The sequence below is a fragment of the Bradyrhizobium frederickii genome, assembly GCF_004570865.1.
In the GTDB taxonomy this organism is placed as follows: domain Bacteria; phylum Pseudomonadota; class Alphaproteobacteria; order Rhizobiales; family Xanthobacteraceae; genus Bradyrhizobium; species Bradyrhizobium frederickii.
Genome location: NZ_SPQS01000001.1, coordinates 511,845 through 606,958, shown reverse-complemented (window position 1 = coordinate 606,958; position 95,114 = coordinate 511,845). Strand labels below are relative to the sequence as shown.

83 protein-coding genes (1 of these 83 only partly in view) are annotated in these 95,114 nt (G+C 64.5%); 37 read left to right on the top strand and 46 right to left on the bottom strand.

The genetic code is table 11. From position 1 onward, the window contains the following. Positions 1-441 precede the first annotated feature (441 nt). Complete coding sequence (locus E4K64_RS02775) at positions 442-801, bottom strand: hypothetical protein (RefSeq protein WP_167771780.1); 360 nt, start codon at positions 799-801, stop codon at positions 442-444. An 84-nt stretch (positions 802-885) separates the two neighbouring features. Then, positions 886-1,329 (bottom strand): RbsD/FucU family protein, encoded by a 444-nt coding sequence (locus E4K64_RS02770; RefSeq protein WP_135162043.1) that lies wholly within the window; start codon positions 1,327-1,329, stop codon positions 886-888. Between the two features lie 164 nt (positions 1,330-1,493). Between E4K64_RS02770 and E4K64_RS02765 the strand changes: the two genes are divergently transcribed. Beyond that, positions 1,494-3,317 (top strand): caspase family protein, encoded by a 1,824-nt coding sequence (locus tag E4K64_RS02765; protein ID WP_167771769.1) that lies wholly within the window; start codon positions 1,494-1,496, stop codon positions 3,315-3,317. Positions 3,318-3,649: 332 nt separating this feature from the next. Here the strand turns inward: E4K64_RS02765 and E4K64_RS02760 are convergent, their stop codons facing one another. From E4K64_RS02760 to thiD, 4 genes are all read right to left on the bottom strand, one after another. Continuing rightward, positions 3,650-4,633, bottom strand: a complete 984-nt coding sequence (locus E4K64_RS02760; RefSeq protein ID WP_167771768.1) for a threonine/serine dehydratase family protein — start codon at positions 4,631-4,633, stop codon at positions 3,650-3,652. Positions 4,634-4,695: 62 nt separating this feature from the next. Continuing rightward, positions 4,696-5,754: a glycosyltransferase family 4 protein gene (locus E4K64_RS02755; protein ID WP_135162040.1), complete on the bottom strand. Its 1,059-nt coding sequence runs from the start codon at positions 5,752-5,754 to the stop codon at positions 4,696-4,698. 13 nt (positions 5,755-5,767) lie between these two features. Next, on the bottom strand, positions 5,768-6,580 hold the full coding sequence (locus E4K64_RS02750; RefSeq protein WP_135162039.1) for a UDP-2,3-diacylglucosamine diphosphatase: 813 nt from the start codon (positions 6,578-6,580) through the stop codon (positions 5,768-5,770). A gap of 344 nt (positions 6,581-6,924) precedes the next feature. Next, positions 6,925-7,725 (bottom strand): bifunctional hydroxymethylpyrimidine kinase/phosphomethylpyrimidine kinase, encoded by an 801-nt coding sequence (thiD, locus tag E4K64_RS02745; RefSeq protein WP_135162038.1) that lies wholly within the window; start codon positions 7,723-7,725, stop codon positions 6,925-6,927. Positions 7,726-7,891: 166 nt separating this feature from the next. Between thiD and E4K64_RS02740 the strand changes: the two genes are divergently transcribed. Then, complete coding sequence (locus E4K64_RS02740) at positions 7,892-8,137, top strand: Lrp/AsnC ligand binding domain-containing protein (RefSeq protein WP_135162037.1); 246 nt, start codon at positions 7,892-7,894, stop codon at positions 8,135-8,137. Here the strand turns inward: E4K64_RS02740 and E4K64_RS02735 are convergent. After that, a complete protein-coding gene (locus E4K64_RS02735; protein WP_135162036.1) occupies positions 8,134-9,069 on the bottom strand; it encodes a cytochrome c in 936 nt (311 codons plus the stop codon). The two genes, E4K64_RS02740 and E4K64_RS02735, sit on opposite strands and share 4 nt — an antisense overlap. A 155-nt stretch (positions 9,070-9,224) precedes the next feature. On the opposite strand from E4K64_RS02735, the gene E4K64_RS02730 reads away from it, so the two are divergent. Next, entirely contained in the window at positions 9,225-9,641 is a 417-nt protein-coding gene (locus E4K64_RS02730) for a CHRD domain-containing protein (protein WP_135162035.1), read from the top strand. Positions 9,642-9,713: 72 nt separating this feature from the next. On the opposite strand, the gene E4K64_RS02725 is transcribed toward E4K64_RS02730, so the two are convergent. The 9 genes from E4K64_RS02725 to E4K64_RS02685 form a co-directional block, all read right to left on the bottom strand. Further along, positions 9,714-10,997 carry a cystathionine gamma-synthase family protein gene (locus E4K64_RS02725; RefSeq protein WP_135162034.1) on the bottom strand — a complete coding sequence of 428 codons (1,284 nt, stop codon included), beginning with the start codon at positions 10,995-10,997 and terminating at the stop codon, positions 9,714-9,716. A 288-nt stretch (positions 10,998-11,285) separates the two neighbouring features. Then, positions 11,286-11,732: a c-type cytochrome gene (locus E4K64_RS02720; protein WP_135162033.1), complete on the bottom strand. Its 447-nt coding sequence runs from the start codon at positions 11,730-11,732 to the stop codon at positions 11,286-11,288. A gap of 154 nt (positions 11,733-11,886) precedes the next feature. Next, positions 11,887-14,196: a xanthine dehydrogenase family protein molybdopterin-binding subunit gene (locus E4K64_RS02715; protein ID WP_135162032.1), complete on the bottom strand. Its 2,310-nt coding sequence runs from the start codon at positions 14,194-14,196 to the stop codon at positions 11,887-11,889. A 262-nt stretch (positions 14,197-14,458) separates the two neighbouring features. Next, positions 14,459-14,734 carry a YjiS-like domain-containing protein gene (locus E4K64_RS02710; RefSeq protein WP_135162031.1) on the bottom strand — a complete coding sequence of 92 codons (276 nt, stop codon included), beginning with the start codon at positions 14,732-14,734 and terminating at the stop codon, positions 14,459-14,461. A 259-nt stretch (positions 14,735-14,993) separates the two neighbouring features. Continuing rightward, entirely contained in the window at positions 14,994-16,520 is a 1,527-nt protein-coding gene (murJ, locus tag E4K64_RS02705; protein ID WP_135162030.1) for a murein biosynthesis integral membrane protein MurJ, read from the bottom strand. Between the two features lie 410 nt (positions 16,521-16,930). Beyond that, positions 16,931-18,082, bottom strand: coding sequence for a DegT/DnrJ/EryC1/StrS family aminotransferase (locus tag E4K64_RS02700; RefSeq protein WP_167771779.1), 1,152 nt, complete (start codon positions 18,080-18,082; stop codon positions 16,931-16,933). 51 nt (positions 18,083-18,133) lie between these two features. Continuing rightward, the gene (locus E4K64_RS02695; RefSeq protein WP_135162028.1) at positions 18,134-19,138 is read right to left on the bottom strand and encodes a Gfo/Idh/MocA family protein; all 1,005 of its coding nucleotides are present in this window, start codon (positions 19,136-19,138) and stop codon (positions 18,134-18,136) included. Positions 19,139-19,318: 180 nt separating this feature from the next. Next, positions 19,319-20,731 (bottom strand): mannose-1-phosphate guanylyltransferase/mannose-6-phosphate isomerase, encoded by a 1,413-nt coding sequence (locus tag E4K64_RS02690; RefSeq protein WP_167771767.1) that lies wholly within the window; start codon positions 20,729-20,731, stop codon positions 19,319-19,321. Positions 20,732-20,738: 7 nt separating this feature from the next. Next, positions 20,739-21,728, bottom strand: coding sequence for an NAD-dependent epimerase (locus tag E4K64_RS02685; RefSeq protein ID WP_126255782.1), 990 nt, complete (start codon positions 21,726-21,728; stop codon positions 20,739-20,741). A gap of 221 nt (positions 21,729-21,949) precedes the next feature. Between E4K64_RS02685 and E4K64_RS02680 the strand changes: the two genes are divergently transcribed. After that, the gene (locus tag E4K64_RS02680; RefSeq protein WP_135162026.1) at positions 21,950-22,909 is read left to right on the top strand and encodes a lysylphosphatidylglycerol synthase transmembrane domain-containing protein; all 960 of its coding nucleotides are present in this window, start codon (positions 21,950-21,952) and stop codon (positions 22,907-22,909) included. A 38-nt stretch (positions 22,910-22,947) separates the two neighbouring features. Next, complete coding sequence (locus tag E4K64_RS02675; protein ID WP_135162081.1) at positions 22,948-23,931, top strand: MraY family glycosyltransferase; 984 nt, start codon at positions 22,948-22,950, stop codon at positions 23,929-23,931. Here the strand turns inward: E4K64_RS02675 and E4K64_RS02670 are convergent. From E4K64_RS02670 to rfaD, 5 genes are all read right to left on the bottom strand, one after another. After that, positions 23,919-24,866 carry an NAD-dependent epimerase/dehydratase family protein gene (locus tag E4K64_RS02670; RefSeq protein ID WP_135162025.1) on the bottom strand — a complete coding sequence of 316 codons (948 nt, stop codon included), beginning with the start codon at positions 24,864-24,866 and terminating at the stop codon, positions 23,919-23,921. The genes E4K64_RS02675 and E4K64_RS02670 overlap by 13 nt on opposite strands. A gap of 43 nt (positions 24,867-24,909) precedes the next feature. Further along, positions 24,910-26,823 (bottom strand): nucleoside-diphosphate sugar epimerase/dehydratase, encoded by a 1,914-nt coding sequence (locus E4K64_RS02665; protein WP_167771766.1) that lies wholly within the window; start codon positions 26,821-26,823, stop codon positions 24,910-24,912. A gap of 84 nt (positions 26,824-26,907) precedes the next feature. Beyond that, positions 26,908-28,194: an O-antigen ligase family protein gene (locus E4K64_RS02660; protein ID WP_135162023.1), complete on the bottom strand. Its 1,287-nt coding sequence runs from the start codon at positions 28,192-28,194 to the stop codon at positions 26,908-26,910. Beyond that, positions 28,191-29,675 (bottom strand): D-glycero-beta-D-manno-heptose-7-phosphate kinase, encoded by a 1,485-nt coding sequence (gene rfaE1 / locus E4K64_RS02655; RefSeq protein WP_135162022.1) that lies wholly within the window; start codon positions 29,673-29,675, stop codon positions 28,191-28,193. The genes E4K64_RS02660 and rfaE1 overlap by 4 nt, the downstream gene beginning before the upstream one ends. Positions 29,676-29,687: 12 nt before the next feature. Next, positions 29,688-30,668, bottom strand: a complete 981-nt coding sequence (gene rfaD / locus E4K64_RS02650) for an ADP-glyceromanno-heptose 6-epimerase (RefSeq protein ID WP_135162021.1) — start codon at positions 30,666-30,668, stop codon at positions 29,688-29,690. Between the two features lie 154 nt (positions 30,669-30,822). On the opposite strand from rfaD, the gene waaF reads away from it, so the two are divergent. Beyond that, positions 30,823-31,893, top strand: a complete 1,071-nt coding sequence (waaF, locus tag E4K64_RS02645; protein WP_135162020.1) for a lipopolysaccharide heptosyltransferase II — start codon at positions 30,823-30,825, stop codon at positions 31,891-31,893. Positions 31,894-32,069: 176 nt separating this feature from the next. On the opposite strand, the gene E4K64_RS02640 is transcribed toward waaF, so the two are convergent. Beyond that, positions 32,070-33,107, bottom strand: a complete 1,038-nt coding sequence (locus tag E4K64_RS02640; protein WP_135162019.1) for a glycosyltransferase family 4 protein — start codon at positions 33,105-33,107, stop codon at positions 32,070-32,072. Positions 33,108-33,233: 126 nt separating this feature from the next. Between E4K64_RS02640 and galE the strand changes: the two genes are divergently transcribed. From galE to E4K64_RS02625, 3 genes are all read left to right on the top strand, one after another. Next, entirely contained in the window at positions 33,234-34,247 is a 1,014-nt protein-coding gene (gene galE, locus E4K64_RS02635) for a UDP-glucose 4-epimerase GalE (protein WP_135162018.1), read from the top strand. Positions 34,248-34,365: 118 nt separating this feature from the next. Next, a complete protein-coding gene (locus tag E4K64_RS02630) occupies positions 34,366-36,168 on the top strand; it encodes an ABC transporter ATP-binding protein (protein WP_135162017.1) in 1,803 nt (600 codons plus the stop codon). 35 nt (positions 36,169-36,203) lie between these two features. Beyond that, positions 36,204-36,905, top strand: a complete 702-nt coding sequence (locus E4K64_RS02625) for a fumarylacetoacetate hydrolase family protein (RefSeq protein WP_126255770.1) — start codon at positions 36,204-36,206, stop codon at positions 36,903-36,905. Between the two features lie 93 nt (positions 36,906-36,998). On the opposite strand, the gene E4K64_RS02620 is transcribed toward E4K64_RS02625, so the two are convergent. Continuing rightward, positions 36,999-37,457, bottom strand: a complete 459-nt coding sequence (locus tag E4K64_RS02620) for a YybH family protein (RefSeq protein ID WP_167771778.1) — start codon at positions 37,455-37,457, stop codon at positions 36,999-37,001. Positions 37,458-37,617: 160 nt separating this feature from the next. On the opposite strand from E4K64_RS02620, the gene E4K64_RS02615 reads away from it, so the two are divergent. Continuing rightward, positions 37,618-38,160: a Spy/CpxP family protein refolding chaperone gene (locus E4K64_RS02615; protein WP_135162016.1), complete on the top strand. Its 543-nt coding sequence runs from the start codon at positions 37,618-37,620 to the stop codon at positions 38,158-38,160. A 110-nt stretch (positions 38,161-38,270) separates the two neighbouring features. On the opposite strand, the gene E4K64_RS02610 is transcribed toward E4K64_RS02615, so the two are convergent. The 3 genes from E4K64_RS02610 to E4K64_RS02605 form a co-directional block, all read right to left on the bottom strand. Further along, positions 38,271-39,200 (bottom strand): aspartyl/asparaginyl beta-hydroxylase domain-containing protein, encoded by a 930-nt coding sequence (locus tag E4K64_RS02610; RefSeq protein ID WP_135162015.1) that lies wholly within the window; start codon positions 39,198-39,200, stop codon positions 38,271-38,273. Positions 39,201-39,337: 137 nt separating this feature from the next. Next, a complete protein-coding gene (locus tag E4K64_RS40160) occupies positions 39,338-39,493 on the bottom strand; it encodes a hypothetical protein (protein ID WP_007612486.1) in 156 nt (51 codons plus the stop codon). A gap of 146 nt (positions 39,494-39,639) precedes the next feature. Further along, positions 39,640-40,563, bottom strand: coding sequence for a LysR family transcriptional regulator (locus E4K64_RS02605; RefSeq protein WP_135162014.1), 924 nt, complete (start codon positions 40,561-40,563; stop codon positions 39,640-39,642). A 215-nt stretch (positions 40,564-40,778) separates the two neighbouring features. Here E4K64_RS02605 and E4K64_RS02600 point away from each other — a divergent pair, with 215 nt between their 5' ends. Beyond that, positions 40,779-41,489, top strand: a complete 711-nt coding sequence (locus E4K64_RS02600) for an SDR family NAD(P)-dependent oxidoreductase (protein ID WP_135162013.1) — start codon at positions 40,779-40,781, stop codon at positions 41,487-41,489. Positions 41,490-41,504: 15 nt separating this feature from the next. Beyond that, positions 41,505-41,741 carry a tautomerase family protein gene (locus E4K64_RS02595; protein WP_135162012.1) on the top strand — a complete coding sequence of 79 codons (237 nt, stop codon included), beginning with the start codon at positions 41,505-41,507 and terminating at the stop codon, positions 41,739-41,741. A gap of 94 nt (positions 41,742-41,835) precedes the next feature. Here the strand turns inward: E4K64_RS02595 and E4K64_RS02590 are convergent, their stop codons facing one another. The 5 genes from E4K64_RS02590 to E4K64_RS02570 all read right to left on the bottom strand — a co-directional run bounded on the left by E4K64_RS02590 (position 41,836) and on the right by E4K64_RS02570 (position 48,227). Next, the gene (locus tag E4K64_RS02590; protein ID WP_135162011.1) at positions 41,836-43,302 is read right to left on the bottom strand and encodes a flavin-containing monooxygenase; all 1,467 of its coding nucleotides are present in this window, start codon (positions 43,300-43,302) and stop codon (positions 41,836-41,838) included. Between the two features lie 49 nt (positions 43,303-43,351). Continuing rightward, positions 43,352-43,771 (bottom strand): nuclear transport factor 2 family protein, encoded by a 420-nt coding sequence (locus tag E4K64_RS02585; RefSeq protein WP_135162010.1) that lies wholly within the window; start codon positions 43,769-43,771, stop codon positions 43,352-43,354. A 165-nt stretch (positions 43,772-43,936) separates the two neighbouring features. Beyond that, positions 43,937-45,358, bottom strand: a complete 1,422-nt coding sequence (gene ahcY, locus E4K64_RS02580) for an adenosylhomocysteinase (RefSeq protein ID WP_135162009.1) — start codon at positions 45,356-45,358, stop codon at positions 43,937-43,939. 255 nt (positions 45,359-45,613) lie between these two features. Further along, entirely contained in the window at positions 45,614-46,810 is a 1,197-nt protein-coding gene (gene metK / locus E4K64_RS02575; protein WP_028137567.1) for a methionine adenosyltransferase, read from the bottom strand. 61 nt (positions 46,811-46,871) lie between these two features. Next, on the bottom strand, positions 46,872-48,227 hold the full coding sequence (locus E4K64_RS02570) for a hypothetical protein (protein ID WP_135162008.1): 1,356 nt from the start codon (positions 48,225-48,227) through the stop codon (positions 46,872-46,874). 193 nt (positions 48,228-48,420) lie between these two features. Between E4K64_RS02570 and E4K64_RS02565 the strand changes: the two genes are divergently transcribed. Together E4K64_RS02565 and E4K64_RS02560 are read left to right on the top strand one after the other, a co-directional pair. Then, positions 48,421-49,509: an aspartyl protease family protein gene (locus tag E4K64_RS02565; protein WP_135162079.1), complete on the top strand. Its 1,089-nt coding sequence runs from the start codon at positions 48,421-48,423 to the stop codon at positions 49,507-49,509. Between the two features lie 97 nt (positions 49,510-49,606). After that, a complete protein-coding gene (locus tag E4K64_RS02560; protein WP_135162007.1) occupies positions 49,607-51,325 on the top strand; it encodes a caspase family protein in 1,719 nt (572 codons plus the stop codon). A 191-nt stretch (positions 51,326-51,516) separates the two neighbouring features. Here the strand turns inward: E4K64_RS02560 and E4K64_RS02555 are convergent, their stop codons facing one another. The 6 genes from E4K64_RS02555 to E4K64_RS02530 form a co-directional block, all read right to left on the bottom strand. Then, the gene (locus E4K64_RS02555) at positions 51,517-52,635 is read right to left on the bottom strand and encodes a cobalamin-independent methionine synthase II family protein (RefSeq protein ID WP_135162006.1); all 1,119 of its coding nucleotides are present in this window, start codon (positions 52,633-52,635) and stop codon (positions 51,517-51,519) included. A gap of 76 nt (positions 52,636-52,711) precedes the next feature. Beyond that, positions 52,712-53,428, bottom strand: coding sequence for an ABC transporter ATP-binding protein (locus E4K64_RS02550; RefSeq protein ID WP_135162005.1), 717 nt, complete (start codon positions 53,426-53,428; stop codon positions 52,712-52,714). Next, entirely contained in the window at positions 53,421-54,176 is a 756-nt protein-coding gene (locus E4K64_RS02545) for an ABC transporter ATP-binding protein (RefSeq protein ID WP_126255757.1), read from the bottom strand. Before E4K64_RS02545 ends, E4K64_RS02550 begins: the two co-directional genes overlap by 8 nt. After that, positions 54,173-55,201, bottom strand: coding sequence for a branched-chain amino acid ABC transporter permease (locus E4K64_RS02540; protein WP_135162004.1), 1,029 nt, complete (start codon positions 55,199-55,201; stop codon positions 54,173-54,175). The genes E4K64_RS02545 and E4K64_RS02540 overlap by 4 nt, the downstream gene beginning before the upstream one ends. An 8-nt stretch (positions 55,202-55,209) precedes the next feature. Further along, positions 55,210-56,079: a branched-chain amino acid ABC transporter permease gene (locus tag E4K64_RS02535; protein ID WP_135162003.1), complete on the bottom strand. Its 870-nt coding sequence runs from the start codon at positions 56,077-56,079 to the stop codon at positions 55,210-55,212. Between the two features lie 166 nt (positions 56,080-56,245). Next, positions 56,246-57,424 carry an ABC transporter substrate-binding protein gene (locus E4K64_RS02530; RefSeq protein ID WP_135162002.1) on the bottom strand — a complete coding sequence of 393 codons (1,179 nt, stop codon included), beginning with the start codon at positions 57,422-57,424 and terminating at the stop codon, positions 56,246-56,248. 573 nt (positions 57,425-57,997) lie between these two features. Here E4K64_RS02530 and E4K64_RS02525 point away from each other — a divergent pair. Continuing rightward, entirely contained in the window at positions 57,998-58,288 is a 291-nt protein-coding gene (locus tag E4K64_RS02525) for a hypothetical protein (protein WP_209311929.1), read from the top strand. A gap of 63 nt (positions 58,289-58,351) precedes the next feature. Here E4K64_RS02525 and purU read toward each other — a convergent pair whose 3' ends face one another. Beyond that, on the bottom strand, positions 58,352-59,215 hold the full coding sequence (purU, locus tag E4K64_RS02520; RefSeq protein WP_126255753.1) for a formyltetrahydrofolate deformylase: 864 nt from the start codon (positions 59,213-59,215) through the stop codon (positions 58,352-58,354). Between the two features lie 170 nt (positions 59,216-59,385). On the opposite strand from purU, the gene E4K64_RS02515 reads away from it, so the two are divergent. Further along, complete coding sequence (locus tag E4K64_RS02515; RefSeq protein ID WP_135162001.1) at positions 59,386-60,225, top strand: uroporphyrinogen-III synthase; 840 nt, start codon at positions 59,386-59,388, stop codon at positions 60,223-60,225. A gap of 17 nt (positions 60,226-60,242) precedes the next feature. Here E4K64_RS02515 and E4K64_RS02510 read toward each other — a convergent pair whose 3' ends face one another. Beyond that, positions 60,243-60,923, bottom strand: a complete 681-nt coding sequence (locus E4K64_RS02510; protein WP_135162000.1) for a redoxin domain-containing protein — start codon at positions 60,921-60,923, stop codon at positions 60,243-60,245. A gap of 21 nt (positions 60,924-60,944) precedes the next feature. After that, positions 60,945-64,262, bottom strand: coding sequence for an adenylate/guanylate cyclase domain-containing protein (locus E4K64_RS02505; RefSeq protein ID WP_135161999.1), 3,318 nt, complete (start codon positions 64,260-64,262; stop codon positions 60,945-60,947). A 291-nt stretch (positions 64,263-64,553) separates the two neighbouring features. Here E4K64_RS02505 and E4K64_RS02500 point away from each other — a divergent pair, with 291 nt between their 5' ends. Then, positions 64,554-65,816, top strand: coding sequence for an MFS transporter (locus tag E4K64_RS02500; protein WP_135161998.1), 1,263 nt, complete (start codon positions 64,554-64,556; stop codon positions 65,814-65,816). 7 nt (positions 65,817-65,823) lie between these two features. On the opposite strand, the gene E4K64_RS02495 is transcribed toward E4K64_RS02500, so the two are convergent. Next, on the bottom strand, positions 65,824-66,498 hold the full coding sequence (locus E4K64_RS02495) for a Crp/Fnr family transcriptional regulator (protein WP_126255748.1): 675 nt from the start codon (positions 66,496-66,498) through the stop codon (positions 65,824-65,826). Between the two features lie 334 nt (positions 66,499-66,832). Here E4K64_RS02495 and E4K64_RS02490 point away from each other — a divergent pair, with 334 nt between their 5' ends. The 6 genes from E4K64_RS02490 (at position 66,833) to E4K64_RS02465 (ending at position 74,151) form a co-directional block, all read left to right on the top strand. Next, complete coding sequence (locus tag E4K64_RS02490; protein WP_135161997.1) at positions 66,833-67,654, top strand: ABC transporter ATP-binding protein; 822 nt, start codon at positions 66,833-66,835, stop codon at positions 67,652-67,654. Then, on the top strand, positions 67,651-69,582 hold the full coding sequence (locus E4K64_RS02485) for a long-chain fatty acid--CoA ligase (protein ID WP_135161996.1): 1,932 nt from the start codon (positions 67,651-67,653) through the stop codon (positions 69,580-69,582). Before E4K64_RS02490 ends, E4K64_RS02485 begins: the two co-directional genes overlap by 4 nt. Positions 69,583-69,868: 286 nt before the next feature. Next, positions 69,869-70,762 (top strand): branched-chain amino acid ABC transporter permease, encoded by an 894-nt coding sequence (locus E4K64_RS02480; protein WP_135161995.1) that lies wholly within the window; start codon positions 69,869-69,871, stop codon positions 70,760-70,762. Positions 70,763-70,764: 2 nt separating this feature from the next. Further along, positions 70,765-71,838, top strand: a complete 1,074-nt coding sequence (locus E4K64_RS02475) for a branched-chain amino acid ABC transporter permease (protein WP_135161994.1) — start codon at positions 70,765-70,767, stop codon at positions 71,836-71,838. Positions 71,839-71,882: 44 nt separating this feature from the next. Then, the gene (locus tag E4K64_RS02470; RefSeq protein WP_135161993.1) at positions 71,883-73,166 is read left to right on the top strand and encodes an ABC transporter substrate-binding protein; all 1,284 of its coding nucleotides are present in this window, start codon (positions 71,883-71,885) and stop codon (positions 73,164-73,166) included. A gap of 145 nt (positions 73,167-73,311) precedes the next feature. Continuing rightward, positions 73,312-74,151: an ABC transporter ATP-binding protein gene (locus E4K64_RS02465; RefSeq protein WP_135161992.1), complete on the top strand. Its 840-nt coding sequence runs from the start codon at positions 73,312-73,314 to the stop codon at positions 74,149-74,151. Between the two features lie 60 nt (positions 74,152-74,211). On the opposite strand, the gene E4K64_RS02460 is transcribed toward E4K64_RS02465, so the two are convergent. Further along, positions 74,212-75,366 (bottom strand): AGE family epimerase/isomerase, encoded by a 1,155-nt coding sequence (locus E4K64_RS02460; protein WP_167771765.1) that lies wholly within the window; start codon positions 75,364-75,366, stop codon positions 74,212-74,214. A gap of 86 nt (positions 75,367-75,452) precedes the next feature. Here E4K64_RS02460 and E4K64_RS02455 point away from each other — a divergent pair, with 86 nt between their 5' ends. The 8 genes from E4K64_RS02455 to E4K64_RS02420 all read left to right on the top strand — a co-directional run bounded on the left by E4K64_RS02455 (position 75,453) and on the right by E4K64_RS02420 (position 84,219). Next, positions 75,453-76,676 carry a phenylacetate--CoA ligase family protein gene (locus E4K64_RS02455; RefSeq protein ID WP_135161990.1) on the top strand — a complete coding sequence of 408 codons (1,224 nt, stop codon included), beginning with the start codon at positions 75,453-75,455 and terminating at the stop codon, positions 76,674-76,676. A gap of 324 nt (positions 76,677-77,000) precedes the next feature. Continuing rightward, positions 77,001-78,377 (top strand): GHMP family kinase ATP-binding protein, encoded by a 1,377-nt coding sequence (locus E4K64_RS02450; RefSeq protein ID WP_126255739.1) that lies wholly within the window; start codon positions 77,001-77,003, stop codon positions 78,375-78,377. A gap of 19 nt (positions 78,378-78,396) precedes the next feature. Continuing rightward, the gene (locus E4K64_RS02445; RefSeq protein ID WP_235884485.1) at positions 78,397-80,316 is read left to right on the top strand and encodes an N-acetylneuraminate synthase family protein; all 1,920 of its coding nucleotides are present in this window, start codon (positions 78,397-78,399) and stop codon (positions 80,314-80,316) included. After that, positions 80,316-81,005, top strand: coding sequence for an acylneuraminate cytidylyltransferase family protein (locus tag E4K64_RS02440; protein WP_135161988.1), 690 nt, complete (start codon positions 80,316-80,318; stop codon positions 81,003-81,005). The genes E4K64_RS02445 and E4K64_RS02440 overlap by 1 nt, the downstream gene beginning before the upstream one ends. Continuing rightward, positions 80,998-81,762, top strand: a complete 765-nt coding sequence (locus tag E4K64_RS02435) for an SDR family oxidoreductase (RefSeq protein WP_135161987.1) — start codon at positions 80,998-81,000, stop codon at positions 81,760-81,762. Before E4K64_RS02440 ends, E4K64_RS02435 begins: the two co-directional genes overlap by 8 nt. After that, the gene (locus E4K64_RS02430) at positions 81,759-82,607 is read left to right on the top strand and encodes a sugar phosphate isomerase/epimerase family protein (RefSeq protein ID WP_135161986.1); all 849 of its coding nucleotides are present in this window, start codon (positions 81,759-81,761) and stop codon (positions 82,605-82,607) included. Before E4K64_RS02435 ends, E4K64_RS02430 begins: the two co-directional genes overlap by 4 nt. Continuing rightward, the gene (locus tag E4K64_RS02425) at positions 82,604-83,365 is read left to right on the top strand and encodes an SDR family NAD(P)-dependent oxidoreductase (protein WP_135161985.1); all 762 of its coding nucleotides are present in this window, start codon (positions 82,604-82,606) and stop codon (positions 83,363-83,365) included. The genes E4K64_RS02430 and E4K64_RS02425 overlap by 4 nt, the downstream gene beginning before the upstream one ends. Before the next feature lie 14 nt (positions 83,366-83,379). Further along, positions 83,380-84,219, top strand: a complete 840-nt coding sequence (locus E4K64_RS02420; RefSeq protein WP_135161984.1) for an SDR family oxidoreductase — start codon at positions 83,380-83,382, stop codon at positions 84,217-84,219. Positions 84,220-84,449: 230 nt separating this feature from the next. Here E4K64_RS02420 and E4K64_RS02415 read toward each other — a convergent pair whose 3' ends face one another. Both E4K64_RS02415 and E4K64_RS02410 read right to left on the bottom strand, forming a co-directional pair. After that, positions 84,450-85,325 (bottom strand): hypothetical protein, encoded by an 876-nt coding sequence (locus E4K64_RS02415; protein WP_167771764.1) that lies wholly within the window; start codon positions 85,323-85,325, stop codon positions 84,450-84,452. Between the two features lie 58 nt (positions 85,326-85,383). Next, entirely contained in the window at positions 85,384-86,124 is a 741-nt protein-coding gene (locus E4K64_RS02410) for a hypothetical protein (RefSeq protein WP_167771763.1), read from the bottom strand. A gap of 463 nt (positions 86,125-86,587) precedes the next feature. Between E4K64_RS02410 and E4K64_RS02405 the strand changes: the two genes are divergently transcribed. Beyond that, entirely contained in the window at positions 86,588-87,472 is an 885-nt protein-coding gene (locus E4K64_RS02405; protein ID WP_167771762.1) for a class I SAM-dependent methyltransferase, read from the top strand. Positions 87,473-87,514: 42 nt separating this feature from the next. On the opposite strand, the gene E4K64_RS02400 is transcribed toward E4K64_RS02405, so the two are convergent. Both E4K64_RS02400 and E4K64_RS02395 read right to left on the bottom strand, forming a co-directional pair. After that, the gene (locus tag E4K64_RS02400) at positions 87,515-88,924 is read right to left on the bottom strand and encodes a DUF6418 domain-containing protein (RefSeq protein ID WP_135161981.1); all 1,410 of its coding nucleotides are present in this window, start codon (positions 88,922-88,924) and stop codon (positions 87,515-87,517) included. A gap of 10 nt (positions 88,925-88,934) precedes the next feature. Continuing rightward, positions 88,935-89,804: a hypothetical protein gene (locus tag E4K64_RS02395; RefSeq protein ID WP_135161980.1), complete on the bottom strand. Its 870-nt coding sequence runs from the start codon at positions 89,802-89,804 to the stop codon at positions 88,935-88,937. A gap of 430 nt (positions 89,805-90,234) precedes the next feature. On the opposite strand from E4K64_RS02395, the gene E4K64_RS02390 reads away from it, so the two are divergent. The 5 genes from E4K64_RS02390 to neuB all read left to right on the top strand — a co-directional run. Then, positions 90,235-91,437 (top strand): HAD-IIIA family hydrolase, encoded by a 1,203-nt coding sequence (locus E4K64_RS02390; RefSeq protein WP_167771761.1) that lies wholly within the window; start codon positions 90,235-90,237, stop codon positions 91,435-91,437. 132 nt (positions 91,438-91,569) lie between these two features. Further along, positions 91,570-92,589, top strand: coding sequence for an NAD-dependent 4,6-dehydratase LegB (locus tag E4K64_RS02385; protein ID WP_135161978.1), 1,020 nt, complete (start codon positions 91,570-91,572; stop codon positions 92,587-92,589). Then, positions 92,582-93,793: a LegC family aminotransferase gene (locus E4K64_RS02380; protein WP_135161977.1), complete on the top strand. Its 1,212-nt coding sequence runs from the start codon at positions 92,582-92,584 to the stop codon at positions 93,791-93,793. Before E4K64_RS02385 ends, E4K64_RS02380 begins: the two co-directional genes overlap by 8 nt. Further along, on the top strand, positions 93,786-94,964 hold the full coding sequence (neuC, locus tag E4K64_RS02375; RefSeq protein WP_135161976.1) for a UDP-N-acetylglucosamine 2-epimerase: 1,179 nt from the start codon (positions 93,786-93,788) through the stop codon (positions 94,962-94,964). The genes E4K64_RS02380 and neuC overlap by 8 nt, the downstream gene beginning before the upstream one ends. Further along, positions 94,961-95,114, top strand: partial view of an N-acetylneuraminate synthase gene (gene neuB / locus E4K64_RS02370; RefSeq protein ID WP_135161975.1) — the beginning only. Its footprint extends 917 nt past the window's final position; the window shows 154 of its 1,071 coding nt (coding positions 1-154); its start codon is at positions 94,961-94,963; the stop codon falls past the right edge of the window. The genes neuC and neuB overlap by 4 nt, the downstream gene beginning before the upstream one ends.

Here is a 95,114-nt window from a genome sequence, read left to right as displayed (position 1 = left end):
CCCCCGCCAACGACCCCCTCGCCCCGATCCGCCGCATGACCCAGGCCGAGAAGATCGCGTTCTTCTCGTAAGGTCGCCGCTCACTTTCGTGTCCCGGACAAGCGAAGCGCAGATCCGGGACCCAGAGCCACATTCTCGGTGGTCGCATGGGCCCCGGCTCAGCAGCGCACCGCTGAACCGGACGATGCTTTGCATCGCCGGGGAAGCGCTGCGCTCGCAATGACGTGCTGAGGCAGCGAACGGCGCTTTGTCGCCGTCATCCTGAGGCGCGAGGGGTACGATGCGCAGCATCGTGCGGCGAGCCTCGAAGGATAGACGGCCCCGATGCAGCCGGGCCGTCCCCCTTCGAGGCTTGCGGAGCGGCGCGATGCGCCGCTGCGCGCGCCCCTCAGGGTGACGGTGATGGAACGGAGAAACGCATCACCTAGCCGTCTCGAACGATCACCCGCAATTCCAGATCGGCCCGATCGGCGTGCGGGTCCAGCACGGGCCAAAGCTGCCGCCGTTGTAGCGGCCGCCGTTGAAGCCCGGGCGGCCGAAATAGTGCCACTCGCCGTCCCAGCGGTAATATTGCGGAACCGGATCGATGTACCAGTGGCGCCGGTCGGCGCGCGACATTCGGCGCATCGCGTCTTTCTGCTTGTAGAGTGGAATGCTGTTGCTGAGCGGCTGCCGATAGCCCGGCAGGAAGCCGTAGCCGTGCCAGGCCTGCTTGGGACGCTTTTGAGTTGATGCAGCGGACGCGACGGCCGGCAGCAGCGACAGGACGATGGCAACAATTAGACACACGATGCGCGACATGAATCGACAATAGTCGGTCGGTTGCGCGGAGGCCATTCAAATTCGGGTGCAGGTTCTGCGCAACCTCGCGCGGAATGATTCCGCCTAACCGATCACGCCTTTCCTGATCAGGAAGCAGCCATAGTCCCTGCTGTCGCCGACCTGCACGACGCCGAATCCAGCCGCCGCCGCGCGGTAGAAATCCTCCCGCGAGAGCTTGCCGGGACTGACCGGACCGCCGCTGGCGCGTTCGATCTCGGTCAGCACCGCGCGCTGCACGTCGGGCACGCGATCGGGATCGTCGACCGGCATCATCACGCGCACCGGATCGGGATCGAAATCGTCGAGCGGATAGACCGACATGATGGCGCGGACGGCCGTCTCCATCGTCATGCCCGGCAACTGGATCAGGCGCTGCGACGATGTGCTGCGAGCGATATGCGTGGCCGGGTGGTTGGCGTCGACGACCACGAGATCGTCGCCGTGGCCCATGGAGGCCAGCAGCCAGAGCAGGTCGGGCGTCAGGATCGGATCGATCGATTTCAGCATGGGGCGGCGGTTCCTCTCGGCGATCGCTAACCATAGCAGGTTCCAAGCGTGATTCAGATCACGTCCGTCGCCATGGTGACAGGGATCACGGACCGCACGCTCGAACGCGGCCAGGCTTGCTCGCAACCAATCTCGTATCGAGATGAGTGCCAAAGGAGCACGCCATGTTCCGCCTAAAGCCTTTGCTGATGACAGCCGGCCTTGTGGGAAGCCTGTTCGGCTTCACCTGCGGGCCCGTTTCCGCGCAAGTCGCCCCGGTCCAGCCTGCCCCCACCGCGCTGCAAGGCCCGGAGCAGCGGGTGGCGCTGGTGATCGGCAATGCGAACTACCAGAACGCGCCGCAACTTGCGAACCCCGACGATGACGCCCAGTCGATGGCGCAGTTCCTGAACTCCGCCGGCTTCGAGGTGGTTGCCGCCACCGACCTGACGCAGAACGACATGCTGCGCGTGGTGCAGGACTTTTCCGCCAAGGTCGCCTCGCGCGGCCCGAACACGGTGGCGATGGTCTATTACGCCGGCCACGGCGTGCAGCTCGCCGGCGAGAACTATCTCGTTCCGGTCGATGCCAAGGTCTCGAGCCCGACCGAGCTCGTCAACAATTCGGTGCGCCTCGTCGACGTGATGTCGACGCTGGAGACGATCCCGAGCCGCATGCGCATCGTGATCCTCGATGCCTGCCGCAACAACCCGTTCCCGCAAGTCAACGATGCCGGCCGCGGCCTTGCCATCGTCGATGCGCCGAACGGCTCGATCGTCGGCTATTCGACCGCGCCGGGCGCCGAGGCGCTCGACGGCACCGGCGGCCACAGCCCGTACACGCAAGCCTTCCTCGACGTCGCGCGCGAGCCCAACGTGCCGATCGAGCAGCTGTTCAAGCGCATCCGCCTGCAGGTGAACCAGACCACCAGCGGCGCGCAGATCCCGTGGGAGAGCTCCTCGCTGACGAGCGACTTCACCTTCTTCGGCGACACCGCAATTGCCGCCAACCGCGCGCCGGTCAGGGCGCCCGTGGTGCAGATGGCCTCCAACCTGCCGAGCCGTTCGACGCGCCAGGCCTATGACTACGTCGTGTCCGAGGGCCGGCCGGAATATTATCAGGAGTTCATCCGGATGTATCCGCACGACCCGCTGTGCGATCACGTCCGCTGGCTGCTCAACAACATCCTGCTCTCGCAGGCCTGGCACAAGGCGGTGCTCGTGAACTCGCCGCTGGCGTACAAGTCCTTCTATGACAGCTACGGCAACAGCCCCTATGCACAGGTCGCGCTGAAGCTGCAGGCGCAGCCGAAGCAGATCCCCCTGATGCAGGCGACCAAGTTCCTGGCGCCGCAGAACATTGCTCCGACCTTGAAGATCGGCAATCTCGGCCAGCCGAAATACCTGCCGCTGATGCAGCAGGGCAATGGCGGCGGTCAGATCAATGGCAATCTGCCGGTCGTGCAGAAGCCGGTCGACGGCAATGGCATCGGCAAGCCCGGCAATGGCGGCCAGATCGTCAATCTGCCGGCTGGCAACAACAACCAGCCGAACCCGCAGAACGGCACGCCGTCGCAGTCCCCGGGCAAGATCGTCACCCTGCCCGCGCCGACCACCACCGGCAACAACAATGGCGGCATCGGCAAGATCGTGACGTTGCCTGCGACCAACAATGCGCCGAACGGCGGCAACGCCAATGGCAAGCCGGGCAAGATCGTGAGCATGCCGGTGAACGTCGGCAAGGGCGGCTCGACGGTCGACGCAAAGCCGGTCAATGTTCAGACCCAGAACCACCCGATCCGCGTCAACAACGGCAACACCGGCATCGTGAAGCTCAACAACAACCCGGTGAACAAGGTGCAGGTGCAGAACAACGTCCAGACCAACCGTCCGCAGCTCAACACGATGCCGAGCCGCATGGTCAACAGCAACAACAACTTCCGGCAGTCGATGAACCAGGCGCCGAGCATGAACAATGGCGGCAATCGCCGCGGCGGCTTCATGCACTGATCGCGCGAACGAAGAAGGAGCGCTCCCTCCCCCGCTTGCGGGGGAGGGTTGGGGAGAGGGTCTCTCCACAACGGGACCATCCCCAAGACAAGACGAAGGGGCAGAGCGGTGACGCTCTGCCCCTTCGTCATCTCAGCCATTGAACGTCGTCATTCCGGGAAGCACTTTCGCGCGCAATGACGAGGGGAGGTCTCGTAGGGTGGGCAAAGCGAAGCGTGCCCACGTCGTCTCTCTTTGGAATCACTGAAAGGTGGTGGGCACGGCGCTTTGCGCCTTTGCCCACCCTACGGCACTGGATTGCTTCGCCGAAAGGCGCAGGCCCGGAAGGACGGCTAGGCCACCAGCTCGGCGAACAGATCCGCATCGACGTTGCCGCCGGAGAGCACGATGACGACGTTCTTCCCGGCGACGTCGAGACGTCCCGCCAGCAGTGCGGCGAGACCGACGGCGCCGCCGGGCTCGACCACGAGCTTGAGCTCGCGATAGGCGAAGGCGACTGCGGCGCCGACTTCCTTGTCCGACGCCGTGACGCCGCGCGCGAGCAGCTTGCTGTTGATCGCAAAGGTCATCTCGCCGGGGATCAGGGCCATCAGCGCATCGCAGATGGTGCGGCCGGCGGGCGGATGCGGCTCGCGATGGCCGGCGCTCAGCGAAATACCGTGATCGTCGAACGCCTCGGGCTCGGCCACCACGATCTCGGCGAGCGGATAGCGTGCCTTCACCGCCGTCGCGACGCCCGCGATCAGGCCGCCGCCCGACGCCGGTGCCACCACGATGTCGGGGGACAGACCAAGCGTTGCCATGTCCTCCGCGATCTCGCGGCCGGCGGTGCCCTGCCCTGCGATCACGAACGGATCGTCGTAAGGCCTGACCAGCGTCGCGCCGCGCTTCTCGGCGATGGCGCGCGAGATCGCCTCGCGGTCGTCCTTGTCGCGATCATAGAGCACGACTTCGGCGCCGTAGGATTTGGTGCGCTCGCGCTTGGACAGCGGCGCATCCGCAGGCATCACGATGGTCGCCTGCATGTCGAGGATCTTTGCCGCCGCCGCCACGCCCTGGGCGTGATTGCCGGAGGAGAACGCGACCACGCCGCCGGCGCGCTTGTCCTGCGGGATCGAGAATACCTTGTTGAAGGCGCCACGGAACTTGAAAGAGCCGGTGCGCTGAAGCATCTCCGGCTTCAGGAAGACTTTCGCGCCAACCCGCTCGTTGAGCACCGGAAAGGACAACAGCGGGGTGCGGATGGCGTAGGGCGCGATCACGCGCGCTGCGGCATCGATATCGGCGGGGCCGATCGGGAGAAGCTGTTCGGTCATGACCGACCTTATCGCGGCCATCGAGCCGCGGGCAAGACACCTCCGCGCGAGGAATCCTCCCTTTAGGCGACGAAGCGCGGCTGTTCCGTGCCGTCCCCGCCCGGCAGCACAGCCCCCACCGCCTGGATATTATCGACAAAAGCCCTCGCCGAGGCTTCCCAGGTGTAGTTGCCGGCGAATTCGACACAGGCCTGCCGGGAGATGTCGAGCGCCGCGAAGCAGGCGCTGCGCAGATCGTGATCGAGGGCGCCGACCGGGGCATTGCCGATCACGTCGCGGGGGCCCTTCACCGGAAAGGCCGCGACCGGCAGCCCGCTCGCCAGCGCCTCCAGCAGGACCAGGCCGAACGTGTCGGTCTTGCTCGGGAATACGAACACATCGGCCGCCGCATAGATTTCCGCCAGCGCCTCGCCCTGCTTCTCGCCGAGGAAGATCGCATCGGGATAGGCCTCTTCGAGCGAGGCGCGCGCCGGGCCGTCGCCCACGATCACTTTCGTGCCGGGCAGATCGAGGTCGAGGAAGGCTTGGAGATTCTTCTCCACCGCGACGCGGCCGACCGACAGGAACACCGGTGCCGGAAGGCAGAGGTCGATGGCCCGCGGATGGAACACATTTGTATCGACGCCGCGCGGCCACAGCATGACATTGTCGAAACCGCGCTCGGTCAGCTCGGCGGCGAGCGCAGGCGTTGCCGCCATTACCGCACGGCTGGGGGCATGGAAGCGGCGCAGCGCCCGCCAGATCAGCGAGCCCGGCACCGGCACGCGGGCGCGGACATATTCGGGAAAGCGGGTGTGGAAGCTGGTCGTGAACGGCAGCCGGCGCTGGCGGCAATAGCGGCGGACCATCAGGCCGATCGGCCCTTCGGTCGCGATGTGGATGCTGTCCGGGCGCGCCTCTTCGATCAGCCTGGCAATCCGCGCCGGGCGCGGCATCGCCAGCCGCACGTCGCGATAGCTCGGCATCGCGAAGGTGCGGAACGATTGCGGCGTCAGGAACGTGAACGCAACGCCGGAACCTTCGACGTCAAGCCCCTCGGCCGCGTCGGCGAGCTTGGTCAGCGTCCGAACCACACCGTTGACTTGCGGGTGCCAGGCGTCGGTCGCGACCAGGATGCGCATCAGGCGGCCTCTGCTATGCAGCTCTGGCTGCAACCTGCGGGACGGCCGCCGGCTTCTGCAGATGATCCGCCCAGGTGATGATCTCGAAATGACCGTCGTCGTGCTCGACGAGCGCGGTGCAGCTCTCGACCCAGTCGCCGCAATTCATGTAGCGAATGCCGCCCTCGTCGCGGATCACGGCGTAGTGGATGTGGCCGCAGATCACGCCGTCGGCGTCGTAGCGCCGCGCCTCGGCGGCGAGCGCCTGCTCGAACGCGCCGATATAATTGACCGCGTTCTTGACCTTCTGCTTGGCCCATTGCGACAGCGACCAATAGGGCACCTTGAACAAGCGGCGGAAGAAGTTGACGAAGCGATTCATCTGGATCGCGAAGTCGTAGGCCTTGTCGCCGAGATGGGCGAGCCAGCGCGCGTTTTGCACCACGAGATCGAAGATGTCGCCGTGGATGACGAGATAGCGCTTGCCGTCCGCGCCGGTGTGGACGGTGTTCTCGACCACGTCGATGCCGCCGAAATGCGTGCCGTAATAGTTGCGCAGGAACTCGTCGTGATTGCCGGGGATATAGATGATCTTGGCACCCTTGCGCGCCTTGCGCAAAAGCTTCTGGACGAGGTCGTTGTGGGATTGCGGCCAGTGCCAGCTCGATTTCAGCGCCCAGCCGTCGACGATGTCGCCGACGAGATAGATCGTGTCGGCATCATGGTAACGCAGGAAGTCCAGCAGAAGATCGGCTTGAGAACCGCGGGCTCCGAGATGAACGTCGGAGATGAACAACGTGCGAAAGCGCCGCTCGGGGCTCTCGTCACTCACATCGTAACTTCCCATGCGTCAGCCTGTAACAATGTCCCGTGACAGGGGGATGACCGATTGAACCTGTGAGGCACCTTCAGATACGAATCACGCCTAGCCTCGCCCTCCCTGCGAATATCAGTCGCATGCGACAATCAGGCGACACGGCGCCGCAGAAGGTGATCGTCATGCCCGGGCTTGTCCCGCCTGCGCGGCCGAAGCCGCTCCGGCGCGGCGAAGGCCCGGGCATCCACGTTCGCATCCACGTTCTTCGTGCTGCGTGGCAAGGCGTGGATGGCCGGGACAGGCCCGGCCATGACGATGTGGGGGCTAGCTTGCCCCCAAAGTGCACCGCGGCGGCGCTCCCGCGCGCGGCCGCCTCAGTAGAACCTGTGAAAATGGTGGATCGGGCCGTGGCCGTGTCCGACGCTGAAGCGGTCGGCGGCGGCGATCGCCGCGCTGATCCAGGTCTTGGCGTTGCGCACGGCGCTTGCCAGATCCTCGCCCTTGGCGAGCCCGGCCGCGACCGCCGAGGATAGCGAGCAGCCGGTGCCATGGGTGTTGCGGGTCGCCACCCGCGGCGCGGTGAGCGCGAGCGTGCTGTCGGCATCGACGAGATAGTCGATGCTCTCGGCACCCGTGCCGTGCCCGCCCTTGATCAGGACCGCACGGCAGCCGAGCGCCAGCAGGCGCCGCCCCTGGCTTTCGATCTCCGCTTCGCTTGCCGCGACCGGCGCGTCGAGCAGAGCCGCGGCCTCCGGCAGATTGGGCGTGATCACCGACGCCAGCGGTATCAGTCTTGTGCGCAGCGCATTGACGGCCTCCGCGGCGAGCAGCCGATCCCCTGACGTCGCCACCATCACGGGATCGAGCACGACGTGCCCCGGCGACCAGCGCGACAGTGCGGCCGCGATCGCGTCGATGCTGGCGACCTGGGCCACCATGCCGATCTTCACCGCGCCGATGTCGAGATCGGAGAACACCGCATCGATCTGCTCGGTGACGAACGCCGCCGGCACGGCGTGGATGCCGGTGACACCCCGCGTGTTCTGCGCGGTCAAGGCCGTGATGACGGAGGCGCCGTAGACGCCGAGCGCCGCAAACGTCTTCAGGTCGGCCTGGATGCCGGCGCCGCCGCTCGAGTCGGAGCCGGCGATGGTGAGTGCGACCGGGGTCGTCATCGCCGGACACATTTGCTGGATACGGGTACCGCCATGGCCTGTCCTAGCGCGACCGTCGAACACCGGCAAGGCCTCGGACCGGCAGCTGGCGGCTCGCAAGTCCGCTTGCTAAATCGTGCCGGGTTTGGCCTATTAGCCGGAAGAATACGCTTTCGGAGTGCCCGCAATGGTTCCTTTTTTCGTCCAGATCAAATGCAAGCTCGGCCAGTCCTACACGGTGGCCAATGCGCTTGCCGAGGCCGAGATCGCCTCCGAGATCTACTCCACGGCCGGCCAATACGACCTGCTGGTGAAATTCTACGTCGACAAGGACACCGACATCGGCCATTTCGTCAACGAGAAGGTGCAGGTGCTGCCGGGGATCCAGGACACCCTCACCATCATCACGTTCAAGGCGTTTGGCACCAGCTAGCCAGCTTCCTTGCCGGTTTCCTTGCGCTTGGGCCGCGGCGGACCGTCCACCGGCGGCAGCGATTTGAGGTACTCCGCCATCGCCGCAATATCCTCGTCGGGCAATTGCGAGGTGTTCTTGATCACGCGCGTCATCGCGCCGCCGACGCTGTCGCCATCGGGTAATTCGCCGTTCTTGAGGAAATAGGCGATATCCTTCACGCTCCACTCGCCGAGGCGCTTCTGGGTGATGTTGGGCACCCAGCCCTCGCCTTCGGGATTGGGCCCGCCGGCAAAGCGCTGGCTCGAGATGATGCCGCCCAGCGCGTTGCGCGGGCTGTGGCATTCGGCGCAATGGCCAAAGCTGTTGACCAGATAGGCGCCGCGGTTGAATTGCGGTGACTTGCTGCTGTCGGCGACGAAGGGCTTGTCGTCCAGAAACAGGAACTTCCAGATGCCGACATTACGCCGGATGTCGAAAGGAAAATGCATGTCGTGGTCGCGCACCTTGCCGGTCACGGGCGGCAGCGTCTTCAAGTAAGCAAAGAGATCGAGCACGTCCTCGCGCCTGGCGTGCCGATAGGACGTATAGGGAAAGGCGGGAAAATAATGCTGCCCGCCCGGCGACACCCCGTCCATTACCGCGTTGACGAAGTCGGCGTCCGTCCATTTGCCGATGCCGTCGTTCGGATCCGGGGAGATGTTCGGCGCGTAGAACGTTCCGAACGGCGACTTGATCGCGACGCCTCCACCGAGCCTGAGACGATCGGGCTGATTGGGAACGGCATGGCAGGACGCGCAGCCGCCGGCGTTGAACATCACCTCGCCATTGGCAAGGTTGGCCACATGGGCCGGCGCATTACCTGCAGCCGCTTTTGGCGCGCTGAGCCACCAATAGGTGCCCGCGCCAACGAGCGCCGCGAGCAGCCCGATGAGAATTGTTCGTTGCAACATGCAGATCCATTCAATCGTCGCGGCGAACTTATGACCGATGTCGTCGCGGCTCCAGCCACGAAGAATTTAGCCCGCCCCGGCCGGACACGGGAATAAACTGAAACGCCGGCTGTTGGAAGTTTGCCAGCCCGAACGGGTTCAGCAGGGAGAATGTCATGAACAAGACCGTCATTGCCGCCCTGGCGCTTGGTGCCGTGACCTTTGCAGGCCCGGCCAGCGCCGAGAAGCTCAAAGCAACCCTCGACGGCAAGTCCGAGGTGCCGGCAATCGCCAGCAGCGCCACCGGAACCGCCGATCTGGACTACGATGCCGCCAGCAAGAAGCTGTCCTGGACCGTCACCTATTCCGGCCTCTCCGGGCCCGCCACCGCGGCGCATTTCCACGGGCCTGCCGAGGCCGGCAAGAACGCAGGCGTCGCTGTCGCGATCCCGAACGCGGCCTCGAGCCCGGTCAAGGGCGAAGCGACCCTGACCGACGCGCAGGCCGCCGATCTGCTCGGCGGCAAGTACTACATCAACATCCACACCGCGGCCAATCCGGGCGGCGAGATCCGCGGTCAAGTGACGAAGTAAGCCGCACGCTGCTTCGTGGCGAAGGCCGGGCGCAGGAGGGGGCGCGCCCGGCCTTTTCGATTTTGAGCGCGCTCAGGCCGCGTTCAGCGCCTGCGCGAGGTCCGCGATCAGGTCGGACGGGTTCTCGATGCCGATCGACAGCCGGATCGTGGAATCCAGCACGCCGATCTTCTGGCGGATGTCGGCGGGAACGCCGGAATGCGTCATGGTCGCGGGCAGGCTCGCAAGCGACTCGGTGCCGCCGAGACTCACCGCCAGCTTGAGGATCTGCAGCGCGTTGAGAAACTTGACCGCCGCGTCCTTGCCGCCGACGATGTCGAACGAGAAGGTCGATCCCGCCCCGTGGCACTGCCGCGCGAACACGCGGCCCGCCGGCGAAGCCTCCTCGTGATGACCGAGATAGTGGACCTTGGCCACCTTGGGGTGATCGCGCAGATAATCCGCCACGAGGCGCGCGTTGCTGTTGGCCTTCTCCATACGCAGGCTCAGCGTCTCGAGCGAGCGGTTGATCATCCAGCAGGAATGCGGATCGAGCTGGGTGCCGATGGCGCCGCGCAGCGCCTTGATGCCTTTCATGATCGCCTTCGAGCCGAGCGCAGCACCCGCGATCAGGTCGGAGTGACCGCCGACATATTTCGTCAACGAATACAGCGACAGGTCCGCGCCGTGCTCGATCGGCCGCTGAAACACCGGGCCGAGCAGCGTGTTGTCGCAGGCGATGACCGGCGTGTGCCCCTGCGCCTTGCCGATGGATTCGGCGACACGCCGGATCATGGCGACATCGACCAGGCCGTTGGTCGGGTTGGCCGGGGTTTCGATCAGGATCATCGAAACGCGGCCCTTGGCCATGGCCTCTTCCGAGGCCTGCCTGACGGCCGCTTCATCGATCCCGTCGGCGAACCCGACGGCGCCGATCGACAGGCGCGCCAGCGTGTTGGTCAGCAGCGTTTCGGTCCCGCCGTAGAGCGGCTGCGAGTGCAGAATGACGTCGCCGGGGCGGACGAAGGCCAGGATCGTGGTGGCGATCGCCGCCATGCCGGATGAGAACAGCGCGCAGCTCTCGGTGCGCTCGTAGATCGAGAGCCTGTCCTCGACGATCTCGCTGTTTGGATGATTGAAGCGCGAATAGACCAGGCCCGCGCCCATGCCTTCCGGCGGCTCGCGCCGGCCGGCGACGTAATCGAAGAAGTCCTGCCCGTCATCGGCCGTCTTGAACACGAAGGTGGAGGTCAGGAACACCGGCGGCTTGATGGCGCCTTCCGACAGCTGCGGGTCATAGCCATAGGTCAGCATCAGCGTTTCGGGATGCAGCATGTGGTTGCCGATGTGCGTCTTCGACGGAAACGGTTTGACCATGGCCTGTCTCGCTTTTCATTGGGATCCTCGCCGCGCGCTGGAATTCCTCACGTCATGAGGCAATCCGGAATAAGATGCGTCGACTCGCATCAACGCCGCGGCCGCTGGTGCGAACATAATCGCTCGGACGGCGATCCGTCAGACCTTATAAACGGAAAAAGGGCGGCTGCTTTCGCAACCGCCCTTTCCGTAGCCCGGATGAGCAAAGCGACATCCGGGATAGTTTCATCAACTCGCACAGGCTTCCCGGATATCGCTTCGCTCATCCGGGCTACGAAAGTATCCGCCTCAGCTGTTCTTGACGCGGTAGGTTTCGTGGCAGCCGCCGCATTCCTTGCCGATGGCAGGCATGTTCGCCTTGAGCGAATCCAGGTCCTTGATCTTGCCCTTGGCCTCGCCAACGACCTTGGCGAAGCTTGCGATCTTCGCGTCGAAACCGGCCTTGTCCTCCCAGACCTTCGGCGAGGCCGAGTAGTCACCGTCGAGCTTCACGCCTTTGGCGCTGGCCGGAAACAGGTTCGGCAGCTTCTTGGCGGTATCCTCGAACTGCGCCAGCGCGCTGTCCACGGTAGCCTGGTCGTAAGGCTTCTCGCCCTTCACCATCGCCGACATCGCGCCGGCGTTCTTGCCGTTGCCCTTCATGAGGGTCTGAGCTTCCTTGACGGAATCCTGTTGCGCCCAGACGGCACCCATCCCGAGCAGCAGCGCGCTCCCGACAATCAACACTCGCTTCATTCGCAAAATCCCTTTCCCTGATGCAGGATCGTGCCGACCCCTGAATGGCCAACACCGATTGGCTGATTTCATTCCATCCGGAGTGCGACGAAAAATCGTCGCACTCCGGATCATTGGGCTGAGCCCGTAAAACGCGTTCCGCGTTTGCTTGGACTTACAGGCTGTGGCGGCGGTGATGCTCGTTGATGGCGATCCACACCCGCTCCGGCGTTGCCGGCATGTCGATGTGGTCGATCTTGTATTCGCGCCAGAGCGCGTCGACGATGGCGTTGACGACAGCCGGACAGGAGCCGATCGCGCCGGCCTCGCCCGCCCCCTTCACGCCCATCGGATTGGTCTTGCAGGGGACGTTGTGGGTCTCGAACACGAAGGCCGGCCCGTCCGCCGCCCGCGGCAGCGCGTAGTCCATGTAGGTCGCGGTGATGAGCTGGCCGTCGGTGGCGCCATAGACCACCTGCTCCATCAGCGCCTGGCCGATGCCCTGCATCGCGCCGCCATGCACCTGTCCCGCCAGCAGCAGCGGATTGAGCGTCTTGCCGAAATCGTCGACGATCACGTAGTTGACGATCTTGATGATGCCGGTGGCCGGATCGATCTCGACTTCCGCGACATGAGTGCCGTTGGGATAGGTGCCGTCGGCGCTGGCGAAGGTCGCGCTGCCGTTCAGCTTCGACGGATCGACGCCGGGCCGCTTGGCGAGGTCGGCGAACGAGATCGAACGGTCGGTGCCGGCGATGCGCACCACGCCCTCGGAGATCTCGAGGTCGCCGGCGCCGGCCTCCAGCGCTTGTGCCGCGATCTCCTTGAGCTTTTGCCCGAGCTCGCGCGTGGCGCGCTCGACGCTGACGCCGCCCGAGGGGATCGAGGCCGAGCCGCCGGTGCCGAGGCCGGTGGCGATCTCGTCGGTGTCACCCTGGCGGACGTGGACCCGCTCCGGCGCCACGCCGAATTGCTCCGCGACAATCTGGGCATAGGCGGTCTGGTGGCCCTGCCCGCTCGACTGCGTGCCGATCAGCACGGTGACGTCGCCGTTGGGTTCGAGGCGGACATTGGCCGTCTCCTCACCCATCACGCCGCAGATCTCGACATAGCTCGCCAGTCCAATGCCGCGGATCAGCCCGCTCTTCTTGGCCGCCTTGGCGCGCTTTCCAAATTCCTTCCACTCGGCGATCTCCATCGCGCGCTTGAGATGCGCGGCGAAGTCGCCGGAATCGTAGACCTTGCCGGTGGCCGTCTTGTAGGGCAGCGCCTTCGGCGGAATGAAGTTCTTGCGGCGGATGGCGTCCGGCGTCATGTCGAGCTTGCGCGCGCAGGCGTCAACGAGGCGCTCGATGACATAGGCGGCCTCGGGCCGGCCCGCACCGCGATAGGCGTCGACCGGCACGCTGTGGGTGAAGATGGTGCGCACCCGGCAATGAAAGGCCTGGATATCGTAGAGTCCCGGCAGCATGCCGGCGCCGCCATGCGGGATGTAGGGGCCGAAGGTCGACAGATACGCGCCCATGTCGCCCATCAGGTCGCAATCCATCGCGAGGAACTTACCGTCCTCCGCCAGCGCCATCTTGGCGGTGGTGACGTTGTCGCGGCCCTGCGCGTCGCCCATGAAATGCTCGGTGCGGTCGGCCGCCCATTTCACCGTCTTCTTGAGCTTCTTAGCCGCAACCGCCATCAAGGCGTATTCGCGATACGGGAACAATTTTGTGCCGAACCCGCCGCCGACGTCGGGACAGATCACCCGCATCTTCTCGGTGGGGATGTTGAGCACGTTCTGGCACAGGATATCGCGCAGACGATGGCTGCCCTGGCTGCCGATCGTCAGCGTCAGATGATCGCGCTTGGAATCGTATTCGCAGACCGCCGCGCGCGTCTCCATGAAGCTCGCAACCACGCGTGGATTGACGATCGAGATCTCGGCCACCGCATGCGCCTTGGCGAAGGCGGCTTCGGTCGCCGCCTTGTCGCCAATCGAGACGTCGAACAGCACGTTGCCCGGCTTGTCCGGCCAGACCTGCGGCGCGCCCTTCTTCACGGCATTGACGACGCCGGTCACCGCCGGCAGCGGGCTCCATTTGACCTCGATCGCCTCGATCGCGTCGCGGGCCTGGTCGATAGTCTCGGCGACCACGAAGGCGATGGCATCGCCGACATGGCGCACCTCGTCCTTGGCCAGGATCGGGTAAGGCGGTCCGGTGAACGGATCGGTCTCGAGATTGAACAGGCAGGGCAGATTGCCGAGATCCTTGACGTCGTCTGCGGTCAGGATCAGCGCGACGCCGGGGAGCGTGCGGGCACGGCTCGCATCGATGGTGTATTTGGCATGCGCATGCGGCGAGCGCAGCATCAGGCAGCGCAGCGCGGCCTGCGGCGCATAATCGTCGGTATAGCGGCCCTTGCCGCGGATGAGCGCGTCATCCTCCTTGCGCAGCACGCTTTGGCCAACGCCGAACTTGATGGGAGCCGCCATTTTGTCTTCCCGTTCTCATGGTTGTTTTGCGGGCATATTGCCGTGGAAAAACTGGCAAGGCAAACGGGTTTAGGCGGCCGTTTCCCCCATTGAGACCGATGATTCGAAGCCACCCTCGGCGGTTCTGGCGCGACCCGGCCGCGTAGCCGTGCCAGAAGCGCATCGGGGGCTGAATTTCCTGACCAAAAGGTGTGCTTGTCATATGTGGCATCACCTACGCGGACGGCGGCGGTAGCGGAGATCGGAGGGATTGGTGGGCCTGTCACATCCCACCACGGCCCCACTGAGCCCTCGCATTCTCTCTCAATCTGTCGATAGCGCGTTCAGGCGCGAGGCTGTCGATCTCGCCGCGCGTCAAGCCGATATCCATCAGCTCCCTGTCGCTGAGGTCGTGCAAGCTGTTGCGCGGGCGCCAGCGCCGCTCCTGAAAGGCAAACCAATAGCGCCTGAGCAGGCTCGGGATGATGGAAAGGTCGAGGCGAAGTCTCGCGGCATCGCGCTCCGTCGCGGCTGTGATGTTCGTCTGTTGGGGTGGCATCGGATGCTCCTGCTGTTGAGCCGGCAGGGAGCGTGGCCAAAGAAAAGGCCCCGTCCGATGCCGGCGGGGCCTGGTGGAAAAGATGTCGTCGAAATCCTAGCGCACGACTCCTCCCACGGCCCAGCCGAAGCGGGTCATCTGGTTGCGGTTGACGGTGCGCGACGATTTGATCATGCGTCGCTCATAGCACGGCGACCGCACAAAATCAAGAGATGTGCGCGGCCTTCCTGCATCCTGGAGGCGAGCAACCCCTGCTCGCTTAGCCGCGCACCAGCGTGACCAGCCAGTTGCGGCCGAACAGGATGAGGATCGCGAGCGCATAGACGATCGTGCCTCCGACGGCCAGCAAGACCAGCATCAGCTCATCTCGGAAGTGCATCGAGCCGAGCCAAGCGCCACCGAAATGCGCGATCAGCCAGAAGGCGGCGGCGAGGATCAGTCCGATCACGAGGAATTTGCCGAGCGACATCAGCCAGGCACGGTCCGGCACCAGAAAGCCTCGCCGTATCGCGAAGAACAGTACCAGCAACAGATTGGTCCAGACACCAATGGCGGTCGCCAGTGCGAGGCCGATCTGGGCCAGCGGTCCCATCAGGGCAACCTTCAGGGCGACATTGACAGCAATGCCGGTCAGGGATGCGCGTACCGGCGTCGCGGTGTCCTTGCGCGCATAGAAGGTCGCGACCGCGCTGCGGATCAGCACGAAGGGGATCAGGCCGATGGCGTAGGCCGCGAGTGTGGCGCCGGCGGCGGCGGCGTCCGCTTTCGAGAACGCGCCGCGGGCGAACAGCGCCCGCATGATCTCGTCGGGCACGGTAAGGAACGCCGCCACGAACGGGATCGAGAACAGCAGCGTGAAATCGAAGGCGCGGCGCTGCGCCTTCATCGCGCCGTCATGGTCGTTGGCGGTGATCCGCCGCGACATCTCCGGCAGCAGCACCGTGCCGATGGCGATCCCGATGACGCCGATCGGCAGCTGGTTGAGGCGGTCGGCATAATAGAGCGCCGAGAGCGCGCCGGCAGGCAGGAAGGTTGCGATGATGGTATCGGCGAACAGCGCGACCTGCGTGCCCATCGAGCCCAGCGTCGCAGGTCCAAGCGCCTTGAAGAAACCGCGGACGTCCTCGTCGAGCTTCAGCGGTGCAAAACGCGGCAGGCCGCCATGGCGGGCGAGATCGCCGGCGAGCAGGAAATATTGCAGGAAGCCCGAAATGAGCACGCCCCAGGCGGCGGCGTGACCCGCGGTCGGAAACCAGGCGGCGAGCGCCAGCGTCATCATCATCGCGACGTTGAGGAAGATCGACGCCGCCGCGGCGCTGGCAAAGCGCTGCATCACGTTGAGCATGCCGCCATAGAGCGTCACCAGCGTGATCAACAGCAGATAGGGAAAGGTGATCCGGGTCAGCTCGATCGCGAGCTTGCGCTGCTCGGCGTCCTCACCGAAGCCCGGTGCCAGGATGCTCATGGCCTGCGGCATGAACAGCCAGGCGACGATCAGCAGCAGAACCTGTGAAGCCAGCAACAGCGTGAAGATGCGGTCGGCGAACAAATGTGCTGCCGCCTCCCCCTTCTCGCCATGGACATGCGCGTAGGCCGGCACCCAGGCGGCGTTGAAGGCGCCCTCGGCGAAGATCGCGCGGAAATGATTGGGCAGCCGCAGCGCCACGAAGAAGGCGTCGGCCACGGGACCGGCGCCGAGGATCGCCGCAAGCATGATGTCGCGGGCAAACCCCGTCAGCCGCGAGAGCAGCGTGTAACCACCAACCGTGAAGATGCGTCCGAGCATGCGTCTGTTTTAGAGCATGGTAGGATTAGGTCTAGGTGCTAGCGGCGATGGAGCTGCGCCCCCTCGCCCATTTGCGGGCAGGGCTATCGGATTTGATAGCCTTCCCCTGCGGCCATCCTTCGAGACGCCCGCCTTCGGCGGGCCCTCAGGATGAGGGCTGAGTGCGCGGCGGCAGTTTCAGCGGGCACCGATGCCACTTAGCCTCATCCTGAGGAGACCGCGAAGCGGTCGTCTCGAAGGACGAGGCGCGCGCTCAGGCCCTGCCAGGACCTCAAATGCGATAGCCCTGCGCTTGCGGGAGGCTGAGGAGAAGGGTCTCAACAACGAAGCCCCCAGAGGGCATAGCCCTCACCCGCGCCTTCGGCGCGACCTCTCCCGCAAGCGAGAGAGGTGAAGAAAGCGCGAAGAATTCAGCCCGCGAGCGCGCCGCGGACGGCGGCGATGATTCGTTCCTGGTCGGCTTCGGTCAGATAGGCATGCATCGGCAGGCTGATGACGTCCTGCGACAGGCTCTCGCAACCAGGCAGGCCGCCATCGGCGACCGGGTATTGCTTGTAGGCGGTCTGCTGATGCATCGACTTGCCGTAATAGATCGCGGTCGGCACGCCCTGGGCCTTGAGCGCGGCAGCGAAACCGTCGCGGTCGGTCCCCTTCGGCAACCGGACCGTATACTGCGCCCAGACCGAGGTATTGCCCGGCGCCAGACGCGGCACGGTGACGACGTTGCCGAGCCCGCGCGCGTAGCGCTCGGCGACCCTGTTGCGGGCGGCGATCTCGTCGTCGAAGATCTTCAGCTTCTCGATCAGGACCGCGGCCTGCATGGTGTCGAGCCGGCCGGTCAGGCCGAGCCGGACGTTGTCGTATTTATCGACGCCCTGCCCGTGCACGCGGATGCTGCGCAGCGTCGCCGCGAGCTCGTCGTCATCGGTGAAGATCGCGCCGCCGTCGCCGAAGCAGCCGAGCGGCTTTGCCGGGAAGAAGCTGGTCGCCGTGGCGAGCCCGAAGGTGCCGAGCTTGCGGCCCTTGTAGCTCGCGCCGAACCCTTGTGCGGCGTCATCGAGCACGAACAGGCCTTCGGCTTTCGCGATCTCGGCGATGGCGTCGTGATCGGCGGGCTGGCCGAACAGGTCGACCGGAATCACCGCAACCGGCTTGAGGCCGGCCTTGCGCGCGGTCGCGATGCCGCGCTTCAGCGAGTCCGGGCTCATGTTGAAGGTGGCCTCGTCGACGTCGACATAGACCGGCGTCGCGCCGGTCCGCGCCACCGGCGAGGCCGTCGCGATGAAGGTGAAGGACGGACACAGCACGGCATCGCCGGGCCCGACATTCTTCGCCATCATCACCATCAGGATCGCGTCGGTGCCGCTGGCGCAGCCGATGACATGCTTGGCGCCGGAATAGGCCGCAAGCTGCTTCTCAAGCTCGAACACTTCCGGACCGTTGACGAACTGGCAGTGATCGAGCACGCGCTTGACGGCGGCATCGAGCGAGGCGCCGAGCCGGCGGCGCTGCGAGGCGACGTCGATGAAGGGAATGGGTTCGGAACGCAGATGCTGGTTCATGGCCTGGTTCTTGGCGCCTTGCTGGTCTTGAGCGGTCGACATGGAAAGGGATCAGCCGACGACGCGGCGCGGCCCCTTGAGGGCGGGCGATTTGGCCGCGGGCCGTGACGGCGTCTCCAGGCACTGGGTGGCGATCTCGAGGCTGGCGACGCCTTCATCGCCTGTGACCGCCGGCGTCTCGCCGTTGCGCACGGCCTTGAGGAACGCGATCAGCTCGGCACGCAGCGGCTCGTCATGTCCGACCGGCAGATGCCGCATCGAGTAGCTGCCGTCGGGCTTGAAGCCGAAGCACTCGGTGACCTGGCGCGTCAAGAGATCGCCCATCACGTATTTGCCGCGGGTCGCGACCGTGACGCTGCGCGCCTTGAACGGCGTCAGCCAGTTGGTGTTGATGTGGGCGAGCACGCCGTTGGCGGTGCGGAACTGCAGCAGCGCGATGTCCTCGCGCTCGGCGACCGCGCTCGACAGCTGCGGCTGCACCTCGACGATGTCGGATTCGGTGAACCAGCGGATCAGATCGATGTCGTGCACGGCGAGGTCGATGACGACGCCGACATTGGACATGCGCGGCGGGAACGGGCCGACGCGGGTGATCGCGATGGAGAGAATGTCCTCGCCCGCGATCGCCTGCTTGACGGCGGCGACCGCCGGATTGAAGCGCTCGACATGGCCGACCATCAGCGTCACGCCGGCCTTGTGCGCGGCGGCGACGATCTCGCGGCCCTCTGCGACCGTGGACGCGATCGGCTTCTCGACCAATACGTGGATGTTCTTGGCGATGCAGGCGAGCGCGACCTCGTGATGCAGATGCGTCGGCGCCGCGATGGTGACCGCGTCGACGCCGGCGGCGATGAGCTGGTCGAGCGTCTCGAAGCTCGGGCAATTGGCGAGTTCCGTCGCGCGGGCGCGATGCGCGTGCGAAGGATCGACAACGCCGACGAGGCTGACGCCGGGCAGGCCGCTCAGCACACGCGCATGGTTGCTGCCCATCACGCCGGCACCAATGACGCCGACGCGCAAGCCGGCCTTTGCCGGTGCAGATCCTTTGGAACTCATCTGAGCAAACCCCGATTCAACGCAAATCCCCGGCGCGCTTCTAGCACGGACGCCACATTTGTGGCGAATGCCGCCTTCGCGACCCGGACACGATTTGATTCAAAAAGTTACACGTTCCCCGGGCCTTAAGCGGAAAAATATCGCCTGTTGGCCCGGGTCTCGTGATTCGGAGTTTGGTGGTTACGACCTTTGATAGTCGTCTTCAATCCGGATGATGTCGTCTTCCCCGAGATAGGAGCCGGTCTGGACCTCGATCAGTTCCAGCTGGATCTTGCCCGGATTCTCCATCCGGTGGACGGCGCCCATCGGGATGTAGATCGACTCGTTCTCGTGCACCGTCTTGACGGTCTCGTTGACCGTCACCTGCGCGGTACCGCGGACCACGATCCAGTGCTCGGCGCGATGGTGGTGCTTCTGCAGCGACAGCCGGCCGCCCGGCTTCACCACGATGCGCTTGACCTGATGGCGCTCGCCGTTGTCGACGGACTGGTAGCTGCCCCAGGGCCGGTGCACCTTGAGATGCTCCTCGGTGACCTTGGGCGCGACCGCCTTCAGCTTGGTGACGAGACGCTTCAGGCCGTTGGCATCCTTCTGGCGCGAGACCAGCACCGCATCCGCGGTTGCGACCACGACGAGATCGTCAACGCCTTCGAGCGCGACCAGCGCGGAATCGGTGGTGACGTTGCAGTTGCGGGAATCCTCGAACACCGCGGTGCCGTGCGCGGCATTGCCCTGCGTGTCCTTCTCCGACAGCTCCCACACCGCGTGCCAGGAGCCGACGTCGGACCATCCGCACGACACCGGCACCACGGCCGCGCGCGAGGTCTTCTCCATCACGGCATAGTCGATCGAGATCGCCTTGGCCGCGCCGAATGCCTCCGGCTCCAGCGTGACGAAGCCGAGATCGCGGCCGGCATTGTTGACCGCATTGGTGATGGCCTCGACGCTTGCCGCATCGACCCTGCGATATTCGTCGAGCAGCACGCTCGCCGGGAACATGAAGTTGCCGCTGTTCCAGAAATAGCCGGAATTGACGTAGTCGGAAGCCTTCACCGCATCCGGCTTTTCGACGAAGCGTGTAACCGCATGCACCTCGCCTGAGATCACCTCGCCCGGATTGATGTACCCGTATTCGGTCGCCGGCCGCTCCGGCTTGACGCCGAAGGTGACGATGCGCCCGGCATTCGCGGCGGTGAGGCCCTCGCGGCAGGCGGCGACGAACGCGGCATTGTCCTGCACGACGTGATCGGCGGCGAGCGCGAGCACGATCGCTTCACTGGCGCGGTTCTGCGCGAACACCGCGCCGGCGGCGATCGCAGGTCCGGAATCGCGCCGCATCGGCTCGAGGATCACGTCGGCCTCGATGCCGATCTCGGCGAGCTGCTCCAGCACCATGAAGCGATAGGACGCGTTGGTGATGACGATCGGCCGGTCGAACAGCTGTGGATCGGAGACGCGCAGCAGCGTGTCCTGGAAGGTCGAGCGCGTGCCGAACAGCGGCAGGAACTGCTTGGGCCGCACCTCGCGCGAGGCCGGCCACAGCCGCGTGCCGGCGCCGCCGCACATGATCAGGGGGATTATGCGTTTGTCCATCGTCATCTCAAACCTTGAAGTAGTCCCGATACCAGGTGACAAAATTGTGGACCCCATGCTCGATCGGCGTTGACGGTGCAAAGCCGGTGTCGCGCATCAAATCCTCGACATCCGCGAACGTTTCCAGCACATCTCCCGGCTGCATCGGCAGCAATTCTTTGATTGCCGTCCGGCCCAGCTCCCGCTCCAGAAGACCGACGACGTGCATCAGTTCCTCCGGATGGTGATTGCCGACATTGTAGAGCTTAAACGGCGCATTTGCGGCAGAAGGATCCTCTGCCGGCACAAGATCGATCAGCCTGGATACGACACGGGTCACGTCATCGATATAGGTGAAGTCGCGACGCATCCTGCCGTGGTTGAAGAGCCGGATCGGCTTGCCGGCCATGATGGCGTTCACGAACAGAAACATGGCCATGTCGGGCCGTCCCCATGGCCCGTAGATGGTAAAGAAGCGCAGGCCCGTGACCGGCAGGCGATAGAGATGGCTGTAGGACTGCGCCATCACCTCGTTCGCCTTCTTGGTCGCGGCATAAAAGCTCACCGGATGATCGGTGCGGTCCGCAACCGCAAATGGCATTTTTGTGTTGGCGCCGTAAACGGAGGATGACGAGGCGTAGACGAGATGACGGCAGCCGTTGTTGCGGCAGCCCTCGAGCACGTTGAGAAATCCGACGAGATTGGACTCGGCATAGGCGTGCGGCTGCTCGATCGAGTAGCGCACGCCGGCCTGCGCCGCCAAATGCACGACTTTGGCAAAACGATGTTGCGCAAACAGCGCGGCCATCGTCTCGCGGTCGGCGAGATCGGCCTCGACGAAAGAGAAGCGGGGCTCGCCCCTGAGCAGCGCAAGTCGCGCCTTCTTCAGCGCCGGATCGTAATAAGTGTTGAGATTGTCGAGCCCGACGACAGACCGGCCTTCGCCCAGGAGCTGGCGGGCGACGTGAAAGCCGATGAAGCCGGCCGCGCCGGTAACCAAAATCGCCTGATCTGTCATCCTGTTCCCTGGGGATCCAAGCCGGCCCTGTTTAGCCGCCAGCTCGATCGGCTCGCAATAGGCCCGCAGCGCTTCATGAGGACTCCTCTCAGCGTCCTTAACGAGGGCAATTGAACGAGGGCTATTGCAAGATCGGCGCCAAAACCATACCAAAGCGGCCGAATTCGGCGCCTCGCGTCGGGTTGCCTCAAATCTTCGCAAACCCTGTTCATGCGGGCGAAATGCGCCGAATCCTGCTTTCTGCGGCCAAAATCGTGACTTCCGCGGCGCTGCTCTATCTGGCGCTGCGCAAGGTCGATCTATCCGAACTGTTTTCGCGTTTCACCGCGACCAGCCTGCTCTGGATCGGCGTGGCGATCGCGGTCACGTTTCTGCAGATCTTCGTCGGCGTGCTGCGCTGGCGCCAGATCAGTGCCGTCTGCGGCGCGCCGCTCGAGCTCGGCCGTGCCATGCGCTACAACGTGATCGGCTCCTTCTTTAACCAGACCCTGCCGTCGGCGATCGGCGGCGACGCGGTCCGGCTGTGGCTCGTCGCGCGCGCCGGCGCCGGCTGGCGTGCAGCCACCTACTCGATCTTCGTCGACCGTGCGATCGGCCTGATCGCGCTCGCGGTTCTCATCGTCGCGAGCCTACCCTGGAGCTACACCCTCATCACCGATCCGCACGGGCGCTCGGCGCTGCTGCTCATCGACCTGCTGGCGCTCAGCGGCGGCGTCGGCTTCCTGATCTTCGGCGCCCTGAAATGGCGGTGGCTCAAGACCTGGTGGGCCACGCATCATCTTCACGCCTGCGCGGTGATCGCCAACCGCGTGATCTTCAGTCGCAGCCGCGGACCGGTGATCGCGATCCTGTCGATCCTCGTTCACGTGCTCGCCGTCGTCATCGCCTGGTGCGTGGTGCAGTCGATTGCAGCCCCGGTTCGCTTCAGCGACGTCTTTCTGCTCGTGCCGCCCGTGATGCTGATCACGATGATGCCGATCTCGATCGCCGGCTGGGGCGTGCGTGAGGCCACGATGGGCCTGGCGTTCGGCTTCGCCGGACTTGCCGCCAACGAGGGCGTCAACATCTCGCTGCTGTACGGCGCCGTGTTCTTCATCGTCGGCGCGGTCGGCGGCCTGGTCTGGATCCTCAGCGCGGAAAAGGCCGCGCAAGGGGCCGCTCCGATCGGGGTGCCGGAGTGACGACGCTCGCCTCGGGCCCGGACCTTGCGGCCGGACTCATGCTGTTCGCGCTTGCGCCGGCCGCGCTCGCCGCACTGATCTGCGCCTGCATCACCTGGCAGAGCATGCCGCTGCTGCAGCGTTACGCGCTGGCGCGTCCCAACGCACGCTCGTCCCACAAGATTCCGACGCCGCAGGGCGCGGGCATCGCGGTGATCGCGGCGACCCTGCTGGTGGCTGCGGCCTGGACTCACGGCGCGATTCCGCTGGCTCTGATCGGCTCGGCCGTCCTCATCGCCGTGGTCGGGCTCGTCGACGACATCAGGCCCCTCCCCGTCCTCCTCCGCCTCGTGTTGCAGGCGGCAGCCGTGGCCGCCGTCGTCTTCACGGCGCCGGAGGGCGCGCGCATCGTGCCGGCGCTGCCGTTCGCGCTGGAGCGCGGCCTCATCCTGCTCGCCGGAATCTGGTTCGTGAACCTCGTCAACTTCATGGACGGCCTCGACCTGATGACGGTGGCGGAGGTGGTGCCGGTCACCGCCGCGCTCGGGCTGCTCGGATGGTTTGGCGACCTGTCGCCGTCCGCCGGACTGCTCGCCACCGCACTGTGCGGGGCCATGCTCGGCTTTGCGCCGTTCAACCGTCCGGCTGCAAAAGTCTTTCTCGGCGATGTCGGCAGCCTGCCGATCGGCCTGTTGCTCGGCTGGTGCCTGCTGGAGCTCGCCTGGCACGGCCAACCCGCCGCGGCGCTGCTGCTGCCGGCCTATTACCTTGCGGATTCCACCATCACGCTGCTTCGGCGCATCGTCAGGCGCGAGCCGTTCTGGTCGGCGCACCGCACCCACTTCTATCAACGCGCAACCGACAACGGGTTCACGGTCCCGCGGGTGATCGGCGAGGTGTTCGCGCTCAATCTCGTACTGGCGTTACTTGCCATCGTCACCGTTCGCGCCGGCTCGACGACGATCATTGTCGCGTCCCTGGTCACAGGCGCGGTCGCCGTTGGTTTCGTGCTGCGGCGCTTTTCCCGCACTCAGGCATCCTGATCCGACAGCGCCAGCCGCACCCCCTCGTCGAGGGAGACCTGCGGCTGCCATCCGGTCGCGATCGCCTTCGAGATGTCGAGCTCGAGCGAGCCGATCAGCCCGTCCTGCATCTCCTGACGGCCCATCACGCGCAGGACCATGCCGAGCAGGTTCGGCGGGATGCTGAACAGCCGGGCAGTCCTGCCGGAGGCGCGCGCCAGGCACGCGATGAATTCAGGCGTCGAGACCCGCTCCCGGTCGGCCAGCAGGAAGATCTCGAAATTGCTCACCGCGTCAGGATGGCGCAGCCGATGCAGGATGAATGACGACAGGTTCTGCACGGCAAGAAAGCTGCGGCGATTGCGGATCGCCGCAAAGGGCAGCGGCAGCCCCAGCCTGACCGCGCGCGCCAGCAGCGGGAAATTGCCCTTGGCGTGCGCGCCGTAGATCAGCGGCGGCCTGATCACCGAGATCTTCATGTCGACGTCGCGGGCCAGCGTGCTCAAGCCCGCCTCGGCCGCGGCCTTGGATGTGCCGTAGAGGCCACGCGGCGTCGGCAAATCGCTCTCGCAGAACGGCGCGCGGCCGTCATTGCTGCGGCCGTGCACCAGAACGGTGCTGATGAAGATGAAATGACGCACGCCGGCCGTCGCTGCGTAGCGCGCCAGGCGCAGCGTGCCCTCGACATTGACCTTGCGGTAAAGTTCGGCCGCGTGCTCGTCGTTCTTGCGATGCACGCGTGCGGCGAGATGGAGGACGGCGTCGACGCCTTCAAGCGCCCCCTGCCAATCGGTTTCGGGGCCGATCGAGTCGATCACGACCTCGTCGTCCGCCCCTTGCGAGCTGCGCACCGCGCGGCGGACCGACCAGCCCTCGCGTGTCAATGCGCGCACGACGTGACGACCGACGAAGCCGCTCGCTCCCGTCACCAGCGCGACCGGCTTTGTCTCGCTCATCGTTGCTCCGGCAGAACAGCGCGCAACCCATCGACCGGCATGGTCAGGCCGCCGTCGACCCGAATTCGGGCACCGCATCCTTCAGGATGGTCCTGATGGTGGCGCGGTCCTCGCGCGCGACGGCCTGCTCCAGCGCGCTGATCCATTTGCGCAGCGTCTGCATCGGCGGCTCGTTCGGCTGTGCGGCCATGATGCCGGCAATGCCGATCTCGCGGGTCGGCTCCTCGGAGGCGAACAGGATCTCATACAGGCGTTCGCCCGGCCGCATGCCCGTGAACACGATCTCGATGTCGTAGCCGGGCTGCAATCCGGAGAGACGGATCATGCGCTCGGCGAGATCGACGATCTTCACCGGCTGGCCCATATTGAGCACGTAGACCGAGACGTCGGGACGCTGCGCGCCGAGCGCGTGCGTGGCCGCGGTGATGACGAGATCGCAGGCCTCGCGGATGGTCATGAAGTAGCGGACCATGTCGGGATGCGTCACTGTCACGGGGCCGCCGGCCTCGATCTGGGCCTTGAACTTCGGCACCACCGAGCCGTTCGACGCCAGCACGTTGCCGAACCGGACCGAGATCAATCGCATCTTCGGCCTGCCACTGCCGCTTGCTGCAGCGAGATCGCGATCGAGCGCCTGGCAGTACATCTCGGCGAAACGCTTGGTCAGACCGAGCATCGACACCGGCTCGATCGCCTTGTCGGTCGAGATCATCACCATGGCTTCGGCGCCGGCGCTGTGCGCGGCATCGGCGACATTGATCGAGCCGAAGATATTGGTCTTGACGCCCTCGCTCCAGTCGCGCTCGAGGATCGGCACGTGCTTGAGCGCGGCGGCATGGAACACGATGTCCGGCTTGAACTCGGCCATCAGGCGCATGATGCGCTCGCGATCGCGAATGTCGGCGATCCGCCCCTCGATCTCGGCTGCCGCACCACGCGCAGCGAGCCGTTCCGTGATCGCGTAGAGCGCCGGCTCGGAGTTTTCGACGATCAGGAGCCGCGCGGCGCCGAAGGCGACGACGCGCTCGCAGATCTCGGAACCGATCGAGCCGCCGCCGCCGGTGACGATCACCGCCTTGCCGCTGATCAGGGCCTCCAGGCGCTCATAGTCGATCGCCTCGCTCGGCCGCAGCAGGAGATCTTCGACCGCGACGGCGGTGAGCCGCGGCGTATCGCCACTCTCGAGCGAGGGCATCCGGTTGACGATCACACCCAACTTGCGTGCACGCATCAGGACCGATTCCGGATGCGCCTCCGGCTCGAACGCCGACGGCGTCATCACGAGGCGGGCGATCGGCTTGTTGCGTTTGGCGAAGTCCGCAATGACGTCCTCGACATCGTCGATGCCGCCCAGCACCGGCAGGTTGCGGATGAACTGGCCCCGGTCCGCAAACGACGGCGATAAGACGCCGACCGGCCAGATGCGCTTGATCGCCCCGCTCTCGATGCCGCGCAGAAGCACCTCCGCGTCCGCGGCGCGGCCGATCAGCAGCGTCGGTGCGGCCTCACCGGTCCGCGCATGACGCCGCACCCGCGTATAGCGGAAATAGCGATAGGTCATGCGCAGCGCGCTGAGGAAGGCGATCTCCAGGAACCAGTAGAGAATGATCGTCACCTTGCCGAGGAAGAAGGCGCCGCGAACGTTGGGGGCAACGAAGATGTAGTCGAGCACGAGCAGCCCAACCGTCAGCACGGTCGCCGCGCGAATGATGTTCAGCGCGTCAGGCAGCGAGATGAAGCGCCATTTCGTCGTGGTCAGGTTCAAGACGAAGAACACGACCACGCTGAAGGCCAGAAAATAGGGCAGGATCTGGAACAGCAGCGGCAGACGGTCGAAGAAGTCGTCGCCGCCCTCGAATCGCACGTAAAAGGCGGCAAAAAGCGCCGCCGTCGTCGCCAGCAAATCGTGGAGCGCGATCAGGAAATTGCGCGAGGTGAGATGCGAGAGACGCGTCATCCGCCGACCGATGAAAATCCAGTTAGATGCAACCTGTCCGCGCTGATAGCCCATCTGGACCAGACTTGCCAGCCGCGCGGCCGCTCAGGAACCGGCTTCCCCCATCTTCGCCCGGCCCCGTTGCGCCCGGATCACCATGCCGCCGGCCACGCCGACGCCGATGACGTACATCCAGCCCTCATGGAAGTCGAACAGATGGGAGTTGAACAGCGAGGTGAAGACGTTCTGCACCACCACCAGGAGCCCGATCCAGTTGGCGAGCCCGTCGCCGCGAAACAACAGCAGATGCAGGATCCAGATCGCGTAGAGAATGAGGATGCCGATCGCGCCCCATTGCACGGCAACGTTGAGTGTCTGGTTGTGGGGATTGCCGATCACCTCGGCCGACGCCCGGTTCTGACCGGCGGGCGCCGCGGCGCGTTCGAACAATCCGCGCGTCGAGCCGGTGCCGTGTCCCATGATAGGCGCCTCCGCCAAGAAGCTCAGCGACTTCCGCCAGAATTCGAGCCGCAGGCCCATGGAGGTCGCCTCGCCCCTTTCCACATAACCGGCGTAGTCGCCGGTAAACCGCTCGGCAGTATGGCGCAATTGCGGGGAGGCCTGCCAGGCCAGAACGGCGCCGGCGAGCAGGGCGGCGGAGATGATCGCGATGCTGCGCCATTTGAGGTGGAGCAGCGCGAACACGCCGAGCATGATCGGGATGGTGACGAGCGCGGTACGCGACACCACCACGAAGGTCATATTGACGAAGAAGCTCAGCGCCAGCGCCGTCAGCAGTCCGGCGAGCCAGTAGCGTTTCTCCCGCAGCAACGTCACGATTGGATAGGCCAGCGCCACCGCGCAGAGCGCGAATTCCTGGCTCTGGTCGATGTAGTTCTTGACGAAGACGCCGCGCTCGGGCGGATCGGTCTTGAGCGCGAGGTTCGGGTAGAAGGCGACCAGCCAGGACATCACCGACAACAAAGCGCAGGACACCAGAAAGGCGATGAAGATCCAGTGCCCGCGCGGCGATCGCTCGAAATGATAGAGCAGCAGCGGCAGCATGAGCAGCTTCACGGTCGGATTGACCGCATAGAAGCGCGCACCCCAGGTCGCGTCCGACCAGAGTGTTCCCACCAGCGCCAGCAGCACCAGTGCGATCGGGGCCGCACAGATCGGACGCTTCAAGGATTGCAGGAACGCGCGGACGTCGAGGAACGGCACCATGCAGAGCAGCATCAGCGCGTTGAAGATCCCCGCAAGCGAGGTCGACCAAGGCAGCGAGGCCGCGGTCAGGACCGCGAAGATATCGACCGTCTCGCGCCAGGCGGCCGGGCTGCGCAGGCGGCGAAGCACCATTTCGCCGGTCGTCTCGCGTGCGAGCACCGTCACTTGCCCCCTCCCCGGGCGCGATGCACCAGCGCCGTCGTGCTGAAGCCCTGGAGGATGTCGACCAGCACGACCACCCCGCCCGCTTGCTCGACGACCTCGTGGCCCACCACCTGCTCGCGGGTGTAGTCGCCGCCCTTCACCAGCACGCCGGGCTTGATCCGCCTGATCAGGTCGATCGGCGTGTCTTCCTCGAAGATGACGATGAGATCGACGGCCTCCAGCGCGGCGAGCACCTCGGCTCGCGCGCGCTCGTCCTGGACCGGCCGCTCCGCGCCCTTGAGCCGCCGCACCGAGGCGTCGCTGTTGAGGCCCACGATCAGGCGGTCGCAGGCGGCGCGCGCCGCAGTCAGCACCTTGACGTGGCCGGGATGCAGGATGTCGAAACAGCCGTTGGTGAAGCCGACTCGCTGGCCCTGCCTCCTCCATTCGCCGAGCTGGGCGTCGAGCGCGGCCGGATCGAGCACGATCTTCTCCTCGGCCGCGAGACTGGCATGCGGCAGGATCTTCCGGCGCAGCTCGGCCGCGCTTACGCTGGCGGTGCCCTGCTTGCCGACAGCGACGGCGGCCGCGGCGTTGGCCATGCGCAATGCCGTGTCCCAGTCCGCGCCGGCCGCAAGCGACACCGCGAGCGCGGCAGCGACGGTGTCACCGGCACCGGAGACGTCGCGCACTTTCACCGGGAAAGCCGGAACGTGAACGGCCTCGCCGCCGCGCGGCACCAGCGTCATGCCGTGCTCGCCCTGGGTGACCAGAATCGCCTCGCAATCGGCGAGCCGCATCACGTCCTCGCTGGCATCGACGATGCTCTGCGGTGTGTCGGCGCGGCTGCGCGTCGCTTCCGAAAATTCCTTGCGGTTGGGCGTGAGCAGCGTGGCGCCGCGATAGATCGCCCAGTTCAGGCTCTTGGGATCGACGATCACGGGCTTGCCGAGCTTTCGCGCGGCGTCGATGGTGTGGCGGATGACGCGCGCCGTCAACACGCCCTTGGCGTAGTCCGAAAGCAGCACGAGGTCGGCGCGCGCGATTTGCGGCAGGATCGCCTCGATCAGCTTGGTCTCAACCCCATCGGATACGGGCGCCGCCTGCTCCCAATCCGCGCGCAGCATGTGCGTGGAAAAATGTTCGGAGACGAAGCGGACTTTTCGCGTGGTCGGGCGCGAGGGATCGCACACCAGCACGCTTTCGATTGCAGCGAACTCGTCCAGCGCCGTCTTGAGCCGGACGCCGGCATCGTCCTCGCCGACGAGGCCGACGAAGATGCAGCGCGCGCCGAGAGACGCGACGTTGCGCGCGACGTTGCCGGCGCCGCCGATATGGAACTCGCTGCGCTGGGCCGTGATGACGGGGGTCGGCGCCTCCGGCGAAATCCGCGACACCTCGCCATAGACGAACTCGTCCAGCATGATATCGCCGATGCACAGCACCGTGCGGCCTGAGATGGCTTGCGCGAGAGCGTCGAAATCGAGAATGGGCGTCGGCATGGTCAAAGAGCCTCAGCGGAAGCGGTCGGGCCGGTCGAGGTAATCCCCGACATAGGCCTTCACCGCGTCCTCGAGCGTCGTGAAGCCGCCGTTATAGCCGGCGCGGTGGAGCCGATCGACCTCGCTCTGGGTGAAGTACTGATAGGCCGAGCGGATCTGCTCGGGCATGTCGATATATTCGATGTTGGGCTTGGTGCCGAGCGCCGCATAGGCAGCCAGCATCAGGTCCCTGAAGCTGCGCGCCTTGCCGGTTCCGACGTTGAACAGTCCGGACACCGACGGCGTCGCCAAGAGCCACATGACCACGCGCACGACGTCATCGACATAGATGAAATCGCGGCGCTGATCGCCGTCGGCGATGCCCTCGCGATGCGATTTGAACAATTGCACGACGCGGCCGGCCTTGACGTCGTCGAAGCGGCGCGCCAGCACGCTCATCATCGAGCCCTTGTGGTATTCGTTGGGGCCGAACACGTTGAAGAATTTCAGGCCGACACATTGCGGCGGGAGCGGATCGCCATTTGCCACGCGCCCGGCGACCGCAAGATCGAACATGTGCTTGCTCCAGCCGTAGAGATTCATCGGCCGAAGTTTCTTCAATGCGGGGATCGAGGGGTCGTCGTCGAAACCTCTTTCGCCGTCGCCATAAGTCGCCGCCGAGGAGGCGTAGATGAAGGGCACCGCGCTTGCCGTGCACCAGTCGAGAAGGCGCATGGACAGACGGAAATTGGTCTCGAACACCAGGTCGCCGTCGGTCGCGGTGGTCGCGGAAATCGCCCCGAGATGGACGACACCATCGAGCTTGCGGCCTTTCAGCCAGTCCATCAGCTCCGCCGGCGGAACGATATCCACAAGCTGGCGCTTGGCCAGGTTCCGCCACTTGCCGTCGGTGCCGAGCAGATCACAAACCACGACGTCGCTGCGGCCCGCGTCATTGAGCGCGGCCACGACATTCGACCCGATAAAACCGGCCCCGCCGGTCACCAGCAACATTCCGAAATCCCTGCCCGTTTTTTGCGGTCCGGTCCTGCCGTAGCGCATGAGCCGCTAAAGTGTAAGCGGTTTTGGGATTGAGCGGTTTGCCGGCTTTACCTGCCGGCCGGGAGCGGCTACGGAACCGCCAAAATCATTGCGGCCTCTTCAACGAATGAACCAAAATTCACAGCTTAGTGGAGATCCAGATCGGAGCGATACCCGCCCGATTCTGATCATTCCCTACATGTGGATCGGCGATTTCGTCCGGAATCACACCGTCGTACGGGTCCTGAAGGAACGCTGGCCAAACCGGCCGGTCGATCTCCTCACCACCCCGCTCTGCGCTCCCCTGGTCGATTACATGCCCGGCGTGCGCGAGGGGATAGTCTGGGACCTGCCTCGAGGCCGGCTTGCCGTGGGCCGTCAGCTGGCCTTGGCGAAGCTGCTGCGCGAGCGGAACTACGGCACTGCCCTGGTGCTGCCGCGCACCTGGAAGGCCGCCATCGCGCCTGCCCTCGCCGGTATTCCTGAGCGGATCGGCTTCGTCGGCGAGTTCCGGTTCGGCCTGATCAACCGCTGGCGCTGGGGCGAAAGGAAGCTGCCCCGCTTCATCGACAAGAACGCCGCCCTGGCCCAGCCCGACGGGGCCCCCCTGCCCCCGGAATGGCCGGTGCCGCAATTGCGGGTCCCGGCCGAGGACATCGTCCGCTGGCGGCAGGCCAACGGCCTCGGCGCGGGAGCCGCGGTAGCGCTCGCTCCCGGCTCCGTGGGCGTCTCAAAGCGCTGGACGTACTATCCCGAGGCCGCCCGCCTGCTGGCCGAGCGCGGGCTGGAAGTCTGGGTGGTCGGCGGCCCGGCGGAAAAGGGCCTCGCCCAGGAGATCGTGGCGGCAGGCGGCTCTGGCGTGCGGGACCTCACCGGCAACGACTTGCGCAACGGCGTGCTGGCCATGGCGGCCGCCGGCGTCGCCGTCTCCAACGATTCCGGCCTGATGCACATCGCGGCCGCCCTGGGCACGCCCACCATGGGCATCTTCGGCCCGACCAGCCCCTATCTCTGGGCCCCCCTCAACGGCCTTGCCGCCACCGTGGTGCAGGACAAGGAGGTGCTGTCCTGCCAGCCCTGCCAGAGCACGATCTGCAAGATGAATGATCACAGGTGTATGCGGAATATCGCGGCGAGCGATGTGGTGGCGATTGCGCAGCGGGTGTTGAGCGAGGCTGGGGCGCGGGCGACGACGTGAGCCTGGCAAGGCCTGTGCCGATGATGACATCGTGCCGGTGTTTTGCCCGACGTGTCAAACCAGATTCGCGAAATCCGCAAAGCTGCGCAGGCGCCAAGTCGTTGATTTCGCTGGCCTCGTCTACTGTGCATGGGGTTGTTTTCGCGGTATTGGTTTGTGGGCTCAAGAGCGGCACGTCAGAGCAGCGGCCGATAGACCTCGCCGATCCGCGCCGCTTCGGCATCGAGGCTGAATTTCTCGAGCACACGCCGGCGTCCCCGCTCGCCCATCGCTGCCGCAGCGGCCACATCGCGCATCAGCGGCTCCAGCGCCGCAGCGAGCGCGTCGGCATCTCCCGTCGGGACCAGCACGCCGCTCACACCATCCTCCACCACGAGCTCGGCCGCGCCGGCGCGCGCGGCGACGAGCGCGCTGCCCGCCGCCATCGCCTCGATCAGCGTCAGGCCAAACCCTTCGTTGCGTGAGGTGAAGGCGTAGATCGTCAGCCGCTGGTACCAGCGCTGCACTGCTTCGATCGGCAGCTCGCCGGTGATGATGATGCGCGATTGCAGGCCGGCGGCCTCGATCCGCTTGTTCAGATCGTTGGCAAAGGGCGTCTGCTCGGCCGTGACCTGACCGACGATGACGGCGGTGAAATCCGGATAGCGCGGCAACAGGCGGCACATCGCATCGACGAAGACGTCGGTGCCCTTCTGCGCACGCACGCGGCCGAAGCAGCCGATGGCGTAGCGCCCCGGCAGACCGCTTTCGGCGAAGGCCGCAGCACGATCGGTCGGCGGCGCGTAAACGTCGGTGTCGACGCCGTGCGGGATCACCGTCGCCTTCACTTTCAGGAACGAGGCCGAGATGTCACTCGTCGCGATGATCGCGTCCATGCGCCGGATCAGCCAGCGCGTGATCCAGCTATGATGCCGCTGCGCGGCCGAGGTGAACACGAGCCTCAAGGGCCAACCGAGCGCGCGCAGCACGACGCCGGCGATCATCTCGTTGTTGCGCCGCGCATGCCAGATCAGCGGCGCGTTGCGGCGCCACAGCTTGAGAAAATCGGCAACGCCCAGGCGCGCAATCCCCGCCGGCGCGTCGGAGCCGAACCAGGCGGCGCGATACAGCTTCGCCAGCCGCGGCGCCACCATCCGGTTGGTCGCGGTGACCCCGGAATAGCGCCTGTGCAGATTTGGCACGATCACTTCGAGATCGCCGGGGGAATCGGCCACGTCACGCTCCGTTTGACCGGCCCCCTATACGCAACATTAAGCATAGTGACCAGTTCGGCCGCGCCGATACCCCCTCTTCACCACGCAGACGTTAGCTTGCAGCGTTGATCGAAGACGGGTGAGATCATGACCGTGCTAGTCACCGGCGGCGCCGGCTATATCGGAAGTCACACGGTGCTCGCGCTGGCGGAAGCCGGCGAGGACGTCGTGGTGATCGACGATCTCTCGACCGGTTTCTCCGCCTATCTGCCTGAGGGCGTGCCGCTGTTCATCGGCGATGCCGGCGACGAGAACCTGCTCGAGGGCGTGATCGCCCAGCACGACATCGAGAGCATCATCCATTTCGCCGGCTCCGTCGTCGTCCCGGACTCGATGCGCGATCCGCTCGGCTATTACCGCAACAATTTCATGACCGCGCGCAACCTGCTCAACGTAGCGGTCAAGCGCGGCATCAATCGCTTCATCTTCTCCTCGACCGCCGCCGTCTATGGCAATCCGGACCAGGTCCCGGTGCCCGAGCACGCGCCGACGCGGCCGCTGTCGCCCTACGGCTCGTCGAAGCTGATGGCCGAGATCATGCTGCACGACGTCGCCGCCGCCTACGGCATGCAATACGTGACCCTGCGCTATTTCAACGTCGCCGGCGCCGATCCGCAGGCCCGCATCGGCCTCGCCACCGTCGGCGCCACGCATCTGCTCAAGATCGCGGTGGAAGCCGCGACCGGCCAGCGCGCCAAGATCGACGTGTTCGGCACCGACTATCCGACCCCCGACGGCAGCTGCATTCGCGACTTCATCCACGTCACGGACCTCTCGCAGGCGCATCGTTCGGCCCTCGCATATCTGCGCAATGGCGGTGCCTCGACGACGCTGAATTGCGGCTACGGCCGCGGCTATTCGGTGCTGGAGACCATCGACGCCGTGCGGCGCGTGTCGGGCCGCAGCTTTGCCGTGCAATACGCGCCGCGCCGGCCGGGCGACATCATGACCATGGTCGCCGACACCAGCCGCATCCGCGGACTGTTGGACTGGAAGCCGCAATACGAGGACCTCGAGACCATCGCGGCCCACGCTCTGGCATGGGAGGACAAGCTGTTCCGCGAGCGCCATGGCGAGCTTCGCCACGCCGCCTCGGCCTAGAATCATCCCAAGCGCAAGCCCTTAATTGGGCTTGAAAAACCCCGCTTGAGCGGGCACAGAGGCCCATCGATCCCTGACGCGCGGGCAGGCTTTGTCCTGCGCCGTCAATGGACACCGGATGGCCCAGTTTCCAAAGAAAATCACCGACGATCCCTATGCGGCAATGGCCCTGGTGCGCCGCCTGGTCACGGAACAGGGGATCGTCTACTGGCGGCGCTACCTCGCTGCTTTCGCGCTGATGGCGGTGGCCGCAGCCGCGACCGCGTGCGCGACCTACGTGCTCGGCCAAGTCATCAACCAGGCCTATGTCGACAGGAACATCCCCGGCATCGCGATGTTCTCGGGGCTCACGGTGATCCTGCTCTTCATCAAGGGCGTGGCGACCTACGGCCACATGGTGATCCTGACCAAGATCTCGAACGCGATCCTTGCCACCAACCAGCGTCAGCTCTTCGCAAAACTGATGCGCGAGAGCGTCGGCTTCTTCTCCGAGCGCCATTCCTCCGAATTCCTGGCGCGGCTGACGGCAGGCGCCAAGTCGATCACCGACGTGCTCAACATGCTGGTCAACGCCATCGGCCGCGACCTGTTGATGCTGCTCGCCATGATCGGCGTGATGGTGTGGCAGGATCCGCTGATGTCGTTCATCGGCCTCGTCGCGGTGCCGCCGGCGATGCTGGTTCTGCGCAAGCTGGTGAAGCGCATCAAAGGCCTCGCCTACAACCAGTTCACCGGCACCGCCGACATCATGGAGACGATGCAGGAATCGCTGCAGGGCATCCGCACGGTCAAGGCGTTCACGCTGGAAGAGACCATGCAGAAGCGTATCGACGAGAACATCGCGATCGTCGAGCGCAACGCCAACAAGATGGCGCGCGTCGCCAACCGCTCCAACCCGCTGATGGAGATGCTCGGCGGCTTCGCGGTCGCCGGCTGCCTGATGTACGGCGGCTACAGCGTGGTCGCGCTCAACGCCACGCCGGGGGCGTTCTTCTCCTTCATGACCGCGTTCCTGATGGCGACCGAGCCGGCCAAGCGGCTGGCGCGGCTCAACATCGATCTGAACAGCCAGCTCGTCGGCGCCCGCATGCTGCTCGAAGTCGTCGACAGCCCGGCCAGCGAGCGCTCCGACGACGACAAGCCGGCGTTGAAGCTCACCGACGCGCGGATCGAGCTGCGTGACGTCAGCTTCGCCTACCGCACCGGCGAGACCGTGCTCAACCGCATGAGCTTCGTCGCCGAACCCGGCAAGGTCACCGCGCTGGTCGGCCCCTCCGGCGGTGGCAAATCGACCGTGCTGGCGCTGCTGCTGCGCTTCCATGAGGTGACGCAGGGCGACATCGTGATCGACGGCCAGTCGATCGGCGCGGTCTCGCGCAAATCGCTGCGCTCGCAGACCGCCTATGTCGGCCAGGACGTCTATCTGTTCCGCGACACCATCCGGAGCAACATCGCCTTCGGCAAACAGGGCGCGAGCGAGGACGAGATCATCGAGGCGGCGAAGGCGGCCTGCGCGCATGATTTCATCATGGGCTTCCCGCTCGGCTACGACACCCCGGTCGGCGAGCACGGCACGCAGCTGTCCGGCGGCCAGCGCCAGCGCATTGCGGTGGCGCGCGCGCTGGTCAAGAACGCGCCGGTCATCCTCTTGGACGAGGCCACGGCGGCGCTCGATTCGGAGTCCGAGCGGCAGGTGCAGGAGGCGATCGAGCATCTCTGCCGAAACCGCACCACCATCGTGATCGCCCACCGTCTGCACACCATCATGCACGCAGATAGCATTCTGGTGGTCGAGGGTGGCGAGATCGTCGAGCAGGGCCGGCATGACGAGTTGCTCCGCCGCGGCGGCCGCTACGCCTCGTTCTTCCGCCTGCAACACCACCACGACGCCGCCCTGGCGCCGATCAGCGCAACCGCATAGAGTTCGTTCCACCTCAAGAGCAGCGAGACCGCTTCATGAACGCCGCCTCCTACGTCATCCCGCTTCCGCCCCAGGCTTCGCTTCCCGTTGTCGGGGAAAGCGGCCGATATCCGGTTCGCCGCATCTGGTGCGTCGGCCGCAACTATCTCGAGCACATCCGCGAGATGGGTAATGACGAGCGCGCCCCGCCGTTCTTCTTCGCCAAGCACGCCGACATGCTGGTGCCCGACGGCGCCACGATTCCCTATCCGCCGCTGACCAAGGACCTGCATCACGAGGTCGAGCTGATCGTGGCGATGAAGAGCGGCGGCCTCAACATCCCGGCCGACAAGGCACTCGATCACGTCTACGGCTACGCTGTCGGCATCGACCTCACCCGCCGCGACCTCCAGCTCGCCTCGCGCAAGAAGGAACGTCCCTGGGAGATCGGCAAGTCGTTCGACTATTCGGCGCCCTGCTCCGCGATTCAGCCAGCCTCGAAGATCGGCCATCCCGCCAAAGGCAAGATCTGGCTCACGGTCAACGGCAAGGAAGCCCAGAAGGGCGACCTCACCGAGCTGATCTGGAACGTGCCCGAGATCATCTGGCAGCTCTCGCAGCAGGTAAAGCTCGCCGCCGGCGACATCATCATGACCGGCACCCCGGCCGGCGTGTCCCAGCTCCAACCCGGCGACAAGCTCGAATGCGGCGTCGACGGTGTCGGCACGCTGAAGGTGAGCATCGGCCAGCCGGAATAGGCTGGAATCGTAGGGTGATTGGCGAAAGCGTAATCCACCATCGTCTTTGCTGCGGCAAGATGGTGGATTGCGCTTCGCTAATCCCCCTCCAGGCTACCAGGCCTTCACCGGCCGATTGGCGTGGCTTGTCTGCGGCACACCGCGATTGAGCGACATGTGCGAATGCACGCACAGCCAGCCGTCGCCATGTCTTGAAAACACCATCGTCGCTCGGCCGGGCCGCGCAAATGGGCTGCCATCTTGACGATAGCCCGTGCTCGTCCACGGCGCGATCACCGTTGCCATCGTGCCGTCGGACGATGCCAGGATTGAGGTCTGATCGAGCACGAAACGGAAGTCGGTCGTTTTCGGCCAGACATTGTCCCATTGCGTCGAGACCCACTGATCGAGACCGGGGATGACATCGTTATGGGTCCCGAAGGCCAGCACGTTGGGGTGAAAGAGCGACCGCGCCGAGGCGTAGTCGACGTCCCGGACATGGCCCGCGAAGGTTTCCAGCCAATCGCGGAAGAACTGCATGATCTCGGTATTCGCGGTCGGCAAGGAGGCCATCACCAGCTCCACATTGGGCAACTCAATCGCGGCAATGTTTGTTGCCATGCGGCGGACTATCCAGCAAGATTTGAAACCCGAGATCACCTCGATCGCGATAAGGGTAGCGTCGCAGCCGGGTCCGATGCGTCGGCTGGCTCGATTTGATGGAGCCAGATTCATGAACCGCCTCCTTCTGCTTGCCGCCTCTCTCCTTCTCACCAGCAGCGCCGCCGGCGCCCAGTCCAGCCGCCCCTATGCCGGCCTCGAAGGGCGCCCCATCAAGGCGCTGTCACAGCAGCAGATCGACGATCTCCGCGCCGGACGCGGTATGGGCCTGGCTCTTGCTGCGGAGCTCAATGGATATCCCGGTCCCAGCCACGTACTCGAACTCGGCGACAGCCTCGACTTGACGGCCGATCAACGCGTCGAGGTCCGGCGACTGTTCGATGCCATGAAACAGGAAACCGTTCCGCTGGGTCACAAGCTCGTCGAACAAGAGCGAGCGCTGGAAGACCTTTTCTCTTCCCGTGCGGTCACGCCGGAAGCGCTCAAGACGAGCATCGGGGCCATTGCCGAAACGCAGGGGCAGCTCCGCGAGAGCCATCTCAAATATCATCTATCGACCGCTGCCTTGCTCAATCAAAGCCAGATGCAGCGGTATGCAGAGTTACGGGGCTACCAGCGTCCCGATAGCTCCACAGGGCACAAGCACCACCGCTAGCCGATGCCGACCGGGATCGGCCGATCGTGGCTGGGCGGGACGAAAGCAGCCCACATACCGGCATGACGCAAGGGCGAACCAAGCTTCGCCGATCCGCCCCACGCGTCGCTTCAATTCAGTGCCGAATACACGATGAGACCGAGAACCAGCGCCGTCAGAGAGTATTTCAGCGTGTAGTAGACGTTGCGGTTCCACTCCTTGACCTTGCGGCTGGCGAGATGGATCTCGTAGAGCTTGCCGAACACCTTGTTGAGCACGCCGACATTCTCGCCGTCGACATTCTGGGTCGCCGACGCCTTGACGATGTGATGGCTGACCCAGCGGTTGATTGCGGTCATGAAGCCGAACTTCATCGGGCGCTCGACGTCGCAGAACAGGATGATGCGATTGACGTCGGTCGCATTCTCGGCGCTGTGGATGAAGGTCTCGTCGAACATGAAGGCCTCGCCGTCGCGCCAGACGCATTCGACGCCATCGACCAGGATCCGGCACTTGTTCGAGTTCGGCGTGACCAGGCCGAGGTGATAGCGCAGCGAGCCCGCGAAGGGATCTCGGTGCGCGCCCAGCTTGCCGCCCGGCGGCAACATCGCGAACATCGCGCCGTGCACGCTCGGGATCGACTTGAGCAGCTCAACCGTCTTCGGGCACAGCGTGTTCGCCGAGGGCAGGAAGTCGTCATACCATTTCAGGTAAAACCGTTTCCAACCGCTCTTGAAGAACGAGTAGAATCCCCAATCGTTATTCTTCGCCGCGGCGCGGATAAAACCTTCGTCGAACAGGCGCACGGCCTCGTCGCGGATGGTCTCCCAGTTCTCGCTCAGCGGCCTCAGCTCCGGAAACTGCTCGACCGAGATCACCGGCTTGTTCGGCACCGCCGAGCCCGCATACATCAGCACATTGTAAGGTGCCAGATAGGTCGAGTGATCGCCGAGCTGGCGCGCAAAGCGCAGCCGCTGTTTGCCGCGGAAGTGAACGTAAATCGTCGAGGCCGCCAGCACATAAAGAATGACAAGTTGCGGCGCAAAAAGCTGTTTCAACATCTCCCCGTTCCCCAGTGAACCCAGCCGGGGACGTCATCTACTCCGGGCGACCGGGCGCGACAAGATACTCACCGCTGGGTTGCGTTCACACTGGAGAGAGCAGACGAGGGAACCTGGCGGCGGTCAATCGGGCCAAATCATGCCCTGGACAGCGCCTGGAGACCCTTGAAGGTCAGGCGCTTGGGGTCGGTGACGCCGGCCAGATAGAGACGGCGGATGAAGGCGATGACGGCGTCGCGGTCGCAATCGGTCAGCGCGACGACGGCATCGACGGCGATTCTCTGGGCTTCCATTGGGCTCACCTCGGCCTTCGAGTAACCCCGGCCGAGACAGGCTAGGACTCAACCGTTAAATCGGCGTTAACCGTTTTGGAACCCTCGCCGATTCAGCCGGGCCGCCGTATACGCAAAACGACGCATTGCGGGGGGCGCGAAGCAGCTCAACGCGCCTTGACGCTCTTCTTCAGCAGCGCAAACTGCTTCTTCAGCCGGGGCACCGCGAAGTCGGTGAAGGCCCGCACCTTCGGCACCGAGAGCCGGCCCTGCGGGCAGATCAAATGCGCGGGCATCTCCGGGTCCTCCTCGCTGGCCAGTACAATCTCAAGCTCGCCGCGGGCGACCTGCTCGGCCACCTGATAGGAATACATCCGCGCGACGCCGCGCCCAGCGACCGCGGAGGCTACCGCCGCATAGGTGCTGTTGACGACAAGCCGAGGCGTGAACTGAACCGTGCGCGGCACTGACGCGCCAGCCTGCGGCGCAAAGGTCCAGGAATTGGGAAGGTGCGCCATCGCCACGATCTGATGCTTGGCGAGATCGCCGGGCTCGGTAATGCGTGGATGCTGCTTGAGATAACGTGGCGCTGCCACGACGACGCGGCTGATCTCGCCGACCCGCATCGCGATCATCGCTGAATCCGCGAGGGGACCGATGCGAAGCGCGATATCGATGCCCTCCTCGATCAGGTTGACCGCGCGATCGAACAACAGCAGCTTGGCCGACACGGTCGGATAAGCATCGAGGAACGCATCGAGGATCGGCCGCAAGACCATCTCCCCGGAGACCACGGGAGCCGTGATCGTGAGCAGGCCGCGCGGCGCCGTGCGCGGTCCAGCCGCGATGTCGTCGGCTTCCTGGAGCTCGGCGAGCACACGGCGGCAGATCGCGGCATAGCGTTCCCCCTCCTCGCTCAGCTTGATCGCGCGTGTGGTCCGGTGCAGCAGTTCGGCGCCGACGCGTTCTTCCAGAAACGCGATGGCCCGGCTCACCGCTGCCGGCGAGCGGCCGAGCTTGCGCCCGGCGGCAGCCAAGCTGCCCTCGTCCACCGCCAGGACGAACACTTTCATCGCATCCAGACGATCCATTCCCTTCCCGTCGCCCCCTGCGCTTCCACTCGCAGGCTAGGCGCTCGCCGCAAGCTCGACAACTACCGCCGGGGCGCCGACCCCGCATTCGTTCGCGCGGCGAAAGAGTGTCTGCCGGACAGCGGAGCTTCGCGACCGGCCCGCCGCAGCGTACCTCAGCACGCAAGCCAGCCGCTGCTGGCACAGATTCTTAAGGCAAACAACAGGAGCCCATCATGGGTATCGAGCAGAAGGTCGCCATCGTCACCGGTGCATCGCAGGGCATCGGCGCCGCCCTGGTTAAGGGTTTTCGCGATCGCAATTATCGCGTCGTCGCCACGGCCCGCTCCATCAAGCCGTCGGGCGACGATGACGTCGTCGCCGTTCCCGGCGACATCGCCGACCGGGCCACTGCCGAGCGCGTGGTCTCCCAGGCCGTCGCCCGCTTCGGCCGTGTCGACACGCTGGTCAACAATGCCGGCATCTTCGTCGCAAAGCCGTTCACCCAGTACACGGCCGAAGACTATGCGGCGGTGATGGGCACCAACGTCGCGGGCTTTTTCAACATCACCCAGCTCGCCATCGCCGAGATGGAGAAGCAGGGGTCCGGCCATGTCGTCCAGATCACGACCACGCTGGTCGATCAGGCCAATTCGAACGTTCCATCGGTGCTGGCCTCGCTGAGCAAGGGCGGCCTCAACGCCGCGACCAGGTCGCTCGCGATCGAATACGCCAAGCGCGGCATCCGTGTGAACGCGGTGTCGCCCGGCGTCATCAAGTCGCCGATGCACCCGATCGCGACGCATGCGCAACTCGGTGCGCTGCACCCGATCGGTCACATGGGCGAGATGTCCGACATCGTCGATGCAGTGCTCTATCTCGAGGGGGCCTCCTTCGTGACCGGCGAGATCCTGCATGTCGACGGTGGGCAGAGCGCCGGCCACTGAGCGCGGAGAAGCACGATGCCCATCGTCACCATTCAAGTGACCCGCGAGGGAACGACGCCGGGAGCGGCGTCGCTCACGGCGGAGGAGAAGGCCGCACTGATCAAGGGTTCGAGCCAGCTCCTGCTCGACGTGCTCGGCAAGCCGCTCGAGTCCACCTTCGTCGTGATCGAGGAAGTCGACACCGCCAATTGGGGCTGGGGCGGCCTGCCGGTGCAGGAATCCCGACGCCGCCGCACTGCCCAGACAGGATGATCCGACCGTCATTGCGCGTAGGAGGTCGACAGGACCGACGCAGACACGAAGCAGGACGTCGTGAGCCGGCCGAAACCGCATTGCGGAGGCGCCGTCAGGAATAGCGCATCACACCGTCATCGATCCGGCCAAAGCGCAGGGAGACGATGTCCAGCGCGTAGTTCTGGTACAGCCGCCACGGCCGCTTCGAGCCCTGCTTCGGCATCTTGGCCACCGAGCGCTGCACATAGCCCGAGGTGAAATCCAGCGACGGCTGCGCTGTGATCGTCGAATCGTCGTTGTGCGGCACGCATTGACGGAAATTGTGCCGGTCCATGTAGTTGATGAGACGGCAGACATATTCGCAGGTGAGATCGCATTTCAGCGTCCAGGACGCGTTGGTGTAACCGAAGGCCGAGGCCATGTTGGGCACATCGGCATACATCATGCCCTTGTAGGTCAGCGTATTGGCAAAATCGACGGCGCGGCCGTCGACACTGACCTCGAGGCCGCCGACGACCTGGAGCACCAATCCGGTCGCCGTCACGATGATGTCGGCCGCAAGCTCGCTTCCGTCCTTCAGGCGGATGCCGTCCTGCGTGAACGTGTCGATCTCGTTGGTAACGACGCTGGCGCGCTGCTCACGGATCGCCTTGAAGAGGTCGCCGTCCGGCACCAGGCACAGCCGCTGGTCCCAGGGATTGTAGCGCGGGGTGAAATGGGTTGCGACGTCGTAGTCGGGGCCGAGCGCCATTCGCACGCCCTTGAGAATGAGGTCCTTGACCTTGGCAGGCTTGCGCCGGCTGAGCTGGAAGAAGAACATCCCCCACATCACGTTGCGCCAGCGGATCAAATGATAGGCCAGCTGCGCCGGCAGATTGCGGCGCAACTTGTTGGCGACGGGATCCTGCGCCGGCCGCGATACCACATAGGTCGGCGAGCGCTGCAGCATGGTGACCTGCGCCGCCTTCTTGGCGAGCTCCGGCACCAGCGTGACCGCGGTCGCGCCCGAGCCGATCACGACGACGCGCTTTCCCGCATAGTCGATGTCCTCGGTCCATTTCTGCGGATGCACGATGCGGCCGGCGAAATCCGCAGCGCCCTTGAACTCCGGCGTATAGCCCGCCTCGTATTTGTAATAGCCCGAGCACATGAAGAGGAAATTGCAGGTAAAGCGAACCAGCTCGCTCGCGCCCTCCCCCGTGATGCGCTCGGCCTCGAGGGTCCAGCGTGCCTCGCTCGTCGACCAAGAGGCGCGCTGGACGCGATGGCGGAAGCGGATGTGTTTGTCGATGCCGTTCTCGCTGGCTGTTTCGAGCACATAGTTCAGGATTTGCGGCCCGTCGGCGATCGCCTTCGGGTCGGTCCATGGCTTGAACGAATAGCCGAGCGTGAACATGTCGCTGTCGGAGCGGATGCCGGGATAGCGGAACAGGTCCCAGGTGCCGCCGATGCAATCGCGCCCCTCCAGGATGACGTAGCTCTTGGTCGGACACCTGGTCTGCAAATGATAGCCCGCGCCGATGCCCGATAGTCCGGCACCGACGATGAGGACGTCGAAATGTTCTTTCGCTTCCGTCATGGCGCTCTCCCTCGCCGCAGCATGGCAGGGCCGCGCCGAATTGCAACCATCACGGGACGGTGGCGCCGTAGACCGTGGCGGTGTCGAAATACTCGTGGAATTCGACCGCCTTGCCGTCCTTGAAGCGCCAGTAATCGATCTTCGGCGTCTTCGCGACCTTGTTGGTCTTCTTGTTGGTCCATGCGCACTCCCCGCGCGCGACGACGGTGTCGCCCTGCGCGACGAATTCGTTCATCGTGTAGTACTGCATGCTCCAGTCAGCCAGCAGCCCCTCGAAATAGCCTCGCAGTGCATTGCGGTCGTCATAACGCGTGGCAAAAGGCACCGCCGCATTCCCCTGCGGAATCGAATCGAACTCGATCTGCGGGCCGATGACATTGTCGAACCAGTAGTCGACGTCTTGGCCCTTGCTGTCGCTCCACTGGCGATAGGCTTCCTTCAATAGCTGAACATTGGCTTCGCTGGACATCGCATTCCCTCCATATGCATTTCCGACAATGAACGTGGGAAATCGGCCGCCGGCTCTGGAAGTGGCAGGCTTTTTTCGGCTCTACCTGAAAGCGTACCACAGGCAGACCCAACAAAAAAAGGCCCCAGATCGCTCCGGGGCCTTTGTGTCGCAACTGCGTACGGCTCAGTAGCGGTAATGATCCGACTTGTACGGACCTTCCTGCTTCACGCCGATGTAATCGGCCTGGTCCTTGCGCAGCTCGGTGAGCTTGACGCCGATCTTGGCGAGGTGCAGGCGGGCGACCTTCTCGTCGAGCGTCTTCGGCAGCACGTAGACCTTCTTCTCGTACTTGCCGTCCTTGTTGTTGGCGAACAGCTCGATCTGCGCCAGCGTCTGGTTGGTGAAGGACGCCGACATCACGAAGGAAGGATGGCCCATCGCGTTGCCGAGGTTCACGAGGCGGCCCTCCGACAGCATGATGATGCGGTGCTTGTCGGGGAATTCGATCTCGTCGACCTGCGGCTTGATGTTGGTCCACTTCAGGTTACGGAGAGCCGCGATCTGGATCTCGTTGTCGAAGTGACCGATGTTGCAGACGATGGCGCGATCCTTCATCGCGCGCATGTGCTCGATGGTGATGATGTCCTTGTTGCCCGTGGCGGTGACGAAGATGTCGGCGCGGGGCGCGGCGTCTTCCATGGTCACGACCTCGTAGCCTTCCATCGCGGCCTGCAGCGCGCAGATCGGGTCGACTTCCGACACCATGACGCGGCAGCCGGCCTGGCGCAGCGAGGCGGCCGAGCCCTTGCCGACGTCGCCGAAGCCGGCGACCATCGCGACCTTGCCCGACAGCATCACGTCGGTGCCGCGGCGGATGCCGTCGACCAGCGATTCACGGCAGCCATAGAGGTTATCGAACTTCGACTTGGTGACGCTGTCGTTGACGTTGATGGCCGGCCACAGCAGCGTGCCCGCCTTCTGCATGTCATAGAGACGATGCACGCCCGTGGTGGTCTCCTCGGACACGCCCTTGATGCTGTTGGCGATGGCGGCGAAGTAACCCTTCGGCTTCTCCTTGAGCTGCTTCTTCAAGAGCGCGAAGAAGACTTCCTCTTCCTCGGAGCCGGGCTTGTCGAGGAAGGCGGCGTCGCCGTTCTCGGCGCGCAGACCGAGATGGACGTACATGGTGGCATCACCGCCGTCGTCGAGGATCATGTTCGGGTGACCGCCGCCGTGCCAGTCGAACAGCTTCGCGGTGTAGTCCCAGTACTCGGTCAGCGTCTCGCCCTTGACGGCAAAGACCGGAATGCCGGCGGCCGCGATCGCGGCGGCAGCGTGGTCCTGCGTCGAGTAGATGTTGCAGGAGACCCAGCGGATGTCGGCGCCGAGCGCGGCCAGCGTTTCGATCAGCACGCCGGTCTGGATCGTCATGTGCAGCGAGCCGGCGATCCGCGCGCCCTTCAGCGGCTGCTTCGGGCCGTACTCCTCGCGGGTGGCCATCAGGCCGGGCATCTCGGTCTCGGCCAGCGAGAGCTCCTTGCGGCCGAAATCGGCGAGCGAAATGTCCTTGACGATGTAATCGGTGAAGCCGGGCTTCGCGTTCATGTCTGTTTCCTAATCAGTGAGGCTGGCGTGTCAGTAGCAAGGCAAGCTGAACGCATTGTGGCACCATTTCTCCCTCTCCCCGTTCTTACCGGGAGAGGGCTGGGGTGAGGGGCTCTATCCGAGCACTGAGCTCGCGGAGAGTCCCCCCCTCACCCGCCGCTTCGCGCATAGCCGAAGCCTTGCTTCGGCGTCTCTTAAGTGACGGCCGCCGAAGGCGGCCTATGCTCTCCCCGCAAGCGGGGCGGGGCAAGAGCGTCAGAGCGCGCGCTTGAGCTGCTCGACGAGGTCGGTCTTCTCCCAGGAGAAGCCGCCCTCGTTGTCCGGCGTGCGGCCGAAATGGCCGTAGGCCGAGGTGCGCGCGTAGATCGGGCGGTTGAGGTCGAGATGGGTGCGGATGCCGCGGGGCGTCAGATCCATCGCCTGCGCCGCGGCCTTCTCGAGCTGCTCCTCCGGCACCTTGCCGGTGCCATGGGTGTCGATGTAGATCGACAGCGGACGCGCCACGCCGATGGCGTAGGCGAGCTGGAGCGTGCAGCGGTCGGCAAGCCCGGCGGCGACGATGTTCTTGGCGACGTAGCGCGCGGCATAAGCCGCCGAGCGGTCGACCTTGGTCGGATCCTTGCCGGAGAACGCGCCGCCGCCATGCGGGGCCGCACCGCCATAGGTGTCGACGATGATCTTGCGGCCGGTCAGGCCGGAATCACCATCGGGGCCGCCGATGTAGAACTTGCCGGTCGGGTTGATGTGCCAGATCGTCTTCGGGGTGATCCAGTCCTTCGGCAGCGCCTCGCGCACATAGGGCTCGACGATCTCGCGGACCTGGTTCGAGGTGAGGTCCGGAACCAGATGCTGGTGCGAGACCACGATCTCGCGCACGGCGACCGGCTTGCCGTTCTCGTATTGCACGGTGACCTGGCTCTTGGAGTCCGGTCCGAGCACCTTCTCCTTGCCGGAGTGGCGGGCTTCGGAGATCAGTCGGAGGATCTTGTGGGCGTAGAAGATCGGCGCCGGCATCAGATCGGGCGTCTCGTTGGTGGCGTAACCGAACATGATGCCCTGGTCGCCCGCGCCCTCTTCCTTGACCTCGCCCGGCTGCAGCGCATCGACGCCCTGGGCGATGTCGGCCGACTGCGGATGCAGGAGGATCTCGATGTCGCAGGTCTTCCAGTGGAAGCCTTCCTGCTCGTAGCCGATGTCCTTGATCGCGCCGCGGACGACGCCCTCGATCTGCTCGTTGGTCACCGACTTCGGACCGCGGGTCTCGCCGGCAATCACCACCTTGTTGGTGGTGGCCAGCGTCTCGCAGGCGGCGCGGATCTGCCAGGGGTCGATGCCGGCCTTCGGCCCTTCGCGGTAGAACAGATCGACGATCTCGTCGGAAATGCGGTCGCAGACCTTGTCCGGATGACCCTCGGACACGGACTCGCTGGTGAAGAGATAGGACGCGCGCATCAGTAACCCCTTGTTCCGCCGCTAAGCCGGCGGGCGTTTGCGATGTTTACCTGTGGAAATGTCACTCACGCCGGCGCGAGATGACGTAGGATTCGTCGAGAAACCAGAGCCCATTGTACTTTCGCAGCACGTCCCTGGCGGCATCCAGAGTGCGGCCGTTTTGAGTCATTTCTGTCAACCGGTCGTCCTCAATCTGAGCGACATACACCGCCGCATTCCACGCTGCAAAGGCCGTCGAGGTCCCGATCGTACCGGTGACCTCGTTGGGCAGCGCTTCCATATCATACCTGAAGATCGAGCGGTTATCCGCATATGCATTAAAATTTAAGTCGCGGCCCACCGATCCGAGTTCATACTTAACGGCGCGCAATAGCTCATGACGGCTCACCGCGAAAGGATTTTCTCCGGGCCAGATCGCCTGGATCATTTCCATGCCCGGATCCTGGCCATGGGAGTGGATACCGATCAGGCGCCCTCCCGGCCGAAGCGCCCGCGCCAGAGGTGCGATGATCCGCTTGGCCCGGAAGTTGACCGAGGACAGGGCACGGTAGGGCTGGGACGCGATGACGAGATCGAAATTGGCTTCGGTCTGGCCCGGCCGCGGAATGGTCGAATCCAGCAGGAACCTGTGGTCCTCGCGATACAGCACCAGAACCACGGGCCGCTCATACAGCGGCATGGCGGTGCGTGGGCTGATCGCGGCGCGCCAGTTCTGCTCCAGGAACGGCCTCAACTCGGCGATCTGCTGCTCGAACTCCCCCGATGAGGCGCCCCGCAGCGGGACTTCGTGCCAGACGGTCGCGGCCGCTGCCGCAGGCGATGCCGGCGTGAGCCAGGGCGCCTCCGAATAGAACATGTTGGTGAAGACGAACACCGACGCCGGATGCTCGAAAATGCGGTCCGGCACCTTCTCCAGCGTCAGGCGAAGGTCTTCGAGACTGAGCTCCTTGCCGGCGACGTAGAACGGCATGTGGGGAAAGCGCTGGTGCGTTGCGCGCAGCACCCGCGCCAGCACGGTGCCGTCGCCGACGCCGGCGTCGAACAGGCGCAGTGCCGGCGGGCGCGGATGGATCGAGGCGAGCTCCAGCGCCACCCTGTCCGCGATCACCCGCTTTTCGCTGCAGGTATGGACGAACAGCAGGTATTTCTGGCGGTTCTCGAAGAAGCGGAAATTGCCGCGCGGATCGCGCTTCTCGGGCGGCACCTGAAGCCCCCGCGGCGGCGGCACGCCGCCGGCCATCGAGGCCGCCATATAGGCCTGGATCCGCTCCAGCGTGTCGATGGTGATGCGCTTGCCCTCGCGCAGGCGTTGCACCAGCTTCCCATCGTTCACCGCGCGCCGGCCAAAGGTCGATTCCGCCATGTCCGCCGTGCGGCAGAACTCCGTGATCTGGCTCAGGATTTCGTCGTTCTTCATGGGGTGGGACGCGGTGGGCAGACCAAGTGGGACGCACCCTCCTAGCAAAGTCTGCCCACTGAGGGAATACCCCAAGAATTGCTCCACTCCCTGGGCGATAACCGCGCCGGCCCCTCCCAATACACCCCATCGTGCATTTGGCCGCACCTACACTTACCGGTATAGTAACGAATGGGGATGTTCGGGGCAGGATATGTTCAGGTTGTTTTGGCTCGCCTCTTGTCTTCTGGCGGCCGTATCGGGCGACGCACGCGCAGGTTACCTGGACGAGAATCCCGACGAAGTATTCGCATCGGTCTATGAAAGGATCGGCGCCCTGCCCGTCGCGGCCGCGCGCGACCCATTCGTCTGGCTGCGTCTCGAAGAGCTCAAGCGCGAGCCGTGCGACCAGAAAAGCATCAGCGATCTCGCGCTGATGCTGGACAAGCTCGGCTACCGGCGACAGGCCGCCGATGGACTCTACAAGTTCGTCATGAATTGCGGCGCGCCGATCACGGCGCTGCACCGTTCGATCGACATCTATCTCAAGCTCACGGACTATCCCAGAGCCGTTGAGGTCGCCGACGAATTCATCCGGCGCGCACCGACCAATCACAACGCGCATTACCTGCGGGGTGTCGCACTTGAAGGCTTGAAAGATTACCACCGCGCGCTGGCCGATTATTCGGATGCCATCGAACTCTATGGCGCGGACAAGAAATCGATCGCGAGTCGTGTCTTCCTGCGCATGGCAGGCGCCTATGCGGCCCTCAACAAATTCTGCGAGGCCACAGCGCCGATCACTCTGTGGGTCGCGCTCGATCCGGCCACCCGCGATACCAGTCAGACACGGAAGATCATCGCCGACTACGAAAGCCAGGGCCACTGCGCGACATCGACGGGATTTCGCAAAGAGAGCTTCCCTCTGCGCGGGCAGAAGGACGTCGTCACGGTAAAGGTGGCGATCAACGGCGTCTCCGGTCTGTTCATCCTCGATACCGGCGCGAGCTACGTGTCCGTGAAGTCCACCTTTGCCAGCCGCGCCAAAATCCCCGACGCGGGGACCAGTGAGATCACGCTCATGACGGCCAACGGCCAGAGCAAGGCCAGGCTCTCCAGGGCCGACAAGGTTGCACTCGGCAAGCTGGAGGCAACCAACGTGCCCGTGGCGATCCAGAGCACGGATGGCAAGAATTATGGTGCCGGGGTCGACGGTTTGCTCGGCATGAGCTTCCTGTCGCGGTTCGAAGTTCAGATGGCCGGCGGCTCCATCGAGATCCGCACCCGCCAACCGAGGAAGTAAGACCGCGTCCGCAACCGCAGGACTTGAACCGGCGATCCGTCGGGGACGACAGAAAGTCACCCCCAAATCTGTCGGCATCGCCGACATCCGAGGCCCCATGCGTCCCCTGCTCGTCGCACTTACCCTTCTCGCCGCAACCCTGTGGTCCGCGCCCGCGGTCGCGCAGGCGCGCAATCAGCTTGGGCCGCTCTGCACCACCGACACGACCCCTGCGGAGCAGATGATCGATGCCTGCAACAAGATCATCGCGTTGAAGGTGTTTCGAGGCGAGCAGCTCGCGACCATTCATTTCTGGCGCGCGGTGGGCTGGAACAAGAAGGGCGACTATTCGAAGGTCATCACGGACGCCACCGAAGCGATCCGACTTCGGCCGAGCCAAGCGGCCTACAATCTCAGGGGATCGGCCTATTACGACAAGGGCGACTACGAGATCGCGATCACCGATTTCGACGACGCACTGACGCTCGGACCGCCGAGCGGCACCATCTTCCACAATCGGGGCAACGCCTGGCGCGGCAAGCACGACTATGCCAAGGCCATCGCCGATTACGACATGGCGATCAAGGCCGATCCGAAATCGGTATTTTCATTCCAGAACCGCGGCATCTCAAAGCAGGCACTCGGCGACCTCGACGGGGCGCTGGCCGACATCAACCAGGCGATCCGGCTTGATCCTTCGCTGCCGCAGCCGCTGATCAACCGCACCGCGATCTGGCGCGCCAAGGGCGATCTCGATCGCGCCATCGCCGACGGCAGCGAGGCGATCCGGCTGGCCAAGGAAAGGCCGCCGGTCAACATCATGACGCCGCCGAACAGCGTGCTGATCTCCGGCTACACCCATCGCGCGCTGGCCTATGAAGCCAAGGGCGACTACGCCCGCGCGCGCGACGACTACCAGGCGACGCTGGCGATCGTGGCGTCCGACGCCGGCAGCAAGGCCAACCAGGCCACCGCAAAGGTCCGGCTGTCGCTGGTGACGGACGCGGGCGCGCCGATCCCGCGCGATGCGCCCTCGCCGACGACGCAGCCGGCGAATATTCCTGCCCCACAGCAGACCGGCGCGGCACCGGCCCCCTCGCCTGCTCCGGCCGCTCGCGGCGCACGCATGGCGCTGATCATCGGCAACGGCGCCTATGCCCATGTCAAGGCGCTGCCCAATCCCGCCAACGACGCGCGCGCCGTCGCCAAGAGCCTGCGCGACATCGGCTTCACCGTGTCGGAGGGCATCGATCTTGATCGCGCCGCGATGCAGAAGATGACGCGCGACTTCCTGCGCGAAGCCGCCCGGGCGCAGGTCGCGGTAGTCTATTATGCCGGCCATGGCGTGCAGGTCGACGGCCGCAACTATCTCATTCCCGTCGACGTCGCGCTCAAGTCGGGCACGGGCATGACCGAGGCGATGATCGACATGGACACGATCATGGCCGGCCTCGACGACCAGGTTCGCACCAACATCTTGATCTTCGACGCCTGCCGCAACAATCCCATGGCTCAGCAGGTGGCAAGCGCCGGCACCAATCGCGGCATCGAAGGCGCATCGGGCCTCGCGGCACCGACGAGCCTGGGCACTGGCGCGACATTGGGCGCCGGCACGCTGATCGCCTTCGCAACCGCGCCGGGCCAGGTCGCGCTCGACGGCGAAGGCGCCAACTCGCCGTTTTCCGCCGCGCTCTCCCGCCACCTCGGGACGCCCGGGCTGGAGGTGCAGCAGATGCTAACGCGGGTGCGGGCGGAGGTGGTCTCGACCACCAAGAACAAGCAGGTCCCGTGGACGAACTCATCGCTGCTGGGCGAGGTTTATCTGACGGAGAAGTGAGATACGCTCGTGCCCCGGACGCAGCGCAGCGCTTTCCTGGCGATGCGAAGCATCGTCCAGCGAGCGGTGCGCTGCTGAGCCCGGGGCCCACATCTCCGAATAGCAAGTCCAGCAGCATGGGTCCCGACTCTGCGCGGCAACGCAGGAGCGTTGCGGCGCGTCCGGGGCACGAGGGCGGCTAGCTCCGCGGCTTATTGGCCCCACACTTCCTTCGCGATCTCGACCGCGAGGCTGAGCTTGGCCCATTGCTCTTCCTCGGAGAGGATGTTGCCCTCTTCCGTCGAAGCGAAACCGCATTGCGGGGAGAGCGCGAGCTGCTCCAGCGGCGCGAACTTGGCGGCTTCCTCCAGGCGGCGCTTGATGTCGTCCTTCTTCTCGAGCTCACCGAACTTCGAGGTGATGACGCCGACCACGACGACCTTGTTGCCCTTGGGCAGGAAGCGCAGCGGCTCGAAGCCGCCGGCACGGTCAGAGTCGTATTCCAGGAAGTAGCCGTCGTAATTGGTGCCGGCGAGCATGGTTTCGGCAACGGGCTCGTAGCCGCCCGAAGAAATCCAGGTCGAGCGGAAATTGCCGCGGCAGACATGGGTCGTCACCACCATGTCGGCGGGCTTCTCGGCCAGCGCGTAGTTGATGATGCGCGCATAGATCTGCTGGAGACCATCCGGATTGTCGCCGCGCTCGCGCGCCTTCTGCAATTCGTCCTGCGAGCAGAGATAGGCCCACACGGTGTCGTCGAACTGGAGATAACGGCAGCCGGCGTCATAGAACGCCTTCACCGCCTTGCGATAGGTCCTGCCGAGGTCCTCGTAGAAGGCCTCGAGATCGGGATAGACGTCCTTGGAGATCGACTTGCGGCCGCCGCGGAAGTGCAGCACAGCGGGCGACGGTATCGTCATCTTGGCGGTGACGTGGGCCTGGTCGGCGATCTTCTTCAGGAAGCGGAAGTGATCCAGCATCGGGTGATCGGCGGGAAAGTCGAGCTTGCCGATGACGCGCACCGCGTCGTGACGGGTCTGCACGCCCGCGAACTGGATGCCGGTGTCGGGGTGGAACAGCTCGCAGCCGGTGAGCTTGGCCAGGAAGTCGAAATGCCACCAGGAGCGGCGGAATTCGCCGTCGGTCGCGAGCTTGAGCCCGATCGAGGCCTGCTTGTGCACGACCTTCTCGATCTCCATGTCCTCGATCTTGCGCAGATCGTCGGCCGAGATCTCGCCCTTCTCGAGCCGGGTGCGGGCTTCCTTGATCTTGGCCGGACGCAGGAGGCTACCGACCTCGTCGGCACGGAAGGGGGCTCTGGTTCGCTGCATTCTTGTTTCTCCCGAAATTTCAGTCGGCGCTCGTTGTACTGCCTCTCCCCGCAAGCGGGGAGAGGCGAAGAAAAAGTCAGTGGGCCACCGCCCCAGCGACGCCGAGGTGCCGCTCCAAGACCGAAGGGTCGGCCTTCAGCGCGGCGCTCGGGGCGTCGTGGACGATCGTTCCGCGCTCCAATATCACAACGCGGTCGGCCAGCCCCAGAATCTTTTGGGCATTCTGCTCGACGATGATCGAGCAGATGCCGCCCGCTCGGGTGATGGTCCCGATCGCCTTCAGGAGCTCCTCGACGATGATGGGGGCAAGGCCCTCGGTCGGCTCGTCCAGCAGCAGCACTTTCGGGTTGAGCGTGAGCGCGCGCCCGATCGCCAGCATCTGCTGCTCGCCGCCGGAGAGCTGATTGCCAAAGTTGGTCCGCCGCTCCTTCAGCCGCGGGAACATCTCGTACACCTTCTCGACCGTCCAGGGGCCCGGCTGGGCCACCGCGGTCATGTTCTCCTCGACCGTGAGCGAGCGGAAGATGTTGCGCTCCTGCGGCACCCAGCCGATGCCGGCGCGCGCGCGCTGGTCGGGCCGCAAGCTGGTGACGTCGGTGCCGGCGAGCACGATCGAGCCGGAGAAGCGGCGGGTGACGCCGACGACGGAGTTGATCAGCGTGGTCTTGCCGGTGCCATTGCGGCCAAGCAGCGCCAGTACCTGCCCCTCGGCGAGGCGCAATGACATGTTGGGCAGCACCACCGCTTCGCCATAACCCGCGCGTAGGGAATCGATCGCGAGCAGGTCAGACATTGACCGCCTCCTCGCCGAGATAGACCGCCTTTACTTGCGGATCGCGCGCGACCTGCTCGGGCGGGCCTTCGGTCAGCAGCGCGCCGGAGACCAGCACCGAGATGCGGTCGGCAAAGGAGAAGACGAGGTCCATGTCGTGCTCGATCAAGAGCACGGTGACGTCGCGCGGCAGCGCGCCGACCACGGCGAGGATGTCGTGGCGCTCGCTCTCAGGGACGCCCGCGGCAGGCTCGTCGAGCAGCAGCACGCGCGGCTTGGCCGCGATCGCGACCGCGATCTCGAGCAGACGCTGCTTGCCGTAAGGCAGCGTCACGGTCTGCTCGTTCATGACGTCGAGCAGGTGGAAGCGGGTCAGGAGATCGGCGATCTCGCCATTGACGTCGCTGCGCGTGCCCATCCGCCGCCACCAGTCTCCGCCGTGGCCGAGACGCTCGGAGACGGCAAGACCGATGGTCTCGAGCGGGGTGAGATCGGGATAGAGCTGGTTGATCTGGAAGGTGCGCGACAAGCCGAGCAGCACGCGCTTGTGCACGGGCAGATCGGTGATGTCCTGGCCTTCGAGCAGGATGCGACCCGAGTTCGGCTTCAGCACGCCGGTGAGCTGGTTGATCACCGTGGTCTTGCCGGCGCCATTCGGACCGATCAGCGCGTGGCGGGCCCCCTGCTCGACCCTAAGCGAGAGATCGCGGGTGACGCGCAGGCCGCCGAACTGCTTTTCGAGCTTCTGAGTTTCGAGCGCGATGGTCATGCCTCGCTCTCCGGTACGGCGACGATCCCCTTACGGCCTGCGACCTGTCTGATGACCAGGTTCGGCACATACAGCACCCAGCGATGCAGGCGCTGCCGGCCGACCAGCACGATCACGACCAGCACGAGGCCGATCCAGAACTGCCAGTATTGGGGGGTGATCGTGGAGAACAATTCCTGGAGCATGCGGAAGATCACCGCACCAATCAGCCCACCATAGAGATAGCCGGTGCCGCCGATGACGAGCACCAGCATCAGATCGGCCGAGCGCTCGAAGGCGAAGACGTCGAGCGAGGCGATCGCGGTGGTCTGGGTGAACAGCGCGCCCGCGATGCCGGCATAGAACGCAGCCAGCGTGTAGATGGCGATCAGGCGGCGGTTGACGGGAATGCCGATCGCCGCAGCCCGCAGCGGGTTGTTCTTGATCGCGCGCAGCGACAGGCCGAATGGCGAATGCACGACGCGGCGGGCGAACAGGAACAGGAGGAACAGCACCGCCAGCGAATAGAAGAAACCGGCCTTGCCGAACATGTCGAACGGAACCTGGCCGAAGATCGGCTGCATCTCGATGCCTTGCAGGCCGTCGGTACCGCCGGTGATGTTGGAGAAGCGCTCGGCGAGCGCTTCCAGCAGCAGTGCGATGCCGAGTGTCACCATCAGGCGCGTGAGGTCGACGCCGCGGATCACCAGGAAGCTGGTGGCGAAGCCAAGCACCATCGCGGCCAGGCCTGAGACGATCAGCGCGAGCACGGGCTCGTTGACGATACCGTGAAGCGCGAGAAGTCCTGCGGCATAGGCGCCGACGCCGAAGAAGGCAGCGTGGCCGAGCGAGACGATGCCGGCATAGCCAAGGATGAGATCGAGCGACATCGTGAACAGCGCCAGGCGCAGGATGTCGGTCATGATCAGATAGCGCGAGGGAAAGGCGAAGCCGCAGGCCAGCACGATCAGCCAGAAGGCGATTTCGCCGTAGTGCCAGCGCGCCTGGCGCTGTGCGTGATAACCGACGTCGGAAGCAGCGTTCATCGGCGAACTCAACGCGCGGCCGTGCGGCCGAACAGGCCGTTCGGGCGCCAGATCAGGATCACGATCATCATGGTGTAGATCACGAAGGGGCCCATCTTCGGCACGTAATATTTGCCGGCGACGTCGCCGATGCCGAGCAGGAGCGAGGCCAGGAATGGGCCTGTTATGGAGGAGGAGCCGCCGACGGTGACCACGATCAGGAAGTAGATCATGAACTTCAGCGGGAAGTACGGATCGAGGCCGAGGATCTCGGCGCTAAGCGCACCGCCGAGGCCGGCGAGGCCGCAACCAAAGGCAAAGGTAAAGGCGAACACCTGCGGCACGTTGATGCCGAGGCCGCTCGCGGCACGGGGATCGTCGACGGCGGCGCGCAGGCGGCTGCCGAAGCGGGTCTTGGCCAGCACCATCTGCAGAGCGATGGTGAGCAGGCCGCAAATCACGATGATCATCAGCCGGTAGCGGCCGATGCCGACGCCGAACAGGTCGAACTGGCCCTGGAGCGCGGCCGGCAGATTGATGAAGACGCGCGATGAGCCCTGGATGTAGTCGACGGCTGCAACCGACATGAAGGTCAGGCCGATGGTGAACAGCACCTGGTCGAGATGGCTGCGCGTATAGAGGTGGCGGTAGAGCGTCCGTTCGAGCACAATGCCGATCGCGGCCGAGGAGACGAAGGCGAGCGGCAGTGCGGCGAAGAACGGCCAGCCCATCCGGTTGACCAGGACCATGCAGACATAGCCGCCAGCCATGGCGAAGGCGCCATGGGCGAGATTGACGAAGTTCATCAGGCCGAGCGTGACCGCAAGCCCGCAGGCGAGCACGAACAGCAGCATGCCGTAGGCAACGCCATCGAACAGGTTGGTGAGGATTGCGGTCATCGTCTCAGCTTGGAGTTATCGTCATGGCCGGGCTCGTCCCGGCCATCCACGTTCTTGTCTGGGCTTTGCGTGGATGCCCGGGACAAGCCCGGGCATGACGCAGAAAGTGGCTCGCGAGATCCCGGGTTCGCGCTAAGCGCGCCCCGGGAGGACGCGCTTTCGCGCGTCACTTCTTGGTCTTGCCGAGATCCTTGACCGCCTCGAAGGTCGCGAACTCGACATTGTAGAGCTCGCCGTCGACCTTCTCGACCTTGCGGATGTAGATGTTCTGCACGATGTCGCGGGTTTCGGGGTCGATCGAGATCGGACCGCGCGGGCTTTCCCACTTCTGGCCCTTCATGGCTTCGACCAGCTTGGTGCCGTCGGTGTCGCCGCCCGTCTTCTTCAGCGCTTCGTAGATCAGGTGGATGCCGTCATAGCCGCCCACCGCCATGAAGCCCGGACGATTGCCGTACGCCTTCTTGTAGGCGGCGACGAAATCCTTGTTCATCTGCGAGGGATGCGCCGCGGAATAGAGATGCGCGGTGACCGTGCCGAGCACGGCGTCGCCCATGTTGTTGAGCAGGTCGTCGTCGGTGACGTCGCCCGGCCCGATCACCTTGATGCCGGCCTTGTCGAGGCCACGCTCGGCATATTGCTTCATGAAGTTGCCGCCCTGGCCGGCCGGCACGAACACGAAGATCGCGTCGGGCTTGGCGTCCTTCATGCGCTGCAGGAACGGCGCGAAGTCGGGGTTCTGCAGGGGAACCTTGACCTCTTCAACCACCTCGCCGCCGCCCGCAGTAAAATTCTGCTTGAAGAAGTTCAGCGCGTCATTGCCCGGCGCGTAGTCCGAGGTCAGGGTCGCCACCTTCTTGATGCCGTTCTTCACCGCCCAGTCGCCGATGATGGTCGAGGACTGTGCCAGCGTGAAGCTGGTGCGCACGATATAGGGCGAGCGCTCGGTGATGATCGAGGTGCCGGCCGCCATCACGATTTCCGGGATCTTGGCTTGCGTCGCCAGCGGCGCGGCCGCGAGTGCGGCGGGCGTCACACCGAAGCCGGCGATGAAGTTGACCTTGTCGTTGACGATCAGCTCCTGCGCGGCGGTCTTGGTCTTGTCCGGGATCGCGGCATCGTCCTTGAGGATGATCTCGATCTTCTTGCCGGCGACGGTGTCGCCCTTCTGCTGCATGTAGAGCTTGATCGCGTTCTCGATCTGCTTGCCGGTCGAGGCCTGGCCGCCCGTCATCGGCAGGATCAGGCCGATCTTGACGCTGTCCTCGGCCTTGGCCGGCGCGATGGCCGCGAGGCTTGCGATGGCGGCCGCTACGGCAGTCCGCGAAAAAATCTTGCGTTCGAACATCAAATGTCCCTCCCCTTCATTCCTGCGTTCTTGTGAGCCGGACCGAGTGCCCGGTCCTTGCCGCTCTTCACTTGCGGACAAGCCATGCCGTGCGGCCACATGGCGTCCTCTGCAACCCCGTTGTCAATCGGACGTTGGGCGACCATTCGGCGCAAGCCGCGTGATCCGCCTCAACGGCGGCGGGAGATTTGTACGATTGTACAAAGAAAATGGTCCTGTCAACGAAAAAGCCCCTGACCGGATGGCGATGGCTCGTTGACGCGCCACTCTAAGGAGGCCGCACGATGCAGTGGATGGAGGATTCCGCCTCTCACTTGCAGAATCGGGACATCCACGGCTGCGCGGTGAAGCCCCTCGTCACGCCGACCCAAGCCACCTGAACGAAAGCACGTAATGTATACCGTATCAGCTCAAACGGGCGCTTCAAGACCGAAGTTTGCGTATTATAATACCTATCATGTATACATCCTCGCCCACCGCTGAATAGGCCAATTTTACTGGTTGAGAGCTATGGTTCGCCGCTGACGCCATCCGGCGCTCCTCATCCAGGCCCGATCGGGCACGACCCTAAAGATGTCCATGCGCACCCGTCCGCTTTCGATCGCCGCAGTCGCCCTGCTCGCTTCCAGCCTTGCAGGCTGCGGCACGGTCAACGAGAAGCTCTCCGCCGGCATGGGCGACTACGTCCCGCAATGGGCCGGCGGCCTGCCGGCCGATGCCCCGCCGCGACCGGGCACACCGCAATACGACGCCTACATGAAGGAACGCGAACGCAAGCGGCTGCTGCCGGCCGCGGACCGCGAGAAGGAAGAGCAGGCGCAGAAGGGCGCGACGGGGACGACATCGGGGAGCCCGGTGCGCTAGCGGAGCGAATGGCGAATAGGGAGTGGCGAATATACTCCTCTTCCATTCGCCACTCGCCATTCGCTAATCCACGAACACCACGGTCTTGCGGCCGTTGAGGATGACGCGATCGTCGAGATGGTAGCGGATCGCGCGGGCCAGCACGCGGCGCTCGATGTCCCGACCCTTGCGAACCAGATCTTCCGGCGTGTCGCGATGACTGATGCGCTCGACGTCCTGGTCGATGATCGGGCCTTCGTCGAGATCGCGCGTGACGTAATGCGCGGTGGCGCCGATCAGTTTGACGCCGCGCTCATGGGCCTGGTGATAGGGCTTTGCGCCCTTGAAGCCCGGCAGGAACGAGTGGTGGATGTTGATGCAGCGGCCCGAAAGCTTGGCCGACAGATCATCCGACAGGATCTGCATGTAGCGGGCGAGTACGACGAGATCGGTCTTCGTCTTGCCGACGAGGTCCATGATCTGCGCTTCCTGCTCGCGCTTGGTCTCCTTGGTCACCGGCAGGTGGTGGAACGGAATGCCGCCGAAATCGAGCCCGGCATAGACCTCCCGCGGATGGTTGGAGACGATCGCAGTCAGCGTCATCGGCAACTCGCCGGTGCGCCAGCGATAGAGGATGTCGACCAGGCAGTGGTCGGACTTCGACACCAGCAGCATCACCTTGCGATGCGCGGCGCGGTCGCGCATCTGCCATTCCATGCCGAAACGCTCGGCGATCGCGGCAAAGCCGGTCTGCAGCGCCGACAGTTCCACGGCAAGATCGGCCGCGGTGAACACCACCCGCATGAAGAACTTCTTGGTCTCGATGTCGTCGAACTGCTGGGCGTCGAGAATGTTCTGTCCATTGTGGGCGAGGAACGTCGATACCGCCGAGACGATGCCGGGCCGATCCGGACAGGACAAGGTCAGGACATATTGATGATCGGGCATGTTGATGAACGGGCTTGGCTCTTGATGAAGGTTTGTGCAGCGGAACGACCCGCGATCTGCGCCCTGCTCTAGCACCGACCCCGCCCGTGCGCCAATCCCGAGACTTGCTTCAGCATAATGCGCGGAGTCAGGATGAACGGACGATTGCGAATTACCACCGGAGAATCCCCATGGCCGACCGCCTGAACGGCTATCGCATCCTGATCCTGGAAACGCGCGAGGAGGCGCAGTTTTCCAAGCTGCTGGCCGAGCAAGGCGCCGAGGTCGTGCAATGCCCGATGTTCACCATCCACGATGCGCCGGACCCTGCCCCGATCGAGGCCTGGATCCGCCGCGCCATTGAGAAGCCGCTTGACGATCTCGTGCTGATGACCGGCGAAGGCCTACGGCGGATCATGAAGCTTGCCCGCGCCCGCGGGCTCGACGCTGACCTTGTCACGGCGCTCGCCAAGGCGCGGAAATTCACCCGCGGCCCAAAGCCCGGCAAGGCGTTGCGCGAGGTCGGTCTGGAGGCGCAGCAGACGACCGAGAAGCCGACCACCGAGGGCGTGATCGAGATGCTGGGCAGGCTCGACCTCAGGGGACGGCGCCTCGGACTTCAGCTCTATCCCGACAAGGATCATAGCGCGCTGACCGGCGCGCTCGCCGCGCAAGGCGCCGCGGTCGATACGGTGCTGCCCTATGTCTACGATTCCAAGGCAGCCGATGCCAACATCATCGCCGCCGTGGACGACATGGCCGCGGGACGGATCGATGCCCTCGCGCTCACCAATCTCGGCCAGGTCCGCCGCCTGATCGAGGCCGCGAAGGCGCATGGCAGCGAGGCCAAGCTGCGCGCCGGCCTCGAACAGACGCTGATTGCGTCGGTCGGCCCTGCAGTCTCCGGAGAGCTCGCCGCACATGGCTTGCGCACCGACGTTTCGCCGGCGGAGGAAGCGTACTTCATGCGACCGCTGATCTCGGCGATGGCGGCAGCGCTCGCCGAGAAACGGCCGAAGGTAGCGGGTTAATCACCACGCGACGATGCCTAGCTTGCCACCTGCGAGGCGGCCGACATCAACTCCTGAGGGCTCGGAGCCCCGAACATGCGCAGGCCGCCGTCAGGAACCTCGGTAAAGGTCCAACGCACGATTCCCTCACGATCGAGCAGGAACTGGCCGAACAGCTGGCCCTGACCGGTTGCCGCCATCCGCTGGTCGGCCTCCGTGATCTCGTAACCGTCCTTGTTGTTGAGGTACTCGGCAGCTGCCAACCGATTCATCGGCCCCGGCGTTTCGCCGGGCATATCGACCTGCATGCTCATGACGACGTCCATACCCACCTTGCGCGGCCACTCGGTCTCCTTTTCCGTGAACTCGAGATTGGGCAGACCGAACGCGCGGTGCGAGACCCGCTCGGGGTCAGACGCGGCGAGCAGATTGGGCAATGGATGATAGCGGAAGTAAAGCCGCGCGCGCTCGATCGGCGTATTCACGATCGTGAGACTTTCGACGCCCTTGTCGCGCAGGGCTGCATCGAGTTGTGCCTGTGCCGCGATATGGCGCCGACAGAACGGGCAGTGCAGCCCTCGAAACAAGCCGATCAATATCGGACTATGTCCGCGAAAATCCTGGAGCGCGATCGTTCCATCGCGTGTGATGGCATCCAGCACGATGTTCGGTGCGCGATCGCCAGGTTGAAGCGGTCCATCGGCATGAAGTTCTGACATGGTTGAACTCCTTCATATGACCTAGTCAAGAAATGGCAGTACGATCAGCCCGGCGGGATCAAGCCCGTGGCGGGCGCAGACATCATGGGCCAGCGCGAAATATCGGTCGGCCTCGGGCATGTCGCCTCGATCAAGGCTCAGCGTCGCGAGACCATCATAGCATGGAAAGAGCTGCTGCGGTTCGCCGGTTTCGTTCGCCACCTCGATTGCTTCATTGTAGCAGAGGGCGGCCAGATCGGGGCGGAAATGGCATTGATGGATCTGCCCAAGCACAATCAAGGGCACGGAGAGATGCTCGCGCTGATCGAGCGCACGGTCGATTTCGATTGCCCTTTCGGCAGCCGGCACTCCTTCCTCGGTACATCTGTCCGTAAAGGTGCAGCAGGCAACGGCAAAATTGGCAAGCAGACGCGCCTGGAACCCGAGATCCCCGATCCGACGTGCGACATCGAGTCCACGTCGGCAGACCTCCACGGCTTTCGCCGGGTCAACGATCGTGTAGAGCACGCCGAGATTGGTGTAGCCGCGGCACGCTACGTTAAGGAGCCCGGCCGCTTCGGCGGTCGCGACACTTTGCTCCACCTCACGGACCGCCTCCTCGTGTCGTCCAAGCCGCGCCAGCGCAACCCCCTTGGTGTTGAGGGCCTCGGCAATGGCCCGTGCCGCCTCAAGCCCGGCCTGCTCGTCCCCGCCCGCCGGTACCGAGCGTGCATAGCCGAGCGCCTCGTCTGCCCATTTTGCGGCGGCCACGTGATCGCCCGTCCGAAACGCGAGACGGCCGCGCTCCTGCAAGAGATGCGCCCACTCGATGGGCGCGTCGGTCCCTCCAAGCAATTTGGCCGCCTCGGCGTAATGCGTCTCTGCCTTGATCCGCTTGCCGGCGTCCCACAACAATCGGCCAAGCTTGCGAACAATCCGCGCTTCGCCGATCCGGTCCTGCCCGGCGCGATGACCCTCCAACGCGCTCTGATAGTGCTCCTCGGCCGTGTTCCGGCGGCCAGCCGCACCACAGAGGTCCGCAATCCGCTCATACAGGACCAGACGTTCCGGCTCCAGTTCGCCGCCGGTCAACAGCACGGCGAGGGCCTGTTGGTAGAGACGGATGGCATCGTCATTGGCATAGCTGGCGCGTGCGCGATCGCCGGCCGCGCGCAGATAACGCGCGCCCTTCGACTTGCTCGCGCTCAGACTGAAGTGATGTCCGAGCAGTATGAGATCTTCGAGGCGCTCGGGCTCGTTGCCATAGAGCCTCTCGAGCGCTCCACCAATCCGTCCATGAAGCTCGATCCGGCGCTGTAGAAGCAGGTTTTGATAGATCACGTCCTGAAGCATGGTTTGCGTGAAGCGGTAGATCCGCAGCGAAATCGAGTTCGAGCCCGCGACCTCCTCGATGATCTCCGCGTCGCACAGACGTTCCAGCCCTGCTTCAACCCCAGCCGGCTCGGTTGCCGCCGCACCGAGAGCCGCCGCATCAAAACGCGGGCCGATCACCGCGGCCTCCTGTGCCAACCGGCGTACCTGAGGCGGCAACCGGTCGAGGCGCGCCAGCAACAACGCCTGAATGCTTGCCGGAATATCGGCGGCGGCTTCATCCGACGTCATCCGCCACTGCGCGCCGTCGCGCTCCAGCGTGCCGGCTTCGATGAGGCCCCGTATGATCTCCTCGAGAAAAAGCGGATTGCCGCCGGCGCGGTCGAGGATTCGGCTGAACAGGCGTCCAGGTGGGTCACGCCAAACGCGACTGAAGTAGGCCGCGAGCAGCCTCTGTCCCTCGGCGTCGTCGAGCGGGGGCAGCCGAAGGGTTGTGTGACTGATCTTGCTCGAACCGAACTGGTCCAATTCCAGCATCGGCCGATGCGTAAACAGCAGCATCAGCCGCGTCCGCTCCATTCTGTCCATCAGGAACCGCAACGCTTCGAGGGATACCGCATCCGCCCAATGCAGATCCTCGACGATGATCAGCAGCGGCGACAGTGCCAGGCGGCGTTCGAAGACGGTGCGGATCGCGAAGAATATCTGCCGGCGGAGCTGTTCGGGCTCGACATGCCTGAGCACGGCGTTGGGGTCGCCGAGGCCGAGTACGTGCAGGTAGAGGGGCATCAGTCGGTCGGCCTCGTCAGTCGCGAGGCCGAGCTCCGACAGCGCTTCGGCGACCTTCGCCTCCGCCTCTGCGGCGCCAGCCTTCTGCGCGATGCCGTAGGCGCTGCGCAACACGGCGGCGAGTGTGCCGTAGGATTGTTCGCCCAGCGGCGAGCACGCCACCCGCCGAATCGCCACGCGTGCAAATCGATCCTCGTCGCGGATACGGGCGGCGAATTCGCTGACCAGGCGCGTTTTCCCGATGCCGGCTTCACCGACCAGCCGCACCAGTTGAGCTGCGCCGCCGCATGCGAGATCAAGACAGCCGATGATGCGCGCAAGCTCGGCGTCGCGCCCGATCAACGGCGCATTGAGGCCCAGCGCGTCGAGGCCACGTGCCGCACGGGGCGTGTCGAGCGGCTCCTTCAGGCGGTGCACCAGCACGCTGCCCATCTTGCCCTTGAGCGAGACCTCGCCAAGCGAGTCATAGGAGAACGCATGCCGCGTCAGACGGTGGGTCAATGGCCCGACCAGCACCTCGCCCGGAGCCGCCATCGACTGTAGCCGCTGGGCGGTATTCACTGTATCGCCGGTCACCGAATAGGATTTGGCAACGCCCACACCGAGCCCGCCCGCGACGACGTGCCCGGTGTTGATGCCGACATGGAGCAGCAGCGGCGAACCTGCATACGCCTTCGCGCGTTCGCTGAGACGCGCTGTCCGGCCGATCATGTCGAGGGCAGCGCGGACCGCCCGCTCCGGGTCGTCCTCGTGCGCTGCCGGGGCACCAAACAGAGCAAGCAGCGCATCGCCGATGAATTTGTCCACGAAACCGCCAAAGCTTTGCACCGCGGCCGTCAACTCTTCGAACAGCTCGTTTTGAAGCGTCTGCATGACCTCGGGGTCGAGCCGCTCGCTCATCGCGGTGAAGCCGCTGAGGTCGGCAAACAGCACGGTGATGGTACGGCGGTTCGCCTCGCTGTCGATCTTGTCCGACTGAAATCCAAATGCGACCTGAGCCGCATCCGCTGGCACGAGCGGCGGAGAGGACGGCCGGATCGGAAGCGTCGTCTGGCTCGTCGGCGCCTGCCCGCCGCCCGGGGGGACCTCGGAGACGAAGGCGCCGCATTTCGGGCAATAGGCGAAATCCGGTGCGCATGGAAAGCCGCAGCCAGGGCACGGGTTCGGCTGCTTCGTGCCGCACTTCGGACAGAAGGCAAAGCCGCTCTGGACCTCGAAACCACAGCGAGAGCAGTTCATGGGTCAAGACCTCGCGGAAGCCGCGACGGCGCGATCTACCGGACCTGCCGAATGGGCCCAGGATGCTGACCAGAATGGGCTTTGCGCGCCGGAAGAGCAAGCGGGCTAATCTACCTCTCCGTATCGGCTGGCAGCGAAGCAATGCTGCGGGCGCACCGGCTCACCGCACGTCGTCTGCAAACATGGCGGCATGCGGTGGCGCCAATTGACAGGGGCATCGCCGGGGTTACCCTGCCGAACAGAAGAACAAAAACAAGGGCAGGGAATCGCCGTGAAACCCGTCATCGCATCTTGAGCACATCCGCACGACCTTCCGCGCTCGCGCCGTTCCGCATTCGCAACTATCGCTTTCAATGGCCGTCGGATCTGCTCACCTCCTGGGCGTTCGAGGTCGAGACGCTGGTGCTCGGCTGGTACATCCTGGTCGAGACCGGCTCGGTGTTGCTGCTCACCGTGCTTGCCTCGCTCCAGTTCGTCGGAACGTTGGTCGCGCCGGTGTTCGGCATGATCGGCGATCGCATGGGCCACCGCGATCTCCTGGTCGTGATGCGTCTTGCTTATACGGTGCTGTCGTCAACCATCATGGTCCTGGCACTGACCGGTCATCTGTCGCCGCTGAGCGTCATGATCATCGTCGCGATCATGGGCCTGATTCGTCCCTCCGATCTCGGCGTCCGGGGCGCGCTGCTCGCCGAGATCATGCCGGCCGAGCAGCTGGTAGGCGCCATCAGCGTTGCACGCACTACCCAGGACAGCGCGCGCATCGCCGGCGCGCTGACCGGCGCCGGGCTGTTCGCCGTCCTCGGCATCGGCCTCGTCTATGTGGCGATCGCCTGCCTCTATCTGGCGGCCGCGCTTCTCATGCTCTGCCTGACCCGGCCCAAGAGAACCGTCATCACGAGCGATCTTCCGGTCAACAGCCACGCGGTGTCGCGACTGCTGGGCGACCTCAAGGAAGGAATCGTCTACGCGTGGAACGGCCCGGGAATGCGCGCGGCGCTGTGCGTCGCCTTCCTGGCCAATCTCACCGCATTTCCCTTCACTGGCGGCCTGTTGCCCTACATCGCCCGCGAGATCTTTCATACCGACCAGACCGGCCTCGGTTATCTCTCGGCGAGCTTCGCAATCGGCTCGCTGATCGGCTCCGTCACGCTCAGCCTGGTCAGTGGCGTCCGCATTGCCCGGCTTCTGATCGGCGCGACGCTGGCCTGGTACGCCATGCTGCTGGTATTCGTCGAAATCAGGACCATGCCGGTGGCGATGGCCTGCCTCGTTCTCGCCGGTATCGCCCAGAGCATGTCGATGATCTCGGCAGCCGTGATCCTGATGCGGACGGCCAGTGCGCACCTGCGCGGCCGCGTGATGGGCGTGCGCATGATGGTGATCTACGGCCTGCCGATCGGATTGCTCGCGGCCGGCAGCATGATCGACGTCATCGGCTATTCCGCGACCGGCTCGCTCTATGCCGCCGCGGGCTTCATTACGATGCTGGCGATCGCGATCCGCTGGCGCGCCGATCTCTGGCCGGTGCACGCGCCCGCCAATGCGCGATGAGGTCGCCCTAATCCCCGTACCCGCGCAGCCGTTCGATATCGAGGATGGTGACGCCGCCATATTCGAGCCGCAGCAGTCCCTCCTTCTCCAGCCGGTTCAGCGCGCGGTTGGCATTCTGGCGGGACATGCCGGAGAGCGCGCCGATCTCCTCCTGGGTGATCTCCAGATGCGCGGTCGATTCCGGATAGAGAATCGGGTTGAACAGTGAGGCGATGCTGCGGGCGAGGCGCGCGGTCGCATCGAGGGTGCGATTGACCTCGAGCATGCCAATAAACTGGCCGAGCCGCTCGTTGAGCTGGCGCACCAGAAAGCGGTTGAAGCCGACGCTGTTCTCGAACAGCCACATGAAGGCGCTGCGTTCCATCAGCGCGACGCGGCTGTCGCGCAGCGCGACCACGTCATAGCGGCGCGGCTCGTTCTTGAGTACGCTGCCCTCGCCGAACCAGGCCCCTGCCGTCAGCCCGGCCAAGCTCGTCTCCTTGCCGTCCCGCGAGACCCCGCCCATGCGGGCAAGGCCGCGCACCATGCCGGCCCAATAGGCAAAGATATCGCCGCGCATGAACACGGTCTCGCCGGTGCCGTAGGACCGCTCCGTGATCCCGGCACGCGCGACCTCGATCTCCGCTTGCGTGAGCTCGCGCGACCAGGCGGCGACGCGCTTCAGATGATCTTCTGAAATCATGATCTCGCGGCCAGCCGCACCGTTTGGTCACTCCATCTTCTGTTGCATTGCAACATGATTATGACGACCGCACCCGACGAAAGATGAAGGCCGCTGCCGCCGGCAAACTTTGTCGCAGAATTGTCAGCCGCGAGACATTTCAAAATAGCGCTTTCCCCTATTGAGGACCACCTCGGGCGATGCGGCTTTTGATCCCAAACGGGAACGAGAGTGGCGCGGCTCCGGTCGAGACCATCTGCTGCATGGCCTCACCGGCATCACCGTACTAGGATCGCCGGACAGAACGGACGAAGAGCGCCGCTAAAAAGCGCCATCACCGGGAGGGTTTCGTTTGGTGGCTAACAGTCTTGAAGTGCGCGGCGTGTCCTTGCGATTTGGCGGCGTCCGTGCGTTGACCGATGTCAGTTTCGCCATCAAGGACGGCGAGCTGTTCTCGATCATCGGTCCCAACGGCGCCGGCAAGACTTCGATCGTGAACTGTATTTCCGGTCGCTACAAGCCGACTGAAGGCCATCTCTTCTACGGGGATCGCGACATCACCGGCTTGACGCCGAATGCCCGAGCCTCGCTCGGCATCGGCCGCACCTTCCAGAACCTGGCCCTGTTCCACCACATGAGCGTGCTCGACAACATCATGGTCGGCCGCCATCACCTCCTGAAGAACAATTTCCTGACGGGCTCGCTGTACTGGCTCACCGGCGCGCGCAAGGAAGAGCTCGAGCACCGCCGCAAGGTGGAGGAGATCATCGACTTCCTCGACCTGCAGTCGGTGCGGAAAGCCACCGCCGGCACCCTCTCCTACGGCCTGCGCAAGCGCGTGGAACTCGCCCGCGCCATGGCGCTGGAGCCTCGCCTCATCCTCCTCGACGAGCCGATGGCCGGCATGAACTTCGAGGAGAAGGAGGACATGGCCCGCTATATCGTCGACCTCAACGAGGAGTTCGGGATGACGGTGGTGATGATCGAGCACGACATGGGCGTGGTGATGGACATCTCCCATCGCATCATGGTGCTGGATTTCGGCAAAAAGATCGCCGAAGGGGACCCTGCCACGGTGCTCGCCGACCCTCACGTCAGGCGCGCCTATCTTGGCGAGGAAGACGAGGTGCTGGTCGATCCCGACGATGCACCGCCGGCGCAGGAGAGCGCCGCATGATGGATTACGCAGGCCGCGTCGCGCAGGCCGACACCTATCCCAAGATGCTCCGGCTCAACGCGAAGGAGCACGGCAACGAAATCGCATTGCGCGAGAAGGATCTCGGGCTCTGGCGTCTCTTCACCTGGAACGACTATCAGGCCCGCGTGCGCGACTTCGCGCTCGGTCTCGTCGAAATGGGCCTTGGCCGCGGCGATGTCATCGGCATCATCGGCGACAACCGGCCGGACTGGGTCGCGGCGGAAGTGGCAACCCACGCGATCGGCGGCCTCAGCCTCGGACTTTATCGCGACGTGCTCGACGAGGAGGCCTCCTATCTGCTCAACTATGGCGAGGCGCGGCTCGTCTTCGCGGAGGACGAAGAGCAGGTCGACAAGCTGCTCACCCTCGCCGAGCGCGCGCCGAAGCTGAAGCACATCATCTATTCCGATCCGCGGGGGATGCGGAAATACGACGACCCGCGCCTGATGTCGGCGGAGAAATTCGCCGAACTCGGCCGCGCGCGGGCCGCTCGCGAACCGGAGCTCTACGACCGCCTCGTGGATGCCACCAAGGGCGAGGACGTCGCCATCCTCTGCACGACGTCGGGCACCACGTCCCATCCCAAGCTCGCGATGCTCGCCGCCGGCCGGGTGCTCGGTCACTGCGCGACCTATCTTGCCTTCGATCCGAAGGGACCGGACGACGAATACGTCTCGGTGCTGCCGCTGCCATGGATCATGGAGCAGGTCTACGTGCTCGGCAAAGGCCTCTTGTGCCGGATGAAGATCAACTTTGTCGAAGAGCCCGACACCATGATGAACGATCTGCGCGAGATCGCGCCGACGTTCGTGCTCTTTGCCCCAAGGGTCTGGGAATCCATCGCCGCCGACGTCCGCGCCAAGGTGATGGACGCAACGCCTCTCAAGCAGCGCCTGTTCGACGTCGGCATGAAGAGCGGCCTCGCTGCGCTCGAACAGGGCAAGCGCTCGGGCCTTGCCGACGCCATCCTGTTCCGCGCGCTGCGCGACCGCCTCGGCTTCACCCGCCTGCGCTCGGCCGCGACCGGCGGCGCGGCGCTCGGCCCCGAGACCTTCAAGTTCTTCCAGGCGATGGGCGTGCCGCTGCGCACGCTCTACGGCCAGACCGAACTGCTCGGGGCTTATACGCTGCACCCCGAGGGCAAGGTCGATCCCGACACGACCGGCGTGCCGATGGCCGACAATGTCGAGATCCGCATCGACAATCCCGACGTCCACGGCGTCGGCGAGATCGTGGTGCGGCATCCCAACATGTTCCTAGGCTACTACAAGAACCCGGAAGCGAGCGCCGCCGACATCAAGGACGGCTGGATGTGCTCCGGCGATGCCGGCTATTTCAACGCGAACAACCAGCTCGTCGTCATCGACCGCATCAAGGATCTCGCCGAGACCTCACGCGGCGAGCGCTTCTCGCCGCAATTCATCGAGAACAAGCTGAAATTCTCGCCCTATATCGCCGAAGCCGTGGTGCTGGGCGCCGGCCGCGACGCGCTCGCGGCGATGATCTGCATCCGCTACTCCATCATCTCGAAATGGGCGGAGAAGAACCGCCTCTCCTTCACCACCTACACCGACCTCGCCTCGCGGCCCGAGGTCTATGCGCTGCTGCGGAAGGAGGTCGAGACCGTCAACGCCACGCTGCCGCCGGCCCAGCGCATCTCGCGCTTCCTGCTGCTCTACAAGGAGCTGGATGCCGACGACGGCGAGCTCACCCGCACGAGAAAGGTGCGCCGCAGCGTCATCAACGAGAAATACGCCGGCATCATCGACGCGATCTACCGCGGCGATTCCGACATCCCAGTCGACACCGTGATCCGCTTCCAGGACGGCACCACGCAGCGCGTGCGGACGACATTGCGAGTGGTGGACCTCGGCGGCCACGGGCACATGGCGGAGGCGGCCGAATGAGCCAGGTGTCCATCGCGCGCGGTGCTGCTTTTCGCCTCTCCCCGCTTGCGGGGAGAGGCCGGAGCGCGTCAGCGATCCGGGTGAGGCCCTTTACAGTCGGGGCTTGGCAAGAAGTCGTCATGCCCGGGCTTGTCCCGGGCATCCACGTTCTTCGTTCCGCGTGGCTAAGCGTAGATGGCCGGGACAAGCCCGGCCATGACGCCGTGGAGGCTTTTCCGCTCAAATTGTCAGGTCATATCGAACTGCCCCGGCCGCAGGCGGGGAGAGGCGAAGGACAGCATATCACATGAACACCGCCTTCCTCATCCAGCTCCTGGTCAACGGCCTCGTGGTCGGCACGCTGTACGGCGTGGTCGCGATGTCGTTTGTGCTGATCTACAAGGCAACGCAGGTCGTCAACTTCGCGCAAGGCGAGCTGCTGCTGGTCGGCGCCTGGGTGTGCTGGGCGCTGCTGGCGAAGTACCAGGTGCCGTTCTGGATCGGCATGCCGATGACGCTGGTATTCATGTTCGTGTTCGGCATCGCGGTGCAGGTCCTCATCCTGCGGCCGATGATCGGCGAGCCCATCATCTCGGTGATCATGGTGACGATCGGTCTCTCCACCGTGCTGCAGGCGACGCTGAAATGGATCTTCGGCGTCAATCCGCAGCCGTTCCCGCGCGTGTTCGAAAGCCAGTCCGTCAGCCTGTTCGGACTGCAGATCCAGACCGTCTATGCCATGAGCCTGGTGGTCTCGGTCGCCATGATGATCGGCATGGCCTGGTTCTTCCGCGCTTCGAAATACGGCCTGGCCATGCGCGCCACCGCGTTCAACCAGCAGGTCGCCCAGTCGCTCGGCATTTCCGTCAAGAGCGTGTTCGCGATGGCCTGGGCGATCTCAGCGACGGTCTCGGCGGTCGCGGGTGTCGTCGTCGCGGTCGTGAACGGCGTGTCCTCGGGCCTTGCCGCCTACGGCATCAAGGTATTTCCGGCGGCAATCCTCGGCGGGCTCGACTCCGTCGGCGGCGCCGTGCTCGGCGGCATCATCATCGGGCTGCTCGAGAACGTCGCGCAATATGTCGACAGCGAATACCTGCACTGGGGCAATCTCTACGAGATCGCGCCGTTCTACGTCCTCATCATCGTGCTGATGATCAAGCCCTACGGGTTGTTCGGCACCCACGACATCGAACGGATCTGACCATGGCCGGCCCTGCCCTCATTCCTGCTGGTGATTTCCGCACCTCTTACGCGGCGGACACCACGATCTTCCCGACCACCACCAGCCGCAACTTCGCCATCGCGGGCGTAGCGCTGCTGTGCCTCGCGCCGCAATTCTTCAGCGGATACTGGCTCAGCATCCTGATCCAGATCGGCATCTTCTCGATCGCCGCGCTCGGCCTCAACATCCTGGTCGGCTTCACCGGCCAGATCTCGATCGGGCACGCCGCCTTCTTCCTGCTCGGCGCTTTCACCTCGGCCTACATCTCCAACAACGCGCCGATCCCCGTGTTCTTCGCCATTCCGCTCGCCGGCATCGTCACCGCGCTGGTCGGCCTGATCTTCGGCATCCCAGCGGCACGGCTGAAGGGCCTCTATCTCGTCATCGCGACGCTGGCCGCGCAATACATCCTGCTCGACTTCTTCTCCCGCGCCGAATGGTTCTCCGGCGGATCGGTGCCGGCGAGCGCGGAGCCGTTCTCGATCTTCGGCTACACGCTACGGGGCGACAGGCAGTATTTCTACGTCGTGCTGGCCTATGTGCTCGTCAGCTACATCCTCGTCACCAATCTGATGCGCACGCGGGACGGCCGCGCGCTGGTGGCGATCCGCGACCATTATCTCTCCGCCGAGATCATGGGCATCAACCTGACGAAGTACCGCACGCTGTCGTTCGGGCTCGCCGCCTTCTTCGCCGGCATCGCCGGCGCGCTCTACGCGCACTACCAGCTCGTGGTGTCGCAGGAAGGTTTCGGCATCGAGCGCTCGATCCTGTTCCTCGCCATGATCATCATCGGCGGCACCGGCTCGGTCATGGGCACGCTGATGGGCACCGCCTTCGTGGTGCTGCTGCCGGAATTCATGGAATTCATCAGCCTGTCCCTGAAGGGCGGCGCCATCGACAAGGCGCTGTCACTCAACACCAACATCACCTTCCTGCGCGAAATCGCGATCGGGGCAATCATCATCGCGTTCCTGATGTTCGAGCCCGACGGCCTCGCGCATCGCTGGCGGCAGATCAAGGCGTACTGGAAACTCTATCCGTTCTCGCATTGAGCGCGGGCAACTTCACTTAAACAATAAACAGGAGGAACCGACCCATGACGATGAAGTCACTTTTGAGCACCGCATCGCTCGCGCTCGCGATCGCCGCATTTTCGGCCGGCGCGCAGGCGCAGATCGCGATCGGACACCTCGCCGACTATTCCGGCGGCACCTCCGACGTCGGCACGCCCTTTGGCCAGGCCGTCGCCGACACCTTCGCCTGGGTCAACAAGAACGGCGGCGTCGGCGGCAAGCAGCTCAACCTCGACACCAACGACTATGGCTACCAGGTGCCGCGCGCGATCGCGCTCTACAAGAAGTGGTCGGCGCCGGACGGCAAGGTGGCCGCGATTATGGGTTGGGGCACCGCCGACACCGAGGCGCTGACCGGCTTCCTCGCTCAGGACAAGATCCCCGACATGTCCGCCTCCTATGCCGCCGCACTCACCGATCCCGAAGGCGTCAGCGGCAAGGCCAAGCCCGCGCCCTACAATTTCTTCTATGGCCCGAGCTACTCGGACGCGCTGCGCGCGATGCTGATGTGGGCCGCCGAGGACTGGAAGGCAAAGGGCAAGTCCGGCAAGCCGAAATTCGTGCACATGGGTGCCAACCATCCCTACCCGAACGCGCCGAAGGCCGCCGGTGAAGCGATGGCGCAGGAGCTCGGCTTCGAGGTGCTGCCGCCGCTGGTGTTCGCACTCGCGCCGGGTGACTACAGCGCGCAATGCCTGAGCCTGAAATCCTCGGGCGCCAATTACGCCTATCTCGGCAATACCGCTGCTTCGAACATCTCGGTGATGAAGGCCTGCAAGACCGCCGGCGTCGAAATCCAGTTCCTCGGCAATGTCTGGGGCATGGACGAGAATGCCGCGAAGACCGCGGGCGACGCCGCCAACGGCGTGATCTTCCCGTTGCGCACCGCAGTGAGCTGGGGCGGCGATGCGCCCGGCATGAAGACGGTGATGGAAATCTCCAAGATGTCCGACCCGACCGGCAAGGTCTATCGCCCGGTGCACTACATCGCGGCCGTCTGCTCGTCGCTCTACATGAAGGAGGCGATCGAGTGGGCCGCCAAGAACGGCGGCGCCACCGGCGAGAACGTCGCCAAGGGCTTCCACCAGAAGAAGGATTGGGTGCCGGCCGGGATGGAAGGCGTCTGCAATGCCTCGACCTGGACCGACAAGGACCATCGCGGCACGCTGAAGGTCGATCTCTATCGCACCAAGATCTCGGGCGCGACCGACGGCGACCTCAACGATCTCATGGCCAAGGGCACGATCAAGCTCGAGAAGGTCAAGACCGTCGAGTTGCCACGCAAGCCGGAATTGCTGGGCTGGTGAGCCGAGCATTTGCCGAGCCCAGAACTGTCATCCCCCGCGAAGGCGAGGGATCCAGTACGCCGCGGCCTTTCGGGGAACGTCAGGCGTCTCTGGAATACTGGGTCACCCGCCTTCGCGGGTGACGACACCGAGAAAGTAGCTGATCATGAGTGAAACGGCCCAGATCGAGCGTCCCTCCCCGAGCATCGTATCCGCGCCTCCCCTGCTCGCCGTGCGCAACATCGAGGTCGTCTATGACGACGTCATTCTGGTGCTGCGCGGCCTCAGCCTCGACGTGCCCAAGGGCGCGATCGTGGCGCTGCTGGGCGCCAACGGCGCCGGCAAGTCGACGACGCTGAAGGCGATCTCGGGGCTGCTCAAGACCGAGGACGGCGAAGTCACCCGCGGCGAGATCCTGTTCGAGGGCGAGCGCATCAACGGCATCGATCCCGACAAGATCGTCCGCCGCGGCATCTTCCAGGTGATGGAGGGCCGGCGCATCGTCGCCGACATGACGTCGCTGGAGAACCTCAAGCTCGGCGCCTTCACCCGCAGGGACCGCGAGGTCGATTCCGACCTCGACATGGTCTTCAACTATTTCCCGCGCCTGAAGGAGCGCACCGGCCTTGCCGGCTATCTCTCAGGCGGCGAGCAGCAGATGCTCGCGATCGGCCGCGCACTGATGGCGCGCCCGAAGATGATCCTGATGGACGAGCCCTCGATGGGCCTGTCGCCGCTGCTGGTGAAAGAGGTGTTCTCGATCATCCAGAAGATCAACCGCGACCTCGGCGTCACCATCCTCCTGGTGGAGCAGAACGCACGCGCCGCTCTGTCGGTGGCGAGCCACGGCTATATCATGGAGCAGGGCAAGGTCGTGCTTGACGGCAGCGCCGACGAATTGCGCGACAACGAGGACGTCAAGGAATTCTATCTTGGCGGCGCCGGCGACCAGCGCAAGAGCTTCAAGAACCTCAAGAGCTTCAAGCGGCGCAAGCGCTGGCTATAGCGTTTTCAAGCGAAGTGGGAACTGGTTCGCGTGAAGAAAACGCGTCAAAACAAGATGGCTCTAACCCAACACCTGCTCCGCTTCCGCGACTGCGCAGAGAACATGATAGAACGACGACGCGGGAATGATGTCGATCAGCGATTTGCCGTCGCGATCGAACTGGTCGTACCAGCCGCCCCTCACGGGATGGCTGAGATAATGCCGTTCGAGCCGCACCAGCGCGGCGCGCGCTTCCTCGGCCGCGCCCGCCTCGCCGGATTCCGCCTGCGCGATCCACGCCTTCGCGATCTCGGTCTGCGGCCAAAGCCGGCGGGTGCTGCGGCGAATGTTGCCGATGTCGTCCCCCTCGTCGATCAGGCAGCCCGTGGCCTCGTCGCGATAGCGCATCGCGGTCGCCAGCAGCTCAGCGCGCCGCTGCCCGGTGGGGCAGCCCGTGATGCGCTCGAACCCCTTCAGGAGCCAGACCCATTCCGCCTGATGGCCCGGCTCGACGCTGACCGGCTCGATCTTCGACCAGTCCTCCTCGAAATACTCCGTCAGGATGCACTTTTGCTTGTCGTACAGATTGGCCAGGAACAGCGCGAAGAATTCGCCGGCGCGGTTCTGGAACGACAGATCGTGGGTCGCGTCGAAACAGGCGATCATCGCCTCGAACAGATGCATGTGCGGGTTCTGCCGGCGCGGCAACGAGACCGGAAGGCCTTCGTGCACGCCCCCATGTGGCGAACGGAGATGGCCGTCGAGGAAAGCGAGCAGCGCATCGATCTCGGCGCGAACCTGCGCATCCTGGTCGAGCGCGTAGACGGTCGCGAGAGCAAACAGGATGAAGGCGTGGTCGTAGGCATCGCGCCGGCCGTCCAGCACCGTCCCCTCCGGCGTCAGCCGATGCACAAAGCCGGGCCGGCCGTCGGGCGCCTTGGCTTTGGCCAGCAGATGTTCCAGTCCCTTCAGCGCGACCGCGCGCCCCTCAGGATACCAGCCCATCTGCGCCGCCTTGGCGTAGCAATAGATCTGGCGGGCCTGAACGAACACGCGCCGCGGCGCAGCCGCATCCGCAGAACCGTCGCGGTACAGCCGGTCGATGAAGCCGCCCGTGGCCTGATCCCAGCCGACCGTCGACCACAGCGGCAGCGCCTCGTCGACCATGCGGCGCTTCAGGCGCGCGACGACATCCGCAGCCTCATTCGCCGCCGCAATGCTTCCCATGTCCGACATCGGGTCCTCTCCAGGCCTCACCAATGGCGGTCTGATACCCATGCCGGTGGCGGCGCGCAACGGATGCCAACACGGAAAGAACAGCCATGACCGCCCATTACGACGCCCGCGAGACGCGGGAGCCGGCAGCCCGCGAGGCCGATCTGTTCTCCCGCCTGCCGGAGGTGCTGCGAGCCGCGATGGCCGCCCCGGCCTACGCCGAGCGGCTGAGGGGTCTTGATCCCGCCACCGTGGCCTCCAGGACCGCGCTGGCGGGCCTGCCGGTGCTGCGCAAGTCGGAACTGCCCGCTTTGCACAAGGCTTCTGCGCCCTTCGGAGGCTTCGTGGCGGCGGTCCCCGGCTCATTTGCCCGCCTCTTCACCTCCCCGGGCCCGATCTTCGAGCCGGAGGGACGGCAGGCCGATCCCTGGCGCGGCGCAAGGGCCCTGTTCGCGGCCGGGTTCCGGCCCGATGACATCGTCCTCAACACCTTCAGCTACCATCTCACCCCCGGCGGCTTCATCTTCGACGCGTCGGCGCGTGCGCTCGGCTGCGCCGTGATCCCGGCGGGCCCCGGCAATACCGAGCAGCAATTCGAGCTGATCGAGGCCTACCGCCCGGTTGGCTACAGCGGCACGCCGGACTTCCTCAAGATATTGCTCGATGCGGCGGCGAGCTCGGGCCGCGACGTCTCCTCGATCAAGCGTGCACTGGTTTCGGGGGCCGCGTTCCCGCCGTCGCTCCAGGCCGAGATCAAGGCGCGCGGCATCGACGCCTACCAGGCCTTTGGCACCGCCGATCTCGGCCTCATCGCGTTCGAGACCGGGGCGCGCGAGGGCATGGTCGTGAACGAGGATCTGATCCTGGAGATCGTCAAGCCCGGCACCGGCGATCCCGTGGCGCCCGGCGACGTCGGCGAGATCGTGGTGACGTCGCTCGACCCGCATCATCCCTGGATCCGCCTTGCGCTCGGAGACCTCACCGCCGCTCTACCGGGTCCAAGCAAATGCGGGCGCACCAATATGCGCATCAAAGGCTGGATGGGCCGCGCCGACCAGACCACGAAGGTCAAGGGCATGTTCGTGCGTCCCGAGCAGATCGCCGAGATCGGCAAGCGTCATTCCTCGCTCGGAAGACTACGCCTCGTGGTCACACGGCAGGGCGAGACCGACGCGATGACATTGAGAGCGGAAACGGCGACCGCGAGCGAGGCGCTACGCGAAGAGATCGCCGGAACTCTGCGCGCCGTGACCAAGCTCGGTGGCGCCGTCGAGCTGGTCAACCCCGGCGCACTGCCGAATGACGGCAAGGTGATCGCGGACGAACGCTGACTTCAAGTGACGTCGAGTCGCGGATGCGTGAAGCGCATCCCTTCGCAGCCGAGATCCACTCGCCGTCGCGCAGAAGCCATGCGTGATGCCCGTACTTATCCCCGAGCTGCCTCCAGTCGCGACCATCTCGTTTGGCCCGTTACGAAGGCCTTCTCCAAGGGCCCCGGCCCATGTAAATCGGCTACGGCCCGGCCAAAGTGCTTGCACCCGCCATTCTGGCGCGAGTCCGGCGTGGCCTAGAAACCTTGCATCGTCGCTGCCGCTCCCGTATTACCAACCTTGCTACGATATGGCCGGAATCGGCCCTTTCTGGACCCCCAAAACGTGCTTGAACGAACCCTCGTCACCATCGCCGAGACCGAAACCATTGAGGAAGCCTTCCGGCGCCTGAATGCCAACATGCTCGGCATCCTGTTTGCGCAGGATGCGAGCGGACGAATCGTCGGCGCGGTGACGGACGGCGACATCCGCAGGCGCATGCTGACCGGCACCACGATCCAGGACCGGGTCGCAACCTGCATCAACCGCAACTTCGTCTGGGCCCGGACCGGCGGTCCGCGCGAGCAGATCCTCAAATTACTCGACCAGCGCGTGCACGTGGTACCGATCCTCGATGGCGAAGGACGGCTCGTCGACGTGTTCAGCCGCGAGCTGTTCAACCTGTCCGAAGAAAGCGAAGTGTTCGCGCGCGCCCGCTCGCCGGTGCGGATCAGTTTCTCCGGCGGAGGCACCGACCTGACGCACTATTTCGTGGCCAATGACGGCGGCGCGGTCATCAACGCCACGATCAAGATGTACGCTCACGCGACGCTGCGACGACGGAACGATTCCAGCATCCGGATCTATTCGCACGATTTTCGTCGCACGATCGAGGCCGACAATCTCGCAGAGCTGGGAACAGACGGAGATCTTGCGCTGATCAAGTCCGTCGTGCGCCTGATCAAGCCGGCTTACGGGTTCGAGCTCGAAGTCTCCGCCGACTTCCCGGTCGGCTCCGGCCTCGGCGGCTCGGCGGTGGTCACCTCCGCCATCATCGGCTGCTTCAACGAATTCCGCGGCGACCAGTGGGACCGCCACGAGATCGCGGAGATGGCATTCCAGGCCGAACGGCTGATGCTCAACATTCCCGGCGGCTGGCAGGATCAGTACGCCACCGTGTTCGGCGGCTTCAATCACATGGAGTTCTTCTCCGACCAGAACACCATCGTGCCGCTGCGGCTCGATCCCAACATCATCGCCGAGCTCGAGGAGAGCCTGGTGCTCTGCTACACCGGCTCCGGCCGCGATTCCGGCGACATCCATCGCGACCAGAAGGCACAGCACGAGACCAGCGATGCCGTCGCCGCGGCCGCCAAGCAGAAGGAGGTGACGCGCGACATCCGGCGACACCTCTTGCGCGGCCAGCTCCTGGAATGCGGCCGGCTGATCGACGAGGCCTGGCACGCCAAGCGGAAGCTGAGCTCGAAGATCTCGTCGGACGCGATCGATGCGATCTACGATTTCGCCAAGCAGCATGGCGCAGTCGGCGGCAAGCTGTTGGGCGCCGGCGGCGGCGGTTATTTCCTGTTCTTCGTACGCCCATTCGAGCGCTACCAGCTGATCGCCGCGCTGGAACAACAGGGGCATAGCTGCTCGCGCATCATGTTCGAAGAGAACGGGCTGCGGACGTGGAAATCGCGTTTTCCCGCGCGATTCACCTGACTATGAGACGAGAATGTTGATGACATCGCCCAAACAGCCTGCTCCGGTCCGCATCGGCAACCGTCTTCTGGGCGACGGCGAGCCCTGCTACGTCATCGCCGAGATCGGCAACAACCACAACGGCGACTTCGACCGCGCCATTGCGCTGGTCGATGCCGCGGTTGCCGCAGGGGCCGATTGCGCCAAATTCCAGATGCGCAAGCTCGACGAGGTCTATCGTGCGTCGAGCTTGTCCGGCAAGGATGACGACCTTGCAGTCGAATATACGCTCGATCTGTTGCGGCGCTTCGAGCTTCCAACCGCGCAGCAGAAGAAGATCGCCGAGTACTGCGCTGCGAAGGGTATCCAGTATCTCTGCACGCCCTGGGACGCGAGCAGCGTCGCCGTGCTCGAAAGTTTCGGCGTGCAGGCCTACAAGGTTGCCTCGGCCGACCTCACCAATCTGCCGCTGCTGGCGCGCCTCGCCGCCACTGGCAAGGCGCTGATCGTCTCGACCGGCATGAGCACGACGGACGAGATCAAGGCCGCGGCGAAATTCCTCGACGAGCGCAACGCGAGTTACGTGCTGCTGCACTGCCAAAGCACCTATCCGGCCGCGCTGCACAACATCCATCTGCGTTTCATGGAGACGCTCCGCGAGATTCATCCGATGGTCGGCTATTCCGGTCACGAGCGCGGCATTGCGGTGTCGACCGCCGCGGTGGCCCTCGGTGCCGTCGTCATCGAACGCCACATCACCCTCGGCCGCGAGATGGAAGGTCCGGACCATGCAGCAAGCCTGGAGCCGGAGGAATTCAAGTCGCTTGTCTCGGGCATCCGCGAGGTGGAAGCCGCGCGCGGCGAGAAGCTGGCCGAGCGCGCGCTGAGCCAGGGCGAATTGATCAACCGTGAAAACCTCGCCAAGAGCCTGGTGGCCGCGAAAGACCTTTCGGCCGGCACTGTGATCTCAGAAGCCGACATCGCGGTGAAGAGCCCGGGACAGGGCCTGTCGCCGCTGAAGATGCCGGCGCTGCTCGGTCGCAAGCTGACGCGGACGATGGCGGCTGACGATTATTTCTTCCAGAGCGACCTCGATGAAGGCGCGGCAAAGGCACGTCGCTACCGCTTCGATCGTCCCTGGGGCGTGCCCGTGCGCTATCACGACACCGAGCGCTTCCTGGAGATCTGCGAACCCGACATCATCGAATTCCATCTCAGCTACAGCGACATGGAGCGCGATCCCGCGGCCTATCTGTCCGGCACCTACGATCTCGGCTTCGTCGTGCACGCGCCCGAGCTGTTTGCCGGCTCCAAGCTGATGGACCTCGCAACGCCGGACGAGGCGCTGCGGCGCTATTCGCTGGAGCAGACCCAGGCGGTGATCGACATTACCCGCGGCCTGAAGAAGTACTTTCCCAAGACCAAGCGCCCGCCCATCGTCGCCAATATCGGCGGCTTCACCATGGACGAGCCGCTGCCGCCGCAGGAGAAGGCTGAGCGCTACCGCATCTTCGCGCAGAGCCTGACCGAACTCGACATGGACGGTGTCGAGCTGACGCCGCAGACCATGGCTCCGTTCCCCTGGCATTTCGGCGGTCAGCGCCACCAGAATATCTTTATCTTCCCGGAGGAGTCGGCGGCATTCTGCGCCAAGCATGGTTTGCGTATGTGCGTCGACATCTCGCACACCAAACTCGCCGCCAATCATTTCGGCTTCGACTTCGCGCAAGGTCTCGCCCAGCTCGGACCGCACACCGCCCATTTGCATTTCGGCGACGCCAAGGGGCTCGACGGCGAGGGTCTCCAGATCGGGGAGGGCGAGATCGATTTCGACGAGATCGGACAGGTGCTGCGCAAGCATGCACCGACCGCGTCCTTCATTCCCGAGATCTGGCAGGGCCACAAGAACATGGGCGAAGGCTTCTGGACCGCGCTCGAGCGTCTCGAGGGACACATCTGATGGCGCGCAAGACGCTGGCCGTGATCGCCGCGCGCGGCGGCTCGAAGGGCATCCCGCACAAGAACCTGCTCGATCTCTGCGGCAAGCCGCTGATCGCGTGGACGGTCGAGCAGGCACGCGCGGCCCGCGGCGTCGACGTTGTGGCGGTGTCGTCGGACAGCGACAACATCCTCGCCGCGGCCGAGGCCGCCGGAGCCGTCGGCGTGCGGCGCCCGGACGACATTTCGGGCGACTTCGCCTCCTCCGAATCCGCCTGGCTGCATGCGCTCGAGGCGGTCGACGAGCGGATGGGCCGGTTCGAGCGGATCGTCGCGCTCCAGGCCACCTCGCCGATCCGCGAACCGAGCGACATCGAGAACGCGCTTGCGACCTTCGATCGCGATCATCTCGACAGCCTGCTCTCGGTTTGCGAGGTCGAGGATTATTTCAACTGGCGTATCGGCGCGAGCGGACCGGAGCCGATCAACTACGATTATCGCAACCGCCGCATGCGCCAGCAGATCGAGAAGCGCTACCTGGAGAACGGGTCGTTCTACGTCCTGATCCCGTCCCTGCTGCGCGAGCAGAACAACCGCCTCGGCGGCAAGATCGGCTTCCACGTGATGGAGCGTCACAAGATGTTCCAGATCGACCGTCCCGAGGACGTCAAGCTTTGCGCCGCCATCATGCGAAGTTACGGCTATGCCTGACCTCAGCGCCTTTTCTCTCGCCGGCAAGATCGCGGTGGTCACGGGCGCCTCGCGAGGCATTGGCGCTGCCATTGCGACCGGCCTGCGAAATGCGGGCGCTACGGTGTTCGGCCTCAGCCGCTCCGGGACCGCGCCGCAGGATGTGACCGCCATCGCCTGCGATCTCTCCGACGACAAGGCGATCGACCACGCGTTCCGCATGATCGAGGCGCAAGGCGGGCGTATCGACGCACTGGTCAACGCCGCCGGCATCAGCCTTCCCGCCAAAGGCGAGGAAAGCGAGATTTCGCGCTTCCGCGCCACGGTCGCGACCGACCTTACCGGCGTTTATGCCGCCATCCTTGCCGCCTACCCGCTGTTGAAGAGGCCGGGCTCGGCTGCGATCGTCAACGTCACCAGCATCAACTCGGTCCGCGGCTTTCCCGGCAATCCCGGCTATGTCGCGGCGAAGGCTGGTCTAGCCGGGCTGACGCGCGCCCTCGCCGCCGACTACGCGCCCGACGGCATCCGCGTCAACGCGCTCGCGCCGGGTTACGTCGCGACCGAGATGACCGCGAAAAGTTTTGCCGACCCCGTCATGCACGAAGACAGGCGGCGCCATACCATGCTCGGCCGCTGGGGACGGCCTGCCGACATGGTGGGAGCCGCCGTTTTCCTGACATCGGAAGCCTCTGCCTATCTGACCGGTCAGGAGATCTTCGTCGACGGGGGCTGGACCGCCAAAGGCCTCGCCATCAGCTCGGATAGTAAATCGTGACTGCAACGCTGCAACGCATCGGCTTCATGCAGGGACGGCTCTCGGCCCTGGTCGACGGCAAGATCCAGGCCTTCCCGTGGAACGAATGGCGTGAGGAATTCCCGCGCGCGAAGGAACTCGGCCTGACGCGGATGGAATGGACCATCGATCAGGAACGGCTGCGCGAGAACCCGCTGGTGACGGAGCCGGGGCAGCAGGAGATTGTGGCGCTATCGCGCGAGAACGGCGTGCGCATCCCGAGCCTGACCGGCGACTGCTTCATGCAGGCACCGTTCTGGAAGGTCGATGCCGTCGTGCGCGACGCGCTCGTCGCAGACCTCGACCTTCTGATCACCGCCTGTAGCCGCATCGGCATCGAGTTCGTCGTGATTCCGCTGGTCGACAACGGCAAGATCGAGCGCGAGAGCGAGAGCGATACGTTGAAGCGCGTGCTGGTGGCTCGGCAGGAGTCGCTGACGAGGCAGAACGTCAAGATCGTCTTCGAATCCGATCTGCCGCCGGGCGAGCTTGCCAAGTTCATGGAGGCGTTCCCGGCCGACGTCTTCGGCATCAACTACGACAGCGGCAACAGTGCCTCGCTCGGCTATGACAGCGACGAGGAGATCGCGGCTTACGCGCGGCGCATCCTCAATGTGCACATCAAGGACCGCATTCGCGGCGGCACCACCGTGCCGCTCGGCACCGGCAACGCCGACCTTGCCAAGACGATCCGCCTGATTGAGCGGTCCGGCTACAAGGGCCAATACATTCTGCAAACCGCGCGCGCCGCCGACGGCGACCATGCCGGCGCGCTCGCCAGATATCGCGACATGACAATCGGCTGGATCGAGGACGCCGCGCGATGAAACTTGAGCTGAACGATCGCGTCGCTCTCGTCACCGGCGCCAGCCGCGGGATTGGGCTTGCGATCGCGACGACGCTCGCTGCCGAAGGTGCCAAGGTCGCGCTCGCCGCGCGGGGCGCCGATGCGCTTGATGCCGCCCGTGCTGCGATCGCCGGCACCACGTCGGCGCACGTGGCCGACGTTACCGATCCGGCCGGCGCCGCGGCCCTGACTCATGAGATCGAACGGCGCTGGGGGCGCCTCGACATCCTGGTCTGCAATGTCGGTAGCGGCGCTTCCGTACCGCCGGGGCAGGAGACTGCGGCTGAGTGGTCGCGCGTGATGGACCTCAACCTCTTCGCCACGACCAACATGATCGAAGCTGCGCGGCCGCTGCTGGCGCGCGGCAGCGACGACCGCGCAATCGTCTGCATCTCCTCGATCGCAGGCATGGCAGCGCTCGGCGCGCCCGTCACCTATTACGCCGCAAAAGCGGCGCTGAATGCCACCGTGCGCGGTCTGGCCCGCCCGCTGGCGCTCGAAGGCATACGCATCAATGCCGTTGCACCGGGCAATATCCTGGCCGCGGAAGGCACCTGGGCGCGCAAGCTTGCGGAAAATAGAGTTGCGGTCGAGGAGATGCTTGTGCGCGAGGTGGCGCTGCGCCGACTTGGCAAGCCAGAAGAGATCGCTGACCTCGTCGCATTCCTCGCCTCGCCCCGCGCTTCATTCATCACCGGCAGCGTCATCGTCGCCGACGGCGGCCAGTTGCGCAGTTGAACAGGAGCCTTCGCATGGCAAGCCCGTCTTCACGCTATGACCTGACCGGCCGTACCGCTCTCGTAACCGGCGCGGGCGGCCTGCTCGGGCGCCAGCATGTCGCCGCGCTTTCCGAGGCCGGCGCGCGCGTTATCGTCACTGACGTCGGGCTTGCGCAGGCCGAGGCGGCCGTTGCCGGGCTCAAGCAGCACGCGCCGTCCGCCGACCTGATCGCCCTGGCGATCGACGTCACCACGCTCGACTCAGTGCGGGCTGCCAACGAGCAACTTTCCGGTCGCGGCGTCTCCGTCGACATCCTCGTCAACAACGCAGCGATCGACCCCAAGGTGACCTCCGCACCGGGTGTGATGCATTCTTCCCGCTTCGAGGCGTTTCCGGTGCCGCAATGGCAGACGGAGATCGCCGTAGGCCTGACCGGCGCGATGCTGTGCGCGCAAGTGTTCGGCGGCGCGATGGCGGCGCGTGGCCGCGGCGTGATCCTGAACATCGCCTCCGATCTCGGCGTGATCGCGCCGGACCAACGACTCTACCGACAGCCGAACGTATCGCGCGAGGAAGAGCAGCCGGTGAAGCCGGTGACCTACTCGGTGATCAAGCACGGCTTGATCGGGCTGACGAAATATCTGGCGACCTATTGGGCCGATCACGGCGTGCGCGTCAACGCGATCTCGCCGGGGGGCGTCTTCAACAACCAGGACCCGGCCTTCGTCGAGCGACTGACGCGACTGATCCCGATGGGCCGCATGGCCGATGTCGACGAATACCGCGCCGCCGTGCAATTCCTCTGCTCGGACGCATCGAGTTACATGACGGGGCAGAATCTCGTCATGGATGGAGGGCGGAGCGTCTGGTAACCGGGCCTGGGCCGCGCACGCCGTCGACGAGACTGCGCCTGGCGCTCCTTCGACCATAGTTGCGGAGCACGCTGCGGCCCGGGCTTAAGCCGCCGCTGCCGCCTTGCACCTCGCGCTCAGCAGCTTTCCAAGCGCTTCGCGGCCACGAAGTCGGCCGGCTCATTCCTTCGAGAGCAAGACCGTCAGACCAGGGCAGCATTGCCCCCTGCTCCGACACCCGATTTCCTTGATCAATGCTGCAGAATACCTGCGAGATTCATGTGCGCGGGCCGCGAGTGCTCGATGCCGAGCAACGTCCGCCGATTGTCGTTCGTGCGCTGCAAGTGCAGGCTCGCAAGCGTCATTCCGGTGCAAGTGGTGACCGTAGTCCCTCGACCGCCGAATGGCTTGAGAAAGTCGAACACGCGACTGCCGAACATGTCGACGACCGACATCTCGCGGGCTCCGAGCGGCGGGATCTCCCCGAAGTCGCCCTCGATCTGCTCGCCGTCCTCGCGGATCAGCCTCGACGTCGGCCGCGCCGAGTGCGCATATTCGGGATCGGAGGAATGATTGATCAGCATCAGGCTGCTGACGATGTCGTCCGTCGCAATGATCTTCGGATTGATGCCCGTGAACCCGACATGTGCCTTGAGCCTGCCCTCGTTCAAAGGCCGGGCAAACGCGCCCGTGCGGTAGATCGCGACGTTGTCCTGATCGACATAGGTCATCGAATAGCTGGCCGGTGACGAACGGAAGCCGTCCATGCGTCCGCGCGACATCACGGCGATGACCAGGTAATCGTCCTGCGGCAGCTTGAGCGAGGCGAAAAGACGAGATAGCTCGATCTCGACGGAGGCGCCCGGCGCGTAGTCCTTTGGAAACTCGTAGGTCGCCCGATATTCTCCGTCGCGTGACAGGATGTGCAGCTTGAATTTCAGCTTCTTGCTGAAGCCCGAGGCGACCAGGCTGGCGAGCTCGGGAACGAGATCCTTGACCGTCTCGCGAAAATTTTTGCGCAGACTGCCGGCAACGAGGCTGCGGAGATACCTGATGTCGACCGGACGATACCAGGCGGGGATCGAGAAACCCATGCGCGACTCGACGCCCGCGAAAGTCGGGAACATGAATCTCGGCTCGTAAGGTTTCCAAGGACTGGATGAGAAACGAGTCACGCACGCGCCCCTAAAAATGATGCAGGCTGAACTTGCCGTTGGCAAATTCATAATAGCTGAACGGACTGGCGATGTTGGTGCCCTTGAACTCCAGGGCGAATCCTTCGGCCGCGCCGATCAGCCGGTCAGCCTCGGGGAAAAGATCCAGCGTGCTGATGCGGACTGCGCCCATCGGCGCAATTTCCGGCAGCACACGCTCGCCCAATGCGGTGCCGTCCAGGGCCATGAGCCGGGCCGTCCCCACCGAGACGCCTTCGGACGCCATGCAGGAGTTCACGAGCACCACGCCGGACTCCTTCAGGAATCGCGTGAGGTAGGATTGCATCCAGGCAGAGGTCGGGAACGGCGCTGCCGCGACGGGTTCGCGCTCGTGCGACAACGTTATCGCCCCGTGCTGTGAGAAATATTGTGCGTAATAGCCGGTGGTCACCTTCCGTCCGGGACGAAGCTTGGTCTCCTGCTTCGGGACCAGGGCCATCGCAACCGTTCCCGAAATGCCCGGACACAGCTCCGACGTCTGCAATTGCAATTGCCCGTTGACCCCGAGTTCCCTGTGGAAATATCCAGCCGGCTTGCCCGCTCCGTCGAAGAACCAGACATGCGCATCCACTTCCGGATGATCCTTCATGAAAACCGAGAAGTAGTTGAACGCGCAGACTTCCGTGGTGACAGTCGCGTCGTTGCGCAGATACAGCACAGCGGGCGGATAGCCCCTCGCAACGGCCTCGCCAATCAGCAGTTCACCGGGCATTCGACAAGACTCGGCGGGAGAGCAATGGACCAGCACAGGCCGAACCGGCTGGCGGCGTTCGACAAACCATACGCGATTTTCCGGCCCGCATGCTGAAACTTCGACGTAATTTGAGCGTCTGTTTACGCTCAGCCGACCGTTGAATCAACCGGGAATGGCGCCACGCCGAGCGGCTCCGAATACACGGCTCGCCACGAGCATGTCGGCAGCTTGGAAGGCAACCTGTCTCTGCGGCCGCGACGTAGCCGGAAGAGGCACTTCGACCTCGGTCGCACTTGCTTCCGGACCCGCCCCACAACCTTGCGTTGTGCCTGCGGCTCCCATATAACCAAGCTGCCTATGCGACGTGGTACCCGCCTGAACAGCCGGATCAGGGCCCATCGTTGGACATCCACCATGATTCAACGACCGTTCGTCAGCACCACCCCAACCACGGCGTCCATTCAACCGAGGAATCAGTGACGTGCGCTGGCAGGCAAAGGCGCGAGCGTTCTCGGTGCTGTCGAACATCCCCTTTGGCGAACACATCCACTACGCCCTGCAGCGCTACGTCACACGACGGCTGCCGCGGCCCGAGAAGCAGGTCAGATCCGTCTACATGCTCGCGCGGCGGCTGCTGGGCGTTCACGAAGCGTACGGTCTGCGGCCGCTACGGGATTCGACCTGCTTCGAGTTCGGCACCGGGCGCGATCTGATCATTCCGCTCACCTTCAGCGCGCATGGAGCGCAGCGCTTCATCACGGTCGACATCGCGCGCTTGGCCAAGCTGGAGCTGATCCGCTCCAATGCCGCCATCATTTCGAGACTCAGCGGCACCCGCCACCCCGATATCAATTCCCTAGACGATCTCGAACGTTCCTGGAGGATCGACTATCGCGCGCCAACCGATGCGCGGACGACAGGCCTGCCGGCCGGTTCGATCGACTGCGCGGTCTCCGTCGAAACGCTCGAGCACATTCCCAAGAGTGACATCGCGGCGATCTTGAACGAGCTGCGACGCATCGTGCGTCCTGATGGACTGGTCCTCATGCAGATCGACTATGGCGACCACTTCAAAGGCTTCGATCCGTCCATCAGCTCGTTCAACTTTCTGACCTATTCCGAGGAGGATTGGGCGCCCTTCCAGTCGCGCTTCCAGTACGTCAATCGTTTGCGCCACAGCGAGTATCTGAAGCTGTTTAGAGAGGCCGGGTTTGAGCTACTCAGCGATCAGCCCGATCGCCGGCCGCCGGAGCGGCATATTCTGGAACGACTGGCACCGTGCTTCAGAGGCTTCTCCGAAGAGGATCTGTTCACGCTTGGCTCCCTGATCATCGGCCGTCCGGCCGGTCCATCGAACCGAAATTGAAGATCGCCATTTGCTCGTTGCTTGGCAGAATTGCGGGCTGTGTCAGGGCAATTGCCGACGTCGAACCACAAAGCGGCGAAGCAATCGAGTCCTGTCGGCCAGCACCCACGGAAGAATGGGCGCCCGCTCCTCGACAATGATTGCCGCAAACAACGCAGCAATCTTCACCCAATATGTCGGCGTCGCGACAAAGTTCAGCATGCCGCCGATGTACATCACGTAGATGCCGTACAGCACGTAAAAAGCTAGAGCCGCCGTCAGATATCGTTCGACGATGATCGACCGGATCATGACAGCTGAGAGGAGCGCAGTGAGCCAACCGGCCCCCAGCAGGAAGATCCAGCCGAAATAAGGACCAAACAGTTCGAAGAAAATTTCGGGAAACCCGCCCGCGAACTGAAAACCGCCCATGATGTGTTCCGTCGTCCGCGGCTCACCAATGGTTTCGGACATCAGAAGCTGCGGGGTAGTGTTCCGTCCCGCAACGATGGGGCGGTCGAACAGGAAATCGAAGACGTGGCGCGCGTCCCAATCTCCGTTGACCAAAACGCGTTGATAGGACGCCCATCCTATCTCCGAGGGCTGCACCAGAACGCGCTCGACAAAAGCATCCAGCGCCGCCTGACCTTCGAACCCTCGGACCCTGGTCAGATTCCAATAGAGCGCGAATGCAATCATCATGGCCGTCAGCACAATGACGCCGGTGCCGGCCAGCACGATGCGGCGGTCGGTAATCCGGGACAGCAAGCTGAACAAACCTGCGCTCCCGAGATCTCGCGCCTGAACGATCAGCACCGCGGAAAACGGTATGACAAAGAACGCACAAAATCGGTAGAACGGCGAGAAACGCCCGCCTGCGAGAAATATGTAGAAGGTGAGGACGGCCAGCAAACCCACGAAGCGGTAATCGTATCGCTGGCGTCGCAATCGCTCGGCCACGAACATGGTGCCCCACCAAAAGCAGAGCATGTCGCCTCGTTCGATCACCTGGCGATGGAGGAAACCGGCCTGTTCGTTGAAGGTCCAACGCTCGATCTTGGCAAACAACGGAATGACACCTCCCTTAATCAGAGCACCGAAAAGCAAGATCAAGAAGAGGACGGACGCGTAGAACGTGACGTCCGAAAGGGTCAGTTGAGATTGGGACGCAGGCAGTCCGGGAGTTGGTGTCGCCCGCGCCCATTCATCGAGCGCCCTCGAATTGAAGACCCAGAGGAAGGGAAGAAGCGTCAGAAAATACGCAATCGACTGGAACACCGTCATGACGCCGGGTCCAATGAACATCTGAAGCTGAGACGAGAACACGGGCCCCGTGAGATCGATATAGAGCGAGGAAATCGTTCGCCATGCGAAGGTAAACAAAAGAAAGGCAAGACAAATGAGGATCGCCGACCTGAATAGCCCCAGCCAGACGAAGAAGAGCAGTATGGAGGCTCCAGCCAGAAGGGTCATTGCCGAAGTCCTAGCCGAGCCGCGCCGGCCGCCTCAAAAAGTAGGTCAAAAGACCGATAAAAAGCAGAATGCCCAAGCCCGCCAGGATGGCTCTTTGCACGAGATTGACTTCCCTTGGCCCTTCCGTCGCGGGAGACGAACCATCCTGCGGCCCCGTCATCTTTACGGTGCGTTCAATATAAGCCAGTAGAGCAATGCGCGTATCAACGTTGAGTATCCTGTCGACCGAAGCCCCCGGACTCTCCATGAAGGCAACCCCGATGGACCCCCCCTCCGGCCGCGCCGGCGTGAAGTCCATACTGCCCTTCCTGAATGCATCGTTGAGCTGCGCTCTCGCATCTTGCAGGCGCGCGCGCACCGAATGAAACAACTCCATCCTCGGCTCGAATAGTCTCTTGTGTGCGGCCTGGATCGCAAGAATACCCTGTTGAAGCAGGGTCGCCGCTTCCTCCTTCGAGGCGGAGCTCGCCTCCAGGCGGATCGACGAATCGTCAATAACGATCCCGCGCAATGAGGCTCCACCAAATGCCCCACGCGAGTCGGGAAGCGCCTTTCGAGCATCGGCCAGGACAGTGCTCTGAAATTGGACCGCTCCGATTCGCGTCACCAGATCACGGGCACTTTCCATGGGCTCAACTCCTGCCCCAGCGGGCCCGAAAATACTTTGAAGGGTGGGCACCGTACCAATCGCGATCGTCGAGGTCGCGGTCCAGGATTCCACCTTCCGGCCGACGGCAAGCGAGCCCAGAGCAGCCAACAAGATTGCCCCGATCATGAGCGAAAGGACCCAATGTTTCCGCGCTGCTCGGACAGTAACATGGAACAATCTCGCGAGCTGCAGAAACGCTGGAGCTTGCGGCGAACGCTCGGCCATCGGCATGTGACTCTTGCCCCCCCCGGCAACCCCCACAACACGGATGGGGAACTCGGTCATTATCATACCGGGCTGTCTCTGGTTGATCAATCGGCCCATGGCCAAGAGCTCTCGATGAGCGATCTCGTATGATCGCCCGCCTGCGCTCCACCCGGCCGGCTCATTCGACAAGACAATCGACGACTTCTCCCTTGCTCGTTGCCTCCGGACCTCGCTAAACGTAAACAGCCCGCAACAGTTCCGGTCGCAGCGAACAGCTCGCCATTGACGGTGGTGCGGGGTCTTGTCACTCAGTGTCGTCCGCTAAGCCTTTGTCGACGATCGACCGACGTTGGGAGAAGATCCGGCCACCACAGCTCGATCCAACGAGAGCCAGAACCTTGAGACAGACATTTGCTGCTCACCTTCGACCGAGGTGCCGATGCGGAGAGCCGTCATGCTGAGACAGGCCGCGATCCTCGTCGGGGGACTCGGCACCCGCCTCGGCGAACGCACCAAAACCGTTCCGAAGCCGATGCTCGACATCGGCGGGCGACCGTTTCTCGACACGCTGATCGACGAACTCGTACGCTATGGCGTGTTCGATGAAATCCTGCTGCTGGCGGGCCACAAGGCGGAGATCGTCGAGACGCACTACGCGGCAGCCGCCAGGGGGCAGACGCGAATCGTCGTGTCCCGCGAGACGGAGCCGCTCGGCACCGGCGGCGCGCTCGTACATGCGCGCAACTTGCTGCACGACCGCTTCCTGCTGCTGAATGGAGATTCTCTGTTCGACTTCAACCTGCTCGATCTGATCGCCCGCGCGCATGACGGTCGCGTTCACATGGCGTTGCGGGACGGCGTCGTCGGGGACCGCTATGGCCGCGTCGTACTCGATGGTGACATGGTGCGCGACTTCATCGCCCCGGGTGCGGGGGCCACGGGGCCGGTCAATGCCGGCATCTACGTCATCGACAAGTCCGTTCTCGGCGAGATCGCGACGCTTCCCGCTTCGCTCGAGCAGGAAGTCTTCCCCAGCCTCGCCAAGTCCGGCGCGCTGCGCGGCACGGCCTATCGCGGCTACTTCATCGACATCGGCATTCCCGACGATTTCGCTCGCGCCGATCGCGAATTGCGCCGGCAACTGCAGCGGCCGGCCGTGTTCTTCGATCGCGACGGCGTGCTCAATCACGATTCAGGATACACGTTCGAAACCCACAAGCTCGACTGGATCGATGGCGCACGCGAGGCCGTAAAGGCCGTGAACGATGCCGGTTATTTTGCCTTCGTCATCACCAATCAGTCCGGCGTCGCGCGCGGCTACTATGAGGAGCACCACGTCGTCACTCTGCACCGCTGGATGGCAGATCAGATGGCAGAGGTCGGCGCACATATCGATGCATTCGAATACTGTCCCGATCACCCCGACGGAACCGTCACGCGTTACTGTCGTGTGAGCGACCGGCGCAAGCCGGCGCCGGGCATGATCACCGATCTCGCCCGGCGCTTTCCGATCGACATGACGCGCAGCATGGTGATCGGGGACAAGGAAAGCGACATGGAAGCGGCACGGGCGGCCGGCCTGGCGGGTCACTTGTTCGAAGGCGGAAATCTGGAGGCTTTCGTGAAACAGCGCCTGAGACCGACCGACAGGCCTTAGGGGCGCGACGAAAAACGCTGCATCCCCGGACATTTGACAGCCTCCGAGCGCAGCTCTGTTGCGTGCGACCGTCAGTGTGCTATAGCGCCATCTTGTTGCGAATATTGGCGTAATCGCCTTTTGGGGTCCGGCATGGCAGATCTGAGGGACGCCCGCGTCCTCGTTACCGGGAGCGACGGCTTCATCGGTTCGCATGTCGTCGAGGAGCTGGTGAAAGCCGGAGCCCGCGTCAAGGCGGTCGTCTATTACAATTCCTTCAACTCCTGGGGCTGGCTCGACACGATACCTGCCGACATCATGGCGTCGGTGGAGGTGGTGGCCGGCGACATCCGCGACCCTCATTTCATGATCGCGGCCGCCGGCGGCTGCACCGACGTCCTGCACCTGGCGGCGCTGATCGCCATTCCCTTTTCCTATGTCGCCCCCGGCTCCTATGTCGAGACCAATGTGCGCGGCACCGTGAACGTGCTCCAGGCCGCGCGCATGGCGGGCGTGCGGCGCTTCGTTCAGACCTCGACCAGCGAGGTCTACGGCACGGCGCAGACGGTTCCGATCAAGGAGAGCCATCCGCTGGTCGGGCAGTCGCCCTACTCCGCATCGAAAATCGCCTCGGATCAGATGGCGCTGTCGTTCCAGGCATCCTTCGACATGCCCGTCGTGGTGATCCGTCCGTTCAACACATTCGGCCCGCGGCAATCGGCGCGCGCAGTGATCCCGACGATCATCAGCCAGATCGCGACAGGCAAGCGGAAGATCCGCCTCGGGGCCGTCAGCCCGACGCGCGATTTCTCCTTCGTCACCGACACCGCACGCGGCCTGATCGCGGGCCTCACGGCGCCCGCGGAACAGGTCGTGGGCCAGACCATCAATCTCGGCAGCGGCTTTGAGATCTCGGTCGGCGCGACCGCGCAGATGATCGCCGATGTCATGGGGACCTCGATCGAAATCGAGACCGACGAAGCGCGCCTGCGCCCCGCCAACAGCGAGGTCGAGCGGCTCTGGGCCGACAATTCCAAGGCCCGCCAGCAGCTCGGCTGGAGCCCAGAGTTCGGCGGCATCGAGGGCATGCGGCAGGGTATGGTCAAGACGGTGAACTGGTTCACCAATCCTGCAAACCTCAGCCGCTACAAGGCTGACGTGTACAATGTCTGAGGCAATGGTGGACGGTCCCGTGACACGGTCAGGCTTCGACCAAGAAAAGATCGTCGATGCCGTGCGACGCGCGGTGGGAACGCCGAACGGCATTCTCGGGCTGCACGAACCGGTGTTCGCCGGCAACGAGATCGCCTATCTCGAAGAGTGCATCAAGAGCACTTACGTCTCCTCGGTCGGCCCCTTCGTCGATCGGTTCGAGCGCATGCTCGAGGAGGTGACCGGAGCCAAGCGCGCGGTCGCCGTCGTCAATGGCACGGCCGCGCTGCACGCCTGCTTCAGGCTCGCAGGCGTCGAACCCGGCGACGAGGTCATCTCGCCTGCGCTGACTTTCATCGCGACGACGAACGCGATCGCCTATTGCGGCGCAACACCGCATTTCGTCGACAGCTCACTCGAAACGCTCGGCATGGACGCGCGCGCACTTGGGGTGCGGCTCGACGCGATCGCGCAGAAGACTGCAACCGGAACCATCAACCGCGAGACCGGCCGCCGCATTGCGGCGATCGCTCCGATGCACACCTTCGGCCATCCCGTCGATCTGGACGCGATCGCGGCACTTGCAAATGATTGGAACATCGCGCTGGTCGAAGACGCCGCCGAATCGCTGGGATCGACCTACAAAGGCCGTGCGGTCGGATCACAGGCACGCCTTGCAGCACTCAGCTTCAACGGCAACAAGATCGTCACGACGGGCGGCGGGGGCGCCATCCTGACCAATGACGAGGAACTCGGCCGCCGCGCCAAGCACCTGACGACGACGGCGAAGTTGCCGCACAAATGGGCCTTCGTCCACGACGAGATCGGCTTCAACTACCGGCTGCCGAACTTGAACGCGGCGCTCGGCTGCGCGCAGCTGGAGCAGCTCGACGGCTTCCTGGCGAGCAAGCGGAAGTTGGCTTCGGCCTATGAGCGGGTTTTTGCGGAGGTGCCCGGCGTGCGCTTCTCGCGCGAGCCCGCGGGCACGACGAGCAATTACTGGCTGAACGCCATCCTGCTCGACGAGGCGTATGCCGACAGGCGTGACGACCTTCTCGCCGCGCTCAACGACGCCGGCTTCGGCGCGCGCCCAGTCTGGACGTTGATGCACAAGCTGCCGATGTTCGCACAAAGCCCGCGCGGCGACCTTTCGACGGCGGAATCCATCGAGCGCCGCCTGATCAACCTGCCCAGCAGCGCCAGCATCAGGACCCGCGATGAATAGAGGCGCGCGAAAGATCTGCTTCGTCACCGGCAGCCGCGCCGATTTTGGCCTGCTGGTCTGGCCGATGCGCGCGATCCGGGGAACGCCCGGACTGACACTTCAGCTCGTCGCCACCGGGATGCATTTCGCGCCGGAGTTCGGCTACACCTTCAACGCAATCGGCGAAGAAGGATTTGAGGTCGACGCGCGCGTCGAGACGCTGCTGAGCAGCGACACCGGCGCCGGCGTCGCGAAATCGGTCGGCCTCGGCGTCATCGGCTTTGCCGATACGTTCACTCGGTTACTGCCCGATCTCGTCGTCGTGCTCGGTGACCGTTTCGAGATGTTCGCAGCAGCGCAGGCTGCGATGTTCATGCGGCTGCCGATGGCGCATCTGTTTGGTGGCGACGTCACCGAGGGCGCGATCGACGAATCCACGCGCCATGCCATCAGCAAGATGTCGCACCTGCATTTCACCAGCAATCAGGACTCGACGCGGCGATTGATGCAGCTTGGGGAGCACCCGTCCCGCATCCATACCATCGGCTCGGTCGGCATCGACGCCATCAAGCATCTCGATCTGGTGGACCGCGACGGCATCAGCCGCGCGATCGGGATGCCGCTGGGTGAACGCAATGCACTCATCACGTTTCACCCCGTCACGGTCGAAGCCGGGCGCTCGGTGGCCGAACTGGACGAATTGTTCGCGGCCCTGTCGACGCTCGATCCCGCCTTTCGTTTCGTGTTCACGCTCGCCAACGCCGACGCCGAGGGCCGCGCCTTGAACGCCAGGATCGAGGCATTCGCGGCCGGCCGGCCGAACACGATCGCGGTCGCCTCGCTCGGCCAGCTTCGCTATCTCAGCCTGATGAGTCTCGCGGACGTGGTGATCGGCAATTCCTCGAGCGGCGTGCTCGAAGCGCCCTCCTTCGGCGTTCCCACGGTCGATATCGGCGACCGTCAGAAGGGACGCGCGCGCGCGGCCTCGGTGTTTCACGCGCCGCCCGAGCGCGGCGCCATTGCCGCCGCCATCGCGGCAGCGCTCCAGCGCGGCCGCCAGGCCACCGTCAACCCTTACGGCGACGGCGAGTCCAGCCGGCGATTTGCCGATATCGTTGCCGGCATCCCGGATTTCCGGCAGCTGCTTTCAAAGGGCTTCTACGAGCTTCCGCCAAGCGGAGAGCAGGCATGACCACGCACACGCTGATCATCGCGGAAGCGGGCGTCAATCACGACGGAAGCCTGGAGAAGGCACTGGCGCTGGTCGACGCCGCCGCCGACGCCGGTGCCGACATCGTCAAGTTCCAGACTTTCAACGCGAAGGCACTGGCGGGCGGCACGG

What these genes read in the sequence shown, in the direction of transcription:
- E4K64_RS02715 (WP_135162032.1), bottom strand. Translation starts at nt 14,196, where the DNA reads ATGGCGGCTCCCATCAAGTTCGGCGTTGGCCAAAGCGTGCTGCGCAAG.
- E4K64_RS02465 (WP_135161992.1), top strand. Translation starts at nt 73,312, where the DNA reads ATGAGTGAAACGGCCCAGATCGAGCGTCCCTCCCCGAGCATCGTATCC.
- E4K64_RS02380 (WP_135161977.1), top strand. Translation starts at nt 92,582, where the DNA reads ATGTCTGAGGCAATGGTGGACGGTCCCGTGACACGGTCAGGCTTCGAC.
- E4K64_RS02680 (WP_135162026.1), top strand. Translation starts at nt 21,950, where the DNA reads ATGCGCCGAATCCTGCTTTCTGCGGCCAAAATCGTGACTTCCGCGGCG.
- E4K64_RS02710 (WP_135162031.1), bottom strand. Translation starts at nt 14,734, where the DNA reads ATGCCACCCCAACAGACGAACATCACAGCCGCGACGGAGCGCGATGCC.
- E4K64_RS02730 (WP_135162035.1), top strand. Translation starts at nt 9,225, where the DNA reads ATGAACAAGACCGTCATTGCCGCCCTGGCGCTTGGTGCCGTGACCTTT.
- E4K64_RS02550 (WP_135162005.1), bottom strand. Translation starts at nt 53,428, where the DNA reads ATGTCTGACCTGCTCGCGATCGATTCCCTACGCGCGGGTTATGGCGAA.
- E4K64_RS02720 (WP_135162033.1), bottom strand. Translation starts at nt 11,732, where the DNA reads ATGAAGCGAGTGTTGATTGTCGGGAGCGCGCTGCTGCTCGGGATGGGT.
- E4K64_RS02515 (WP_135162001.1), top strand. Translation starts at nt 59,386, where the DNA reads ATGGCCGACCGCCTGAACGGCTATCGCATCCTGATCCTGGAAACGCGC.
- E4K64_RS02770 (WP_135162043.1), bottom strand. Translation starts at nt 1,329, where the DNA reads ATGCTGAAATCGATCGATCCGATCCTGACGCCCGACCTGCTCTGGCTG.
- E4K64_RS40160 (WP_007612486.1), bottom strand. Translation starts at nt 39,493, where the DNA reads ATGGAAGCCCAGAGAATCGCCGTCGATGCCGTCGTCGCGCTGACCGAT.
- murJ (WP_135162030.1), bottom strand. Translation starts at nt 16,520, where the DNA reads ATGCTCGGACGCATCTTCACGGTTGGTGGTTACACGCTGCTCTCGCGG.
- E4K64_RS02385 (WP_135161978.1), top strand. Translation starts at nt 91,570, where the DNA reads ATGGCAGATCTGAGGGACGCCCGCGTCCTCGTTACCGGGAGCGACGGC.
- E4K64_RS02695 (WP_135162028.1), bottom strand. Translation starts at nt 19,138, where the DNA reads ATGAGTTCCAAAGGATCTGCACCGGCAAAGGCCGGCTTGCGCGTCGGC.
- E4K64_RS02390 (WP_167771761.1), top strand. Translation starts at nt 90,235, where the DNA reads ATGCTGAGACAGGCCGCGATCCTCGTCGGGGGACTCGGCACCCGCCTC.
- E4K64_RS02445 (WP_235884485.1), top strand. Translation starts at nt 78,397, where the DNA reads ATGACATCGCCCAAACAGCCTGCTCCGGTCCGCATCGGCAACCGTCTT.
- E4K64_RS02555 (WP_135162006.1), bottom strand. Translation starts at nt 52,635, where the DNA reads ATGCAGCGAACCAGAGCCCCCTTCCGTGCCGACGAGGTCGGTAGCCTC.
- galE (WP_135162018.1), top strand. Translation starts at nt 33,234, where the DNA reads ATGACCGTGCTAGTCACCGGCGGCGCCGGCTATATCGGAAGTCACACG.
- E4K64_RS02690 (WP_167771767.1), bottom strand. Translation starts at nt 20,731, where the DNA reads ATGGACAAACGCATAATCCCCCTGATCATGTGCGGCGGCGCCGGCACG.
- E4K64_RS02535 (WP_135162003.1), bottom strand. Translation starts at nt 56,079, where the DNA reads ATGACCGCAATCCTCACCAACCTGTTCGATGGCGTTGCCTACGGCATG.
- E4K64_RS02625 (WP_126255770.1), top strand. Translation starts at nt 36,204, where the DNA reads ATGAACGCCGCCTCCTACGTCATCCCGCTTCCGCCCCAGGCTTCGCTT.
- E4K64_RS02570 (WP_135162008.1), bottom strand. Translation starts at nt 48,227, where the DNA reads ATGAAGAACGACGAAATCCTGAGCCAGATCACGGAGTTCTGCCGCACG.
- E4K64_RS02610 (WP_135162015.1), bottom strand. Translation starts at nt 39,200, where the DNA reads ATGTTGAAACAGCTTTTTGCGCCGCAACTTGTCATTCTTTATGTGCTG.
- E4K64_RS02685 (WP_126255782.1), bottom strand. Translation starts at nt 21,728, where the DNA reads ATGACAGATCAGGCGATTTTGGTTACCGGCGCGGCCGGCTTCATCGGC.
- E4K64_RS02700 (WP_167771779.1), bottom strand. Translation starts at nt 18,082, where the DNA reads ATGAACCAGCATCTGCGTTCCGAACCCATTCCCTTCATCGACGTCGCC.
- metK (WP_028137567.1), bottom strand. Translation starts at nt 46,810, where the DNA reads ATGCGCGCGTCCTATCTCTTCACCAGCGAGTCCGTGTCCGAGGGTCAT.
- E4K64_RS02670 (WP_135162025.1), bottom strand. Translation starts at nt 24,866, where the DNA reads ATGAGCGAGACAAAGCCGGTCGCGCTGGTGACGGGAGCGAGCGGCTTC.
- E4K64_RS02510 (WP_135162000.1), bottom strand. Translation starts at nt 60,923, where the DNA reads ATGTCAGAACTTCATGCCGATGGACCGCTTCAACCTGGCGATCGCGCA.
- E4K64_RS02765 (WP_167771769.1), top strand. Translation starts at nt 1,494, where the DNA reads ATGTTCCGCCTAAAGCCTTTGCTGATGACAGCCGGCCTTGTGGGAAGC.
- E4K64_RS02525 (WP_209311929.1), top strand. Translation starts at nt 57,998, where the DNA reads ATGTCCATGCGCACCCGTCCGCTTTCGATCGCCGCAGTCGCCCTGCTC.
- E4K64_RS02590 (WP_135162011.1), bottom strand. Translation starts at nt 43,302, where the DNA reads ATGACGGAAGCGAAAGAACATTTCGACGTCCTCATCGTCGGTGCCGGA.
- waaF (WP_135162020.1), top strand. Translation starts at nt 30,823, where the DNA reads ATGAACCAAAATTCACAGCTTAGTGGAGATCCAGATCGGAGCGATACC.
- E4K64_RS02485 (WP_135161996.1), top strand. Translation starts at nt 67,651, where the DNA reads ATGATGGATTACGCAGGCCGCGTCGCGCAGGCCGACACCTATCCCAAG.
- neuC (WP_135161976.1), top strand. Translation starts at nt 93,786, where the DNA reads ATGAATAGAGGCGCGCGAAAGATCTGCTTCGTCACCGGCAGCCGCGCC.
- E4K64_RS02740 (WP_135162037.1), top strand. Translation starts at nt 7,892, where the DNA reads ATGGTTCCTTTTTTCGTCCAGATCAAATGCAAGCTCGGCCAGTCCTAC.
- E4K64_RS02540 (WP_135162004.1), bottom strand. Translation starts at nt 55,201, where the DNA reads ATGAACGCTGCTTCCGACGTCGGTTATCACGCACAGCGCCAGGCGCGC.
- E4K64_RS02505 (WP_135161999.1), bottom strand. Translation starts at nt 64,262, where the DNA reads ATGAACTGCTCTCGCTGTGGTTTCGAGGTCCAGAGCGGCTTTGCCTTC.
- E4K64_RS02480 (WP_135161995.1), top strand. Translation starts at nt 69,869, where the DNA reads ATGAACACCGCCTTCCTCATCCAGCTCCTGGTCAACGGCCTCGTGGTC.
- E4K64_RS02735 (WP_135162036.1), bottom strand. Translation starts at nt 9,069, where the DNA reads ATGTTGCAACGAACAATTCTCATCGGGCTGCTCGCGGCGCTCGTTGGC.
- E4K64_RS02755 (WP_135162040.1), bottom strand. Translation starts at nt 5,754, where the DNA reads ATGCGCATCCTGGTCGCGACCGACGCCTGGCACCCGCAAGTCAACGGT.
- E4K64_RS02460 (WP_167771765.1), bottom strand. Translation starts at nt 75,366, where the DNA reads ATGTCGGACATGGGAAGCATTGCGGCGGCGAATGAGGCTGCGGATGTC.
- E4K64_RS02565 (WP_135162079.1), top strand. Translation starts at nt 48,421, where the DNA reads ATGTTCAGGTTGTTTTGGCTCGCCTCTTGTCTTCTGGCGGCCGTATCG.
- E4K64_RS02440 (WP_135161988.1), top strand. Translation starts at nt 80,316, where the DNA reads ATGGCGCGCAAGACGCTGGCCGTGATCGCCGCGCGCGGCGGCTCGAAG.
- E4K64_RS02420 (WP_135161984.1), top strand. Translation starts at nt 83,380, where the DNA reads ATGGCAAGCCCGTCTTCACGCTATGACCTGACCGGCCGTACCGCTCTC.
- E4K64_RS02675 (WP_135162081.1), top strand. Translation starts at nt 22,948, where the DNA reads ATGCTGTTCGCGCTTGCGCCGGCCGCGCTCGCCGCACTGATCTGCGCC.
- E4K64_RS02470 (WP_135161993.1), top strand. Translation starts at nt 71,883, where the DNA reads ATGACGATGAAGTCACTTTTGAGCACCGCATCGCTCGCGCTCGCGATC.
- E4K64_RS02775 (WP_167771780.1), bottom strand. Translation starts at nt 801, where the DNA reads ATGTCGCGCATCGTGTGTCTAATTGTTGCCATCGTCCTGTCGCTGCTG.
- E4K64_RS02410 (WP_167771763.1), bottom strand. Translation starts at nt 86,124, where the DNA reads ATGCCCGGTGAACTGCTGATTGGCGAGGCCGTTGCGAGGGGCTATCCG.
- E4K64_RS02400 (WP_135161981.1), bottom strand. Translation starts at nt 88,924, where the DNA reads ATGACCCTTCTGGCTGGAGCCTCCATACTGCTCTTCTTCGTCTGGCTG.
- E4K64_RS02425 (WP_135161985.1), top strand. Translation starts at nt 82,604, where the DNA reads ATGAAACTTGAGCTGAACGATCGCGTCGCTCTCGTCACCGGCGCCAGC.
- E4K64_RS02395 (WP_135161980.1), bottom strand. Translation starts at nt 89,804, where the DNA reads ATGCCGATGGCCGAGCGTTCGCCGCAAGCTCCAGCGTTTCTGCAGCTC.
- E4K64_RS02435 (WP_135161987.1), top strand. Translation starts at nt 80,998, where the DNA reads ATGCCTGACCTCAGCGCCTTTTCTCTCGCCGGCAAGATCGCGGTGGTC.
- E4K64_RS02605 (WP_135162014.1), bottom strand. Translation starts at nt 40,563, where the DNA reads ATGGATCGTCTGGATGCGATGAAAGTGTTCGTCCTGGCGGTGGACGAG.
- rfaE1 (WP_135162022.1), bottom strand. Translation starts at nt 29,675, where the DNA reads ATGCCGACGCCCATTCTCGATTTCGACGCTCTCGCGCAAGCCATCTCA.
- E4K64_RS02530 (WP_135162002.1), bottom strand. Translation starts at nt 57,424, where the DNA reads ATGTTCGAACGCAAGATTTTTTCGCGGACTGCCGTAGCGGCCGCCATC.
- E4K64_RS02595 (WP_135162012.1), top strand. Translation starts at nt 41,505, where the DNA reads ATGCCCATCGTCACCATTCAAGTGACCCGCGAGGGAACGACGCCGGGA.
- E4K64_RS02475 (WP_135161994.1), top strand. Translation starts at nt 70,765, where the DNA reads ATGGCCGGCCCTGCCCTCATTCCTGCTGGTGATTTCCGCACCTCTTAC.
- E4K64_RS02415 (WP_167771764.1), bottom strand. Translation starts at nt 85,325, where the DNA reads ATGTTCCCGACTTTCGCGGGCGTCGAGTCGCGCATGGGTTTCTCGATC.
- E4K64_RS02615 (WP_135162016.1), top strand. Translation starts at nt 37,618, where the DNA reads ATGAACCGCCTCCTTCTGCTTGCCGCCTCTCTCCTTCTCACCAGCAGC.
- E4K64_RS02725 (WP_135162034.1), bottom strand. Translation starts at nt 10,997, where the DNA reads ATGGTCAAACCGTTTCCGTCGAAGACGCACATCGGCAACCACATGCTG.
- E4K64_RS02560 (WP_135162007.1), top strand. Translation starts at nt 49,607, where the DNA reads ATGCGTCCCCTGCTCGTCGCACTTACCCTTCTCGCCGCAACCCTGTGG.
- ahcY (WP_135162009.1), bottom strand. Translation starts at nt 45,358, where the DNA reads ATGAACGCGAAGCCCGGCTTCACCGATTACATCGTCAAGGACATTTCG.
- E4K64_RS02585 (WP_135162010.1), bottom strand. Translation starts at nt 43,771, where the DNA reads ATGTCCAGCGAAGCCAATGTTCAGCTATTGAAGGAAGCCTATCGCCAG.
- E4K64_RS02600 (WP_135162013.1), top strand. Translation starts at nt 40,779, where the DNA reads ATGGGTATCGAGCAGAAGGTCGCCATCGTCACCGGTGCATCGCAGGGC.
- E4K64_RS02750 (WP_135162039.1), bottom strand. Translation starts at nt 6,580, where the DNA reads ATGGGAAGTTACGATGTGAGTGACGAGAGCCCCGAGCGGCGCTTTCGC.
- purU (WP_126255753.1), bottom strand. Translation starts at nt 59,215, where the DNA reads ATGCCCGATCATCAATATGTCCTGACCTTGTCCTGTCCGGATCGGCCC.
- E4K64_RS02630 (WP_135162017.1), top strand. Translation starts at nt 34,366, where the DNA reads ATGGCCCAGTTTCCAAAGAAAATCACCGACGATCCCTATGCGGCAATG.
- E4K64_RS02620 (WP_167771778.1), bottom strand. Translation starts at nt 37,457, where the DNA reads ATGGCCTCCTTGCCGACCGCGAATACCGAGATCATGCAGTTCTTCCGC.
- E4K64_RS02545 (WP_126255757.1), bottom strand. Translation starts at nt 54,176, where the DNA reads ATGACCATCGCGCTCGAAACTCAGAAGCTCGAAAAGCAGTTCGGCGGC.
- E4K64_RS02495 (WP_126255748.1), bottom strand. Translation starts at nt 66,498, where the DNA reads ATGATTTCAGAAGATCATCTGAAGCGCGTCGCCGCCTGGTCGCGCGAG.
- thiD (WP_135162038.1), bottom strand. Translation starts at nt 7,725, where the DNA reads ATGACGACCCCGGTCGCACTCACCATCGCCGGCTCCGACTCGAGCGGC.
- E4K64_RS02760 (WP_167771768.1), bottom strand. Translation starts at nt 4,633, where the DNA reads ATGACCGAACAGCTTCTCCCGATCGGCCCCGCCGATATCGATGCCGCA.
- rfaD (WP_135162021.1), bottom strand. Translation starts at nt 30,668, where the DNA reads ATGTTGCTGGTGACCGGCGGGGCCGGTTTTATCGGGTCGAATGTCGTG.
- E4K64_RS02665 (WP_167771766.1), bottom strand. Translation starts at nt 26,823, where the DNA reads ATGACGCGTCTCTCGCATCTCACCTCGCGCAATTTCCTGATCGCGCTC.
- E4K64_RS02455 (WP_135161990.1), top strand. Translation starts at nt 75,453, where the DNA reads ATGACCGCCCATTACGACGCCCGCGAGACGCGGGAGCCGGCAGCCCGC.